111 protein-coding genes and 1 tRNA gene are annotated in these 108,143 nt (G+C 41.2%); 77 read left to right on the plus strand and 35 right to left on the minus strand.

Annotated features, from left to right (window positions below; genetic code table 11):
• The 8 genes from B2727_RS19425 to B2727_RS19460 all read left to right on the plus strand — a co-directional run.
• Window positions 1–2,107, plus strand: a 2,107-nt coding sequence (locus tag B2727_RS19425) for a GLUG motif-containing protein (RefSeq protein ID WP_291350190.1), incomplete at its 5' end; no start/stop codon positions are given.
• Window positions 2,108–2,193: 86 nt separating this feature from the next.
• Entirely contained in the window at window positions 2,194–3,897 is a 1,704-nt protein-coding gene (locus tag B2727_RS19430) for a ShlB/FhaC/HecB family hemolysin secretion/activation protein (RefSeq protein WP_033134395.1), read from the plus strand.
• 420 nt (window positions 3,898–4,317) lie between these two features.
• Window positions 4,318–6,366, plus strand: coding sequence for a hypothetical protein (locus tag B2727_RS19435; protein WP_033134396.1), 2,049 nt, complete (start codon window positions 4,318–4,320; stop codon window positions 6,364–6,366).
• Between the two features lie 16 nt (window positions 6,367–6,382).
• Entirely contained in the window at window positions 6,383–7,087 is a 705-nt protein-coding gene (locus B2727_RS19440) for a DUF6160 family protein (protein WP_033134397.1), read from the plus strand.
• A 29-nt stretch (window positions 7,088–7,116) separates the two neighbouring features.
• Window positions 7,117–9,768 (plus strand): DUF6160 family protein, encoded by a 2,652-nt coding sequence (locus B2727_RS19445; protein WP_033134420.1) that lies wholly within the window; start codon window positions 7,117–7,119, stop codon window positions 9,766–9,768.
• 19 nt (window positions 9,769–9,787) lie between these two features.
• Entirely contained in the window at window positions 9,788–11,230 is a 1,443-nt protein-coding gene (locus B2727_RS19450) for a hypothetical protein (RefSeq protein ID WP_033134398.1), read from the plus strand.
• Between the two features lie 64 nt (window positions 11,231–11,294).
• Window positions 11,295–12,779 (plus strand): tryptophan 7-halogenase, encoded by a 1,485-nt coding sequence (locus B2727_RS19455; RefSeq protein WP_004804857.1) that lies wholly within the window; start codon window positions 11,295–11,297, stop codon window positions 12,777–12,779.
• Window positions 12,780–12,862: 83 nt separating this feature from the next.
• Window positions 12,863–13,882, plus strand: coding sequence for a DUF6160 family protein (locus B2727_RS19460; protein ID WP_033134399.1), 1,020 nt, complete (start codon window positions 12,863–12,865; stop codon window positions 13,880–13,882).
• 76 nt (window positions 13,883–13,958) lie between these two features.
• Here B2727_RS19460 and B2727_RS19465 read toward each other — a convergent pair whose 3' ends face one another.
• Complete coding sequence (locus B2727_RS19465) at window positions 13,959–14,888, minus strand: tRNA dihydrouridine synthase (protein WP_033134400.1); 930 nt, start codon at window positions 14,886–14,888, stop codon at window positions 13,959–13,961.
• Between the two features lie 79 nt (window positions 14,889–14,967).
• Window positions 14,968–15,777, minus strand: coding sequence for a cytochrome C assembly family protein (locus tag B2727_RS19470; protein WP_005205568.1), 810 nt, complete (start codon window positions 15,775–15,777; stop codon window positions 14,968–14,970).
• A 147-nt stretch (window positions 15,778–15,924) separates the two neighbouring features.
• Between B2727_RS19470 and ffh the strand changes: the two genes are divergently transcribed.
• Window positions 15,925–17,337, plus strand: a complete 1,413-nt coding sequence (ffh, locus tag B2727_RS19475; RefSeq protein WP_005205566.1) for a signal recognition particle protein — start codon at window positions 15,925–15,927, stop codon at window positions 17,335–17,337.
• 150 nt (window positions 17,338–17,487) lie between these two features.
• Complete coding sequence (locus B2727_RS19480) at window positions 17,488–18,075, plus strand: RBBP9/YdeN family alpha/beta hydrolase (RefSeq protein ID WP_033134401.1); 588 nt, start codon at window positions 17,488–17,490, stop codon at window positions 18,073–18,075.
• Here B2727_RS19480 and B2727_RS19485 read toward each other — a convergent pair.
• Entirely contained in the window at window positions 18,045–18,788 is a 744-nt protein-coding gene (locus B2727_RS19485) for a pantothenate kinase (RefSeq protein ID WP_033134402.1), read from the minus strand. The two genes, B2727_RS19480 and B2727_RS19485, sit on opposite strands and share 31 nt — an antisense overlap.
• A gap of 15 nt (window positions 18,789–18,803) precedes the next feature.
• Complete coding sequence (locus B2727_RS19490; protein WP_033134403.1) at window positions 18,804–19,580, minus strand: biotin--[acetyl-CoA-carboxylase] ligase; 777 nt, start codon at window positions 19,578–19,580, stop codon at window positions 18,804–18,806.
• A gap of 6 nt (window positions 19,581–19,586) precedes the next feature.
• On the opposite strand from B2727_RS19490, the gene B2727_RS19495 reads away from it, so the two are divergent.
• Window positions 19,587–20,387: a sulfite exporter TauE/SafE family protein gene (locus B2727_RS19495; RefSeq protein ID WP_004804875.1), complete on the plus strand. Its 801-nt coding sequence runs from the start codon at window positions 19,587–19,589 to the stop codon at window positions 20,385–20,387.
• 10 nt (window positions 20,388–20,397) lie between these two features.
• Here B2727_RS19495 and B2727_RS19500 read toward each other — a convergent pair whose 3' ends face one another.
• The gene (locus B2727_RS19500; protein ID WP_033134404.1) at window positions 20,398–20,940 is read right to left on the minus strand and encodes a GTP-binding protein; all 543 of its coding nucleotides are present in this window, start codon (window positions 20,938–20,940) and stop codon (window positions 20,398–20,400) included.
• Window positions 20,941–20,954: 14 nt separating this feature from the next.
• On the minus strand, window positions 20,955–21,920 hold the full coding sequence (locus tag B2727_RS19505; RefSeq protein ID WP_033134405.1) for a hypothetical protein: 966 nt from the start codon (window positions 21,918–21,920) through the stop codon (window positions 20,955–20,957).
• Window positions 21,921–22,272: 352 nt separating this feature from the next.
• Here B2727_RS19505 and B2727_RS19510 point away from each other — a divergent pair, with 352 nt between their 5' ends.
• The 4 genes from B2727_RS19510 (at window position 22,273) to ligA (ending at window position 29,585) form a co-directional block, all read left to right on the plus strand.
• Window positions 22,273–22,968 carry a GntR family transcriptional regulator gene (locus B2727_RS19510; protein WP_004804879.1) on the plus strand — a complete coding sequence of 232 codons (696 nt, stop codon included), beginning with the start codon at window positions 22,273–22,275 and terminating at the stop codon, window positions 22,966–22,968.
• Window positions 22,969–22,978: 10 nt separating this feature from the next.
• Window positions 22,979–26,482 (plus strand): chromosome segregation protein SMC, encoded by a 3,504-nt coding sequence (smc, locus tag B2727_RS19515; protein WP_033134406.1) that lies wholly within the window; start codon window positions 22,979–22,981, stop codon window positions 26,480–26,482.
• Window position 26,483: 1 nt separating this feature from the next.
• Entirely contained in the window at window positions 26,484–27,485 is a 1,002-nt protein-coding gene (locus tag B2727_RS19520) for a cell division protein ZipA C-terminal FtsZ-binding domain-containing protein (RefSeq protein ID WP_033134407.1), read from the plus strand.
• A 72-nt stretch (window positions 27,486–27,557) separates the two neighbouring features.
• A complete protein-coding gene (gene ligA / locus B2727_RS19525; protein ID WP_005312571.1) occupies window positions 27,558–29,585 on the plus strand; it encodes an NAD-dependent DNA ligase LigA in 2,028 nt (675 codons plus the stop codon).
• 70 nt (window positions 29,586–29,655) lie between these two features.
• On the opposite strand, the gene B2727_RS19530 is transcribed toward ligA, so the two are convergent.
• Entirely contained in the window at window positions 29,656–30,711 is a 1,056-nt protein-coding gene (locus B2727_RS19530; protein ID WP_033134408.1) for an SDR family oxidoreductase, read from the minus strand.
• A gap of 353 nt (window positions 30,712–31,064) precedes the next feature.
• Between B2727_RS19530 and ftn the strand changes: the two genes are divergently transcribed.
• Window positions 31,065–31,529, plus strand: coding sequence for a heteropolymeric bacterioferritin subunit Ftn (gene ftn / locus B2727_RS19535; protein ID WP_033134409.1), 465 nt, complete (start codon window positions 31,065–31,067; stop codon window positions 31,527–31,529).
• Between the two features lie 102 nt (window positions 31,530–31,631).
• Here the strand turns inward: ftn and B2727_RS19540 are convergent, their stop codons facing one another.
• The 7 genes from B2727_RS19540 to benA form a co-directional block, all read right to left on the minus strand.
• A complete protein-coding gene (locus B2727_RS19540; protein WP_033134410.1) occupies window positions 31,632–32,900 on the minus strand; it encodes an OprD family outer membrane porin in 1,269 nt (422 codons plus the stop codon).
• 45 nt (window positions 32,901–32,945) lie between these two features.
• Entirely contained in the window at window positions 32,946–34,304 is a 1,359-nt protein-coding gene (locus B2727_RS19545) for an aromatic acid/H+ symport family MFS transporter (RefSeq protein ID WP_033134411.1), read from the minus strand.
• A 480-nt stretch (window positions 34,305–34,784) separates the two neighbouring features.
• Window positions 34,785–35,978 (minus strand): benzoate/H(+) symporter BenE, encoded by a 1,194-nt coding sequence (benE, locus tag B2727_RS19550; protein ID WP_033134412.1) that lies wholly within the window; start codon window positions 35,976–35,978, stop codon window positions 34,785–34,787.
• A gap of 56 nt (window positions 35,979–36,034) precedes the next feature.
• The gene (gene benD, locus B2727_RS19555; protein ID WP_033134413.1) at window positions 36,035–36,820 is read right to left on the minus strand and encodes a benzoate diol dehydrogenase BenD; all 786 of its coding nucleotides are present in this window, start codon (window positions 36,818–36,820) and stop codon (window positions 36,035–36,037) included.
• A 21-nt stretch (window positions 36,821–36,841) separates the two neighbouring features.
• Complete coding sequence (gene benC, locus B2727_RS19560) at window positions 36,842–37,858, minus strand: benzoate 1,2-dioxygenase electron transfer component BenC (protein ID WP_033134414.1); 1,017 nt, start codon at window positions 37,856–37,858, stop codon at window positions 36,842–36,844.
• Between the two features lie 73 nt (window positions 37,859–37,931).
• Window positions 37,932–38,432 (minus strand): benzoate 1,2-dioxygenase small subunit, encoded by a 501-nt coding sequence (benB, locus tag B2727_RS19565; RefSeq protein WP_033134415.1) that lies wholly within the window; start codon window positions 38,430–38,432, stop codon window positions 37,932–37,934.
• On the minus strand, window positions 38,429–39,811 hold the full coding sequence (gene benA, locus B2727_RS19570) for a benzoate 1,2-dioxygenase large subunit (RefSeq protein ID WP_005191113.1): 1,383 nt from the start codon (window positions 39,809–39,811) through the stop codon (window positions 38,429–38,431). Before benA ends, benB begins: the two co-directional genes overlap by 4 nt.
• A 249-nt stretch (window positions 39,812–40,060) precedes the next feature.
• On the opposite strand from benA, the gene B2727_RS19575 reads away from it, so the two are divergent.
• Window positions 40,061–41,020: a LysR family transcriptional regulator gene (locus B2727_RS19575; protein WP_005205529.1), complete on the plus strand. Its 960-nt coding sequence runs from the start codon at window positions 40,061–40,063 to the stop codon at window positions 41,018–41,020.
• Window positions 41,021–41,098: 78 nt separating this feature from the next.
• Here the strand turns inward: B2727_RS19575 and B2727_RS19580 are convergent, their stop codons facing one another.
• A complete protein-coding gene (locus B2727_RS19580) occupies window positions 41,099–41,674 on the minus strand; it encodes a peroxiredoxin (protein WP_005312598.1) in 576 nt (191 codons plus the stop codon).
• Window positions 41,675–41,808: 134 nt separating this feature from the next.
• On the opposite strand from B2727_RS19580, the gene B2727_RS19585 reads away from it, so the two are divergent.
• The 7 genes from B2727_RS19585 to B2727_RS19615 all read left to right on the plus strand — a co-directional run bounded on the left by B2727_RS19585 (window position 41,809) and on the right by B2727_RS19615 (window position 47,994).
• A complete protein-coding gene (locus tag B2727_RS19585; protein WP_033134416.1) occupies window positions 41,809–42,138 on the plus strand; it encodes a DUF6176 family protein in 330 nt (109 codons plus the stop codon).
• 42 nt (window positions 42,139–42,180) lie between these two features.
• Window positions 42,181–42,903: a hydrolase gene (locus B2727_RS19590; RefSeq protein ID WP_033134421.1), complete on the plus strand. Its 723-nt coding sequence runs from the start codon at window positions 42,181–42,183 to the stop codon at window positions 42,901–42,903.
• Window positions 42,904–43,233: 330 nt separating this feature from the next.
• Window positions 43,234–44,529, plus strand: a complete 1,296-nt coding sequence (bioA, locus tag B2727_RS19595) for an adenosylmethionine--8-amino-7-oxononanoate transaminase (protein ID WP_033134417.1) — start codon at window positions 43,234–43,236, stop codon at window positions 44,527–44,529.
• A complete protein-coding gene (locus B2727_RS19600) occupies window positions 44,516–45,670 on the plus strand; it encodes an 8-amino-7-oxononanoate synthase (protein WP_033134418.1) in 1,155 nt (384 codons plus the stop codon). Before bioA ends, B2727_RS19600 begins: the two co-directional genes overlap by 14 nt.
• Window positions 45,667–46,455 carry a malonyl-ACP O-methyltransferase BioC gene (gene bioC / locus B2727_RS19605; protein WP_033134422.1) on the plus strand — a complete coding sequence of 263 codons (789 nt, stop codon included), beginning with the start codon at window positions 45,667–45,669 and terminating at the stop codon, window positions 46,453–46,455. Before B2727_RS19600 ends, bioC begins: the two co-directional genes overlap by 4 nt.
• Window positions 46,452–47,093: a dethiobiotin synthase gene (bioD, locus tag B2727_RS19610; protein ID WP_033134419.1), complete on the plus strand. Its 642-nt coding sequence runs from the start codon at window positions 46,452–46,454 to the stop codon at window positions 47,091–47,093. The genes bioC and bioD overlap by 4 nt, the downstream gene beginning before the upstream one ends.
• A gap of 235 nt (window positions 47,094–47,328) precedes the next feature.
• Entirely contained in the window at window positions 47,329–47,994 is a 666-nt protein-coding gene (locus B2727_RS19615) for a hypothetical protein (protein ID WP_033134423.1), read from the plus strand.
• A 74-nt stretch (window positions 47,995–48,068) separates the two neighbouring features.
• On the opposite strand, the gene B2727_RS19620 is transcribed toward B2727_RS19615, so the two are convergent.
• The 5 genes from B2727_RS19620 to B2727_RS19640 form a co-directional block, all read right to left on the minus strand.
• A complete protein-coding gene (locus B2727_RS19620) occupies window positions 48,069–48,488 on the minus strand; it encodes an ExbD/TolR family protein (protein WP_004655303.1) in 420 nt (139 codons plus the stop codon).
• A 14-nt stretch (window positions 48,489–48,502) separates the two neighbouring features.
• Complete coding sequence (locus tag B2727_RS19625; RefSeq protein ID WP_004804911.1) at window positions 48,503–48,931, minus strand: ExbD/TolR family protein; 429 nt, start codon at window positions 48,929–48,931, stop codon at window positions 48,503–48,505.
• Between the two features lie 11 nt (window positions 48,932–48,942).
• Window positions 48,943–49,818 carry a MotA/TolQ/ExbB proton channel family protein gene (locus tag B2727_RS19630; protein ID WP_004804913.1) on the minus strand — a complete coding sequence of 292 codons (876 nt, stop codon included), beginning with the start codon at window positions 49,816–49,818 and terminating at the stop codon, window positions 48,943–48,945.
• A gap of 40 nt (window positions 49,819–49,858) precedes the next feature.
• On the minus strand, window positions 49,859–50,572 hold the full coding sequence (locus B2727_RS19635) for a TonB family protein (protein WP_004804915.1): 714 nt from the start codon (window positions 50,570–50,572) through the stop codon (window positions 49,859–49,861).
• A 153-nt stretch (window positions 50,573–50,725) separates the two neighbouring features.
• Window positions 50,726–53,410 carry a TonB-dependent receptor gene (locus tag B2727_RS19640; protein WP_171248676.1) on the minus strand — a complete coding sequence of 895 codons (2,685 nt, stop codon included), beginning with the start codon at window positions 53,408–53,410 and terminating at the stop codon, window positions 50,726–50,728.
• Window positions 53,411–54,068: 658 nt separating this feature from the next.
• On the opposite strand from B2727_RS19640, the gene B2727_RS19645 reads away from it, so the two are divergent.
• The 7 genes from B2727_RS19645 to B2727_RS19675 all read left to right on the plus strand — a co-directional run bounded on the left by B2727_RS19645 (window position 54,069) and on the right by B2727_RS19675 (window position 64,695).
• Window positions 54,069–55,853: an ABC transporter substrate-binding protein gene (locus B2727_RS19645; RefSeq protein ID WP_005312633.1), complete on the plus strand. Its 1,785-nt coding sequence runs from the start codon at window positions 54,069–54,071 to the stop codon at window positions 55,851–55,853.
• Between the two features lie 11 nt (window positions 55,854–55,864).
• Window positions 55,865–57,682, plus strand: coding sequence for an ABC transporter substrate-binding protein (locus B2727_RS19650; protein ID WP_374755514.1), 1,818 nt, complete (start codon window positions 55,865–55,867; stop codon window positions 57,680–57,682).
• A 26-nt stretch (window positions 57,683–57,708) separates the two neighbouring features.
• Window positions 57,709–59,727 carry a M3 family metallopeptidase gene (locus tag B2727_RS19655; protein WP_033134426.1) on the plus strand — a complete coding sequence of 673 codons (2,019 nt, stop codon included), beginning with the start codon at window positions 57,709–57,711 and terminating at the stop codon, window positions 59,725–59,727.
• Window positions 59,728–59,739: 12 nt separating this feature from the next.
• The gene (locus B2727_RS19660; RefSeq protein ID WP_004804925.1) at window positions 59,740–60,678 is read left to right on the plus strand and encodes an ABC transporter permease; all 939 of its coding nucleotides are present in this window, start codon (window positions 59,740–59,742) and stop codon (window positions 60,676–60,678) included.
• 10 nt (window positions 60,679–60,688) lie between these two features.
• Entirely contained in the window at window positions 60,689–61,831 is a 1,143-nt protein-coding gene (locus B2727_RS19665; RefSeq protein WP_005205504.1) for an ABC transporter permease, read from the plus strand.
• A 12-nt stretch (window positions 61,832–61,843) separates the two neighbouring features.
• The gene (locus tag B2727_RS19670; protein WP_033134427.1) at window positions 61,844–63,577 is read left to right on the plus strand and encodes an ABC transporter ATP-binding protein; all 1,734 of its coding nucleotides are present in this window, start codon (window positions 61,844–61,846) and stop codon (window positions 63,575–63,577) included.
• A 167-nt stretch (window positions 63,578–63,744) separates the two neighbouring features.
• The gene (locus B2727_RS19675; RefSeq protein WP_241345193.1) at window positions 63,745–64,695 is read left to right on the plus strand and encodes a tyrosine-type recombinase/integrase; all 951 of its coding nucleotides are present in this window, start codon (window positions 63,745–63,747) and stop codon (window positions 64,693–64,695) included.
• Here the strand turns inward: B2727_RS19675 and B2727_RS19680 are convergent.
• The 9 genes from B2727_RS19680 to B2727_RS19720 form a co-directional block, all read right to left on the minus strand.
• Window positions 64,670–64,924 carry a hypothetical protein gene (locus tag B2727_RS19680; protein ID WP_241345192.1) on the minus strand — a complete coding sequence of 85 codons (255 nt, stop codon included), beginning with the start codon at window positions 64,922–64,924 and terminating at the stop codon, window positions 64,670–64,672. The two genes, B2727_RS19675 and B2727_RS19680, sit on opposite strands and share 26 nt — an antisense overlap.
• Window positions 64,908–65,291 (minus strand): hypothetical protein, encoded by a 384-nt coding sequence (locus tag B2727_RS19685; RefSeq protein ID WP_241345191.1) that lies wholly within the window; start codon window positions 65,289–65,291, stop codon window positions 64,908–64,910. The genes B2727_RS19680 and B2727_RS19685 overlap by 17 nt, the downstream gene beginning before the upstream one ends.
• A gap of 7 nt (window positions 65,292–65,298) precedes the next feature.
• Window positions 65,299–66,093, minus strand: coding sequence for a helix-turn-helix domain-containing protein (locus B2727_RS19690; protein ID WP_241345190.1), 795 nt, complete (start codon window positions 66,091–66,093; stop codon window positions 65,299–65,301).
• Window positions 66,094–66,104: 11 nt separating this feature from the next.
• Entirely contained in the window at window positions 66,105–66,446 is a 342-nt protein-coding gene (locus B2727_RS19695) for a hypothetical protein (RefSeq protein WP_241345189.1), read from the minus strand.
• Window positions 66,447–66,451: 5 nt separating this feature from the next.
• Complete coding sequence (locus B2727_RS19700; RefSeq protein ID WP_241345188.1) at window positions 66,452–66,757, minus strand: hypothetical protein; 306 nt, start codon at window positions 66,755–66,757, stop codon at window positions 66,452–66,454.
• On the minus strand, window positions 66,750–67,193 hold the full coding sequence (locus tag B2727_RS19705; RefSeq protein ID WP_291350216.1) for a hypothetical protein: 444 nt from the start codon (window positions 67,191–67,193) through the stop codon (window positions 66,750–66,752). Before B2727_RS19705 ends, B2727_RS19700 begins: the two co-directional genes overlap by 8 nt.
• Window positions 67,190–67,483: a hypothetical protein gene (locus tag B2727_RS19710; protein WP_241345186.1), complete on the minus strand. Its 294-nt coding sequence runs from the start codon at window positions 67,481–67,483 to the stop codon at window positions 67,190–67,192. The genes B2727_RS19705 and B2727_RS19710 overlap by 4 nt, the downstream gene beginning before the upstream one ends.
• Window positions 67,476–67,934, minus strand: coding sequence for a hypothetical protein (locus B2727_RS19715; RefSeq protein WP_241345185.1), 459 nt, complete (start codon window positions 67,932–67,934; stop codon window positions 67,476–67,478). Before B2727_RS19715 ends, B2727_RS19710 begins: the two co-directional genes overlap by 8 nt.
• Window positions 67,935–68,175: 241 nt before the next feature.
• On the minus strand, window positions 68,176–68,841 hold the full coding sequence (locus B2727_RS19720) for a S24 family peptidase (protein ID WP_241345184.1): 666 nt from the start codon (window positions 68,839–68,841) through the stop codon (window positions 68,176–68,178).
• 112 nt (window positions 68,842–68,953) lie between these two features.
• Here B2727_RS19720 and B2727_RS19725 point away from each other — a divergent pair, with 112 nt between their 5' ends.
• From B2727_RS19725 to B2727_RS19925, 42 genes are all read left to right on the plus strand, one after another.
• Window positions 68,954–69,169: a hypothetical protein gene (locus B2727_RS19725; protein ID WP_241345183.1), complete on the plus strand. Its 216-nt coding sequence runs from the start codon at window positions 68,954–68,956 to the stop codon at window positions 69,167–69,169.
• Window positions 69,170–69,206: 37 nt separating this feature from the next.
• Window positions 69,207–69,917 carry a phage antirepressor KilAC domain-containing protein gene (locus B2727_RS19730; protein ID WP_241345182.1) on the plus strand — a complete coding sequence of 237 codons (711 nt, stop codon included), beginning with the start codon at window positions 69,207–69,209 and terminating at the stop codon, window positions 69,915–69,917.
• A complete protein-coding gene (locus B2727_RS19735; protein ID WP_241345180.1) occupies window positions 69,918–70,151 on the plus strand; it encodes a hypothetical protein in 234 nt (77 codons plus the stop codon).
• A complete protein-coding gene (locus B2727_RS19740) occupies window positions 70,151–71,098 on the plus strand; it encodes a hypothetical protein (RefSeq protein ID WP_291350221.1) in 948 nt (315 codons plus the stop codon). Before B2727_RS19735 ends, B2727_RS19740 begins: the two co-directional genes overlap by 1 nt.
• Complete coding sequence (locus B2727_RS19745) at window positions 71,095–72,504, plus strand: replicative DNA helicase (protein ID WP_241345569.1); 1,410 nt, start codon at window positions 71,095–71,097, stop codon at window positions 72,502–72,504. Before B2727_RS19740 ends, B2727_RS19745 begins: the two co-directional genes overlap by 4 nt.
• The gene (locus tag B2727_RS19750; protein ID WP_241345568.1) at window positions 72,501–72,992 is read left to right on the plus strand and encodes a hypothetical protein; all 492 of its coding nucleotides are present in this window, start codon (window positions 72,501–72,503) and stop codon (window positions 72,990–72,992) included. Before B2727_RS19745 ends, B2727_RS19750 begins: the two co-directional genes overlap by 4 nt.
• 162 nt (window positions 72,993–73,154) lie before the next feature.
• Window positions 73,155–73,649 (plus strand): hypothetical protein, encoded by a 495-nt coding sequence (locus tag B2727_RS19755; RefSeq protein ID WP_241345567.1) that lies wholly within the window; start codon window positions 73,155–73,157, stop codon window positions 73,647–73,649.
• Window positions 73,650–73,713: 64 nt separating this feature from the next.
• Window positions 73,714–74,610 carry a hypothetical protein gene (locus tag B2727_RS19760; RefSeq protein WP_241345566.1) on the plus strand — a complete coding sequence of 299 codons (897 nt, stop codon included), beginning with the start codon at window positions 73,714–73,716 and terminating at the stop codon, window positions 74,608–74,610.
• Window positions 74,611–74,723: 113 nt separating this feature from the next.
• Window positions 74,724–74,800 (plus strand) — tRNA-Met (locus tag B2727_RS19765).
• Between the two features lie 88 nt (window positions 74,801–74,888).
• Window positions 74,889–75,059 (plus strand): hypothetical protein, encoded by a 171-nt coding sequence (locus tag B2727_RS19770; RefSeq protein WP_241345565.1) that lies wholly within the window; start codon window positions 74,889–74,891, stop codon window positions 75,057–75,059.
• Complete coding sequence (locus tag B2727_RS19775) at window positions 75,052–75,327, plus strand: hypothetical protein (protein ID WP_241345564.1); 276 nt, start codon at window positions 75,052–75,054, stop codon at window positions 75,325–75,327. Before B2727_RS19770 ends, B2727_RS19775 begins: the two co-directional genes overlap by 8 nt.
• Window positions 75,328–75,336: 9 nt before the next feature.
• Window positions 75,337–75,873 carry a hypothetical protein gene (locus B2727_RS19780; RefSeq protein WP_241345563.1) on the plus strand — a complete coding sequence of 179 codons (537 nt, stop codon included), beginning with the start codon at window positions 75,337–75,339 and terminating at the stop codon, window positions 75,871–75,873.
• 19 nt (window positions 75,874–75,892) lie between these two features.
• Window positions 75,893–76,378: a DNA-packaging protein gene (locus tag B2727_RS19785; protein WP_241345562.1), complete on the plus strand. Its 486-nt coding sequence runs from the start codon at window positions 75,893–75,895 to the stop codon at window positions 76,376–76,378.
• On the plus strand, window positions 76,347–77,615 hold the full coding sequence (locus tag B2727_RS19790) for a PBSX family phage terminase large subunit (protein WP_277605838.1): 1,269 nt from the start codon (window positions 76,347–76,349) through the stop codon (window positions 77,613–77,615). Before B2727_RS19785 ends, B2727_RS19790 begins: the two co-directional genes overlap by 32 nt.
• Window positions 77,612–79,666, plus strand: coding sequence for an anti-CBASS protein Acb1 family protein (locus B2727_RS19795; protein ID WP_241345560.1), 2,055 nt, complete (start codon window positions 77,612–77,614; stop codon window positions 79,664–79,666). Before B2727_RS19790 ends, B2727_RS19795 begins: the two co-directional genes overlap by 4 nt.
• 98 nt (window positions 79,667–79,764) lie before the next feature.
• Window positions 79,765–80,544: a phage minor head protein gene (locus tag B2727_RS19800; RefSeq protein ID WP_241345559.1), complete on the plus strand. Its 780-nt coding sequence runs from the start codon at window positions 79,765–79,767 to the stop codon at window positions 80,542–80,544.
• A 33-nt stretch (window positions 80,545–80,577) separates the two neighbouring features.
• Window positions 80,578–81,738, plus strand: a complete 1,161-nt coding sequence (locus B2727_RS19805; RefSeq protein ID WP_241345558.1) for a DUF2213 domain-containing protein — start codon at window positions 80,578–80,580, stop codon at window positions 81,736–81,738.
• Between the two features lie 5 nt (window positions 81,739–81,743).
• Complete coding sequence (locus tag B2727_RS19810; protein WP_241345557.1) at window positions 81,744–82,223, plus strand: structural cement protein Gp24; 480 nt, start codon at window positions 81,744–81,746, stop codon at window positions 82,221–82,223.
• A gap of 3 nt (window positions 82,224–82,226) precedes the next feature.
• Entirely contained in the window at window positions 82,227–83,213 is a 987-nt protein-coding gene (locus tag B2727_RS19815) for a hypothetical protein (protein ID WP_241345556.1), read from the plus strand.
• 4 nt (window positions 83,214–83,217) lie between these two features.
• Window positions 83,218–83,556: a hypothetical protein gene (locus B2727_RS19820; protein WP_241345555.1), complete on the plus strand. Its 339-nt coding sequence runs from the start codon at window positions 83,218–83,220 to the stop codon at window positions 83,554–83,556.
• 10 nt (window positions 83,557–83,566) lie between these two features.
• Complete coding sequence (locus B2727_RS19825) at window positions 83,567–83,965, plus strand: DUF4054 domain-containing protein (protein WP_241345554.1); 399 nt, start codon at window positions 83,567–83,569, stop codon at window positions 83,963–83,965.
• Window positions 83,965–84,540: a hypothetical protein gene (locus B2727_RS19830; RefSeq protein ID WP_241345553.1), complete on the plus strand. Its 576-nt coding sequence runs from the start codon at window positions 83,965–83,967 to the stop codon at window positions 84,538–84,540. Before B2727_RS19825 ends, B2727_RS19830 begins: the two co-directional genes overlap by 1 nt.
• Window positions 84,537–84,929 (plus strand): hypothetical protein, encoded by a 393-nt coding sequence (locus tag B2727_RS19835; RefSeq protein ID WP_241345552.1) that lies wholly within the window; start codon window positions 84,537–84,539, stop codon window positions 84,927–84,929. Before B2727_RS19830 ends, B2727_RS19835 begins: the two co-directional genes overlap by 4 nt.
• Window positions 84,905–85,363, plus strand: a complete 459-nt coding sequence (locus B2727_RS19840) for a phage neck terminator protein (RefSeq protein ID WP_241345551.1) — start codon at window positions 84,905–84,907, stop codon at window positions 85,361–85,363. The genes B2727_RS19835 and B2727_RS19840 overlap by 25 nt, the downstream gene beginning before the upstream one ends.
• Window positions 85,360–86,601 carry a hypothetical protein gene (locus B2727_RS19845; protein WP_241345550.1) on the plus strand — a complete coding sequence of 414 codons (1,242 nt, stop codon included), beginning with the start codon at window positions 85,360–85,362 and terminating at the stop codon, window positions 86,599–86,601. The genes B2727_RS19840 and B2727_RS19845 overlap by 4 nt, the downstream gene beginning before the upstream one ends.
• A gap of 60 nt (window positions 86,602–86,661) precedes the next feature.
• Complete coding sequence (locus B2727_RS19850) at window positions 86,662–88,131, plus strand: DUF3383 domain-containing protein (RefSeq protein ID WP_241345549.1); 1,470 nt, start codon at window positions 86,662–86,664, stop codon at window positions 88,129–88,131.
• Window positions 88,132–88,150: 19 nt separating this feature from the next.
• Entirely contained in the window at window positions 88,151–88,582 is a 432-nt protein-coding gene (locus B2727_RS19855; protein WP_241345548.1) for a phage tail fiber protein, read from the plus strand.
• Between the two features lie 72 nt (window positions 88,583–88,654).
• Entirely contained in the window at window positions 88,655–89,065 is a 411-nt protein-coding gene (locus B2727_RS19860) for a hypothetical protein (protein WP_241345547.1), read from the plus strand.
• A 174-nt stretch (window positions 89,066–89,239) separates the two neighbouring features.
• A complete protein-coding gene (locus tag B2727_RS19865; RefSeq protein WP_241345546.1) occupies window positions 89,240–91,390 on the plus strand; it encodes a lytic transglycosylase domain-containing protein in 2,151 nt (716 codons plus the stop codon).
• A gap of 2 nt (window positions 91,391–91,392) precedes the next feature.
• Window positions 91,393–91,893, plus strand: a complete 501-nt coding sequence (locus B2727_RS19870) for a hypothetical protein (protein WP_241345545.1) — start codon at window positions 91,393–91,395, stop codon at window positions 91,891–91,893.
• A 60-nt stretch (window positions 91,894–91,953) separates the two neighbouring features.
• A complete protein-coding gene (locus tag B2727_RS19875; RefSeq protein WP_241345544.1) occupies window positions 91,954–92,721 on the plus strand; it encodes a phage baseplate protein in 768 nt (255 codons plus the stop codon).
• A 2-nt stretch (window positions 92,722–92,723) separates the two neighbouring features.
• Window positions 92,724–93,023, plus strand: a complete 300-nt coding sequence (locus B2727_RS20050; protein ID WP_409449594.1) for a phage baseplate plug family protein — start codon at window positions 92,724–92,726, stop codon at window positions 93,021–93,023.
• Entirely contained in the window at window positions 93,020–93,904 is an 885-nt protein-coding gene (locus B2727_RS19880) for a baseplate hub protein (protein ID WP_241345543.1), read from the plus strand. Before B2727_RS20050 ends, B2727_RS19880 begins: the two co-directional genes overlap by 4 nt.
• Window positions 93,888–94,532: a Gp138 family membrane-puncturing spike protein gene (locus tag B2727_RS19885; RefSeq protein ID WP_241345542.1), complete on the plus strand. Its 645-nt coding sequence runs from the start codon at window positions 93,888–93,890 to the stop codon at window positions 94,530–94,532. The genes B2727_RS19880 and B2727_RS19885 overlap by 17 nt, the downstream gene beginning before the upstream one ends.
• Window positions 94,529–94,879 (plus strand): hypothetical protein, encoded by a 351-nt coding sequence (locus tag B2727_RS19890; protein ID WP_241345541.1) that lies wholly within the window; start codon window positions 94,529–94,531, stop codon window positions 94,877–94,879. Before B2727_RS19885 ends, B2727_RS19890 begins: the two co-directional genes overlap by 4 nt.
• Window positions 94,866–96,074, plus strand: a complete 1,209-nt coding sequence (locus B2727_RS19895; protein ID WP_241345540.1) for a baseplate J/gp47 family protein — start codon at window positions 94,866–94,868, stop codon at window positions 96,072–96,074. Before B2727_RS19890 ends, B2727_RS19895 begins: the two co-directional genes overlap by 14 nt.
• 1 nt (window position 96,075) lies before the next feature.
• A complete protein-coding gene (locus B2727_RS19900; protein WP_241345539.1) occupies window positions 96,076–96,639 on the plus strand; it encodes a DUF2612 domain-containing protein in 564 nt (187 codons plus the stop codon).
• Window positions 96,640–96,667: 28 nt separating this feature from the next.
• Window positions 96,668–97,723, plus strand: a complete 1,056-nt coding sequence (locus B2727_RS19905; RefSeq protein WP_241345538.1) for a gp53-like domain-containing protein — start codon at window positions 96,668–96,670, stop codon at window positions 97,721–97,723.
• Between the two features lie 16 nt (window positions 97,724–97,739).
• On the plus strand, window positions 97,740–98,057 hold the full coding sequence (locus B2727_RS19910) for a hypothetical protein (RefSeq protein WP_241345537.1): 318 nt from the start codon (window positions 97,740–97,742) through the stop codon (window positions 98,055–98,057).
• Window position 98,058: 1 nt separating this feature from the next.
• The gene (locus tag B2727_RS19915; protein ID WP_241345536.1) at window positions 98,059–99,228 is read left to right on the plus strand and encodes a hypothetical protein; all 1,170 of its coding nucleotides are present in this window, start codon (window positions 98,059–98,061) and stop codon (window positions 99,226–99,228) included.
• Between the two features lie 75 nt (window positions 99,229–99,303).
• Window positions 99,304–99,687, plus strand: a complete 384-nt coding sequence (locus tag B2727_RS19920; protein WP_241345535.1) for a hypothetical protein — start codon at window positions 99,304–99,306, stop codon at window positions 99,685–99,687.
• Window positions 99,688–99,748: 61 nt separating this feature from the next.
• Window positions 99,749–100,303 carry a lysozyme gene (locus B2727_RS19925; RefSeq protein WP_241345534.1) on the plus strand — a complete coding sequence of 185 codons (555 nt, stop codon included), beginning with the start codon at window positions 99,749–99,751 and terminating at the stop codon, window positions 100,301–100,303.
• Window positions 100,304–100,826: 523 nt separating this feature from the next.
• Here B2727_RS19925 and B2727_RS19930 read toward each other — a convergent pair.
• The 4 genes from B2727_RS19930 to B2727_RS19945 all read right to left on the minus strand — a co-directional run bounded on the left by B2727_RS19930 (window position 100,827) and on the right by B2727_RS19945 (window position 104,197).
• Window positions 100,827–101,429, minus strand: a complete 603-nt coding sequence (locus tag B2727_RS19930) for a hypothetical protein (RefSeq protein ID WP_241345533.1) — start codon at window positions 101,427–101,429, stop codon at window positions 100,827–100,829.
• A 387-nt stretch (window positions 101,430–101,816) separates the two neighbouring features.
• Window positions 101,817–102,764, minus strand: a complete 948-nt coding sequence (rluB, locus tag B2727_RS19935) for a 23S rRNA pseudouridine(2605) synthase RluB (protein ID WP_004804930.1) — start codon at window positions 102,762–102,764, stop codon at window positions 101,817–101,819.
• Window positions 102,765–102,806: 42 nt separating this feature from the next.
• On the minus strand, window positions 102,807–103,406 hold the full coding sequence (gene scpB, locus B2727_RS19940; RefSeq protein ID WP_005205502.1) for an SMC-Scp complex subunit ScpB: 600 nt from the start codon (window positions 103,404–103,406) through the stop codon (window positions 102,807–102,809).
• Window positions 103,403–104,197 (minus strand): segregation and condensation protein A, encoded by a 795-nt coding sequence (locus tag B2727_RS19945; protein WP_004804932.1) that lies wholly within the window; start codon window positions 104,195–104,197, stop codon window positions 103,403–103,405. The genes scpB and B2727_RS19945 overlap by 4 nt, the downstream gene beginning before the upstream one ends.
• Window positions 104,198–104,443: 246 nt before the next feature.
• On the opposite strand from B2727_RS19945, the gene B2727_RS19950 reads away from it, so the two are divergent.
• Both B2727_RS19950 and B2727_RS19955 read left to right on the plus strand, forming a co-directional pair.
• Window positions 104,444–105,160, plus strand: coding sequence for a GNAT family N-acetyltransferase (locus tag B2727_RS19950; protein WP_033134428.1), 717 nt, complete (start codon window positions 104,444–104,446; stop codon window positions 105,158–105,160).
• A 192-nt stretch (window positions 105,161–105,352) separates the two neighbouring features.
• Complete coding sequence (locus tag B2727_RS19955; protein ID WP_033134429.1) at window positions 105,353–105,850, plus strand: hypothetical protein; 498 nt, start codon at window positions 105,353–105,355, stop codon at window positions 105,848–105,850.
• Window positions 105,851–105,962: 112 nt separating this feature from the next.
• Here the strand turns inward: B2727_RS19955 and B2727_RS19960 are convergent, their stop codons facing one another.
• A complete protein-coding gene (locus tag B2727_RS19960) occupies window positions 105,963–106,580 on the minus strand; it encodes an L-threonylcarbamoyladenylate synthase (RefSeq protein ID WP_004804938.1) in 618 nt (205 codons plus the stop codon).
• Between the two features lie 88 nt (window positions 106,581–106,668).
• Complete coding sequence (locus B2727_RS19965; RefSeq protein WP_005205499.1) at window positions 106,669–107,331, minus strand: elongation factor P hydroxylase; 663 nt, start codon at window positions 107,329–107,331, stop codon at window positions 106,669–106,671.
• A 96-nt stretch (window positions 107,332–107,427) separates the two neighbouring features.
• On the opposite strand from B2727_RS19965, the gene B2727_RS19970 reads away from it, so the two are divergent.
• Entirely contained in the window at window positions 107,428–107,988 is a 561-nt protein-coding gene (locus B2727_RS19970; protein WP_005312651.1) for a YceD family protein, read from the plus strand.
• Between the two features lie 74 nt (window positions 107,989–108,062).
• A partial coding sequence (rpmF, locus tag B2727_RS19975) for a 50S ribosomal protein L32 (protein WP_291350245.1) occupies window positions 108,063–108,143 on the plus strand: 81 nt, incomplete at its 3' end.

A 108,143-nucleotide genomic window follows, 5' to 3' on the forward strand; every position in this document is an offset into this window, starting at 1 on the left:
AGCACAAACGGTGAATAATGTCCGTGGCGTGATTGAGCTTGGCAGTGATTTAAGCAGTGGTACCGTGAATGTCAGCGGTACCTTAGATGCATCAGCTCCGAACGGAGGCAATGGTGGGCAGATTAAAACTTCTGCGGCAGAGGTTCATGTCAGTTCAGGCACCAACATTACCACTCAGCGAAATAGTACGAGCAGCTTACCGCCGACCACCAGTGGCTGGGAACTGAAAGCCAAAAATGTCGATGTCGATTTCTTTGGTGGCAGTGTCAGCAGTACCACTTTGGGTGATGCTTTAAACAAAGGCAATGTCACTTTGAATGCGATGGGTACAGCAGAAGGCCAAGGCAATATTAATATCAATGACGAAAGCAGTTGGAATGCCAATACTGCGCTGACACTAACCGCAACTAAAGATATTAACTTTAATAGTGATTTGGATTTAAGTGGAGATAAAGCCAAACTCGCCATGAATTATGGAGCTGGTTCGGATTACAACTTAAATAATGGTGCCAAGATTAATATCAGCGGTTCATCACCGACGTTGTTGATTAATGGAAGTTCCTACATTGTGATTAATGATCTAGGTGAAGAAGGTGATGCCAATATCAATACGCTACAAGGGATGAACAATAACCTGACCGGGAATTATGCCTTGGGTAGCAATATTGATGCATCAGATACGGTGAATTGGAATAACGGGAAAGGCTTTGATGCGATTGGACAATTACCAGTAAAAGTCGATGGAGGTATTCAACAAATACCTGAAGGAGGCATTCCTCCAGAAGCTCCAATTTTCCAAGGAAACTTTCATGGACTAGGGCACAAAATTGACGCTTTAACCATTAATCAACCTCGACCCAATTGGGGGCCAATCAATGATCAGGTTGCGATTCCTCAAGGATTGTTTAGCATTACTTATGGCAGTGAGTTAAGAGATGTTGGCCTTACCAATGTGTCAATCAAAGGACATGCTTATATGGGGGCTCTCACAGGACTACATTTAAGTGGCAACATTAAAAATGCCCATAGTACCGGTAAAGTTGATGGTTTATTTTATGTTGGGGGGCTAATTGGAGCTGCAGGTGGGCAAAATATTAATACTAATTTAGGTAAAATTAGCCAAAGTTATTCTGAGGCGGATGTGAAAGGCATTCTTGGTGCTGGCGGATTAGCAGGAGGAAGTGTATTCCCTATTTATGATAGTTATGCTGCAGGCAATATTTCTTTACCTGATTTTACAATGACTGTAGAGCAAGAACAAAGTCTTGATCCTAATGGTACAGGAGGTATGGGAGCAGGAGGCTTAGTGGGTAGTGGGCAAGGTATTTATAATAGTCACGCTACGGGGAATATTTTATCTGGTGCATATGTAAATGGAAATTGGCATCCAGAACTTGGATTTGCGGGTGCAGGTGGATTAATTGGATTCTTAGGTGCTCAGGAAAACAGCTCACATCATATTGACCAAAGCTATGCTACAGGTAAAGTTAGCGGCCTGTTTGGTTTAGGGGGATTGGTTGGTGCAACTGTTTATAGAGGTTCTGATCAAACACCACGTTTATATATCAATAATAGCTATGCGACAGGTGATGTGATTGCAAGTGATGCTGTTGAAAGCCAACATATAGGTGGTCTTGTTGGGGGAAATGCGCCAGATAATATTATCAATGCCAGTTATGCGACTGGGCGAGTGAAAGGTAATACCAACGTAGGTGGTCTAATAGGTCACAATAACGATGGTATTGTGACAAATTCTTATTCAACCAGCACTGTGGAAGGAAAGACTTCTGTCGGAGGGCTCATTGGATATAATATTGGAACGGTTGAAAATAGTTATTCAAATGGCGCTGTAACTGGGGTAAATCATGTCGGGGGGCTCATTGGAGATGACCCTTATGCTAATGGTATAGTCATTAATAGCTACTGGAATAATGAAACCTCAGGTCAATATACCAGCGCGGGTGGTACAGGAAAAACCACCGCTGAGCTGCAAAAAATTCTGACCTTTTCAGGTTGGGATATTGCCGATGCTTCTGACCCAAATTCAAGCTCGACATGGGTGATTGATGAAGATAATGCGACCCCATGGCTCCGTTATAATCATTAAGATTAAAAGAGATTATTAAGATATAAGATCAGAGACTTAAGCCTCTGGTCTTAAATAATAAGATATTGATTAAATTTAGAGAAATAATGAAATTTTATTTATATAAACAAGTAGGGATGTACAAGAGAATACTTCTACAGGTAATGAGAGGAGCTAGTATTCTAGTCGTTGCTTCTACTATTGTTCATGCAGACGTTGTGATTCCTGATAGTGGCACTATTACCAAGCAATTAGGTCCTGAACAATTCAAAGAAACACCAAAAACAGACCAACAGTACTTTGGCGCTGATTCATCGCAGCAAAATTACAGTCAGGATCAAACCCCTATTGGGGTCACAAAAGTCCAGATAGAAGGGAATCAACAAATTGCTACAGCAGTTTTACATGATTTAGTCAAATCACTGGAAAATAAAAATAATCTACTTGCTGATTTACAGCTTGGCGCAGAAAAAATCACCCAATACTATAAAAAGCAGGGTTACTTTCTGGCGAAAGCCTATCTACCGAAACAAAAACTAGAAAATGGAATATTGGTGATCAGAGTACTCGAAGGACAACTTGGTCAAGTTCTTTTAAATAACCAGTCTAAAATTAAAGATATAACCATTAAGCGCTTTACCGATCAAATTCCTCATCATCAGGCGTTACAACAACAGCAAAGTAATCAGACCTTGCTACTTATCTCAGATCTAGCCGGTGTTGGGCAAATTCAGGCAAACCTACAGGCTGGCGAACAGATTGGGCAAACAGACCTTGTTTTGGATATTCTTGGACAGCCAACTTGGCTCGGACGAATTGGGATTGATAACTCTGGAAGTAGCTATACAGGAAAATATCGACTTTTAAGCTATATCGAAAGTAATAGTTTATTGGGATATGGAGAGAAGCTATCTGCTCAATTACTCGGAAGTAATCAAGATTTGGTTTCAGGAAGTGTAAATGTCCGATTTCCTGTAACAGGAACGGGTCTATGGCTGGGCGGTGGTTATAGTAGAACTGAATATGAATTGGGTGAACAATTTAAGCAATTGGATGCGACAGGGACCTCTGAAAACTATAATGTAAATCTCACTTATCCATTGATCCGAAGTCAAAAGACGAATCTTAATTTGAAGCTGCTGGCTGAAAAAAGAAAGTTATTTGATGAAATTGCGGCCACAAATACAGAGACATCCAAACAGATAGAGGCGAGTCGGATCTCACTCAATTTTAGCCGAATGGATGATTGGGGAATTGGAGATGTCAAAGGTGGTATTAATCAATTTGAGTTGATCACGACGATTGGCAATCTGAACATACAAAGCCCATCGGCTTTGAATATCGATCGCTTATCTGCAAAGACCCAAGGCAGTTTCAATAAATATGAACTTAAGCTTTCCAGACAGCAAAGATTAACAGCATCTTCATGGTTGACCAGTGAGTTATATGGACAACTTGCATCTAAGAACCTCGATTCCGCCGAGAAATTTTCCTTGAACCAAATGCGTGCTTATCCAGCAGCAGAAGGACTTGGAGATCAAGGTTGGGGGGCATCGATTAATTTTTATTATCAACTAGCACCATGGCTAAATACTTATTTATTCCAAGATGTTGGACGAATACAGCAAAATAAAAATCCATATCTCAACGATAAAAATACCCGCAATTTGGCAAGTACAGGGATTGGTTTTGGCGGTGGCTATCAAGACTTTGACTATAATGCGACACTTGCATGGCGAAATACTTCAGCTGCGAAAAGCGACAAGGATCAGCAACCTCGATTGCAGTTTGGCATTGGGTGGAGATTTTAGTTGCGAATTTAGCACCTGATTTTATCTGAGAAGTGTTGAGCAGGGTTTTGCGTACAGTAGTGTCAATCGTAGCCTAACTAGAGTTCAATCTGGTAATTACATTTTGCAACAATGATCTGGATTTGACAGATCCTGAAATTTTACTTTATGGGAAATTAATAAGCAGATAAAAATCATTAGTATAGAAAATTTAAAGAGCGTTCATCTTTTCTTTCACTCATCGGAAAATACGCCGTTTACCTAAATTATTTTGCTTTTGTGTAAATTATCAGCATAATGAAGAATGAGATTATGTAGGCAGATTGTCTGCATTTGAGTGAAGCGTAAATACGGTTTTCCTATAGTTTGTAGGGCATCACTCAAAAAAGGATGTTAGAAAAAGAATGATGATGCGGAGCATCAGGTAATAGGAAGGTCAAGATGACTAGATTAACTTCTACGGTTTTGTTCAAAAGAACTGTTTTAGCAAGTTTCATTAGCTTATGCGTAAGTCAATCTATTTTCGCACTACAAGAAATTTCCGATGATGTTTTAAGTGAAACCACTGGTGAAGGGATTGCTTTTTTGCCTCGGGATTTTTCTTTTCGTTTTAATGGAGCAGAGAATCCATTAGCGAATGGAAGTACTCCTTTAAATTTTACTGATACTGGGTATATTCGATATATTCCGGTAGGGCCTTTGACTCAAAAGTCACTTGATACAAATAAAGATGGTATTGTTAGTTCGCTAGATAGAGCTGTAGGCAAGGCAGACTTGTTTTTATACGGTTTGGCTTTATCTAAAGCTAATGGAAATGCTAATAACCGTTTTAATAACACTTCTGGGATTGCAAGTTGGGGAACGGCAACTAACCCTTGGATATTAAAAGTCGCTACGGAAAGCGGAGTGCCAACTTTTACACCAGATGATGTATCTGGAACAACACCTGTTAGAAATACGGATACAGGGGCAGTAACGTATTTGGCTCTGGAAGCACCTCTTTTCAATAAAGTGTTACCAACTAATGCTATAGATGGAGCAGATGCATATAACTTAAAATTAGGGTTATGGGCTGATGCTTTTGTTCGTAATCCAAATGTTGCAGAAAATATGGCAGCAACAGGTAATCAATTTAACCTTGGTGAGTTGAATGGTACAACGGATAATACAAATACACGAGCAAATCGACTTCGATTGAATGCTGTATGGGATGGTTTTGGAATTAATGGTAGCCGCATCCAAATATTTCAAACATTAGGTGGTTCAAATAGCACAGGTGGAATGAGTAAGTTCTACAATGAAACTTTAGGTTTAAATGGATTACTACGATTAAATAGTGGACCAAGTGATACATTACGTGCAACAGCAACAGCAAATGCTGTATGGGTGGAAGCAAGTCCTGTTGCTACAAATACTTATACAGTTCCAACTGCATTAGCAACAATTGGTGCTGCCCCTGCTTTTGCATCTTCAGGTGGGTGTGGTGTTAGTGGTACAAGTCCTGATGCAAGAAATTTATCAACTTTTTCACGTGGCGATTGTATTCAAAATGAACAAGTATTAACCCGAACAAGTCGCACGACTACAACGTGGGGAGCTCCGACGACGGGTAAAATATTACGTATAGGCACGCAAGAAACAACAGATAGTAATATCTTAACAACACCAGCTATTAATGGTGGAACAGCGCCTATATTTAGAGATCCATCTGTGAATGATGGAGCTATTTATATCTATAATCTTAATACCAACCTTGTATTGGGATCTTTGTATCAACCTCTAGTTTTAGGAGTGGCTGATGATGGTCGCAATGTATCATTAGAAATTGCACGTATTCCAAATAAAGAGAGTATTTATAAAAAAATCTACACAAATTACTCACGACCTGTAACGGCTTCTGATCCTTCTGCTTGGCAATTTAATGGTGGTTATTATGGTTCTACATGTAATGTTCATTATTGTGGAGAGCATCCTTCAGGAACAGTAACTGCACTTTCAAATAATTATCAAGGATCAACTGCAACGCATAGTAGTATTACAATTGGTTCAACAGTTTACAACTCAGCAAAAAATGAGCTAACGGCTTATAGTGGTGCAGAAGCAGTTGGTATTTCTTTTGGTGCTTTGCAGTCAGGAACTGTAGTTAATGATCAACAGTATAAACAAGTCCAACAACAAAATCGTAATTGGACAACAGGATATGAACGATATTGTAGTGGTGGAACAAACTGGCTAGGTTCTTGTCAAGGCTATAGTTGGAGATATTTTAATCAAAACTGGCAGGCTTTTGATGCTTGGAAAAATGTAGATAGAACGACATATTCTAATAATATTAATATTACGAGCCCTAGAGATCCAATACTTAATCCTAATGGTGGAATTCCAACAATAGCTCCTGTAAAAGCAACAGCCCCGTCAAATAATTTTGGCTCAGCTGCAATAGATGGGTTGTTAATTCAGCATCTCAAAATGACAACAACAGGCTTATAGTAAAGAGGCAGAAGTAATGAAAAAAACATTTTTATTAGGTGTGTCTTTGTTATCAAGTCTAATGACTCATGCCGGTTTACAAGTGTTAGATAGTCAAGCTATGGCTGAGGTTCGAGGACAAGCCGGAGCAGATCTGTCATTAAATTTGCAACTCAATCAGACAGGTATGAATGGTGATTTTGATACAGCATTATGTACGGATTTACGTTTTTGTCGTTTAGGTTTATCGTTAAATAAACGTTATTTGAAGGAAACCACAACAGGTTCGGGTGTTTGGAGAGCTGATGATATTAGTGGAAACAAACTATGGTTAGTTTTTAAAGGAATCCAAGGAACTGTAAACATTCAGAAATTAGGTTTGGATGGAGTTGATCTAGTTTATAATAATGATGCGGGACAAGTACAAATAAAGCCAGCAATTCAACTTAGTTATAGTAGCAATTACCCAATACTTATCCGTAATTTTGGTTACCAGTCACTTGCGATTGAAAAAGATAGTGTAGCAGATGAAGGTGCAAATAATATTCCAGGTTATCTAGTTTCCACAGCGGCTGGGGTAGGTAGTTATACATATACAGGTAACACATTCGATGGTAAACACCCAACAAATGCCGGTCTTGGTCGTGAAACAGGATTCACTGGATTAATGATGAATGGCAATCTTGCAATACAAGGGAATGTCGTTATGTTTGCATGTGATGGAAGCCACCCACGTTGTTAAGTTGGAATGAATTTCAAAGGACTGAAGTGATGAAAAAAAATAATCAAAATCACAATTTGACATTGTTTGTACTAAATACTCTTACTGCAAGCATATTTTTGATTAATTCTGCTCATGCTCTACAGAGTTTAGATGATAATGCTCTACGGAGTGTAAATGGTCAGGATGGTGTCCATATTGCAACCTCTTATGATGAAATTAATGTAGATAAATTTTACTGGGAGGATGATGCGGGAAGAGGGAGTACAGATAAGGCATATACAAAAACATTAAGAGCAACTGCCGAAGGTTTTAAAATTAAAGCGACTAATGCTAATGTTTCTAATTTGGCTATAGCAAATAGAACCCCTGGTACGGATTATAAAATTAATGTTGGTAGCGGTATTGGGGCTGATACAGGTAAAACTGGTTTAGATTTAATGTTATCAACTAACCCTTCATTGATTACTATAGATAATTTCAATATTTGTGATACAGAAAGTAGTCAGCGTTGTGGTGTACCTATTGGAAGTGTAGCAATGCAGACAAGTTCTGTGATTGATATTGCTTTTAAAACACGCGATGGGCTTTTTAGTAAAGACAAACAGGCGGTTCTTGATTTAGGCTTAAAAAATGCCAATATATATTTAGGGCAGAAAGATGTAAGTGGTGAGCTGAATCAATTAATTTTAAAAAACTTTAACTTTAATTTTTTAGGCAAAGGTGTGATGTTTATTGATGCATCGGGTGGTTTTAAATTACAAACGAATGCAGATGGTGTAAGTAAAGCAACAATAAATATGGCTCCAGATTCAACACATGGATATGTAGATTTTAGACGTACACCTGATTCCGCATCTGCAAACTTAAAAAATAATGGAAGTTATGGAGATGCAACCTCCACAACTCCTAATGGAACAACAACAACTAATGCAGGCCTAAATCTTGAATTTATGCTTAATAAAAATGTGGATAAAAATTCACCGTACACTCTAAATACGACAAATAGCCCAACAAATGCTACTGGTTTGATTCGAGTGGGTGCAAGTGGGAGAATGGTCAATGGATATTTGCAATTGCGTGGTTTAAATGCCGATGGTAAGAATAATCCTGATTACACTGGGTTGAATTATGGTAATGCAGATAATAGTAATATTGTCGGGAAAGTTAATAACTCAAGTACAAATTTAAGTTTAGCTGCCAACAACCCCATTACATCCGCCGCTGGAGAAAATATTATGGGGAAAACGGGTATAGCTTTCCGTATGGCGGCTGAGTTTACCCAAGATAATGATTTGATGTTGGGTTCTGATGGTAAGGCAACAACTTTAGAAATTGGTAATGCTGGTTTAAATACGTATGGTTTTGAGTTTGGTAATTTAACTGGCCTTGTAGCTACAAATAGAGGTTCATTTGATAGCGGTAATGTTTATATTAATCTTGCTGATACCAAAACGCTTTTACTCCCAGCAAATAAGTCGTTTCAAACTAGCCGTTTTGGTAACGGAAATTTTTTAACTAATAATAATGACTATATTCAATATATTTATACGAATACACCTGATGGTATTCAGATAAATCAAAACCCCTATAGCCTCTTAGTCGCAATTCGTGGTTCAGAGTTTCAGGCGATTTCAAGACGAGGTCGTTTCACAAATAGCGCCAGAACAAATGATGCTTTTGGCAATAGTGTTCCAAATATTGTTGAGCATGATGGGCAAAATGGCACAACATTAAATGAATGGGGTTTAGCATTACCTATTTACAATCTTAATGCAAATATTGCACTCTTCGGTACAAATGTTGATGCGTCTACGGCATACGCTTATACAACTGATTATAAAGGATATAATAAGTCACCTTCAAATAAGGTTGTTATTGGGGCTGTTGGACAAAAAACACCACGTTTAGGTTTTTCTTTGGCAATGAGTACTCAAGGGGTTAGTGATGATGGAGCGAAAACAACTTCAATTATGGTAATCGATGGGAAAAAGGTGAACGGTCAACCTACTGATTACTACATGGGGTTGCGTAATATTGATATGTTGATTAAGGGAACTGGAAGTATTGGTGTTGAAAAGGGCAGTTTGAATGTTAGCCTTAAAGATATGCTAATTGTAGCAGCAGCTCAAGTTGCGGCAGGTTACTTACCGGGAACGACATATAGCCGTTGTGTACAAAATGTTTCAAATTCTGGTTGTAGCGCTGTAGCTGCAAATAATAAAGTGCCGCTTAATAATTTTTCACTTTCAAACGATGTTCTATTAGGAGTAAAGCTTCGTATTGGCGGTAGTATGGATTTTTCATTGATTCCAAATGGCGAATATCGAGCAGATGGTACTGGAAGTAGTTTGAATATTGTCGGTGATTTATCTTTAGATAAGAATCAAAATAACACAATTCAAATTAGTGATCCTGTTGATGGTTCAACGATTGGGTTGGATAATTTAATGGGTAAAATGGCATTTAATAACTCAATTGTTATTGGTCGTCATAGTTCTGGAGAGGGTGTTGTTAGCTTTAATACGGCAATTAACTTTAACCCTGATAAAAATGCAGCAGATGTGTTTAGAGCCAGAGATATAAACTTTTATCCTCCTTCTTCAGGTTCAAGTAAACGTTTAGGTGAACTTGCGATTACAGGTGGAAGACTAAACAGTAGTCTAAGTATTGTGCCTCGAAATGGTAATTTTACTAACTAACTTAGGGATGAGGTGTGAAATGTTTCATTTAAAATTTTTAACAGGTGCCTTATTGATGTTGGGGAGCCTAAATGTTCATGCTATTGACTCTAAGTTACGACCTCTAAATGACGAAGAGCTGGCAGCGACACAAGGCCAAGCTCTGATGAGTTTATCCTATATTGCTCCAGCTGATGCAGCAAATGCTGAAAGATTAAGAAATGGAGGGGCATCTAATATTGGTTTTTATCGTTTAGGGATGGAAGCAACGCTGGAATTAAATGCAAATATCAAGCGCTTACAATTGGGGTGTGGCGGTACGAATGGAGCAGATGGATGTGATATTGATTTACAGGATGTTGGTTTAAGCGGCGTGAAATTAGATAGTAATGGAGCTTTACTGCCTATGACTCGAGAAGAACGAGCAAGTTCATCCGCGAAATTAACGAACCCATTCATTGAGTTTGCGATTAAAAATCCAGGGCAAGCGTCTACAAGGGAGGTGGTTGGTTTACGTTTGAGTGCAGAAGATGCATTGGGCTTATTAACGATTGGTGATAACGATCTAGTTGATAGCAGTGGTAATAAAATTCCTAATGGTATTAACTCATTAAGTGGCTATGTTAAAACAAAAGCAACTTCAGGTGAAGTAATGACTACACCAACAATATTTGGTAAAGCGGGTGATCAAGTATTAAGAGGAATGGTTTACGCTGATATTCTAGGAGCTCTTTGTACTGGAGGTTGTGGTGAAGAGCCTTATAATGGTTTTACAAGCTTACCAGGTCATGCGAATACAACAGGCCTAAGTATTCCATCATTAAAAGCGAAATTTAATGTGCCAGATGCAATAATTACAGGTCAACGTATGAAATCTGCGACAATTCGGAACGTAAACACAACCAGTATTGATGATATTGTTATAAATAAAGATTCTGGTAAAATTCAATTGAAGTTGGATCGACCGGTATCTGTATTAGGCATTATTAATGTCTCTGAAATTTATATCCAAATGGAAACAAAAATTAAAAATTTAAGTGCAAATATTAATTTTGAAGAAAACTTAGGATATCTACATAATCTCCCAATTAATGGAGGGGGATTTTATTTAGGTTTGCAGAGACAAGCACTTAAGTGGCCTGGTGCTGAGGAGCAGGATATTGCTCAACCAGGATGGTGGATGTCATTTCAAAATCCCCTCGATCTAGGGTATTTGCAAGCTCCGGCAGGAAAAACTGTTGATATCAGTTCAGTTTATCCTCAAATTGCGAACTCAATTAGTGCATGGTTAAGCCGGGAGGAAAATAAAACGAGTGTGAATAGCCGAGAAGGGATTGAAGCGCTAGTTAATGGAGGATTACAGAAAACGATTCCTGATATTAACTTGGCTGGTAGAACTGCTTATGCAAATTTACAAGATGTCCCATTAGGAACTGTCCAAAATGTAGTAGCGAATTGTTACGGTACATTAAAAATGTGTTGATTTTAATAGAATCAAAAAAGGCGGTTTAATCCGCCTTTTTTATTTCAGGGGGAATTAAATTAAAATGTTAAATTTACGTGGCATACAACGAGTTTGTATTGTTGGTGGGGGAACAACTGGTTGGTTTTCAGCTTTAAGATTACGCCAAATTTTTAATCAATCTGTAGAGGTTGTAGTAATTTCAGCACCAGAGATTCCTATTGTTGGAGTTGGGGAGGGGGGAGTTGTTAATCTTCTAGATATTTTAGCTAAACTTGAAATAAACATTAAAGATTTTATTGATAATACGGGTTCAACTTTAAAGCTTGGGTTTCGATATGAACAATGGAATACTGGAAAGAAAGAAGACTACTATTACCATCTTTTTCCAAATATCGATACACCAGAAATGTGGGATGAAAATGGATATTATCCCTTTTTATCTCTATTGTTAAATAATGGCTTAAATATTAATAGCTATATGGAAGCATTGGAATTATGTGAGAATAAAGTACCTTTTAACAAAGTCATTGATTTATTAATTTCGGGGAATCATAATTTCACAGCTTCTTTACATTTTGATACTTTTAAAGTTGGGCAATATCTTAAAGAAATTGCATTACAAAGAAGTATTATTCATGTTGAAGATAAGGTAGAGGATTTTTGTTTAGATGCTGAAAAGGGTTCTGTAACTTCAATTCAGTGTCAAAATAGAAAAATTGATTGCGATTTTGTAATAGATGCTTCAGGATTTTCTAGACTTTTAATTGGGGGGAAGTTTAAGACTGATTGGATATCCTTTGCAGATACATTAATTATGAATAGAGCACTGCCTTTTCATTTATCACATAAAAAAGAAATAGAGTTAGTAACACGAGCAACTGCTTTAAGTTCTGGCTGGGTTTGGCAAATTCCATTACAGGAAAGAATAGGAGCTGGCTATGTATTTAATGACCAATTTTTGTCAGATGATCAAGCTCATGATGAAGTTGAAAAATGGCTAGGGGAAAAAATTGATCCAATACGTGTAATTAAATTTGAGGCAGGATATTTTCAAAAGGTATGGGTCAAAAATGTTGTGGCTCTTGGCCTAGCTTCTGGTTTTGTAGAGCCTCTAGAGGCGACCTCTATTGGACAAATGGTCACACAGTTAGAAACATTATCAAACTTTATCCTACACAATCATGGGGTTATTTCTGAACAAAATATAAATTATTTTAATAAGCAGAATGGACAATATTGGCGTGGGATTGGGGATTTCATTCGTATGCATTATGATACCCCAAGAGAGGATACACCTTTTTGGAAAGAGATGAAAAATGTGCCAATCTCACCTGAATATAAAGAATTAAAAGAGTGTTGGAAACATCGAACACCTCGATTGATAGATTTTGCTGAATATAGTTTAAGTGGAACACTTATGTTTGGTGTACCAAATTGGTTTGCTGTTGGAGTTGGAACAGGAGTTATAAAACCTGAATCAACGGCAGCTGAGTTGTATGCTTTATCTATAGATCAAAAGAGAAAATTAGCCCAACATTTACATAAGATGAAGCAAAAGTTAAGTTAGCATGATTTAATATTGTGATTTATAGAATTTATGTTAGACTAAGTTTTGTATATATTTTAAACATTTGTCTATGGATGAGGACAATGAATAAAAACAAAAAATTAGGATGTTTGTCGTTATTGTTATTAAGTCCATTGACTATGGCAATGCAACCGATGGATGACCAAAGTCTTTCTGCCATGACTGGACAGAATGGCTTAACCATTGGTGTTCAGGCGAATGTTCAATTCAATCAGTTGGCGATCATTGATAATGATGGCTTATCATATGGCGGTTATACTTCACCATCTTATACCAATCGAGCAGGTTTGGTCATTGCAGGTGTGGCGGGACAAGCGACAGCAATGCCTGTTAAGGTAACTGCTTTAAATGGTACCACTGAAACGACATTAGGCTTTAAGGCACTTGTTGATACTGATGCAGGAACCGCTGCCACAGGTGGCGCTTTTGCCAATATTGCATTGGGTTTGAATAACAATGTAACAGGGATTCGAATTTCTCCCTTTTCTATTTATACCGTTGGATCAGGTTCGCTTTCTAATTCGAGTGGAAGTACCTATACGCGCAATTCTATTTTTAGTTCAGGTACACTACTTAAAAGTGATGTAAAAGAATTACTTCGTGTTGGCGGCATTGATATTGTTTTTGCATCGAATAAGCCAAGTATAAATATTCAAATGGGTGCGGCTCCACAAGGCCATATGGTGATGTTTGATGGCGCAATCGAGTCAATTTGTGGCACAGGTACTGGCTGTAATATTATGCTAGTCTCGGACTATGCAACGTCTGGAAATTCGACTACGGCGCCTGTTGGGGCGAGTTTTAACTTTAAATTGACTGGAAATAATGGTAATCCTTTTGGTTTAAAAGGATTCTATGCTGGAATTTATGGTCCAACAGGGACAACGGATAAAGGTGGCGTGATTTTTGGAAATACAGGAACAAGTAATAAGTTCGATTTACAGTTAAATAATGTTCTGTTAGGTACAAGTGGTGCTCAACAAGCAGGTACTTTTAATAATTTACCCAATGCTTCTATTGGTAATATTGGTGTAACAGGTGCCTCTGTAACAAATCTACAAATGAAAGTGAGCGGGATGTAGTTACATCGCTTAGATCATAAAATAAATTTTAAAGCGGCTTAGGCCGCTTTTTTATTACATAGGGATAACTCTAACTTTAGCTTTGTTTTAAAAATTGGATAATCTCGTCTAATTGCTTGATTTTTTTCACTTGCCCCCACAGGGCTTGTGCTTCAGGATAGGCTTTGGTCATCATCCCTAGCCACTGCTTGTAGCGTCCTACCATGCCAATTTCAGTCTTATATTGACCACTTAAGAAGCGAAGTTGTAATTCCACCAAATCTGGCCAAGACAGCAATGCTTGATCCATATCTTGACGTACACACAAGGTTAAATCAGGGGTCGTCACAGCACCACGTCCGATCATGAGATCTTGGCAATGTGATTGCGCTAAACAGGCTTTCGCATCAGCATTGTTCCAGATCTCGCCGTTGGCAATCACATTGATGTTTAATGCTTCTGTAATGGGCTGAATTTTTTCCCAGTAGGCTGGTGGGGTATAGCCATCAGCCTTAGTCCGTGCATGAACCGTGAGCCAACTTGCACCTGCATCTTCAATCGCATGTGCATTATCCAAAGTATGATTTTCATCCAGATAGCCCAAACGCATTTTGGCTGAAACAGGAATGTGTCCAGGCACTGCATCACGAACAGCTTTGACCAATTGATGTACGGTTTCAGGCTCATCCAGTAGAACAGAACCACCACGATGGCGATTCACTGTTTTGGCTGGACAACCAAAATTCAGATCAATAGCGGGTGCGCCCAGTTCCACGACTTTGGCGGCATTGGCAGCGAGCATATCGGGGTTGTTACCAAGAAACTGTACATGTACAGGTGTACCTGCTGCAGTTTTGCCTCCATTTTTTAATTCAGGGCAAAAACTATCGTAGATATGATCTGGCAGGATGCTATCGGTAATACGGATAAACTCAGTCACGCACCAATCAAAACTGCCAACATGAGTGAGCACGTCACGCATGATCGGATCAGTCAGACCTTCCATTGGAGCGAGTACAAGTTTCACGATTTTTTACCTAGATAAGCGAAAACAGCGTTATACGCATTTTCAGATAGGCTGTCTAGTTTTTATTAAAATGTAAGAACTAGCGTCCTAAAATCATTTCTAAAACAAATTTACTGCCCATAAAACCAATGGCGAGCAGGACAAAACCAGTAATGGTAAAACGAATGGCTTTACGGCCACGCCAGCCAAATTTGTAATGCCCGATGAGCAAGGCGCCGTATAAGAACCATGAAATAATACTAAAGGCGGTTTTATGTGCCAGATGCTGAGCAAAGAAATTATCAATGGTGAAGAAACCAAATAACAAGGCTGCTGTCAGTAGACCAAAACCTGTGATAATCAAGTCAAATAACAGGGACTCCATCACTTGAAATGGCGGCAGTAAGTTCACCCAAATCCGTCGTTTTTGCTTCTTTTTTAGTTCCCGATCTTGGAACCAGAGCAACACAGCATGAATGGTTGCCATGAGCAAAACTGCATAGGCCGATAATGACAGAATAATATGTAAATCTAAGCCTAAGCTATGTTGTTCAATAATTTGATTCGGTTGGCTAAAGGCAAAACCTAAGATTAAACCAAAAGCGGCAACAGGTGTACCGATCAGGTTGAGTGGCAGAATTGGGCGGATCAGGCTCAAAATCAAACTCAGCGCTAACATCAGTCCTGAAGTAAATGACATCAGGTTAAAGACATCATAATTCACCCCAATCGGTGTCATCATGTCTTGGTAGAGCACAGTACTATGCAGTACTAACCCTAGTCCAACCATAAGACCATAACACCAAAGATTTGGACTACGTTTTGACATCAATCGAATAAACAAATACCAAAATGAACTGGTATAGGCGATGAGTGCCAAAATTGTGTAAACCAAGGGGAGACTGATCATGTCAAACCTTTTGCAGGAGGATGAATAATATTCACCATATAAGATATAAATTCGCTTCGAACTACAGTATCCTATAGCATCTTACGCATAAATTTTCTATTTTAAGAAAGATTTTTTTGCAACTAGCCATTTTAAGCGGATTTCGCAATGTTTGATACCTTAACAGAACGACTCACACAGAGTTTAAGAAATGTTACTGGCTCAGGGCAGCTGACCGAAGACAATATTAAAGATACCTTACGTGAAGTACGTATGGCACTTCTTGAAGCCGATGTGGCGTTACCTGTAACTCGTGAATTTATCGCGAAGGTTAAGGAAGAAGCGCTCGGTCAAGAGGTGATGACTCAGCTTTCCCCTGGTCAGGCATTTGTAAAGATTGTCTATGATGAACTCACCAAGATGATGGGTGAGGCCAATGAAACACTAGATTTAAGTGCAAAACCACCTGTTGTTGTTCTGCTTGCAGGTTTGCAAGGTGCGGGTAAAACCACAACGGCTGCAAAATTAGCGCGCTTCCTAAAAGAACGCCAAAAGAAAAAAGTCATGACTGTTTCTGCTGACGTGTATCGTCCAGCAGCGATCAAGCAGTTAGAAACTGTATCCAATGAAGTTGGTGTGGGTTTTATTGCTTCAGAAGCAACTGAAAAGCCAATTGATATTGTGAATCGTGCCATTGAACAAGCGAAAATCCAATTCGCTGATGTTTTGATTGTCGATACTGCAGGCCGTCTGCATGTCGATGAAGACATGATGGACGAGATCAAAGAATTACATGCTGCGGTTAAACCAACTGAGACCTTATTTGTTGTCGATGCGATGACAGGTCAGGATGCGGCCAATACAGCGAAAGCCTTTAATGATGCTTTAGCTTTAACTGGTGTGATCCTGACTAAAACGGATGGTGATGCACGCGGTGGTGCGGCACTTTCTGTTCGTGCCATCACAGGCAAGCCAATTAAATTCTTAGGGATTGGTGAAAAGCTAGATGCACTTGAGCCATTCCATCCAGATCGTGTTGCACAACGTATCTTGGGCATGGGTGACGTCCTTTCTTTGGTCGAAGAAGTTGAACGCAAAATCGACAAAGAAAAAGCCGAAAAAATGGCGAAGAAATTGCAGAAAGGCGGAACCTTCAACTTTGAAGATATGCTGATGCAATTTGAGCAAATGAGCAAAATGGGCGGCATGATGGGCTTCTTGGACAAGTTGCCTGGTATGAGCAATGCGGGTATTCAGGATGCGATTGAAAAAGCCAACCCTGAAAAACAAGTTAAGCGTATGGAAGCCATCATTCAGTCGATGACGATCAAAGAGCGTCGTAATCCTGATTTGATGAATCCAAGCCGTAAAAAACGTATTGCAGCCGGTTGTGGTATGGATGTGGCTGAGGTCAATAAGTTGATCAAGCAACAAGCGCAAATGGCGAAGATGATGAAGAAATTTGCCAATCCATCGGGTATGAGCAAAATGCTGAAATCATTAGGCAATATGCAAAAACAATTTGGTGGTGGTGGCGGTAATATGGGGCCTTTGTTTGGCAGTAATGACCAGAAAAAGTAAGCTCTATACATCCTAAAAAGGCGCTTGATGCGCCTTTTTTAATGCGAGCGTGCTGTATAAATTTAATACAAAACATCAACATTCAAGCTGCTTTAAAAGGAAGAAAATTAAAAATAAGTCTATGTTTTACATTGAAAAGTAGTGTTGAATATGTCACATAATTCAAAAAATAAGGTGTTTATTATACATTGTGAGCATGCAGATCCAGAACAACATTGGTATCACTGGCTAGAACAGCAATTGAAAAGTGAAGCAGTTGCGGTTGAGCGGATTTTTCTGGCTGATGCGAGTCACCCTGAAGCGGAGATTTGGCAAACCTGTTTGGATGCACAGTTAAAAGCGCTAAATGAGCAGAGTATTGTGGTGGCACATGGTTTGTCCTGTGTTGCGGTAGCTCGATTTCTAGCAAAGAAACTGAAGCAAACTACCTTGAAAGCAGGGGTGTTTATCGCAGCTTTTAATGATCCGATTTCACGAGATTCTGAGTTCAATACCTTTATTGAACATTCAACTTTTGAGAGTGGTGTATTGCGTGCCAATATTCAAAGACGTTTGGTTTTCTTTTCCAGTAATGATCCCATTGTGCCTGTACCACTGACTTTTAAATTTTCTAATTTACTCAATGCCCAACTGATTGAGGTGGCTCAAGCTGGGCATTTTCGGGCAGAAGATGGTTTTAGTGAGTTTCCACAATTACTACAGGTACTTCAAACTTTGCTCAAAGCTGAGTTTAGTTGAACATAGTGACGTAAGCCCTTGAGCAATAAATCGGATTCAACTTGGGGCTGATAATGGCTGAGGAACTTGGCGAATAAAGTAGCATCACCGCCAGTCAAAATCAGCTTTTTAGGGGATTGCTGCATAATTTGATCAATGGTACTGATCAAGCCCAGCAAAATACCATGATGCACCGCATCCACCGTATTATGTCCAGGTTTTAAATTATCAAAGGCAGAGTCAGGAATCTTAATGCCTTTGGTATTTTGAATCAGCGAGTCTCGTTGCAGATACAAGTTGGGTAGAATATAACCACCCAGATGTTGCAATCCTTCGACTAGATCAATGGTCAGGGCAGTGCCACAGCCAATCACACAAAAGTTTGCATCTGGCTTTGCCATGGCCAAGACTTGTAACCAGCGGTCAATCCCCAGTTGACTTGGAACATCATAGCCACACTTTAAACCTGCATATTCAGCATGGACTTTGGCAAAAATAATCGGAATATCCAAAATATCTAGAATTATGTGAATACGTTGGTTATTTTCCGAATCCAGAACCGAAGAAATCCCGACACGACTTAAATTTTGATGGCGGAAGTGCTGAATCAAGCCGAGCAATAAATCTGCAGGGGATTGCAGGTGTAATTCGGCCGCATGTTCAATGACTTGATCATGTGCAGTGATCCAATATTTTAAGCGGGTATTGCCGATATCCAGCCATAAACTTTTCATAGAATAATCATTTCCTCAAATCGAAGCGAGACGTAAACGACCTTGATAGAATTGTTGGGTTTGATCCGTTTTGATCAGTACCGCACCATCATTGGAAATTCCTTGAAAAAGTCCCTGAACTTTACCTTGGGTATATTCAAATTCAACTTGTTGATTCAGCCAAATCGCATGATGATTAAAACGTTCAGCTAAATTATAACTACCGTGTTCAAACCACTGTGCTGCCTGCTGGATTGCGGTATACAGTTCAGCAATCAGGGTTAAACGATCAATGTTGGCTAAACCGAGCATCTCCAAAGAGCTAATCGGTTGATCTGCATTTTCCACAGGGGGCGTGTTTAGGTTAATGCCGACACCGACAATTGCTTGATGAGGGGAAAGCGGTTCAACCAGAATTCCGCCCCATTTTCCTTGTGGGCTATATAAATCATTTGGCCATTTGACTTGTAATGTTAAGCCATGCAAGCTTGGCATCTGTAAAATATTCAGAGCAACTTCAAGGGCAAGGCGACCATCCAGTGCAGTTTTGCTTTGAATCAGTGTGCTTAAATAAATATTGCCTTCAGGAGAGGCCCATTGTCGTTGGTGTTGACCTCGACCTTGTGTTTGTAGTGCACTGCAGACCAATCCTGTCGTTATGCCTTTTTGCGCAATTTCACGCATATCATCATTGGTCGAGGTTGTGGTTGTTTTGAGTAGCACCACTTCTGGATATTGATTTTTTGCGTTCAATAATTGCTGAAGCTGGCGGGTTGCGAAATCATCCATCATTTTTACAAGTAGAGTGGTCATGTGTTTATGGAGTTAATCATATATTTGCTGATTGGCGCAATTGCTGGATTTGCTGCGGGGCTATTCGGTGTGGGTGGTGGCTTAATTATTGTGCCAATTTTATATATTGTCTTTACCCAAATGAATTATGACCCGAATGTGATTATGCATATTGCAGTTGGAACTTCATTGGCAACCATTATTGTGACCTCGATCAGTTCGGTGATGGCACATCATAAAAAAGGGGCAGTGTTATGGCCTGTGTTCCGCAATTTAGCACCAGGCTTGGTGCTCGGTTCGTTTCTGGGGGCGGGTGTGGCTGATCTGATGTCAGGACAGCATTTACAGTTGGTGATTGGTGTCTTCGCCGTCTGGATGGCTTACAAGATGTTTAGAGGTGCAAATGCAGTGGTTGATCCAAATCGTCATTTACCGTCAGCGCCTTTACAACTTGCCGCGGGTGGTGGCATTGGGGTGGCATCCGCGATTTTTGGCATTGGTGGGGGTAGCCTCACCGTACCTTATCTCAATCGACATGGTGTGGTGATGCAAAAGGCAGTGGCGACCTCCGCAGCCTGTGGCTTACCCATCGCAGTTGCGGGAGCAATTGGCTTTATGTGGTTTGGTGCCAAAGAGCAGATTGAAGTGCCGAACACGATTGGTTATGTGCATATCTATGCTTTCTTGGGTATTAGTGTGATGAGTTTTATCACCGCAAAATTTGGCGCCAAAGTTGCACATCGTTTGTCGCCAGCCATGCTGAAAAAATGTTTTGCAGGTCTATTGGTGGTGGTTGGCAGCTATTTTATTTATAAAGGCCTGATCTGATCTAATTTTTTTATTGAGTAAGGCCATAATGTACTTCAATGGTGGCAATCAAGGTTTCGACCAGAAGAAGTACATCATCTTGCTGGCGTGCATCGATAAAGAATAGCGGATAATTCAGTTCTCTGGCTGCCAGCCAATCACGATACATGGATAAGGTGCGTTCTGGCATACGGTCAATATGGGTAATTGCAATCACAATATTATGACCAAAGGGCTGAAATGCTTGAAGATATTGCTCTAAATCCAGTAAAGGATTTTCAGCAGCATGGTCAATCATGACGATTGTTCCGATTGCGCCCTTACAGATCACTGCCCAAATAAAATCAAAGCGGTCTTGCCCAGGCGTACCATATAAACCAACCTTAACACCATCGTCCAACGTTAGCTCACCATAATCAATGCCAACAGTGGTCAGTAATTTGTCATGGGACTCGGTATCGGTGTTCAATGCTTCGGTACTGAGTACCTCAATTTCAGACAACGCTTTGATCGCCGTGGATTTACCTGAACCCATGGTGCCACCGAAGACAATTTTATATTGATGTAGAATCATAGAAGTATCCTCGATTAAAAGCCTAAACGATGGCGTAAGCGACCAAATAGTTTTTTCATAAAATGCTGTTCTGTTTCACTTTGCTGAGTTTGCGGGCGATATTTTGCCTGTTGATCTTTAATTAGCGTTCCACACTGTGCACCCAAGCATGCTGCAACAAAGTGTCTGACTTTCTGTTCGGGGAGGTTAAGTTGTTGGGCAACTATGCTGATCTGTGCACCTTGTGCAAAACAGGCTGCCATCCGCAAGATATCTTGGCGATCATGTTTGTTTTTGGGTTGTGGCCAGAATTGCAGATAAAAACTTGAGGCAAAGGTTGGACAGAGTTCCTCAAAATCCATAGAGGTCCAAAGTAAATGCCAAAGCCATTGTTGTAAGTCTTGCTGAGCTGCATCTGCAATCCAATGCAAATTATTCTGTGTGGCATAGGTATAGTTCAGGCTTGGGTCGGTTTGAAAGGAATGAAATTCAGGATGTTGCCACAGCCATTGATTGCGTGGGTCGGCAATGGCGAGTAGTCCTTGGTTATCAAACAGCTGAATCTTGCCATTCTTAGGATTTTGAATTTCTTGCAACACGTCTTTAATTTGTTTGCGATGAAAGATTGGCACATCTTCAGTTTCGATATTTTCTGATGCTTGATTTAAGCGTTCATCCAGATGAAGGCTCAGCCAGTGATGCAAGGAATGAAGATGGTTCAAGGGCAGAAATAGGGTGTCATCTTCGATGGCGCTATTTTTATCAGCATCATTGGCAATTTTCAGCACATTGATTTTATTGTTTTGCAGTAGGCTCTTGATATTGGGTGAGTCAAAAAATACTTGGTGAATCATGAGAATATCAAGTTGTGGCTCGGCAATATTGCTCCAATTGATTTGGACATGCTGCGGCACAGCCGTTTGAACTTGTTGTTTTAACTCATTCAAGGCTCTGAGACTGAGTCCAAAAATGGCAATATTGACGGCTTGATGAACACCCATGTTATGACTCATCTATGTATGTACTGAGCAATTCAGTAGGAGATTTAAAATGCGATACCATTAATGAAAATATTATTTTTTGTGACATGTATCAATTAAAAAGCGATAAGAGAATGTCTTTTCAGATGTGTGGTTAAATATCAGGCGCAAGCATAAATATTTGATATTCAATATAGAAAAACTGAGTGTTTAGTACATATTGAGAATTATATTGCGATTTTTTAGCGCAATTGGCTTAAAAAGCAATAAAATTGTCAGACAATGATATAGAATTTATGGGGCGAGATCAGTTAAAACAAAAAAGCGCAAACAGCATTGAATCAATGCGTATAACAAAGATAGCGAGGGGCTCATGAATCTCGAAGAGGCTGATAGTCTTTCTGAACAGATTGCAAAGTATATTAGTGAACAAATTATTAGTGGTGAGCTGGTTGAAGGCGAACGCATTCAAGAGTTGCGCATTGCCAAAGAATTAGATGTCAGTCGAGGCTCGGTTCGCGAAGCACTGTTGTTACTGGAGCGGACTTATTTAATTGAAATTTTTCCACGTCGTGGCGCGATCGTCTCTGAAATGTCAGCGCAACAGGTCAAAGCTCTATTTGATACCAATGTGATGGTACTCGGGCATATTGTGCAGCGGATTAGCGAAACCTGGCGAGTCAATGAGGCGGAGCAACTGCAAGCGTTATTGGATCAACTGGTCGAGTTTGTTCGTGCGGGCGATATCGAAAAATTTTACGATGCAATCTTTAAATATCTGGCAGACCAGCATGAAATGGTGGCGAATCCCTATTTGATGCAATTCTATAAAGAACTACTGCCATCGTTACGCCGTAGCTATTTTTTGACCTTAAATACTTCACGTCGAGAGCTACAAGAATCGTTTACCCTGTTTAAGTTAGTGATTGATGCTATTTTGATCCGAAAATCACAACAAGCTGCTTTATTTATGGAAGATTTTTGTCGACACTTGCGCAACCTTGTGTTGGAATCTCTGACACGTATGAAACAGATTGAATTGGCTTGGGCTAGACGCTCACGCCGCTAGTTAGGGCAGTATGCGTTTAAGCAGTTTAAAACTTTCAGGCTTTAAATCTTTCGCCGATAGTACAACATTACATTTTAAGGCCAACCGTACTGCAGTGGTTGGGCCGAACGGTTGTGGTAAATCAAATGTCATCGATGCAATTCGCTGGGTTATGGGCGAGTCCAACGCACGTCAATTGCGCGGTGGCAGTATGCAGGATGTCATTTTTACCGGAACAGCCAAACGCAAACCTGTCGGGGTTGCCAGTGTTGAACTTCGTTTTGACAATACCTATGGCAAATTAGGTGGTGCTTATAATGCTTATAGCGAGCTGGCTGTCCGTCGCCAAGTCACCCGTGAAGGTAAATCTGAATATTTCTTAAATGGCACACGTTGCCGTCGTCGTGATATCACTGATATTTTCTTGGGTACAGGTTTAGGGCCGCGCTCTTATGCGGTGATTGAGCAGGGCATGATTAACCGTCTGGTCGATGCCAAGCCTGAAGAAATGCGCGTGTTTATTGAAGAAGCGGCAGGAGTGTCTCGGTATCAGGCGCGTCGTCGTGAAACCTTGCAGCACTTAGAGCATACTGAGCAAAATCTGGCGCGTTTAGACGATATTGCTGCTGAACTAAAATCCCAACTGAGAAGCTTAAAGCGCCAGTCTGAAGCCGCAATTCAATATAAGACCTTAGAAGGGCAGATTCGAACTTTAAAAATTGAAATTCTTTCGTTCCAAGCCAATCAAAGTCAAAAGCTACAACAAGAATATACCGTTGAAATGACGGCATTGGGTGAAAACTTTAAGTTAGTTCGTTCAGAATCTCAAACAATTGAACACGATCTTGAAGCCACCAGTGCTTTATTCCAACGCTTAATTCAGCAGTCTTCACCCTTGCAGCATGAATGGCAACAGGCCGAGAAAAAACTGTCTGAATTAAAAATGACCTTGGAACAAAAACAGAGTTTATTCCAGCAAAACAGTACCAGCTTGCTGCAACTTGAACAGCAGAAAGTACAAACCAAAGATCGTCTGCAACTCTCTGAATTACAGGTTGAAACCTTAAGCACTCAATTTGATGAGCAAAATGAAAGCTTGCTTGCCTTAGAGCAGCAGACACAAACGGCTGAGCAAAATTTTACTGATGTTCAGGCACAGCACAAGCAAGCACAACAGCAATTTGAACAACTGAAAGCCCAAGTCGATCAGCAACAACAGAAAAAGTTGCAGATGGCAGCGCAAATTGAGCAGTTGGGTAAGAATGTTCTGCGGATTGAGCAGCAAAAGCAGACCTTGCAAACGCAAAGCACTCAGATTCGTGCTCAGGTTCAGGATGATGAACAGGCGCAGTTAGAACAATTACAGCAGCAACTGCAACAGGAAATAATTGCGTTAGAAACCGCGATTGAGCAATTACAGCAGGATGTTCAGACCCAGCAAGATCAACAACAGTTGCAGAAGGCTGATGTGCAGAGTCTGAAAACCGAGATTCAGGTTTTATTGTCTGAACAAAAGAACTTAACTCAGCTCGTCGCAAAGCAAAGTCTGAAGCATGATCAAAATGCAGTTCGATTGATGCAAAGCCTACGTTTAAGCACTCAAGCTAAAGCGCATGCAAACATTATTGAGAAGTTCTTGGCCAAGTGGCTGCAAGCGCATTTACTGGATGGTGAACAGTCATTTCAGGAAGGTGTGGCTCGACAGTTAAAGAATCCCTCTTGCGGAACTACAACCGTTCCTCATCCCTTTGATAAAGGGAGGAGTTTCCCTCTTTCTCAAAGAGGGGTTAGGGGAGATTTAAAATATCTATCAGATTGGATCGAAGCCCCACAATCTTCACTCTGGGCCAATGTAGCCGTTGCAGAGAATTTAGCGATTGCGTTGGAACGTCAAGCGGATCTCCAGCATACACAATCCATTTTAACGCTTGATGGTTATCATGTCGGCGCCGATTGGGTGATTGCGCTGCACTATGATGAAGACAGTCAAACTGCGCAGGGCATGCTCAGTCATCGAGTCCGTTTAGAAGAAATTGAACAGCAACTGGCACAGCAACAACCGCAGTTGCTTGATTTGGAACATCAGTTTTCTCAACAGCAGCAAACGTTGCAACAGAAGCAGCAGACTTTGCAGCAACAACAGCAGAGTTTGAAACAAAAGCAAAAAGAGTTACAACAGCTGGATGTGCAAATTGCCAAACTGCAAAGTACGGCACAGGCCTTTGTGTTGCAGCAACAGCAATTGGCAGATCAACTGAAACAACTTGATGCGCAGCTTGAAGAAGATGCCATGCAGCGTGATGATCTAGAAATTGATCTGCATGCATTAGCAATCAAATTAGAAGCTGTATTGCCGAATTATAAAACTTTGCAATTTCAGGTTGAAAACTTGAATGAACAGTTGGATGAGCAACAACAGCAGTTGAGTCAGCAACAGCAGCAACGTGAAGCTTTACGTCGTCAAACCTCGCAAGCCAATCAACAAATTGAATTGTTAGAGAAAGATATCTCGTTCCTGAAAACGCAATATCGTCAAATCATTGAACAAATCGAGCAGGCCAAGAAGTTTGTTGATCCGATTCAGCTTGAGCTACCAAACTTGGAATCGCAATTCCAACAGCAATTCCAGCAAACCGAAAAGCTGCAAAAAACCTGGAATGAATGGCAACTTGAACTCAATCAAGTGCAAGAGAAACAGCAGCAACTGACGGAACAACGCCATCTAGCCCAACAAAAAGATGAGCAGGTGCGCGAGCAGCTGGAACAAAAGCGCTTGGCTTGGCAGGCGGCGAAATCAGATCGTGAACATTATCTGGAACAGTTGAAAGAACTTAATGCGGAAGCTTTATCTGATCTGTCAATTGAAATTAAAGATCATCAGCAGAAACTGGAAAAAGCCCAGCAGCAATTCGAGAAAATCGGTGCAGTCAATTTGGCGGCTTCATTGGAATATGAGGAAGTGTCGCAACGTTTTGATGAGTTGAGTCATCAGATGCAGGATCTACAAATTACGGTTGATCAGCTCAAAGATGCGATGAAAAGCATTGATCAGGAAACCCGTAAACTGTTTATGACGACTTTTGATCAGGTCAATCAAGAGTTACAACTGCTATTTCCAAAGGTGTTTGGTGGTGGTGAAGCGACTCTAAGCCTTGAAGATGATTGGCAGTCTGGGGTCAAACTGATGGCGCGTCCACCCGGCAAGCGTAACAGTTCCTTGGCCTTGCTTTCAGGTGGTGAAAAGACCTTAACCGCTTTGGCTTTGGTGTTTGCAATCTTTAGATTGAACCCTGCACCGTTCTGCGTACTGGACGAAGTTGATGCGCCACTTGATGATGCCAATGTACAACGGTATTGTAATTTGGTAAAAGAGCTTTCTGAACAAGTGCAATTCATTTACATTACACATAATAAATTGGCGATGACAATGGCAACTGATTTACTTGGAGTCACCATGCCAGAGCCAGGTACATCAAAATTAGTGACTGTCGATTTAGAACAGGCAAAAGAATACGGGTTAGTTGCGGAGTCTTAGTATGGAAATGAATACAATAATAGGCATTGTTGCCGCCGTTGCGATTATGCTCGTTGGTTTAATCATGATTTTAAGAAAACCAAAACCAGTTGAGCCGTCATTAGAAGCAGAGTTACATATTAATCCTGAAAGTCAGCAACCTGTGATCCCACGTCACGTACGTGACCAGCTTTTACAAAATGAAGTAGTGACCACAACTGAGCGTGTTGAGCCAAGTTTAAATACTGAAGCAATTGTATCGGAGCATGTGGCAGAGCAAGCCGTTGATGCAACTAGTGTTGAAACCAAAACGACGGAAGTAGAAACTGCTAAAGCAGATGAGGCTGTTGAAGCTGTAGCAGAGCTGGAAGCGGCTCGAAAAGATGAGACAGTAGCAGCCGAAGCAGAAACAGCAATCGTCTCTGAAAATGTAGAAGCTACAGAGAAAGCAGAGGAAAGCAAAGCGGAAGCTGAGCTGAGCTTAAATCCAAATATTGAAACCGTCGCGATTGAAGAGTTTGATGGCGAAAGTAATATTCTGGATGTGCATTTACATGAACAGCAACGCTATGATGATGAAAGTGCTTTAGCAACTGCAGAGCAAATCATTGCCCTGAATGTTTATCCGAATCCACGCCGTGCCTTGTCAGGTGATAAAGCACTTAAAGTATTATTGAAATACGGTTTACGTTTCGGTGAAATGTCATGTTTCCATCGTTATGAAAATACCGATGAACCAAGTGCCTTGATGTTCTCAGTATTGCGTATGACGGATAATGGCCCAGCTGGTTTTGATCTGGAAACCTTATCTGGTGAGCAGGTGCAAGGTCTTGCATTCTTCTTGGCATTACCAAACAGCAAGGCGGTTACGGGTTATGACATGATGACCAGTATTGCGGGTTTAATTGCGCGTGAAGTCGATGGTAAGGTCTATGATGAAAATAATCTGGAATTTACGCCGCAGTTAAAAGAACATTGGCGTCATCACGTGATTGATTATCGTCCAAATCAAGCAACAGCTTAATGAATCTTTTATAATAAATTCAGTGAAAAGTTATAGGGCGGTTTTTCCGCCCTTTTATATGGTGAAATTTAAATGGAACACAACTCAGTCATTGAGCAAATGCGTCAGTTGATTCAACTGATTGCAAAACACAATCATGCTTACTATGTGATGGATCAACCCTCCATTTCTGATAGTGAATATGACCATTTATTTCATCAACTGAAAGCCTTAGAACAACAACATCCAGAATGTATTCAGGCGGATACACCGACCAATAAAGTCGGTGGTCAAGCGCTGTCAAAATTTGAAAGTGTGACTCATGCGGTGCCAATGCTGTCATTGGGCAATGTCTTTAATCAGGAAGATCTGTTTGCCTTTGCGCGCCGTATTGATGAACGTTTACCGAATCAAAAAGTCCAGTATGACGTTGAACTGAAACTCGATGGTTTAGCGATTTCACTGTGGTATGAAAATGGTGTCTTGGTTCGTGGTGTCACTCGTGGTGACGGTGAGACAGGCGAGGATATTACCCAGAATGTTAAAACCATTCGGAATTTGCCGAAAGTATTATCCAGTCAACATCAAGCGATTCCAGAGTTTCTGGAGGTTCGTGGTGAAGTATTGATGCCAAAGCAAGGCTTTGAAAAGCTCAATGCTGATCAGGAAGCCAAAGGTGACAAGACCTTTGCCAATCCGCGTAACGCTGCAGCAGGAAGCTTGCGTCAGCTTGATCCAAATATTGCAGCTTCACGTCCATTGGCGTTCTATGCTTATGGAATTGCGCAGTGTGTACCGAATCATGGTCTTGAAACCATGCATGACAGTTTGCACTGGTTAACCCGATTTGGTTTTGAAATTGCAGAACGTCAATTTCTGTGTGCTTCGATTGAAGAAGTACAACAACGTTATGAACAGATTCAGCAAGAACGCCCAGACCTCAAGGTTGAAATTGACGGTATGGTGATTAAGGTGGACAGCCTTAAACAGCAACAACAGCTCGGCTTTCTGAGTCGTGAACCGCGTTGGGCAACGGCCTATAAATTCCCAGCTCAGGCTGCACTCACCAAAGTTGAAAATATTGATTGGCAAGTGGGGCGTACAGGCACACTAACACCTGTCGCGCGTTTAGCACCCGTCTTTGTTGGTGGGGTAACCGTATCAAATGTGACCTTGCATAATATTGGTGAAATCCATCGTTTAGATGTGCGTGTTGGCGATACTGTGAGTGTCTACCGTACCGGTGATGTGATTCCAAAAGTTGAGAAAGTTTGGGCTGAGTTCCGACCTGCCGATGCGGAGATGGTTCATCTTCCGACCAATTGTCCAGTTTGTGATTCACCCGTGGTGATGCCAGAAGGTGAGGCCTTAGCACGTTGTTCAGGTGGCCTGTATTGTGCAGCACAACGGATCGAAGCCATTCGTCACTTTGTTTCACGTAAAGCGCTGGATATTGAGGGCTTGGGTGATCGTTGGGTCGAGTCACTTTTGCATCTCGACTTGCTCAAAGATGTGGCTGATATTTATCATTTACACGAGCATCGTGACACCTTATTGACCATCGAAAAAATGGGTGAGAAATCAGTTCAGAACTTGATTGATGCGATTGAAGCGAGCAAGAAAACCACTTTGGCGCGTTTTATCTATGCCTTGGGGATTCGTGGTGTTGGTGAAACCACAGCACGTATGTTGGCCAATACCTTCCAGACGCTTGAAGCGTTGAAAGCTGCGGATATTGAAGCCCTCAAGAAAACCCCTGATGTCGGTGATATTACTGCAGAATGGATTGCCGACTTTTTCCAAGCACCGCATAACATCGAAGTGTTGGATCGTTTGATGGCAGCAGGCATTCATTGGGATGCACCGACTGCACCAACGCGTCAGCCTTTGAATGGTGAGAGTTGGGTGGTCACAGGTACATTGGAAAGTATGGGGCGTGACGAAGCAACGCAGAAACTTCAAGCCTTGGGTGCGCGTGTCAGTGGTAGTGTGTCTAGTAAAACCAAATGTGTGGTTGCTGGTGAGAAAGCAGGTAGTAAGCTGGATAAAGCGCAAAAACTTGAAATTCGAGTGTTGAATGAGCAAGAGTTTTTAGAGTTTTTGCAGCAGTATGAAGTCTGATTCTCTATCTAAATTTTGAGTCAACACGAACTGATAAAAAAGGCGGCATTTATGCCGCCTTTTTCTGATATTAAATATATTTTTTCACAATGCCATCATCCAGCAATTGCTGGAAATGCTCACAGACACTCTCACGCACATCGCGATATTCAATGCCGAGTTCTTTGACGCTACGTTGCGCATTAAAATAGATTGGATAACCCATATTTAATTTTACAAACTCACGTGAATGACCGAGGATTGGCGCCACAAAAGCAAAAGCGGTCTTTGGCACAGTAAAGTGTGGCAATGGGAATTTATAACCAAACTTTTGTGTGAGTGCTTTGCCCATATCCAATAAGCTGAGTGTGCCACCACAAATAATATAACGGCCTTGTGCTTTTGGATTCAGTGCTGCCGCCACATGTGCATCCGCAACATCACGTACATCGACAATACCATTCCACATCGGCGGTACACCAAATAAGGTGGTGCCATTACCAAACTGTTGTAATACTTCAATACTACCTGACTGGCTCGCATCGGTGAGGGAAGGCCCCATCACTAAGGCGGGATTAATACAGACTAAATCCCAACGACTTTGTTGTTCAGCCATTTCCCATGCTTTGCGCTCAGCAGCAACTTTTGAATAAGGGTAGGGCTGATGGGTTTCACTACTGGTATTGTTCCAATGGCTCTCATCAAATTCATTATTGGCGGTATTTTGAATCTCAACTGCATCGCCATAGGTTGAAGCAATGCTTGATGTCAGCACCACACGTTTGACCGATTCAGTGCGATTGACACTGTCTAATACGTTTTCTGTGCCTTTCACCGCAGGCTCAATAATGTCTTTGACTGCATCTTTATAATTGGTCACCACAAATGGAGATGCGGTATGAATCACGATTTCACAATCTTGCATTGCATCATCAAATGAACGCGGTTCAAGCAAATCTGCTTTAAAAAATTCAATCTTCCCAGAAGATTGATCTGCCAGATTATATAAATGCTGAATCTTATTTTTCTTTGATGGGTCACGCACTGTAGCATGAACCGTATAGCCTTGATTCAACAGACGTTCAATAATCCAGCCTGCAATATAACCCGTCGCGCCAGTGACCAAAATTGGTTTGCTTTTATCCATTGTGGTTTCCACATTATGTTTTTGTGATTGCTGTTATTTACCGAATTTTGCTTAAACAAACAACAGCTGAGCAGTCATTTTTTATGCTTTTTTGATCAAAACATCGGCGAAATAAGAAGCATTGCTAATCGTTACAAAAAATCAAACAAATGATTTTCAATGGAATTATCTCTTTTTAAAGTGATAAATGATATGCAAGGGCTTATTTTATTTAGATAAATTGGGCTAATTAGAACTGTAAATGCGTATGTTTCTCATTTTAATTTTATAAAAATCATAAACTTACACACTTTTATTTTTGCAATTCTATTGTAACTTGGCCATAATATTGTCATTCGATAGGAGTAAGTATTATGCGTGGCAATCCCGAAGTCATCGACTATTTAAATATGCTCATTGGCGGTGAATTGGCTGCTCGTGATCAATATTTAATTCATTCAAGAATGTACGAAGATTGGGGCCTGAGCAAAATCTACGAGCGTATTGACCATGAAATGCAAGAAGAAGCATCTCATGCGGATTCAATCATTCGTCGTGTGTTGTTCTTAGGTGCTCAACCGAACATGAATCGTGAAGATATTAATGTCGGCAACGATGTTGTTAGTTGCTTAAAAGCGGATTTGGCACTTGAATATCATGTACGTGAAAAACTTGCGACAGGTATCAAACTGTGTGAAGAAAAAGGCGACTTTATCAGCCGTGATATGTTGCGTCAGCAACTTTCTGACACAGAAGAAGATCATACCTATTGGTTAGAAAAGCAATTACGTTTAATTGAATTGATTGGTTTGCAGAACTATATTCAATCACAAATTTAATCGATTAGATTGAAATTGTGATGCATAAAAAGAGAACTTCAAATGGAGTTCTCTTTTTATTTTAGGGGGGATAAATTGTTTACTCTACTGTCAGACTAAGACTTAGAATTTTTTACTATAGTTCACGAATAAACGATCTTCGCCAAAGTCATTGCCATGTTTCACATCATAGTCAATGCGAATGTACTGTAGTGCAAAACCTTTGAGATAAGGCTGCTGAAAAGTATAGTTCACAATAATATTGGACTCGGTTTCATGATTTTTGTCACCATTGGCTGCCTTAAAATCATGACCATAGACATATTTCACCATCGCATTTAGCCCAGGCACATAGTCCTTAAAATCATAGCCATAGATCAGGTGATAAGACTTTTCATTTTTTTTGAAGAAGCCTGTGGCATTCCAGTTGATAAAATAGGTTTCAGGCAGGAAACCATCAGGTAACGGATAGGCAGACTCTCCGATAATCTGTTGATAGCCCAAACCAAAAGACTGATTATTCACTTTCAGCATTTCCAAGATTCCAATATTTTGCGCATCAATATCAAAGTTGCTACCGTCATTTTTGGCATTGAAATATTTAAACTTAGAATTCAGCGTGAAGTTGGCTTGTTTCCATGTATGGTCTAGCCCAAGGTAGTGTTTATTGTAGAGGTCTTCTAAATTACCAAAGTAGTATTCGGCCTTCAGCGATGGCGTGAGTTGATAACGCAGATCCAGATAATTCAAACCATCAGAATATTCAGTTTTGCCATTGGCAGTAAAAGAAAATTTCTTAAAATCTTCTTCATTACGCGGTGACACTTTGGTCACTCGGCCTATTTCGGCATAGAGCTGATCAGAAAGCTGTGACTTTAAATTAGTCCCCCAATATGATGCCAACAACTGGCGACTGGCATCCACCGCCGTCACAGGAAGATCCAGCCAGAGTTCACCGACACTGAGCAGTGTTTTGTCGTAACCCAGTTTGAGGGTCGCGCCATATTTTAAATAGTCAGATGCTTGTGATTGGGTTTGGGGATCAAAGGGCAACACCGTATCCGCCACATGCTTGTCTTTGCTTAAACGTACTGCATATTGCACCGAAGCATCCGCCCCGATGGTGATTGCTTTGTCTGCGATTTGTAGGGGAGTATCCTGCATATTTGATTTGTAGAATAAAGACGCTGCCTGTGACCAGCTACCGGTATCTTTCAGGCTTGGATTGTCATAGTCACGATTAATATAGGCATTTTTAAGTGTGAATTTCCATTGATCTTGAGTTGGCTGAGCTGTCTCCGCAGCCAAAGCAACCGAGCTAGACCAGCTACCCATTGCCAATAGGGTTGCAACCGTTAAACGCGTAGGGGAAAAGCGCTGTAATAATTTCATAGTCCATATCCGAAGTCAGTGCGCCAGTCCTCGGCGCACATGGTTTTATTGCTGAGTCAGTGAAGATTGTGGGTTAAAGCTCGTCGCAGGTTGAGCCGCTACCGAGACTTTTAAATTCACCAAGAAGATGGCGAGAGCCGCAATAATGCCGGGAATCGCGATGGCGAGAAAATTCATTTGATGAGGCAATTCAAAGGTCAGCAGAGCACCAGTTAGGACAGGGCCGATGATGGCACCGATTCGGCCAATACCCGAAGCCCATCCCATCCCAGTTGAACGTACTGCGGTTGGGTAGAATTGCGCCACAAAGGTATAGAGCAGAATCTGTGAGCCAATCGTAGCTGCGCCTGCGATTGCAATCAGGCTGTATAAAATAAATTGTGGGCTATTAAAACCAAGTAAGATCAGGGCAGCCGCGCCGATCACAAACATGCTGGTAATCACGGGTTTTAAGTGGAATTTATCCGCTAATGCACCACCGCCAATCGCGCCAACCATACCTCCAATATTCAGTGCAAACAGGAACAGCATACTGGCACCTAAAGAATAACCCGCCTGTAACATCAGTTTTGGTAACCAACTACCTAATGCATAGACCATCAACAGACACATAAAGAAGGCTACCCAAAACATAAAGGTGCTGAAACTACGACCTTGTTGGAATAGGGCGCGAACGGGCGCATCAGTCGTGGTAGTTTCATTTAGAACCAGTTCAGAATGATTGCTTAATTCAGTTTCGGGTGCGATTTTACTGACAATCATTTTGGCTTGATCGTGATGATTCGATTTCACTAAGAAAGCCAGTGATTCAGGCAGAAATTTCCAGATCACAGGCAACAGTAACAGCGGAATGCCCGCAATTAAAAACATGATCTGCCAACCCATATCTTTGACTAACCATGCACCCAGTAAGGCAGAACTCATCCCGCCTATGGCATAGCCACTAAACATCAGTGCGACTAAGGTACTGCGGATTTTTTTCGGCGCATATTCAGTCATCAGAGCCACGACATTCGGCATTACACCACCAATGCCAAGCCCTGCGATAAATCGTAAAATGGCAAATTCAGTGGGGCTTTTCGCAAAAGCACCCAAGAAGGTAAAGCCACTAAATAAAGTGACACAGATCATAATGGTTTTTTTACGCCCCAGTTTGTCTGAAAGCGTGCCAAAAATCATGGCACCAAACATCATCCCGAACAAAGCTGCGCTGGCAAGCAATCCCGCTTGCACTGCAGTCAGTGACCATTGCTGCATCAACAAGGGTAGAGCTACCCCGTAAATCACCAGATCATAACCGTCAAAAATAATAATGATGAGACACCAGATTAATACTTTCCAGTGGAATGCCGTAAAACGGGCTTTATCAATAATGTCATTAATATTGACCTTATGTGTATCCATTGCTTCACCTCCAATTTGTGAAGTACCGAGTTATTTTTTATTAAGCTATTTTGTTATTGGGTGAGAGTCAAAAACCTAATTGATATATCTTTATGTCTTTAAGGTATTGTGACTTTATTTGATTAATATATTGAAATTTATGAATTTATTGTTTTTGTTTTAATTTATTTTTAAATATGGGTGAAATATTAAATGGTGAGAATTTTAACTATTTTATGATGTTTAAATCTCATTTTTGCAATTGAAAAATCACTAAATAAACTTATAGCGTGATTAAAATAAGTCAGATTATTTTATTTTACCTATTGGTTAAAATAATAAAAATAATGATGAGCATTTAATTAAGTTGAATGAGGGGGAGACTTTAAAGTGAGATTTTTAAAATTGCCTTACTGAATTTTGATTGCTTAGCTTTAGTGGGCAAAGCAGTCTGTTATTCGAGAGTAAGGCGGAGAGTCGAGGGAGTTGTTCTCTTTTTTCTTATGCAGATTGTGTTGGCTTACGCTGGGTGAGAATGAAATGAGCAATCACCCCAATACAAATGCCCCAAAACACTGAGCTTAATCCTAAAAAATGCATCCCTGAAGCTGTGGCAAGAAAGGTAATCAGTGCGGCATCGCGCTGTTGGTCATTTTTCATAGCAACGGCAATATTGGTGGAAATTGCACCCAACAAAGCCAAGCCTGCTAACGCAGCAACCAATTCTTTCGGCAGTAAGCTAAACAGCATCACAATACTGCCCGCAAACAGCCCACCGAGAATATAGAAAATTCCATTGGCAATCCCTGCGATATAGCGTTTTTCTTTCAGTTCATGCGCATCTTTACCCATACATAATGCTGCTGTAATGGAAGCGAGTACAATGGTAATACCGCCAACACAAGCCACGGCTAAAGAGGCAATACTGGTTGCAGCAATAATTGGTTTGGCAGGCGTGTCATAGCCACTCAGTTTCATAATCGCCATACCCGGTAAAAATTGACCTGTTAGACTCACCAAAATCAAGGGCAGTGCCAGATTCAAGGTCGAACCCCATGTCCATTCAGGGCTGATCCATTGTGGAATGGCAAGGTTAAAACTGATTTCAACAGGATTCATTTTACCCAGAACCAAGCTCAAAAAAATTCCAGCAGCCAATACCCAAATCATGGTGTAGCGAGGCATCAGCCGTTTAGCGATCAGAAACACAATCAACATGCTAAACACAATCAGTGGCATGCTATCTGTGGCTGTAAACAGATTAATGCCAAATTGGAACAAGATGCCTGCCATCATACCTGCGGCAACATCTTGAGGAATCCATTTCAGTAGTTTGTCAAAACAGCCTGTAATCCCGATCAGAAAAATCACAATCGCAGAAGTGATATAAGCGGCGACTGCTTCATTTAGCGAAATATCAGGAAATAGCGTGACCAATAACGCCGTTCCTGGGGCAGACCACGCGGTAATGACGGGGGTTTTATATTTAATGGAGAGATAAATCCCTGCAACTGCCGCACCTATTGAAATGCCCCAAATCCATGACACCATCATCTCTGTTGAGACATGGGCACGTTGTGCCGCCTGAAAGAAAATAATCAGTGGCCCTGAATAGGAAATCAGCACCGCAAGAAAACCCGCAATCGTGGCCGAAATTGACCAATCTTGTTTTAATGTTTTGAATAAAGTTGTCATTGGGTGATGGCCTCCATGCACATCCTGTACTTTATCTGAAATGCAAAAGATCAGGGCTAACCCTGATCTCCACCTCCAACTGGGATGACGCTGCCTGTGATATAGGAGGCATCATCGGATGCAATAAAGACAATCGCTTTGACCTGTTCCTCAATACTGCCATAACGTCCCATGAAGGTGCGATCTATGGTTTGATCCACCACTTGTTGCATCCAGTCTTTTTCATTTTGACTGAGTGGGTTGCTATTACGCGGCACTTTACGTGGTGGGGCTTCGGTTCCGCCTGTGGCAATGGCATTGACGCGAATTCCATCTTTGGCATGTTCAAAGGCCAGCGATGCCGTCAGTGCATTAACGCCACCTTTGGCTGCAGAGTAGGGAATACGGTTAATTCCGCGAGTCGCAATCGATGAAACATTGACGATCACGCCTGCCTGTTGTTGAATCATTGCAGGCAAGACGGCTCGACAGCACCATAAAGTTGGAAACAAAGAGCGATTCACTTCCTTGATAATTTCCTGTTCAGAAAATTCCTGAAAAGGTTTCATCCAGATTGCACCACCGACATTGTTGATCAGCACATCAACTCGGCCAAACTGTTCAATGGTTTTGGCAACCATACTTTGCGCACCTGCAAAGCTTTCCAGATCGGCTTGAATGGTCATGGCATCAGCCCCTAAGGCTTTGACTTCGGCTAGTACCTCTTGCACATAATCGGAAAGATCAGCCAGAACCAGTTGCGCACCTTCTGCCGCCAGTCGTAGTGCAACACCACGACCAATGCCCTGAGCACTGCCTGTGACAATTACCACTTTATGCTTAAATCTTTGAGTTTGAGACATGGCTTGGTTTTCCTGTAGCTATTAATTCGCAGAGAACTTTTCGAACAGGAAATTGGCTGGTTTGATCTGTTCAGCATCTAACCAGCCACGAACGGCTTCGACCATCGGTACGGGGCCACACAGATAAACATCAACATCGCCACTGTTTAGCCATTCAGATTCGATATGTCCTGTGACATAGCCTTTACGTGCATGCTGACTGTCAGGATGTGCAACGACTGTTCGATATTCAAACCAAGGGAATTTCGCCTGTAATTCGGCTAATTTTTCCAAAGCCACCAGATCAAAATCGTTGGTCACGCCAAACACTAAACGTACAGGTTGGGTTGAACCTTTTTCTTCCAGTACCTGCAGCATGGACATAAAAGGAGCAATGCCTGTTCCACCTGCCAGCATCAGCACAGGACGAGTGACATTACGCAGATAGAAACTGCCGAATGGTCCGGTAAAGCTCATCTTGTCGCCTGCCTGCGCAGCCTTGCTTAAGAAATCGCTCATTTTGCCATTTGGAACATTACGCACAACAAAGCCAGTGAGGCGGTTGCCCGGCTTTGAGCTAAATGAATATGAACGGGTTTCGCCTGTTTCAGGAATAGCGACATTGACATACTGCCCTGCAAGGAAATGAATATCGGGTTGACCTTCATCCAGTTGAATATCAAAAGTGATGGTTGAGTCAGAAAGATTTTCGACCCGAGCCAATGTGCCTTGGAAAGAATGAATTTCGGTTTTACAGACATCTGATGACGCCTGAATTTGGAATACAGCATCTGAGCTTGGACGACATTGGCACGCCAAAATATAACCTTGCTCTGCTTCTTCTGGGGTAAGGGCATCTTCGATATAGCTTTCTTCTGGCATGTCATAACTGCCAGATTCGCAGAATGCACGGCAAGTACCACAGGCACCATCACGACAGTCCAACGGGATATTAATTTTTTGACGATAAGCTGCATCAGACAGGGTTTCGCCTTGAGTAACACTGATAAAACGTGTCACACCATCTTCAAATTGAAGTGCTACATTGTGGTTTGACATGAGACGTATCCTACAAAATAATTTAAATTTGGGGCCCCAACCAACAGTCCATTTGGCTGAGGTGACCTATTTTTTACAGGTGGTAGATATCAATCACTTGATTAATATAGTCATTTTTAAGCACCACATATTTGCTCAGGATTTTCGGTTCATCACCCGAACAATCAATCACATAACGTGACATGCCAAAGTAGCTATAGGTGGTTTTGTAGCGGAAGCTCAAGGTATTCCAGTTGAAGCGAACCGTGAGTTTATCGCCGTCGCGTTCAATCACTTCAATATTGGCAATATTGTGGCAAGTACGGGTATCAGGCATGGTGGCAGAAGAGCGTTCGGTTTTGATTCGGAACACACGATCTTCTAAACCTTGGCGATCTGGATAATAAATCAGGGAAATTTCAGACTGTGGATCTTCGGTGAGCTGATCATTGTCATCCCACGCTGGCATCCAAAAACTGGCTTCAGGCGCATAGCAACTCAGCCAATCATCCCATTGTTCATCATCTAAAAAGCGTGCTTCGCGATAGAGGAATTGGGCAATATTTTCCAAGCTGCTTTTATCTTGAATACTCATGCGTTTTCTCCTTGAGCAGCAATTTGCTTCTCAGCGACAATGGCGTGTTTCATGGTATGCAACCAGTACTGATGTTGTGCCAGATAGAGGCCTTCATCTTCGGTTTTAATTCCGCTTAACATCGGTTTAAGCCCAATTTCATTGGCTGCATCATCAGGGCCATAAATCCAGTGTTTTGAACCACGGCACATGTCATTCCATTCCAGCGCGATACCTGCATAACCAGCCTGACAAGCACGGAATTCTTCTAGGTCATCGGGTGTCGCCATACCAGAGGCATTGAAGAAGTCTTCGTATTGACGAATACGACGCGCACGTGCCTCTGGGGCTTCCCCTTTCGGTGCAATACAGTAAATCGTGACTTCAGTGCGATCGACTGAGATAGGACGTAACACCCGAATTTGTGAACCGAACTGATCCATTAAATAGACGTTTGGATAGAGACAGAGATTGCGCGAACGTTCGATCATCCATTTCGACATGGCTGCACCATATTTCTCGGTATATTCATCTGCTTTCGGGAAGTTTGGACGATCTTCTGGATTGGCCCATTGTGTCCATAGCAACATATGACCATTTTCAAAACCATAAGAACCACCACCTTGCTTGCCCCAAGACCCAGCGCTCATGGCACGAATATTATCGGCAGCTTGTGTTTCTTTGCGATGTTGTGTGGTTGCGGCATAGTTCCAGTGCACCGCTGAAACGTGATAACCATCAGCCCCATTTTCAGCCGTGAGTTTCCAGTTCCCTTCATAGGTATAAGAGGAGGTGCCGCGCAGAACTTCTAAACCATGCTCGGATTGATCAACAATCATGTCGATAATTTTGCTGGTTTCACCCAAAAATTCTTCAAGCGACGGTACATCTGGATTGAGGCTGCCAAACAAGAAACCTTTGTAGTTCTCAAACCGTGCGACTTTTTTCAGATCATGCGAACCGTCTTGGTTAAAGCAATCTGAATAACCTGCTTCACTTGGGTCTTTAACTTTGAGGAGTTTGCCTGAGTTGTTAAAGGTCCAACCATGGAAAGGGCAAGTGTAAGTGGCTTTGTTACCGCGTTTATGACGACAAAGTTGGGCACCACGATGTGAACAAGCATTGATCATGGCATTCAGCTCGCCGTTACGGTTGCGCGCGATGATGACTGGTTGACGACCAATATGTGTGGTGTAGAAATCGTTGTTATTGGGGATTTGGCTTTCGTGCGCAAGATACACCCAATTGCCTTCGAAAATGTATTTCATTTCGAGATCAAATAGGGCTTGATCGGTAAATACTGAGCGATGCAGTTTAAATTCACCCGTGTCGATATTATCGACCAGTAATTCATCAATGCGGTCAAGATGGCTGGTATTGATTACAGGAATACGTGGCATGTCCGTTCTCCGACTTTCCAAAACTGTGGAAGTCATCGAGTTGCGCTAAAAGCGTCTCGATATCCTAATAAGTTGAATGTGGCGAGTGTTGTGGCTTGAACCGATAAGGATGAATGTGGGCAGCTGGAATCTAGCGGAAGCGATTCATAACTTCATCGGTTTATCTCTTGTCTATACCTTAAAAGAATGAGTAAACTCTGTCTAAGACCGAATTTATATTTTTATATATCTTAAAGGTATGGAAACCTCATGGAATTACGTCATTTACGGTATTTTGTTGCAGTTGTTGAAGAACAGAGCTTCACCAAGGCCGCAGAAAAACTATTTATTGCTCAACCCCCTTTGAGTCGACAGATTCAAAACTTGGAAAGTGAGTTGGGTATTCAACTGTTTGAGCGGGGTAGTCGACCTCTACAAACCACACCTGCGGGACATTTCTTTTATCAGCACGCGATTAAACTTTTGTCTAATGCTGAAGAAATTAAAAGTATGGCAAAACGGATTGGGCTGATTGAACGCAGTGTCACCATCGGTTTTGTCGGGTCGCTGCTTTATGGTCTTTTGCCACGGATCATCTATTTATTCAGACAACAGCAGCCACATCTCAATATTCAACTGGTTGAAATGAGCACCACAGAACAACTGCAAGCTTTAAAGGAAGGACGCATTGATGTGGGCTTTGGACGCTTGAGGATTAGTGATCCTGCGGTCAGACGGATTTTATTGCGGAAGGAGCGATTGGTTGTGGCGGCGCATACCAGTCATCCCATTGCACAGCGGACGGAAGGGGTTTATCTGGCAGATCTAATTGATGAAAAGATGTTTATGTATCCCACTTCGCCGAAGCCTAATTTTTCGACGCAGCTTTTGAATATCTTTGCCGAGCATAGCCTCGTGCCAAAAAATATGCATGAAGTACGGGAAATTCAACTGGCCTTAGGGTTGGTAGCCGCAGGTGAAGGCTTGTGTGTGATTCCTGCCAGTGCCGATACCATTCGCTTTCCTCATTTGAACTATATTCCGATTTTAGACAATGGCGCCGTCAGCCCAATTTTTCTGACTGCACGGGCAATGGATCGCAGTGAAGACCTACAGCTGTTATTTGATTGTGTTTATCAGGTCTATGATCTGGAAGGTATTCCGTATCAACGTACCGTGTTTACACTGGATCAGAACCCGATTGATGATTCCAATGGCATTGATTATTAAACATGTATAAAAATGCCTAGACTTCAAACAGCTAGGCAGATGATCACTCGATAACTTGACTCAGAATCTTCAAAGCGATTATTTGCTTTGTAAGGTTTTTAAATCTTTCAACACTTGATCGGCATGAGTTTGAGTATTCACGCTGGTGTAGTGATACATCACCGCGCCTTGAGGATTAATCAAAAAACTCTCACGTTTGGCAATTTTAGTAATACCCAAGTTTCGTACGATGCCAAATTTAGTGGCTAGTTCACCCTGATCATCTGCAAGAATTGGGAACGGTAGGCCAAGTTTTTCTGAGAATTTTTGATGTGATGCAACATCATCCAGACTGACACCCAGTACCACAGCATTTGATTTGGTAAATTGTGGATACAGTGATTTAAATTGATTAGCTTCTTGGGTACAGCCTGCAGTGTTGTCTTTAGGATAGAAATAAAGTACCACCCATTTGCCTTTATATTGATTTAAGGTATGCCATTTGCCAGTTTGATCTTGCAGTTTAAAGTCTGGTGCAGATTGCCCAACCCATTCTTTTTGAGCGGTATCTTGCTTTGAAAATAAGGTACTTTGTGCGCTACTAAGTGTTGGTGAGCTGAGTAAAAAAAGTGAACTACATAAAACGAGAACTTTGGACTTTATCGTATTCATCATGTTGATCTCAAAGTGTAATAGCAGCTACTTTAGCAAATTTAGAGATTGGATGGGGTAGAAAATTCTTTACAGGGTTTTGCTCTGCTTTATATATTTCAATTGAATAGCGATTTAGAAAAAGAAAAGGAAAATCAATGGATGTTGGTGCAGTTCTGATTAAATTAAAAGCAAATAGGCAGGCTGAGGTCGAGGCTTGGCAGCGAGAAATTCAACAACGCAAAGTAGAAGCCATTCAAACACTTCAAGCAGAAGGGGTAACCGTTGAATCTTGGTTTCAACTTGAATTGAATGGCGATCATTATTTGCTCGCCTATATGCGTGCCAAAGATATTGCTCATGCTCAGCAGGTGGCGAGAAATAGTTGCTTGGATATTGATCAAGTTCATCGACAGTTCAAGCAACATTGGGAGCAAGTGATTCCAGCGCATCTTTTGGTAGATTTGGAAAATAATGAGGAGTGTTAATCAGGGTATACTGCGTTGATGTTTTTGGAAATGAGCAAGCACGTGACCTATAAGATTCTACTTATCACAGGATGGGGCGGTGGTGCCGAATTATTAAAACCTTTACATGAGGCTTTAGAACAAAAGGGACATAGCGTTGAGCGGCTTAATATCTTTAATGCGCTGGATGATGAGATATTGCAACAGCATGTCGAACTTGCAGTGAAGTTTGATGTGATTATTGGATGGTCGCTTGGTGGACAACTGGCAACCTTACTGGTCGATCAAATTCAACAACAATATGCTGAACCGAAAGTTTTAATCACTTTAGCGTCGAATCCATGTTTTGTGGTTAAAGCAGATTGGACAACTGCGATGCCTGTTGAAACCTTTATCCAGTTTAAACAATCATTTGAACAGGATGCAATTACCACGCTAAAACGGTTTGGTTTATTGGTGTGTCAGGGTGCAAGTTCGGCAAAGAAAGATTTCGTAGCTATGCAGAAATTGATTCGTCCACAACCGATTGCATTGCTTAGAGATGGGTTACAGTTGCTGGAGCAATTAAACTTGGTTGAGTTGTATAAAAATTATCAGGGTAGGCAGTTGCATGTCTTTGCTGAGTATGATGCTTTAGTTCCTTACCAAATTGTGCAAAAAACTGAAGATTTAGCTGCAAAGAATCTATCTGTTGTTTCGATCGATGGAGCTTCACATGGTTTTCCATGTTTTATGGTTGAGCAGACTGTGCAAATAATTGAAGATTTTATTCAACAGACGGTTTAATCTTGCTTGAATTGAAAGTTCTCGCAATATATTTTAGATTTTGACACGTTTAAGATGTTCACAAGTTCTTCTGTATGAATTTTCCAAAAAATTGATACTCGGTAAGGTCATCCACAACCTGCGTGGTTATCGTAAAAGTGATGAATATGGATGAGTAGATATACTTGGATGGGATCAAGAAGTGAACAGGTTTTGTGGATGACGAATGGTTTTGCCTACTTTTCCCGAAAGAAAAGTAGGTCCAGCTGAAGGCTTATCCTGAAATTGGATGAGTACTCGGAATGACACTGTACAGCACATCATTAAATATTGAATTTACAGAGGTAAAGGATGACAGACCCATTTGATTTAGAACATATATGGCATCCCTATACTTCGATGTTAAATCCACTGCCAACCTTTAAAGTCAAACGTGCTTATGGCGCAACCATCGAACTGGAAGATGGTCGAGCTTTGGTTGATGGCATGTCGTCATGGTGGTGTGCGATTCATGGCTATAACCATCCTGAACTCAACCAAGCGGTTACAGATCAATTGCAGAACATGGCGCATATCATGTTTGGCGGTCTGACCCATGAACCTGCAATTGAATTAGGCAAATTATTATTAAAAATCACGCCGCCGAATTTAGATAAGATTTTCTACGCAGACTCAGGTTCGGTTGCCGTAGAAGTAGCGTTAAAAATGGCAGTTCAATATTGGGCTGCATTAAACAAACCAGAAAAAACCAATTTTATTACCACCCGTTCTGGCTATCATGGCGATACCTGGAATGCGATGTCTGTCTGTGACCCAGTCACGGGGATGCATCAAATTTTTGGTACAAGTTTACCGAATCGAATTTTTGTACCCGCGCCACAAAGCCGTTTTGATGGCGAATGGAATCCGCAAGATATTCAGCAACTCAAACAGCAGATTGAACAGCATCATCACAGTATTGCTGCATTGATTATCGAGCCAATTGTTCAGGGTGCAGGTGGGATGCGTTTTTATCATCCTGAATATTTACGTCAAGCCAAAGCATTGTGTGAGGAATACAATTTATTGCTGATCTTTGATGAGATTGCCACGGGTTTTGGACGTACAGGCAAAATGTTTGCATGGGAACACGCGCAGGTCGAACCCGATATCATGTGTATTGGTAAGGGCTTAACAGGTGGTTATATGACATTGTCTGCGACCTTAACCACCAAGCAAGTGGCTGAAAGCATTAGTCGTGGTGAAGCAGGCGTGTTTATGCATGGCCCAACCTTTATGGCGAATCCACTGGCCTGTGCGGTTGCATTAAGAAGTACACAACTGCTGGTGGAACAGGATTGGCAAGCCAATATTCAACGAATTGAACAGATTCTGGCTGAACAGTTAACGGATTTAGCACAGCTCGATCATGTTGCTGATGTACGGGTTTTAGGGGCGATTGGCGTGGTTGAGTTAACCACCAATGTCGACATGAAAACCTTACAGCAACAGTTTGTTGAACGGGGGATTTGGGTACGACCATTTGGAAAATTGGTCTACGTGATGCCGCCGTATGTGATTAGCGATGATGAACTCCATTATTTATTAGCACAGATGAGTGAAGTGGTAAAAAATATGCAAGGAGTAAATGCCAATGTCCTTGCTTGATCATTATGCCGAGCAGCTTGACTTACTTAAGCAACAGGGTAATTTCCGTAAATTCACTGCAAATGAGCAATCTGGACGATGGATCACGATTCAAGATCGAGCCATGTTGAATCTCGCATCCAATGATTATTTAGGTTTGGCCGCTGATTTAACTTTAAGAGAAGAATTTCTTGATACGTTGAAAATCGAACGAGCGCTCTTTAGTTCATCTTCTTCACGCTTGCTGACGGGTAATTTTGCAGAATATGAACAATTTGAAAATAGCCTAAGCAAAGCCTTTGGTCGTGCTGCCTTACTCTTTAATAGTGGCTACCACATGAATATCGGTATTTTGCCTGCTTTATGTGATAGCAAAACCGTGATTCTGGCCGATAAACTGGTACATGCCAGTATGATTGATGGCATTCGACTTTCGACTGCTCAATATGTACGTTATCGCCATAATGATTTGCAGCATCTGGAACAGTTATTGCAAAAGTATCATCAAGATGAGCAAGTTGAACGCATTCTTGTGGTGACCGAAAGTATTTTTAGTATGGATGGGGACGAGACGGATTTAGCTGCATTGGCGCAGTTAAAGCAACGCTTTGCCAAAACCATGTTGTATGTCGATGAAGCCCATGCGATCGGCGTCAGGGGTGAGCAAGGTCTGGGTTGTGCTGAACAATATGGGGTGTTGGATCAGATTGATTTCTTGGTGGGTACCTTTGGTAAAGCAATTGCCTCGGTAGGCGGCTATATCATTTGTGATTCAATCATTCGTGATTATCTGATCAATAAAATGCGCCCATTGATTTTTAGTACCGCTTTACCACCGATTTCGATAGCATGGTCAGATTTTATTTTTAATAAAGTGCTGAGCATGCAGCAACAGCGTCAGCATCTGGCTAAGATCAGTCAATATTTACAACAGGCTGTGATTGCAAAAGGTTTCTCGAGCCCATCTAGCAGTCATATCATTCCGATTATCTTGGGTGAAAGCCAAGCTGCGATTGAAAAAGCACGCTATGTACAACAACAAGGTTTTTATGCCATGCCAGTACGCCCACCAACAGTGCCACAGAATAGTTCACGCCTGCGTATTTCATTAACTTCTTTGGTGCAAAAAAATGAATTGGAACAATTGGTGGAGTGTTTGTGAGCATCAATAAAGCACTGGTGGCCCAACGTTTTGCCAAAGCAGGGCAAAGCTATGTCGAGCATGCTGTGGTACAGAAACAGATTAGTGCGCAGTTATTTGAATACCTTAAAGAGTATTGTCCGCAAAACTTGGATTCAGTCCTAGAGATTGGCTGTGGTTCAGGCAATCTCACCTATTTATGTGAGTCTTATTTTCAGGTTGAGCAACTGTTCTTAAATGATTTATATGCAGATGTCGATCAGCATTTTTCAAATTTTAAATCCCCTCTAAATCTCCCCTTTGTTAAGGGGAGACCTAAGGTTGATTGGTTGATCGGTGATATTGAGCAACTGATGTTACCGCAATGTTTGGATGCAGTGATTTCCAGTTCAGCATTACAGTGGATGATTGACCTACCTGCTTTATTGCAGCGAATTTATGCGGCATTAAAACCCAATGCATTTTTCGGTTTTTCTACTTTTGGGCCTGACAATTTGACTGAAATTAAGCAGTTAACAGGACAAGGTTTAACTTATGTTGACTTAGAATCTTTAAAGCGACAGCTTGAACAGCAAGGCTTTGAAATTCTATTGATACATCAAGATCATAAGCAGGTTTATTTTGATCATCCAAAATCTGTATTGCAGCATTTAAAAGCCACAGGCGTGACCGCAACAGCTCAATCACATCGTTGGACCAAGCAATCCTTGCAGCAGTTTTATTTAGATTATCAACAGTTTTATGATGAGCAGGGGTTTCGTCTGACTTATCATCCGATTTATGTGATTGCACGGAGAACAGCATGAGTGCAGCAATTTATTTTGTCAGTGGTATCGATACTGAAATTGGTAAAACTTATGCCACTGGTTATCTCGCCAAACTTTGGACCGAACAGGGACAGCGTGTCATTACCCAAAAATTAGTACAAACGGGGAATGTAGATATCTCCGAAGATATCGAAAAACATCGTGAAATTATGGGCAGTGGTTGGTTTCAGGAAGATCATGAAAAGCTGACTATGCCTGAAATTTTTACTTATCCGGCCTCGCCGCATTTAGCTACACGTTTGGATGGACGTGATCTGAATTTTGCCAAGATCGAAGCTGCAACCAAAGAGTTGGCTCAGCGGTTTGAGGTGGTGTTGTTAGAAGGTGCTGGTGGTTTGATGGTGCCTTTAACTACAGAGTTGTTGACGATTGATTATATCGTTCAGCATCAATTTCCTGTGATTTTAGTGACTTCTGGGCGTTTAGGAAGTATTAATCATACTTTGTTGAGTTTAGAGGCTTTAAAGCAGCGTGGTTTGAGTTTGCATGCTTTGGTGTATAACTTAAGGGATGAGTCGAAAGATCCACTTATTTCGAAAGATACCGCAGATTATTTAAAAGCTTATTTGGCAAAGCATTTTCCAGAAGCAGAATGGGTTGAGTTGGAAAAATTCTAATTTAATTCATTAAATTTAGAATCTTATTCAATAGGGTGAACCACAGCGTCTTCCCGAGTTTTCTCAAATGAATACCACATTATCTTACTTTTCAGGGATGAAAAGTAACAAAAATCCTTTGTAGGGCTGACGGTATATCCTTATACCGCAGCCCTACGGGCGGCATCCATGCCGCCGTCACGATAGCTAATAGATTTTGGAAGCCATTTAATTAATAAATTTAAGGTGACTAACAATGAATAAAAAGAATTTTATTTTTATAACCCTCTGCCTGTCAGGTCTAATCTCGACTACTCATGCTGCTGTACCTCCAGATAAAACCATTATCAGTTGGATCACTAACTTACAAGATTCAAATGCCAATCCACCCCAAGCCATTCAGATCGATTCTACCGAAGCAGTAAAACTGATCTCAGGAGAAGAAGCCTATTTATCGGGTGTGAGTTTTGAAAATGCAGGACGTAATTTTTGGGCTGGCTATGTGTTAACCCGTCCAAAATTAAAGCAGGCGCGAATCCTAAAAGAGTTTGGTGGTCAATCGAATAGCTTTAAAGTGCATTCAACCGTTTATAAAGGTAAACCGATTCAACTGATCGAAATTGAAAGTGCAGGTTCAGGACAGGGGACGGTCGAGTCGAGTAAAAGTTTGGTTTATTTCACTCAGTGGACCAGCAAACTGATTGCAGAAGTAGAGGAATCTTCTTATGACGGTCGCTATGATGAAAAAATGGGGGCAGAAGACTGTCGTACTGGCCGAGATAATTCGGGCTATTTAAATGTGATGCCTTATTCTCCTTATGTCATTCGAACCACCGTGACAGGGGATGCCTGTAATAACAAACCACAAGGTTATAAGGTGAGCAGTAAGCTTATTCCTGTTGTCATCAATGAAATAAAATAAAAAAAGCTAACAAGCGAACTTGTTAGCTCAGGAGTAAAATTGTAGTTATCTGATTAATTTTTTGTTTTTATTATTTAGTTATTACTGACGATACCGATTTTGGTGATATTGCTCTGTTGAGCGAGTGCCATCACCATCGCGATATTCTTATATTCAGCCTGTGCATCAGGCTTAAACTTAATCTGATCCTGATCAGCTTTTTGAGCAACCGAATCAAACAAGGCTTTTAAGGCTGAACGATCAGCAACCGCTTGATCATTCCAAAAAATATGCCCTTGCGCATCAACCCGTAAATTAATAGTTTCGGGGGGCTTCTGATCTGTTGGCGGTGGTGGTGTGCCATTTGGCAAATTAATGTTAATGGCATTGTTTGGAATCGGGATGGTGATAATGAACATAATCAGCAGCACCAACATGACATCAATCAGCGGTGTCATGTTGACGTCAAGCATCACATCTTCTTCATCATTTTTTGAACCCACATTCATACCCATGTGTGATTCTCCTATTATGGTGTAGAAGCAGGGGGAGTCGTAACAAAAGCGATTTTGCCAATCCCTGCTTGCTGTGTTGTGCTGATCACCTGATCTATCGCTTCATAATGTGTCTGTTGATCGCCACGAATATGAACCTCAGGCTGTGGACGTTTTTGCGCTTCAGCTTGTAAACGGGCAAGTAACGTTTCTTTATTTGCAACGTGTTGTTCATTCCAAAAAATATCCCCCGTTTTATTGACGGAAAGCTGGATATTTTGTGGTGTGGTGGCATAAGGTGTATTTTTTTCTTCAGGTAGTTTTACCGGAACAGTGTGTGTGACCACTGGAACTGTGATTAAAAAGATAATCAGCAGCACCAGCATGATGTCGACCAGCGGAGTCGTGTTAATCGTCCCGATGACATCATCGTCACTTTGATCTGAATTAATCATCATGCCCATAATGGTGTTCCTTATTTAGAATCACGGTTTGGGTGATTACTGTTTAGGTCACCGCTGAGGAGTACGGCATGTAGGTCTGAACCAAATGAACGGACATTGTCCATCACCGCTTTATTGCGACGGGTTAACCAGTTATAACCAAGTACAGCAGGAACCGCGACTGCAAGGCCAATTGCGGTCATAATCAGTGCTTCACCCACAGGTCCAGCAACTTTATCAATTGATGCTTGGCCTGAAATACCGATCGCAGTAAGCGCGTGATAAATCCCCCAAACTGTTCCAAATAAGCCGACAAATGGCGCGGTTGAACCCACAGTAGCAAGGAAGGCTAAACCATTGCTTAAGTGACTTTGCACTTTTTCGATTGCACGTTGGATTGAGATCGTCACCCATGTGTTGAAATCAATACGTTCTAATAAGGTGCCATCGTGATGTTTGGTTGAGCGAATGCCTTTTTCAGCAATATAACGGTAGCTACTATTGCTATTTAAACTTTCTGCAGCGCTATTTAAAGACTCCGCTTCCCAAAAATGGCGTTCAGCTTCTGTGCCATGGCGTTTGATCTTACTTTGTTGGAACACTTTCGACAGAATGATGTACCACGTTCCAATCGACATTAGTACCAAGATAAATAATGTTGATTTTGCGACCAAGTCACCTTCGCGCCATAGGGCTTCTAAACCATAAGGGTTATGTACTTTTTCAACAGTTGCAGGTAATGGAGGCGGGGTTGGTGCTGCTTGTGCTGCGGCATCAGTCGCTACCGTCGTTACGGCTGTGGTTTGCGTGGTTTCATCCGCCCACACGGTTGCAACTGGAAGTAAGGTCGTTCCTGCGATGAGGCCAATTGCTGCGATTCGAGAAATACGTTTTGCTGTGTTTGTCATCTTTAAATTCTCCAAAAACTTGTTTGTTCAATGTATTTAATTAGGAAATCGTGAATGGATATTCGATTTCGTACCATTCTTGTTGTGGTACACCGTCTTTCATTGCAGGTTTAAATGTGCACAGGCTATAGGCTTTGACAGCTGCTTTATCTAGGCTTTTACTACCACTCGATTTTTTAACTTTTGAGTCGATCACTTTGCCTGAACCATCAACCAGCACACGAATACGCACTGTACCTTCTTCTTCATTCATCAAGGCTTCACGAGGGTATTCAGGTTTTTGGCAGCCCGCTTCTCCTTCAGAAACACCGCGTGAAATTCCTGCGGGTTTTGCTGGAGTCGCAGGTGCGGCTGGCGCTGTTGGAGCAGCAACAGGGCTCGGACTTGCTGCAGCAGGCGTAGGTGTTGGTGTCGCAACAGCCGTTTTGGTCGGTTGAGCAGGTGCTGGTTTTTGCACAGGTGTGACTTTCTCCACCTGTTTAGGTGGGTCAGGCATCTTGGCCACTTTTTCGACCATTTTCGGTGGCTCGGGTGGCTTTTCTTTAGGTTTTGGTTCCTCTGGTTTTGGAGGCGGTGGTGGTTTGATGTCCTGAATAATCTGTAGTTCTACAGGCTTATCGACAGGCTTGCTAAAGTCGGTCGCTAAACTTGTCATCAGAATATAGGCGATAATGAGATGTAGAAATAACACCAGACCAATACCGACAAGGCGTTTGGCTGGTTGATTTTCACTCTCAGAAAAGGGGATGCCCATAAATACTCCTGAAATTGTAATCAGTAATTCATATCCATTAGGGGCGGCTTATATCGATTTAGACTGACAACAACCGCTTGGAATGTGATGAAACAGAGGATTACGGTGAATCACTACGACAGAACAATATTCATGCCGTAGTGATGAAACGCATTAAAATTTATAGGTACCGCGAACGAAATAGCTACGACCAACAGCATCTGCATAACGCGGGTCATAACCCATTTGGAAGTTATCGACGACATTTGAAGCCGGTGGTTCAGCATCAAATATATTTTTAAGACCAAGTGTGAGTTCTAGGTTCTTGAAACCTTTATAAGTGCCTGAAAGGTTATAAGTGGTATAGTCGCCTACGGAATGGTCTTGCCCATTAGAGTTTTGGTCTTTATAACCTTTAGAGAAGTTTTGCTGTAAGTTGAGTGCCCAGTTCTCATAGCGCCAATCTAAATTAGCTGTATGTTTCCAGCGTAAAACGATTGCCTGATAATCCAAGCCTGCATAGCTTCCAGCAACACCAATCCATGGCATGCCTTTGTTTTCTTGGTATTGGTAATCTGTTACATAAGTACCATCAATACTGAGACCAAATTGGCCTGTGCTGGTCATTGGAGAGCGCCAAGCTGCACCGACATCAAATCCTGAGGTTTTGATACCACCTAAATTTTGATTGGTTGTATTGATATAGTTCAGCGATCCATCTGCATTACGGATGAATTTATCTGCATATTTCACTGGGTCAGCAAAAATGGCAGTCTCTGAAATGGTGGTAATCTGATTTTTGACTTTGATATCGAAATAATCGAGCGTGAAGACCAAGTTTTTGATGGGCTCAAATACCATGCCAGCGGTAAATGAATCTGATTTTTCAGGCTCTAGGTTTTGGTTACCACCATTTTGTCGATCAAATTGCATACCACAGTCACGTGCAGGTAATGCACCCGCTGCTGGAACACCACCAGGGCAAAGTAGCGGATCATTATACGTTGCAGCTGTATTGGTGACGGATTTAGGTGAATGCATTTCTTGTAATGTCGGTGCTCTAAAACCTTTGGTATAGCTGGTTCTAAACATGACCTGTTTAATTGGTTCCCAACGAAGCGACACTTTTGGATTAAATGTATCTCCAAAATCACTGTAATCATCGTATCGAGCTGCAAGTTGAGCTTCTAAAGTCTTATGCAAAGGGATATGTAGTTCTGTGAAGACAGCTTTGATATTGCGCGAGCCTTCATTTACTGGCTCATTCGGATCTACCCCAGTACTTGGTGCAACACTTGCAATTTCAGCCAGTGTTTTTGATTGCCAATCATCACGGCGATAACTTGCACCAACAGCAAAACCGACATCACCAGCAGGTAAAGTATAGATCGGGCGGCTTGCAGTGAAATCGACTGTGGTTGAGTCTAATTTAGCATCTAGATATTTACCTTTAACGCTTAAGCCATTCCATACATCACCATCGGCTGAGCTTTGTGCACCAAAGGGATTGAGAGTGCCATCTAATAATGCTGCAGCGGTTTTATTGTAATTAAGATAACCATTTAGAACGTTATCGGCAGCATTACTACGGGCATAGGTTACGCCAGTATTAATATCCCAACCATACGCATCACCTTCAAGACCAGCAAAAATCCGGTGTGAATCATTTACGCTATTGCTGATACGATTACCTGCTTGTGAACGTAAATATAATTCTAGTGGGCCACTGACATTATCCATGGCAGGTGTAATACCATTCCCAGGATAATATTTGCTTGATGGGTTCATCGGTAAGTCAAAAAATACGTCAGGTGCAACGGATGTAGTCACTTCACTACGTGCGTAAACGTACTCACCAATCGCATTGAAATGATCATTAATTTTTGCGGTTACACGACCCATGACAGAAACGTCCTCTGTTTTAGGAATAATGCCAATCACAGCTTGACTGTTATAACGGCAGGTCACTCCATCATTACTGAAGAATAGCGGATTATCGCCACATCCTGTTTTGGCATAAGGACTGCCGAATGTACCTGTCTCTGTATCGTATAAATTTGCCGGGAAAGAACCACTACTGGTTCGATTGACACCTAATTCGGGTAATACACCCCCACGACGGCTGACCTTACGGTCTTTTGCCATGACTTCATCACCATGTCGATAATCAACAACCCCGAAAACATTGAATCCATTTTCTTCTAAATCACCATAACCACCAAAAATGGAATAGTTTTGTTGCTCGCCACCTGTTTGTTCTGGTTTTTGATAGTCGGCACTGAAATTTAAACCGCTAAATTGTTTTTTAGTAATAAAGTTGACTACACCGCCAATCGCATCGGTACCATAGATCGCTGATGCACCATCTTTCAGCACTTCAATACGATCAAGCATCGCCAGTGGAATGATATTTAAATTGGTCACACCGCTGTCATAGGCATTGGCTGCCAAACGACGACCATTGAGCAAAACCAAGGTCTTGTTGGCACCAATTCCCCTTAAATTTGCAGCAGATCCCTGTGTTTTACTGGTTCCTACATTTGAAGCCGTGACAAAATTTGATTGATTGGCTGTAATTTTTGAGAGTGCTTCTTCGGTTGTTGTGACCCCTTGTTTTAGAATTTCATCCACTTTGACAATGGTAATCGGTGAAGCACTCTGTGCTGCAACGCCTTTGATGGATGAACCTGTAACCGCAACTTTTACGACTTTGGCTGCTTTTTCCTCGGATGGTGATTCTGCCTCTGCAGCGTGAGCCATGGTTAAACACAACATACTTAAACTAAGCGTACTGAGTTTGAGTATGGTTTTGCCCGCTTTTGGCAGAGCACTTGGTTGAGCGAAGTTGGCTTTTTTCATTGATTATTTAACCCCTAATGGATTGCCACTCTAAAAATTCAATAAATCCGTTTTAGCAAGAGCTGTGCCAAACCCTATTTTTAGATTTCGCTTAATGTAGAATAAAATGTGTAAAAGTGTTTTAGTTTTTATATATAAGCTTTTCATATTTTTACTAAATATTAAAAATATTGAAATAATTTTAAATGTGGATTGGTTAACATAAAGTTCCAAATAAGGTATGTTTTTGTAATGCATTAAAATGAATCATAAAGTTTTATTTTTGCTTTTTTGTGGTGCAAATCATCTTTTGTTGTTATAAAACATATGGTTTATTATTTTTATTTCATTGAAATGGAAAATAATATATAAAAATATGATTTGGCATAAAGTTACTTTTATTTAAGATGCGTGAAAACTAGATCTGCTAAGAATACGTTTTGATTAAAAAATAAACATAATTTTTTTATTTGAAAAGTGGCATGAAATTAGCAAGGTAATTTTCAATCTTTAAGGGGTTTTTCTTTTAACTTAATTTTTCCAACTGGTAAAACATCATTAAATAAATGATTTTTTAATAAAAAGTTGGAATGAGACACGCTGAAAGGGAAACGGTTGTAGTGTTGAATGCTATGCAAAAGTCTAGTATTTATTAAAAAACGATGATGTGAGCACTGATTTGAAGTCAACTTTTTTTACGGTCACTGTATTATCAACCGTTATTGCATTTATGCCGATGGGGTATGCAAAAACACCTGCTCAGGCAGATAAAGTACTCCGTGTTGCTTTTGAAGCCCCAGATGATGGTTTTGATATGGTTAAAACTTTTAATTTTTACAGCGGAAATGTCGCCGATGTAATTTTTGAAAGATTGCTTCAATACGATTATCTCGCTAACCCAGTAAAATTGGTTCCATCTACAGCAGAAAGCCTACCTGTGATTGAAAAAAATGGTCAGGTTTATATATTTAAAATAAAGCCAGGGATTTATTTTACCGATGATCCTGCATTTAAAGGTAAACGCAGAGAGCTGGTTGCAGAGGATTATGTCTATTCCATTAAGCGGATATTAGATCCTAAAAATCATGCCTCAGCATTTTCTTTTATTGATAATAAAATTGTGGGTGCAAATGCACTGGTGGACCAAGCCAAAAAAACGGGCACATTTAACTATGATGCCAAGATTGACGGCGTTAAAGCACTGGATAAATATACGATTCAATTTACCCTGACGCAACCTGATTATAATTTCCCTTATATTTTGGCCTATAGCACCTTTGGTGCGACTGCACGGGAAGTGGTTGAATACTATAAAGATCGATTAGCCATGCATCCTGTGGGAACAGGGCCTTATATGCTGAGCAAATATGTACCCCGCAGCAAGATCGAATTAGTTGCAAATCCTGATTATCGCGGTTTTGTCTGGAATTTTAAATCGACAGGCACGGCATGGGATAACCAGCTGGTTAAAGAAATGAGTGGCAAGCAAATGCCGCAAATTGGCAAAGTCAATATTAGCATTATCGAAGAAGAACAATCACGTTGGCTCGCTTTTCAGTCCAAACAACTGGATTTTGATAAGGTCACTTCCAGTGCAATTCCTAAAGTGCTTGATCAAAATAATCAGTTAAAAGCAGAAATGCAAAAGCAGGGTATACGTCTGTATGCCAATAAAGAGGCAGAGATCACTTATTCAATGTTGAATATGCGTGATCCTGTTGTTGGTGGTAATAGCTTAGATAAAATTGCGTTAAGACGTGCAATTGCGATGTCTTTTAATGTCAATGAATATATTCGCATCTTAAGAAAAGGTCAGGCGGTTAAGGCTGAAATGCTGGTACCTGCAGGCATTAATGGTCATAACCCGAATTATCGCAGTAGCATTGGTTACAATCCTGTTTTAGCCAATAAATTATTGGATCATTTCGGCTATAAAAAAGGCCCAGATGGCTATCGTAATCTGCCCAATGGCAAGCCTTTAACCTTAAAAATAAATACCGAGAGTGGGACATCTTCCGTGATGTATTCTGAATTGTGGAAGAAAAATCTAGATGCAATCGGGATTCGGGCAGACTTTAAAGTCAGTAATTTTGCCGATAACTTAAAAGCCGCAACCCAGTGTCAATACATGATGTGGAGTGGCGCATGGCATGCGGATTATCCAGAGGGTGAAAATTTCACGCAATTGCTTTATGGTCCGAATGTTGGTCGTGGTAATCAATCCTGTTATCAGTCAGCTGCTTATGACAATTTATATAAACAGGCGATGCAGCAAGCCCCTGAAAAACGTATGCCATTCTATGAAAAAATGAGTCGTCAAATTGAAGCAGATGGAACGTGGATTTTACAAGATACACGGATTCGGAACTGGTTGATTCAACCTGAGGTGCAGGGATTTAAAGCTCATCCAATTATGAATACCAACTGGCAATACTTAGATATTGTTTCACCAAATCAAAAATAAGTGATGTTTTTATGATGAAGCAAAATTTTAAACTTTCGATGCAACGGACTAGTCTGGCGCTGTTATTGGGGACAACATTAAGTCTAGGGGTAACGATTACAGAAGCGAAAAGCCCTGCCGATCCAAAAAAAGTCTTACGTTATGCCTTTCCAGTGGCAGAAACGGGATTTGATCCCGTAGCGACACAAGACCTGTATTCGGCTCATGTCTTATATTCTATTTTTGAAACGCTCTATACCTACGATTATTTAGCTTCGCCTGCCAAGTTGGTGCCAAAAACGGCAGTGGCATTACCTGAAGTGAGTGCGGATGGGTTGACCTATACCATTCGGATTCAGAAAGGGATTTATTTCACACCTGATCCTGCATTTAAAGGCAAGTCACGTGAACTCACCACTGCTGATTATGCGTATTCATTTAAACGCTTACTTGATCCAAATCTGCATTCTCCTAACAGCTGGTTATTTGAAGATAAAATTGTGGGCATTGAACCACTTATTCAACAAGCCAGTAAAACAGGAAAGTTTAATTATGATCAGCCGATCGCGGGACTACAAACGCCTGATCGTTATACTTTGGTGATTCGTTTAAAAGAACCGAATCATAATTTTCCGATGCTGTTGGCGCATCAACCCACGGGTGCAGTGGCACGTGAAGTGATTGAAAAATATCGTGATAAGGCGGGCTATGTGATGGGACGTCCTGTGGGAACAGGTCCTTATATGCTGTCACATTGGACACCAGGTTCACGGATTATATTGAAGGCAAATCCAGATTATCGTGGTTTTACATGGGACTTTAAGGCCAGCACTCCTGAAGATCAAAAAATCGTACAACAGATGCAAGGCAAAAAAATGCCACAAATCGGTGTGGTCGATATTCAAGTCATTGAAGAATCACAATCGGGTTGGCTGTCATTCCAAAAAGATGGTTTGGATTTATTTACACTTGATGGTGAATTACCTGCACAGGCTTTGCAATCCGATGGTTCATTAAAACCTGAACTTGCTCAGAAGGGCATCCAACTGTCTCGTATTTCAGATCCTTCGATTGATTATTTGTATTGGAATATCCAAAACCCTGTGGTCGGTGGTTTTAGTAAAGATAAGATTGCATTGCGCCGCGCGATGTCCATGGCAGTTTCTAAAGAAAAATTTATCGCGGTCTTGGCCAAAGGCAATGCCCAAAAATTAGAATCACCGATTCCATATGGTGTAGCAGGGCATGATCCAAATTATAAAAGCAGTATTCCTTATTCTGTAAAGGCAGCCAATTTGCTATTGGATCGCTACAACTACAAAGTAGGTAAAGATGGTTGGCGAACTTTACCTGACGGAAAGCCTTTAGTGATTGAATTTATGCCATCGACCAGCAGTGCACGAAGTATGCAAATGGCCGAGTTACTCAAGAAAGATTTAACCAATATTAAAATTAATATGGTCTCGAAGCCTGTTCCTTTCGCAGAAGGTTTAAAAGCGGAGAAACAATGTAAAACCATGTTTAAGGCTTCGGCTTGGATTGCAGATTATCCTGACGCAGATAATTTTGTGCAGTTGTTCTATGGCAAAAATATTCATGCAACCAATCATACCTGCTTCAAATTACCCGAATATGACCGTCTCTATGAGCAATCATTGAGACTTGAGGATGGCCCTGAGCGCGATATGCTGTACCGCAAAATGTCACGGTTGTTAGAGTTTTATTCGCCCGTACAATTTATGTCGACGCGTTACCGTACCGTGGTCGCTCAACCACGTGTGATTGGTTATAAAAAACATCCTGTTCTGCCAGCAGAGTGGATGTATATCGATATTCAAGACAAGAAATAACAAACAGATTAAATTGGAGAAAGCGCATGGCGAAAAGAATATTGAAGTTGTCGACACTGGGACTGTTATCGATGGCAGTCACGGGGATGAGTCAAGGCATTTGGGCTGAAAGCACACGAACCACGTTACCGATTTTAAAAAGCAGTGAAAGCGCACAATGGTGCGATGCTAATTTACAGACTTTAAAGCAGCGTATTTCTCAACTGGAAAAACAAAGCATTAAACCGCAATCCGATGCTGCACCTGTGTTGGCAGAGTGGGATCAATTAATGGCAACTTTCGAGAATTTTGCTGGGCCGATTAGCCTGTATAGCAATGTTGATCCAGATGCTAAATTACGCCAAGCTGCTGAAGATTGCGAAGTTAAGTTGAATCAACTACAAACCGAAATTTATCAGAATCCGAAGTTATACCAACGTTTTAAAAACACCAAAGCCAACGATGCAATTGATACTAAGTACCGCCAAGATATTCTTGATGCCTTTGAAGATACAGGGGTACAACTTTCACCCGAAAAAAGAGCACGGGTCAAAACAATTTTTGATGAGTTGACCAAACTTTCGCAAGAATTCTCCCGCAATATTCGTGATAACCCAGAAAAATTAGAATTTACGCCTGCCGAGCTAAAAGGCTTACCAGATAGTTATATTTCAGGCCTAAAGAAAAATGACAAAGGCAATTATTTATTAGGGTTTGAATATCCAGAGTACCAACCGTTTATGGAGTTGGCCGACAGTGATGATGCACGCAAACGTTATCAAACTGCATTTACACGTCGTGGTACAGAAAAGAACTTAGTCTTGCTTAAACAGATTATTGACTTACGTTATGAATTGGCGCAGCTGTTTGGTCAACCAAGCTATGCCGATTGGGCGTTAAAAAAACGTATGGCGAAAACGCCAAAAACGGTTAACACCTTCTTGGCTGATGTACACAACGTTGTTGCACCACTTGAGCAAAAAGAAGTGGAAGAACTCCGTGCATTTAAAGCCAAAACCTTGAACACAACTTTAGAAAAAGCTGAAATTAACCGTTGGAATGTGAACTATTGGAGTGAAAAACTCCGTAAAGACAAATACCAGATAGACCAAGAAAAACTGCGTGATTATTTCCCGACCTTAGCGGCACAAAAGTGGTTATTTGCGATTTCATCTGATCTTTATGGGATTGAATTTAAGCCAGCCAAAGTCGATGCATGGCAAGATGAAGTTGAATATTATGATGTCACTGACAAAAAAACAGGTGAAGTTCTCGGTGGTCTATACATGGATAAATTTCCACGTGAAGGCAAGTATGGACATGCAGCGGTCTGGGGAGTATATGGTGGCAGTACGCTGAGCAAGCGTAAACCAATTTCAGTGTTGGTCACCAACTTTAACCGCAAAGGTTTAAATAGTGACGAGCTGGAAACCTTTGTACATGAGTTTGGTCATGCCCTACATGGCATTTTATCGAAAACCCGTTATTCGGGACAGTCGGGTACATCGGTAGAGCGCGACTTTGTCGAAGCACCATCACAAATGTATGAAGAGTGGGCGCGTCGTAAGGAAACCTTGTCTAAAGTGGCCGATTATTGTAATCCAGCTTGTCCACGTGTAGACGATGCCCTAATTGCACGCCTTAAATCGGTACATAACTATGGACGTGGTTTGCGTTATGCACGTCAAACCCTATATGCACAATATGACATGGCTTTACACGGTGCGGATGCGCTGAAAGTACAGCCGATGGATGTCTGGAAAAAAATGGAATCGGCAACCGCATTAGGCTATGTACCGAACACCGAGTTCCCTGGACAGTTTGGCCATCTGATGGGTTATCAAGCGGGCTATTATGGCTATATGTGGTCTGAAGTCTTAGCCTTAGATATGTTGTCGGCTTTTGGCGATAACCTGAATAATCCAGAAGTAGGACAACGCTACCGTCAGGCGATTTTGTCACAAGGCAGTCAAAAGAATGCAGCACAACTGGTTAAAGACTTCTTAGGCAGAGAACCAGATAACAAAGCCTTCTTTAATGAAATTACAGGTCAACGGGTCAAATAAGGATTTGCCATTATGCTTGCTTATGTCGTGCGTAGACTATGGCAAATGATCCCGACCATGTTGGGTGTCATTTTGCTGATTTTCTTCTTGTTTAACTGGGTGGGGGGCGATCCTGCATATATCTTGGCAGGAAAAATGTCCAACCCTGAGCAAATTGAAAACATCCGTAAACAGTTGGGGGTTGATCAACCTTATTATGTGCAGTTGTGGATTTTTATTAAACAGATTCTGACTTTTGATTATGGTGCCAGTTGGAGTACAGGCGAATCTGTCTCACAGATTATCTTGACTCGTTTAGGGCCCTCACTAACTTTATTGATTCCTCTAACCATTTTACAAACTGTGATCTCAATCATCTTGGCACTAGCGGTTGCATCAGTGCGTGGTTCATTGACCGATCGTATGGTGATGATGCTGTGTACCATTGGCATGTCGATCAGTATCTTGGTGTATATCATCATCTTCCAATATGTTTTGGCCTATCAGTTAAGTTGGTTCCCCGTACAAGGCTGGAGTGATAGTTTTAGTCAAAATTTATTCCATTATGCCTTGTTGCCGATCTTAATCATGTTGGTGGTCAGTATTGCTCCAACGCTACGTTTATATCGAAGCTTCGTCTTAGATGAAATTAACCAAGATTATGTGCGGACTGCGCGTGCTAAAGGTGTGGGGGAGTCTCGGGTACTGGGTGTGCATGTATTGCGTAATGCTTCGATTCCCATTGTCACCGAAGTGATGGCCAGTCTGCCTGCCTTATTGATTGGTGCTTTCCTGATTGAACGTTTCTTTGGTATTCCGGGCATTGGTCGAGAAATTATTATTGCGGTTGAACGCAGTGATTTTCCTGTGATTAAAGCCATCACCGTATATATCGCTGCAGTCACCATGATTTTTAACTTGATCGCCGATCTGATTTATAAGCTCCTCGATCCTCGTGTGCAGTTGAAATAGGAGGATGACGATGCTCAGTACAATTTTTAAAAGCAAAGCTGCCTCGAATGAATCTTCTGCGTCAACAGGATTGTGGCATTTGGCCTTGAATCGATTGAAGTCAGATCGAATCGCCGTGGTGTCTTTTTTGGTGGTTTTATTTTATTTCATCCTGCTCGCTTTATCGATGACAGGGGTAATAGCCTCTAATTGGAATAAAGAAGTTGCAGTCAGTTATGCACCACCCACTTTCTTGGGTGCGGATACAGAGTCAGATCAAATTAAGGCAACTACAGAAAACACAGCAACTTTGCCTGAAAATCCTGTTGATCCTCTGAAAGACGTGATTCAGCAGCTGAATGCGGAAATTCAAGCTGAACAGCAAGGTGGCTCAGTCATTGATAATTATGGCGTGGTTGATCCTTTGGCTGAGGATATGCAGCAGATTGATCAGCAACTCGGTGGGCATTTACTCGATCAAAAGCAAGAGCTCAAAACCACTTTGCCTTTTGGGGCGGATAAGTGGGGACAAGATGTGTTGCTAAAAACCATCAAAGGTGCTGAAACTTCAATTCTGGTCGGTTTATTGTCTGCGCTATTGGCGGTGGTGATTGGTACTTTTTTGGGTGCAATTGCAGGTTATTTTGGTGGCTGGGTTGATGATGTTTTGAACTGGTTCTATAACATTTTTACCTCGATTCCTTATCTGTTGTTGGTGTTGGCCATTGCGGCTGTCCTGCAACAAAAAGGCATTCTGTCGATTGTGTTGATCTTGGGTTTAACTGGTTGGACGGGGGTGTTCCGTCTGATTCGTGCCGAATATATGAAACATAAATCGCGCGAATATGTTCTGGCAGCCAAAGCCATTGGAGTGAGTCATCTACGTCGTATGTTTGTACATATCTTCCCAAACGTGAGTCATATTGCCTTGGTACAGATTTCGATTTTGGTGGTGTCATTCATTAAATCTGAAGTCATTCTGAGCTTCCTTGGTTTTGGTGTACCTGTCGGCGTGGTGTCTTGGGGCAGTATGTTGAATGAAGCGCAAAGTGAGCTGATCTTAGGTAAATGGTGGCAATTGGCTGCGGCATCTATCGCAATGGCGGTGTTAGTCACTGCATTCTCGATGTTTACAGATGCCTTACGTGATGCTTTAGATCCTAAGTTGAAATAGCGGAGAGATAAAATGCAATATCAGAATGAAACAACGCTATTACGTGTCGATGATCTCCGTGTCAGCTTTAAGGGTGAAAATAAGCAGTGGATTGAAACAGTCAAAGGGATTTCATTTTCAATTCCTAAAAATAAAACTGTAGCACTGGTTGGTGAGTCGGGCAGTGGTAAATCGGTCACTTCCCTAGCGGTGATGGGGCTGTTGCCAAAAGGGCAAAGTCAAATTGCCGAACAGAGTCAAATTTGCTTTGAAGGTAAAGACTTACTCAACTTATCGGCCAAAGAGATTCGCAAAATTTGTGGTAAAGACATTGCCATGATTTTTCAGGAACCGATGTCCTCGTTGAATCCTGTCTTTACCGTGGGGGATCAAATTGCTGAGGTGTTATGTATTCATTTAGGCATGGGACGTAAGCAGGCCAGAGCACGGGTACTTGAGTTGCTGAAAGAAGTTGGTATTCCTGCACCAGAAACCAAGATCGATGCTTATCCGAGTCAGCTTTCAGGTGGGCAACAACAACGGGTCATGATTGCGATGGCAATTGCCTGTGAGCCGAAGTTGCTGATTGCCGATGAGCCAACCACAGCCTTAGATGTCACCATCCAAAAGCAGATCATTGATTTATTAGAGTCATTACGACAACGCCATGAAATGTCGATGCTGTTTATTACCCATGATTTAGCCTTGGTGGGTGAAATTGCAGATGAAGTGATTGTGATGCGTCATGGTGAGATTCGGGAAAGTGGCCCTGTTGAACAGGTGCTGGAACAACCACAAGATGTGTATACGCGTGCTTTGCTGCATTGTCGTCCACAGTTGGCGACTCGTCCATACCGTTTGCCTGTGACCAGTGATTTTATGCAGCAGGACGAAAATGGACAACTGATCGAAGCCACCAATCTGTCTGATTTAAACCTGAAACAACGTGTCCGTGGTCTGACTGGCGATGAGCCGATTGTGCTCGATGTAAAAGATCTGAAAAAGTCATTTTATAGTCGTAAGGGTTTGTGGGGACAAGACGAATTTCAAGCGGTTAAAGGTGTCTCTTTTCAATTGGCCAAAGGTAAAACCTTGGGCCTAGTTGGCGAGTCGGGTTCAGGTAAAACCACGATTGGTCTGCTATTGATGCGCTTACATGAAGCCACAGGCGGGCAAGCCTTGATTGGTGGAAAAGATATTCTGGCCATGAGTGAGAAAGAGTTTTGTCAGTACCAGCGCAAAATTCAAATCATTTTCCAGAACCCTTATGCTTCACTCAATCCACGCTTTACTATCGGGCAGATTTTATTGGAACCGATGCGGATTCATGGCATAGGTCAAAATGATGCTGAGCGTAAAAAGATGGCATTCGAATTGTTAGAGCGCGTCAGTTTGCCTGTTCAAGCCTATGACCGTTATCCACATGAGTTTTCTGGTGGTCAACGACAGAGGATTGCGATCGCACGTTGTTTAACCTTGAAACCTGAGATTTTAATCTGCGATGAGTCTGTTTCTGCACTGGATGTTTCGGTACAGGCGCAGGTGTTGAATTTGTTGCAGGATTTACAGGACGAGTTTGGTCTGAGTTATATCTTTATTTCACATGATTTATCTGTCGTGAAATACATTTCTGATCAAGTCATGGTCATGAATCATGGCGAATTAGTTGAGATTGCTAACTCGGACGAACTGTATTTACATCCACAGCATGAATATACCAAAAAACTGCTGAATGCGATCCCGCAAGGCATTGTTCAGCATAGTTAAAGCCAATAAAAAACGCTCTTATTAGGGAGTTTAAGTTGTACATCTGTTGTTTAGCAATTATAATATTTTTATTAAGTTGTTAATTAATAACAATATTTTAAAAGTATTGAATTAGTTTTATAAAGGATTTAAAAAGCTAGTGCAACAGAAGTGCAACAGGTTTTTATATGGCTACATACCAAAAAAGAAATGGTCGAGTTACCGCAACCGTGAGGATAAAGCCACATCCTCCAAAGTCTAAAACACATGACACTATGCGAGATGCTAAGGCGTGGGCGCAAGAGTTAGAGGTTAAGCTTAGAGGTGAGAAGGCTCAAGTTTTTGAGCACATCATTTTTAGGGATGCCCTAATCGAATTTAGGGATACTGTATCGATTAAAAAAAGAGGTGCTGAAAAAGAGATTACTAGAATTAACTTTTTTCTAAAATGGATGGATTGTGACATCCCTTTATTTAAAGTTGATAAACAGTTTCTAGTTCAATGGAGAGAAAAGCGATTAGAAAAAACCAAGAGTTCAACTGTACAGCGAGAATTTATTTTGCTATCAGGTTTTTTTACCTGGTGTGTTGAGACAAAACTTTGGTTATCCACCAATCCAGTTAGGGAGATTCAAATTCCGAAAGCTGGAAATCATAGAGATCGTGTTATAGCTGATGAAGAAATAGAAATATTAACCCCTTTCTTAAATCATGACCTTAAAGACATTTTTTATCTAGCATTAGAAACAGGTTTACGTCAGTCTGAAATCTGCAACCTAACTTGGAACAGGGTGTTTCTTGATAAGAGTTTCCTAAGATTAGAAACAACCAAGAATGGTAAATCAAGAGAGGTGCCATTAAGCCCAAAAGCCAAGGCGATACTCAAACAAAGACATGTTAGAGGGGCTAAACAGGTTTTTAATTATGACCCATATGATGTAAGCAAGGATTTTCGTGAAGCGAAAGCACAAGCGGATCTATCAGGGTTTACGTTTCACGATGCGCGTCACACTGCTGCAACGCGCATTGCTCAGAAACTACAGATTCTTGATTTATGCAGGATGTTTGGATGGTCCAACCCAAAGATGGCTATGGTTTACTATAATGCTACAGCTACCGAGATTGCAGCGCGGCTTTAACAGTTCTAAGTGAGTATTTTCCTTTAATGCTTTTTAGATGTGCTGTTTTTTGCAATTCACTAAAAAGGTATCTGGTTAAGCCGGGTATCTTTTCACAAAGTTGACCAATTGTTAGCAACTCGTCTTGCTGCTCGGCCATAACATCTCGATAAGCATTCGCCGCTTCTTCGCGCATAATTGCCCTCAGTTCTGATTCTTCAAGAGTGACGATTTTAGCTACTTGATGCATTCTTGATCTCCTTCAATGATTCCGCAATTTCCTCCAAAATACGCCAGCCATCCAGTCTATGCAGTGGCTCTTGTACGCCACTTGCATCACATTGCTGCTGCACCATATTTTCAATTACGCATACCGTTTTTACGTCATAAGGCACGATTAAGCAGCCCTCAGTCTTTTTGTTTGCTCTTTCTGTAGCAGCTTGCCATGCGAAGAAACTACGCTCACGCTCTCGTTGATTGTGTTCGTGACTGTACACACGGTTATAAAGGTGCTTTGCTGTCACTTCATCTGACTCTTGGCCACAGTTATCATTCCAGTCATTAAAGTGCCAAGCGTCAAATGCTGCACGTTCATTCTCAATATTGTTTTTAGACATGGCGACCTCACTGAATCTTATTAATGGTAGTTGGATCCACAAGGGGAGTTTCAAGGCCTAGTTCGGTACGCTTATCAATAAGCATATCTAAGCTTTTCTGAGCATCATCAACAGAGACCCCCAAGTGCTTTGCAATCTGCTCCACGCTAAATACAGGTTCGCCACTATCAAGATAATGGGTAGGCTTAGGAAGCAAATCCATTTTATCTATTTCAGCCATTGCTATGTCATTAAACCAATCTGGCGCTAGAAGCATAACCTTGGCGAATTGTGCTCGCGCTTCATCCGTCTCGACACCATTATTAGCATCAAGCATAGCTTTGTATGTTTCCATTGCTTCCGAAAATTCAGGCGGGAAGGTTTCTGTGTTTGCGATGTTGGCCGCTTTGCCTTCTAGCATTTCGTTTATAGTTGGATTGTTATCCGCCATAAAGGCCAAGATTATAAACTCAACCTGAGTCATCACTTCACCACGTAGGTAAAGTTGACGGACATATTCAAAAACCAGTTCTGCTGGAACTTCTAACGAATTAACATTCTCGCGTGTGATGTTTTTCGCAATATTGCTTTTCGGAACAGGGTTTAAGTGTCTGCCCATGAAGCTTTCAATATAAAAATTAACTCCAATTTCTTCATGCTCAATATTGTATTTGATGCAATTAAGCGCTTCATCCAACGTGTCATAATATTCGGTGTCGAAATCCTCGCTCTGTGGATGCCCTAGAGTTACCATATACATCTTCTGTAATTCGCTTTTTTGACCTTCAGGAAACTGGATTACATTTTCATTATTCGTTGTCATTTTATGCCTCATTAATAATTGAATTGAGCCGCTAAAGGGGTGCGCCGTAAAGCTGGCAATATTGGTTGCTCATCATCATTCAGGTGTGCAACTTGGAGAGCGCCACGCATTCGCAGCGCATCAATAAAATGCTTATCTTTCTTCAAGTAGGTCCTGCAAAACGACAAGAAGTATTTTTGACAGGCAAGATTCATCTCAAAGCCTTTGACAGTAATTTTGTCTATTGAGATTTTTAAAACCTCTTTTTCCAGCTTCAAAAAAACATCATTCTTTTTGTGAGATGGGACAAAGCCCTTGTCCATCATCCACACAACAAAAGGGGCGGCTAGTGATTCAGGGATATATTTCACCATGGGAATCACTTCTCTTGCTCATTGAGTAAAAGCCCGTTTGATGTCGAGTCTGAGGCTTTATTAATTTGAATTTCAATTCGGACAGCTTCAGAATCGTGATAATTCTGAGACCGTTCTGCGCCATCTTTGGCAATACGAATAGCTGTCGTTAGATCTGCAAAATCACTACCTAAATAGCTAAACTTTTGACCTAATACTCTCAGCTTTTCGCTTGCTATTCCCAGTAGAAAAACTAGATCTGTTAAATCCCGTTCCGATTCTCGGCGCATACTTGCCATTTCTTGCAATGTTTCAGGAGACAAGTTACTCATTAGAATCTCCTCTCAGTGCTTCCCTAACTTCATTGCAAGACCAGAAGTCATTTAAGATTTGATTTGCATATTCGGTCGATAGACTTAACCCATGGTAGAAAGGATGATAGTGAGCACACCCAAAATTTGCTTCTTCTACATAGGCAAGCGCAGTAATTAAGGTATCAATTTCATTAATTGCCACTGAACACAAAATGCATCCTTCTAGTAATTTATAAACAGCTTTAAGTTTATGATTTAGTGTGCTTAAAAGGCTTAAACTTAATCTAGTAAGTGCTCTGGTTGATTCATTACGTGCTGCACAATGTTCAACAAAACAATCATCAATTTCCCAATCGTAAGCAATCCGCAAGCAGTAAACTCTTACTGCTTCAAATATTGCCTCAGGCTTACAGTCTTCAAATTCATTGAAGGTGTTAATAAAATTCCCTTTCATTTTTCACCACCCTTAGCTTTAGCTATATCAACCGCCATTTGTGCTGATTGCAATTCATCTTTAATGAGATCGTGTCGACCTTCCATCAGGTAGTGATGCATTGCCAGGAAAGTTTGCAAGTTGTCAAAATAAAGACCTTCAACGCCAATTTTTTCAAGTTTTTCTCTCAAAACTTGAACTTTATTGATAGCTTCTGAAATCCCAAACATTGTCCAAGATAAATCAGCTTCTGCGGTTACAAGGGACCAATGATGATCTTCAAGGAGTTTTAGTTCTTTTGAGTTATCCATTTAGAAGCCCCTTATTGTTGAGAACCACATCAGGCAATAAATCAATCCGCTCGCTCAAGCTTTTTGCACTAAAGCAGAATCCAAAAAGTAGATTGCCTTTAAGCTCATCATTTAAGGTGCAAACCCTCATAGACAAGATTGCTAAGCGCAAATCATTGATCATATTTTTGCAAACTTGAAAATCCACAAAGTTGTACTGCTCAATGGCTGCATCAATAAACCAATCCATTGCATATAGATGAGCCTTTGTAAGATTCATTAAGGCGTCAATAGCGTTCACATCTGACTCGCCATCTTTTACTGCATCAAAAATGTCGAATATCTGGTGTAGATTTGAAACAACAACAGAACCAAGCATTGATAATTCAGATGTAATTATCAATTTATACAAGGCATCATATTTTGTTTTAGGCACAGAAGGGCCTTGACTATTTTGTGTTAAGTCGTTCATAATACGCTCATCCAAGAAACCTGTTTATCCGCCAAGACTTTCAGGTAATTGTTAAAATCAAAGAACTGGTAGAGGAATCTCTATCGGTCTTTTTGTGTCTTTAATGTTCCAATAAAAGAACAATTGTGTCAAGTGTTTGTTCTTATAATTGGACATATTTTTTAATTATTGTTGCAACCACATAATTTTTAAACAAAAAAAAGGCTCATAAATATGAACCTTATTAGCTGTATTTTTGGTATTAGATTAAGAAATTGAATTTTTTAGCAGGTTTGAATGAACCAACATATTTGCCAACAAGTATACAATCCTCTGTTAATGGAATTATTTGATCCTTCCAATTAGGGTTTAAAGGTTTTAAATAATATCCATTAGTTTCAACAACTAATGCCTTGAAAGTTGCCTCCGTTCCGCACTTTACAACAACCATTTCACCAGTCTGTATATCTGCTAGAAAATAATCAGGGTCAATACATATTTTTTCGCCTTCCTCAAAGTATGGGGCATTACTCAACCCCTTAACTTCCAAGTAGAAACTTCGTTTTCCTGCATTAGGAACCAAAGGAAGCATTTCGCATTCCTGAATATTAACAACGCCCATCTCTGTAAAGTTACCAGCTTGTACCCAAGATAAAACAGGTGCATAAATCACTGTCGCTAAAGGATTTAATTCAACACTTCCATCCAATGTTGGTCGTGTGTCATTCATCTCACCAGTCAATAGCCATGTTGGTGTTGTCTTAAGTGTATCTGCTAGAGCCTCCCAATATTTTGCACTTGGGTTTACCGTTCCGCTAATCCAATTGCTAACAGTAGCCTTTCCCGCTCCCGTTCCCTTCATTAGATCAGCGTGTCTAAGGCCCAACTCTCTCATTCGACTTACTATTCGATCTGCAACAGTTTTCATGCCTGAAAAATTCCTAACTGGTTTGTTCTTAATTATGAACAACTGCATTGACTTTTACAACTGTTTGTAGTTCCATAATAAGAACAATTTTGTTCGTAAATAGGGTTTGACTATGAATGTACAAGATTTAAAAGATTATTACAGGATTCCAAACAATAACCAATTATCAATTTTCTTGGGAATTGGACGAACCACAAGCTGTACATGGGAGGAGGTGGGTATACCTATTGGAGTTCAAGCAATCTTTGAAATCAAAACAAATGGAGCTTTAAAAGCGGATCGGCACTTACTGGCGGAAGTGTACTCAATTAAATGCTGCGCAGCTTAACAGCTAAGCAGATTCAGGTTTCTTGGAGCAAACCAGAATGAATAAATTAGTAATAGCAGAAAATTTAAGCAATGCAATAAAAACCATGTCTACCCGTGAGATTGCGGAGTTGACTGGTAAAGAACATTTCAATGTAAAGCGTGATTGTGAGGTCATGTTTAGAGATCTTGGAATAGATGCCCTCAAATTTGAAGGTATCTATTTTGATTCAATGAATAGGCCTCAAACCGAATACCAGTTAGACAAAGAGCTCACTATGACTCTTGTCACTGGTTACAGCATTGTTTTGCGTAATGGGGTTATCAAGCGTTGGCAGGAATTAGAGAACCTGGTTAAACAACCTCAAGAGCTATCAAAACTTGAAATTCTGCAATTGGCTATCGAATCAGAAAAGCAGAAAGTAGCCTTAGAGCAGCAAGTTTCGGTACTAGAGCCCAAAGCATTAGCCTTAGATGCAATCGCTGATACTTCCAATACCTACACAATCCGCGAATGTGCTACCACTCTAAAAATTAGAGAAAAAGAGTTGGTTAATCTGATCATTGATAAAGGTTGGTGTTATCGAGATGCGAGCAGCCGCTTGCGTCCCTACGCTCAAAAAGTACAGCAAGGCGTTTTTATCAATCGCGCTTCACCTGTGATCACACACCCAGTCACCCAAGAGGAAAAGGTTTATCTGCACATGCATGTAACAGCCTATGGCCTCACACGCCTCACAGCATTGGTTAATCGCCATAGGGGGGGGTAAATGGATATCGAATGGGAAAAAGACCATAAGGCTTATGTGGAAGCTCTCAGCGCCTATAAGAAGGCTAAAAAAGAGCTTCAGCAAGCTATTGGTATTGAAAAAGACTTTGATAAGACAAGTTGGACAGCGGCTGAAGTTGTGACCGACTTGCGTGTGAATCATGACAAATACGCTGTAATCAATCGCTTTGAAGCTGCTGCTTTAGAGGTTGTTAAGGCGAAGGAAAAACTGTAGTGAGCAGATATAGAAAAATAGAAGTGCAAATGTGGGGCGATATTAAGTTTCGTTCCCTCTCACCTATGCCTGCAAGTGGTCAAGGTCTATGGTTGTACCTTTTGACCAATACCAACACAAGCCCTATTCCTGGTCTTTTTAAGGCTGGGCAGATGGCTATGGCAGAGGAATTAAACTGGGAGCCGAAAGACTTCCAAAAAGCCTTTGAGGAAGTGTCAAAAAAAGGCATGGTCGAAGCAGATTTTAGAGCCCGTGTTGTATGGGTGCCAAATGCCATAAAACACAACAAGCCTGAGTCGCCAAATGTTGTTATTAACTGGGGTAAAGAGATCAATCTAATCCCTGAGTGTGAGTTAAAAAATAAGGCCGTACTTGAATTGTATGAGGCAATGCAAGCAATTGATTTACAGTCAAATAATCCAGAAAATAGACCGTACTCGAAAGCCTTTGAGAAAGCCTTTAAGGATGCATTAATAAAGGCTTCTGGAAAGACATTCCCGAATCAGGAACAGGAACAGGAACAGGAACAGGAACAGGAAAATAATATTCGTCCGTCTAACGACGAACCTGTGCCTGAAAAACCTAAATCAAATTTCAAAAACGAGATTCAGGAAATCTTTGAGTTCTGGAAAACCACGTTCAACAAAAACAATCGGACTCTCCTTGATGATCCAAGAAAGAAAAAAGTTTTAGCCAGACTCAAGCAGGGTTACAGCGTTGAGGACATCAAACGGGCTATCGTTGGTTACTCGAAATCCCAATTTCACATCGAGGGCAACCACACTGATTTATCACTGATCTGCCGTGATTCAGCCCATCTTGAGAAATTTTTAGATACTAACCAGCAAGGGGGAGGGTCAAGAGAATCACAACCATCAGCCTCTGAACAACCAGTGTTTGAGCCTGTTCGAGTTGTTTATGGGCAACAAAACGGGGGTGCACAATGAGCTTGATTGAGGTTAATGGTGTTACTGAGGATGTATTGGCTAATCATGGCTATGAACTGTCAGTTCTAGTTTCAATTATGACCTACACGGATGCAGCCAACTCAATACCAGAATTACATGAAAGCATGTTTACCCTACAAACCCACCAAGCGGTATTTAAGGCTTGTAAAAAACTTTTTGAACAGGGTAAGCAAGTGGATGAATTAACTGTGTTGCATACGGTTAAGTCGCTTGGCGAGGAGGGTAAAGGGGTAAATGAGAAATACCTGCTTGACGCATTCCAAAATCTATCTGGCAATGGCTTGAATTTCAGAACATACGTCAAGGAGCTGCAAGAGCTAACCCTGCGTAGAAAGCTGCGGGATATTGGAAAAAAAACCCAAATTTTTGCAAATGACCTTAGTGCTGGAACTGCGGATGATGTGGTTGCAAAGTCCAATTCGCTTTTTAATGATTTGGATAACTTGTCTGGTGGTGATGGGTTAGAGGATGGGATTATTTCAGCCTACGAATTAATGAATGAGCTGAATGAGATACAAACTCAAAAACTAAATAACACCTATAAGCCAATGGGGGTTAATACAGGCTTTATTGCACTAGATCATAGAGTTGGTGAAATCAAGAAAGGTGATTTGGTGGTGATTGCTGCACGTCCTGCAATGGGTAAAACGGCTTTTGCTTTAAATGTTGCAACTAATATTTTTACCAATCTAAACAAGCCAGTCCTATTTGAATCGATGGAAATGAAGAAAAAGGAGATTCAACGGCGACTAGTATCATCAATTGGCGGTATTGAGTTTGATCACTTAAAGAGTGCTGACCTAACCAAAGAGGATTGGTCTTGTGTAACGCATGCAATGAAGGTTATTCAGGCATCGAAATACAAAATTAATGATGGGTCTGTGACAATCTCAGATATTAGAAAACATGCTCGGAAAGTTGTGCAACAGCATGGGTGTATTGGCGCAATCTTTGTTGATTACCTGCAGCTTATTAAGACTCCACATTTCAATGCCAATGTGAGCGAGAACGATCGAATCACATATATCTCAAACAGTTTAAAAGACATAGCGATGAGCTTTGATTGCCCTGTTTTTGCACTATGTCAGTTAAACCGTGATCTTGAACGCCGTCCAGATAAGCGGCCAATGATGGCAGATCTAAGAGGGTCTGGTGCTATTGAACAGGATGCAGATGCAATTCTTTTCCTATATCGAGATGAGTACTACAACAAAGACAAATCTCAATTCAAAGGCATTTTGGAAGTTATCACTGGGAAGCTTCGAGATGGTCAAACAGGTCACACCTATCTGGTATCTGAATTAAATATGAGCCGCTTTTCTACAGCAGGTCAAGCACAACTAGATTACCTGGCAGAGATCGAGCAACGAGGAAAAAAATCATGAATAAGAAAACAATCAAACCAAATACAGATTTAATTTTTGCAAGATTTGCCATTTTGGGAATGGTGGCAATTGTATTTACAGTCCTTTCAATCAATGGCCTGCCGTCGTGGTTTTTGTGGCTTGTCATGTTGTGGGGGGTGTTCTCGATCTTCTCGGCAGCTATTCAGGCTGATGAGGCTGCAGCAAATGCAGAGGCGGCACAAAGTGGGATGAGTCAACTCAAGTGGCTTGTGAATCATCAACACAAGATCATCAAACAGCATGATCAATCTTTAGAGCGAATGCTTGAGTTTAAGGGACACATTAAAGATCACGTTTCTAACCTGAGAAACAAGGGACTGCCGCAAATAATCACCCAGCTCGATAACATGGATGCTTTGATCAAAGCTCATAGCCAGAAATGCGAGTGCACCAATCTACCAGTATCAAATAATTTCTTTAACAAGATGATCGTTTGTCATCAGTGTGGAAAGGAGTATTTGATGTGAACGATTTAAGTTTAGTGACCATAGGTGTCTTTCTATGCCTCATTTTTTTTGTGGAAGTGACAGGCAAACAGAAAGCTGAAAAACAATTTTGTGATGGGTATAACTCAAATTATGCGTATGCAGGGCGTTCATATTCATGCCCAAACAATAAGGGGCAATAACATGAACTCAAAACTACACATCATGCAAGCAGTAGATTGGAATAAATACGATTTAACAGAATGGCTGCGTCAATTTGGACACTGGCAAGGTGGGGGGATACACCTCAACGGTTCTTCTGAAAATCCCTTACTGGGAGCAATTAAACGAGCCAAATTAAGACTTAAAAAAGGGGATAGAGAAAAAATTATTGCTCAATATCTCTGTGATGAAAATTTTAGTGAATTGAGCCCAAAAAAATTAACCACATGCTTAATCACGGATGATGAGGCTAGAGCTGTACAGAGATTGATTGTCGACTATCTGGATGGTTGTAATTCTGAGGCGGTTTTTGACTGGATGAAAGCGATTATTGATCGCTATTTTAATCAGAAATCATGGCCTGAGATGGTGAATAAAACCCGAACAATTAATGAGGCTAGGTCAGATGTTAAATGTGGATTGGCAGCACTGCATTCAAGATACCATTTTATCTACTACAAAAAGGGCACTATGTAGTGAAGCTATTGAAATTTATGCAGTAATCAGGTAATTGTATAAGGATTAAACAACGGTGGTAAGAATGACAGAAAATCCGCAATTATATAATTTAATTACAAGTTTTGAAGAAATTGAAGCACGGCCAAACTTTATAGAACGCAAGGTGATTCCAAAAGGTGAAGCTGTTGAGGGTGTGTTGAGTGATTTGATTGGGTATTACCTATTCAAAGATGAGGTTAAGTGCGGAATATCAAGCTGTGGAACAAAGCATCAGAAGGGATATTTAGCAAGCTTAAGCGATGGTCATGAGATTATTATTGGGCACAATTGCGGGAAAAAATACTTTGGTATTTCATTTGATGAAAAAACAGCTCAATTTGATCATTTAAGACATAACGCACTTAAATACACTCAAATTTTGGAGATGTTTGATAAGCTTCCGCTATTAAAGGCAAATCTCGATCGCATACTAACCCAATCAGGCAAGTTTTCATTCTATGATTTAAAAAAGACAATCAAAGACTTTAAAGAGACTGCCTTGGATTATGGGATGCGGCGCCATATTTACCATGAGGTTTCCTATAATGGAGCCATATATATTTCTCACTTCAAGACCCGTGAGGAGATTGATGCTGAGTATTTAATGGGTAAGAAAAATATTGTCGACACAAAGCGAGTACTCGAAGGAACGATTGCTCATTATGATGTGATAGCAACATGGCATGATGCGGAGACGCTAAAAGACTATTTTGATCGATTGTATCGTGAAATAAAAAATCCGAATCAAATGTCGGGTGAGGCAATTAAAGCGTTGTCGAGAAAGTTAAGAAACCATGATCAAAACCTTCGTGAATTGGAGGAGTTTTGCGTTCGTGGCAACAAGCTGTTTACACCAGAGAACTTAATTCAACTTGCTGTATTATTTACCAAACAACAAGAGAAACAGGCTATTGAAAAATATGCAAATAAATTTGCTTAGGGTATTGACCCTGTACAGGCCACATGTTACTTTTAGTGTATAGTGCTGTAGTTGTAAGTGTTTCACTACGGTAAGTTAAAAAGCTCATCAATTTGATGGGCTTTTTGCGTTTTTGCAGGGTACATTCAGTTGGTAGAAGATCAGGCCCATAACCTGACATGCACGGGTTCGAGTCCCGTTCCTGCATCCAGTTTAAATTAGCCGAACGGATTACGGCGCCGTGAACCCCGCTAGATACTAGGTTATTGGCGGGGTTTGTTCTTTTCTATGGGGTGGATATGGATAAAGTTGAAGCTAAAAAGAACCTCAAGCGTTATGAGGATGAGATAGAGAAATATCAAAACCTATCCAGAGGCCTAATGACCAGAGACGAAATGTTAATGATTGATAAGAAAATCAGTCAATTCAAGGAATGGTCCAAGAATATTAGAAGTGAATTGAATGCGTGATGCAAAGCGACTAGCTGAGATTAGAAAGCTGCCTTGCATCAAATGCGGTTCACCCGCACCAAGCCAAGCTGCACACAGTAATTTTGGTGAGCACGGGAAGGGGCGCGGCATCAAGGCTCAAGACTCCCACACAATCCCGCTATGTGTAAATTGTCACCGTTGGCTCGATGGTTATTTTGAAATGACCAGAGAGCAATCTAAAGAATGGTTTGCCCAGGCACTAGAAAAAACTAATCAAATGCTTGAAGGCGATAAAGATATATTTTGAGGTAAGGAAATGCAGAAAAATTATAACGCCGTGTTTCCACTCACATCATATTCAGAGATAGCAAAAGTCATCTCGTATATGAATAGCCATCACAGCACGGCGATAAACGATGGAAAGCCGTTAGTTGTGCGCATCAGCACAAAGCAAGATGATAGGTCCGCCGCACAAAACAGGCTTTATTTCAAGTGGCTTGAGCAAATTTCCCAAAAGACAGGCAACTCTAAAGATGACCTGCACATGTTCTTTAAGAAAAAATATCTTGCAGCTATCTATGTGGCTAATCGCCAAGACACAGCAGAAAAGCATAGAGCGCTCATAGGCTTTAGAAATGTCAAACAGCACTTCGGCGGCTTGGAACGTCAAAAGCTTGATGCTGATTATGAACTCCTCGTAGATGTTTTTATTCGTGACCATATTCGTAGTCGTGAAGCATCGATAAAAGAGTTCACAGCCTATCTAAACAAAATCAATATTTACGCTCACCGTGATTTAGGTGTGAAGCTTGTTGTGCCTGATGATCTTAAATGGTGTTACGGCGAACAATAACTAATTCGAGGTTTTTTAAATGTCAGCTCCAATCGGAAACAGATTTTGGGAGCAGCGTAGCTCACATGGTCGTAAGCCGATCTTTGAGAGTCCTGAACAACTTTGGGAAGCTGCTTGTGAATATTTTGAATGGGTAACAGATAACCCTTTAGAGGAAAGCAAAGCATTCAGCTATCAAGGTAGCGTTATTAAAACTACATTGCCAAAAATGAGAGCAATGACAATTACAGGGATGTGTTTGTATTTAGACATTAGCCGTCAAGGATGGTCTGAATATTGTGCCAAGGAAGATTTTTCTGACATCACCAAGAAGGTCGAAGCGGTGATATTTTCTCAGAAATTCGAAGGCGCTGCAGCTGACCTGCTTAATCCAAACATTATTGCGAGAGAGCTTGGTTTGGCTGATAAGACAGATATAACAACAGGCGGCGAACCAATAAATAAACCAACAGTGATTGAATTGGTGGCCCCTCATGTCCAAGGTACAGATACAACTACCACCTAAACTTATCCCGTTGTTTTCAGAACCAAACCTGCGATACAGACAATCATGGGGTGGGCGTGGTTCCACAAAAACTAGAACATTCGCAGTAATGACCGCAGTAAAAGGCTACATGTTTGCTGAGGCGATGGTTAGCGGCATGATTCTTTGTGGTCGTGAGTATATGAATACTTTGTCTGATTCCAGTATGGAGGAGATTAAGCAGGCGATACGATCTGTACCATTTCTCAATGATTATTACGATATTGGTGAAAACTACATACGGACCAAAAACCGCCGTGTTTCATACGGTTTTTGCGGTTTGCGGCACAATCTGGACAGCATTAAATCCAAAGCGCGCATTCTTTTGTGCTGGGTGGATGAGGCCGAATCTGTAAGCGAAATGGCGTGGCGCAAATTACTCCCCACGGTTCGTGAAGCTGATTCAGAGGTTTGGATTACATGGAACCCTGAAAAAAGAGGAAGCGCTACAGATACGCGATTCAGGCATGAATTGATACATGACCCTGTAACTGGCGAGCTGATTGGCATGGGTGTAGAAATGAACTACACCGACAATCCTTGGTTCCCTGAAGAATTGGAAAGGGAACGGCGTCAAGATCAGAAAAATCTATCACTCACCGATTATGAGTGGATATGGGAGGGGGCATATCTTGAGGCATCCGAGGCTCAAATTTTCAATGGTAAATTTGAGAAATTGGATTTTGTTCCAGATCCTGTTACATGGGATGGACCTTATCACGGCCTAGATTTTGGTTTTGCTAATGACCCAACCGCAGGCACTAAATCATGGATTCATGATGATTGTCTTTATATTGAATATGAAGGCGGCAAAGTCGGTCTTGAGTTGGATGACACGGTTGATTTTTTAAAGACCAAAATACCAGGTATAGAAAAATATGTGGTGTTAGCAGATAACGCACGGCCTGAATCAATTAGCCATCTCAAGAAAAAGGGATTACGGCGTATCAAAGCCTGTGAAAAGGGTAAAGGTTCCGTAGAGGATGGGATTGCACATATACGCTCTTTTAGAAAGGTATATATCCATAGCCGCTGCAAAGAGACATACCAAGAATTTAAAAACTATTCATACAAGAAAGATCGCCTCACTGATGAAGTGTTACCGATTATTGTTGATGAATATAACCATTATATTGACAGCATCCGCTACGCCCTTGAACCGATTATGAAGCGCAAAGGCGCTATCAAAATATCAAACAAAGTATTGAGCCAGATATGAAATTTCGTGAAAAATTATTGAGCTTGCTAATTCGCTGGCTCCGATTCGCCACGCCCGTAGAAAGTGAAAATACTTCAGAGGGCGAAAAACCTAAGCGTAGAAAGATCAGTACTATTGCCCTAAACACTATTGGTGCAAAGTCTCAGAATGATGTGATTAAGTTTAAGATGCCAACTTTACCTAAAGGCGTGGTACCTGATGGCGAAGGTCTAGCAATGGACAGCGGTGGGATGGTTGGTTATGCAAACGCTGCTGGCGTAAGCATGAATTTTTTAGGCTATCCAATTTTGTCCGAACTTTCGCAGCGAAGCGAGTACCGAGCACCAGTACAAACACTTGCTACAGAAATGACGCGTAAGTGGATTCAGTTTAAAAGTATTGGCTCTGATGACCTTTCAGAAGAAATTAAGCAGATTGAAGTTGCTTTTGATCATTTCAAAATCCGTGATGCGTTCAAGTTGGCCACAGAGCACGATGGTTTTTTTGGTCGCGGCAATCTATTTATTGAAATTGATGGGAATGATGACCGTGAGACGCCGCTGATTGTTGATAAGGCCACCATTAAAAAAGGTAGTCTTAAGCAATTAAAAGTGATTGAGCCGATTTGGACCACACCGGTTAATTACGATTCAGTCGACCCAACGAACAAGTATTTCTATAAGCCTAATATGTGGTATGTGATGGGGAAACCCGTACATAGCACAAGATTATTTACATTCGTCAGTCATCCTGTTTCAGACATGCTCAAGCCTTCCTATAACTTTAGTGGTTTAAGCATGACTCAGATGATGATGCCATATGTTGATAATTGGCTTAGCACACGCGATTCTGTTAGTGACCTGATTCATTCGTTTTCAATCAGTGGGATTAAGACAAACCTAGATACACTATTAGGTGATGATGGTACCGACGCTACTGACTTTATTAATCGTGTAGAGTTGTTTAATAGGACCCGTGATAACCGTGGATTAATGGCTTTAGATAACACTGAGGAGTTTTTTCAGCACAATACGCCGTTATCTGGTTTAGATAAGCTTCAGGCTCAAGCACAAGAGCAAATGGCATCGCCGTGTCATATTCCATTGGTCAAACTATTTGGCGTCACTCCAAGCGGCTTAAACGCATCATCTGAGGGTGAAATCAAGGTTTACTATGATTATGTTGCAGCGCAGCAACAAAACATCTTTACAGATCCACTGGTGACAATCCTAAAGATCATCCAATTACATCTTTTCGGTCAGATATTTGACGATATTACTTTTGAGTTTGTTCCACTGGAGCAAATGACAGAAGAACAGATTGCCAATATCAATAAAACCAAAGCGGAAACAGGTGCAACTCTTGTAGAGGCTAACATTATCAGCCAAGAGGAAGAACGGACACGTTTAGCTGATGATTCTTTTAGTGGTTACAACAGCCTTGATGCTGAAACGTTGCCAGAACGCCGTGAAGATAGTCCAGCAATGGATGCTGACGGCGAATGGGATGAATCAAAACATCCACGTGCTGATAATGGACAGTTTGGTAGTGGTGGTGGTTCTAGTAATTTCAAAGAGCAGGTTAGTAAACTTACTAAAGAAAATTCAGTAACAATCACTAATCAGCATTCTGAGCAAATGCCAGCAAATAGCTTGCATACACCAACAGTGCGAGAAGCATTAAAAGAGATATTGGTTGGGAAACACGGGGAATCTAATCCAGTTGTGAACAAGGCAACAGGTCATAAAATGATTTTCACTACAACCAATTTAAAAGCTTCTTTAGCCAAAAACGGTAAAGACAATGAAAAGGAGCGCCTGTTACGCAGTCTTTACCCTGCATTGCCTGAACTGTATGAGAAGGCTATTCCAGACGATCCACATTTTGAACCAAACACGAAACCAGAGCAAAAACCCGGTATTGCTGGATATAGAAATTATTTAGTTCATGCTGAGGTGGGTGGTAATAAGCATTTGGTGCGGATTGGTGTTGATGTGCCACATCCAGATAAAGAGGGCAATGCTCCGAGAAGCGGGGCTTATTATTTTCATAAACTGGAAATTGGGCAATAAAAAAGGAGATTTAGTTACACAGGTTCATCTACTAAGTAGGACTTCTGTCTAAATCTCCAAGTTCCTATTTTAGCCTATTATTTAGTCAAAGGCAATTTATGAAACCTAAAACATTACGTGCTATTCACGCCAATGTCGGGGTGGAAGTAGCCTATAGAAAAGCTTTGCGGGGCATCCTTAATGAAATTCATGCGGATGTATTGAGTGAGATTTTAGCTGAGTACAGTGTGTATGAAGTTGAAATTGCTCAAGACATAAACATATCGCTTGTTATGCAGCGGCTATTTAAAAACCTTACAAGTTTTTGGCAACGCCGTTTGAATGACTTAGCACCTCAAATGGCAAAGATATTTGCAAAAAGCTCTACACAACATACTGAACGCTCAATGATGCAAGCTTTTAAAAAAGCAGGCTTCACGGTGCGTTTCAATATGAGTGAGCAAGTAGAGGAAAAAGTTGAGGCTGTGATTGGTGAGAATGTCGGACTGATTAAGTCAATCGGAAGCCAGTACCTTGGCGATGTTCAGCAATCAGTCTGGCAAGCAATTAAGTCTGGCCATGATATGCACACCCTTTCAAAAACACTCTATGAAAAATACGACATATCTAAGCGCCGTGCTGATTTCATTGCTCGTGACCAAAACAACAAAGCCAAGGCTGTAATTGAGCGTGAACGGCGATTAGAGCTTGGAATTAAAAAGGCGATATGGCAGCACTCACATGCGGGCAGAAAGCCACGTATAAGCCATGTACACGCCAATGGTAAGGAGTTTGATATTGAACAAGGCATGTACATTGACGGCGAATGGATACAACCAGGGGAATTAATCAACTGCAGGTGTACAAGTCGCGCCGTGATACCAGGATTTAACGTTTAGCACCTTAGGGTGCTTTTTTTATGGGCGTTCATTATGAAATTAGCGTTTGACCGGTCTGTCCGAAGCTATGACCAAGATGGTCGATTGCGGGTGGAAACATCACCCATCACTAAGGCCACAGTAAACCCTTACTACGGATATGAAATCCCAAATTTCGAAAGTTTGGGACTGATTCGAGACAAAATTTATTACCTGCTTCGAGATCCGTTGGAGCTTGAGCGAGCAGTTAACACATTTAGAAACTTGCCACTCTTAATTAAGCACACACGAACATCGGCTGATGATCATAAAAAAGACTTAGTGGTTGGCACAACTGGAAGTAACACCGAGTGGTGTGACCCATACATCAATGTTGATTTGATGGTTTGGGATGCGGTGGGGATTGCAGGTATTGAATCCCAAGAACAAGCCGAGTTGTCTAGCTCGTATTACTACGATGCGGATATGACACCAGGCGAGTATCAGGGCATGCGCTATGACGGTGTAATGCGAAACATCAAAGGCAATCATGTTGCTTTGGTCGACATTGGTCGAGCTGGGCCTGATGTGGTTGTACATGACAAAAATCCTTTTATTGAGGGAACTCCAATGAGTAAAGAACAAAAACTTGCTCAGGCGAAAGCCAAAGCGAAACAAGCATTACAGGCGAAATTAGCAAGTGATGCTAAACCAGAGGACATTGACGCAATCATTGCACAATTGGCCCAAGACTCAGCAGAGGCAGCAGAATCCGAGCCTAAAAAACCTGCCGAGGACGAGAATGACGAAGAAGGCAAGGAAAAGCCTGGTGCTGATGAAGGCGATCCTGATGCTGAGGAAGGTAAGAAAAAGCCTGCCGAGGATGAGGACGAGGACGACAAGCCAACAAAGGCGGCTATGGATGCAGCGATTAAGGTTGCTGAAGATCGTGCCACTGTGAATGCAACTAAACGCATTGAGGCGCTATTCCAAGCCCGTGAAGATGTTAAGCCACTAGTGGGCCAAGTTGCTCTTGATAGTGCCGAATCGGTCTATAAGTTTGCTTTAGATCAAAAAGGCATTGATACCAAAGGGGTCCATCCATCGGCCTATCGTTCTATGGTGCAGATGCTTAAAAACAGTCCTGAGCCTAAAGCCAAGACAGCAATGGATGCTCAATCGGTTTCCACCGTCCACGCAAAATTCCCAAACCTTTCTCGAATTAAACAGGGGTAAATAACATGGGTTTCCAAAAACAAGTTCAATTACAACAAGCTCCTGCGGTGGCGGGTGACTTTGCATCAAACAATCCACGTGCAGTTTTGCTTGCAGGTGAAGGTGCTTTAGTAGCTGGCGCAAGTGGCGCCGTTGTTGGTCGTTTCGCTTGGGCTGTGAACGGCGTTGTTAGTAACGCAGGTTCAGGCAAGCCACAAGGCTTTATCCACCGCGAAAACCAAGCACTTATCACAACTTGGTTGGCTGAGGCATCAAACGTTATCCCGCAAGGCTTGCCGTTGACTATTCACGTTGCTGGTGACTTTTGGGCACAAACATTAACCAATGCAACAGTTGGCCAAAAGGTTTATGCATCGCTCACAACGGGTGAAGTAAAAACAGATGCAACTGGTGCAACAGTCGCAGGGTATATCGAAACCGATTGGTTAGTTGCCAGTGCAGCATCAGCCAATGAATTAATCAAAATCACAACATGGGGCGCGTAAACGATGGATGAATTAGAATATTTAGCAACAGTGGGCGTGGTCCTGCCGTTTGGCACTCAGATTACAGATCCACATCTTGCAATGGATGCTCAGCCTGTCATGGTAACAGGTGCCAATGCGGGTATCCCTGCATTCCTTGCAAACTACATGGACCCAAAAGTTATCGAAACTTTAGTGGCTCCGATGAAGGCTGCTGAAATTGTTGGCGAAACTAAAAAAGGTGATTGGACCACTGAAACAGCAACGTTCCCAGTTGTTGAGTCAACAGGTGAGACGTCAAGTTACGGCGACTTTAACGATAACGGCTCATCAGGTGTAAATGCCAATTTCCCAATGCGTCAAAGCTATCACTACCAAACAACTACCGCTTGGGGTGAGCGTCAACTTGCAAAAGCTGGTTTGGCGGGTATTGATTGGGCTACACGTACCAATATCGCTTCAATTCTGACTCTGAATAAGTACCAGAATAAAACTTATTTCTACGGCGTTTCAGGTTTGCAGTGCTATGGCTTGTTGAATGACCCGACACTATCAGCACCAATTACACCTACAGCACAATGGTCCTTAGATGCAACCGATGCCTTGACTGTTTATAACGATGTAGTTCGCATGGTGCGCCGTCTAATTGCTCAAGGTAACGGTTCGATTGATCAAGATTCGCCGTTGAAGTTGGTTACATCACCAACTGCGTCATTGGCCTTTAACAAGACCAACCAGTACAACGTAAATGTTCGAACTCAGCTTAAAACAAACTTCCCTAATCTTGAGCTTGAAACAGCGCCTGAATACTCCACTGCTTCAGGTGAGTTAGTTCAGTTGTTTGCTCCTGAAATTGAAGGGCAAGAAAGCGCAACTTGTGCATTTACTGAAAAGCTACGTGCACACAATATCGTTGTTAAAACGTCAAGTTACGAGCAAAAGAAATCACAAGGTACTTTCGGTACTGTGATTTTCCGTCCGTTCGCATTCGTTCAAATGTTAGGGGTATAAACCAATGGCAACAGCAAAGAAAGGCAGCGTCGTTATTGTCGGCTGCAAATTACCAAACGGCTTGATTGCTGAGGTGCAAGGTGTAGAGGTCAAGTTTAATGGCTTGAATACATCTCAAATCGTTGGTGGGTTCGGTATTACTGAAAATGTAGATGCCGAATTTTGGGATGCTTGGCTTGAGCAGAATAAACACATGCCTTATGTGAAGGGTGGCTTTGTTTTCGCCCACACTGAAGCGGCTTCCGTTAAGTCAGAAGCCAAGGAAAAGCAAGGCGAAAAGACAGGCCTAGAGCCGCTTGACCCAAGCAAAAAACCAGCGGGTATTGAAGAACTTGAAAAATAAGGACTGAACAATGATCGTTATCTTTAATGCCGACACTTTTGTTGCTCGATTTCCTGAGTTTTCAGGGACCAATAGCGAATTGCTGGAAATGTATTTTGATGAGGCTTGCTTAAAACTTAAAAACACTGATAGCAGTATTGTTAAGGATGAAAAAGAACGCCGCATTTTACTTTACCTTTTAACGGCTCATATCGCTCAGTTGGGGCAACAAACGGCAAAGGGTAACGGTAATTTGGTTGGCCGTATTAGTTCAGCAAGTGAAGGTTCTGTATCTGTTTCGACAGATGCGGGACCAGTTACAAATGCCCAAGCGTGGTATATGCAAACCGTATATGGTGCCGAATACTGGGCTCTAACTGCAAAATATAGAAGAATGCGCTATTACCCCGCACCACGGAGGTATCACTAATGGCTGATGTGTTGGGTGGAGATAGGTTTGAAAAGTATCTGGATGAATTAGCTAAGAGACTCGAACAAGATGCAACCCTAAGAGTCGGCTTTTTAGAGACTGAAACCTATCCAGAGGAAGGGTTGCCAGTCGCTCAAGTGGCATTCTGGAATGAATACGGCGCAACAATAAATGTGCCTGAAAGCAAAACAACTATTTACCGATCTATACGCAAAGACGGTACCTTTAATAAAAATGGTAAGTTCGTTAGAAAAAGCCAATCAAATTTTGCAACAGAACACACGGTGCCTGCTCATCAAGTCGTTATCCCACCAAGGCCATTTTTCCGAAATATGATAGAAAAAAATAAATCAGGTTGGTCATTAGCTTTTGGAAACTTGATGAAAATACATAACGGCGATGTTCCTAAGGTATTTGCCTTAATGGGTGAGGGCATCAAAGACCAATTAACTCAATCGATTGTGGAGTTCTCTGACCCACCTAATGCGCCGTCAACAGTGCGCAAGAAAGGGTTTGATAAACCATTAATTGAAACAGGAACCATGCAGCGTGCTACAGGGTGGGATATTGAATGAATTTACACGGTTTAGTGCGTGGTGCGATTAACGCAGTCAATCCAGATATTCCTGCTTGTTTGCATAAAGCTACAGGCGAATACGAGACAAGTGATGCTGGTATTCGCACCCCAAAGTACAAAATCTCGAAAGGGAAAATACAAGTTCAAGGTGTAAATGGCCGTGACTTGGAGCGCCTTAACAATCTCAATATGCAAGGCATATTTCGCACAGTTTACCTATACGGCGAGCTAAGCGGGATTGTTAGATCCAATCAGAAAGGCGGTGATTTAATTGAGTTCGCCGATGTTGGTTGCTGTGAGCAAAAGAAATGGCTTGTTGTTCAGGTTGCTGAAGTGTGGCCAGATTGGTGTAAGGTGATTGTATGTCAACAAACCAACCAGACTTAACAGAGCAAGATTTATATACGGCGATTCGCCGTTTTATTTTGTCTGTAATACCTGAGGCTGATGAAGTAATCCAAGGGTTACAGAATCAGGTTGCTATGCCAGATAAGCCATTTGTGGCTATGACAACATTGTTTAATGACCGCATAGCTACCAACCATTTTGAATATGATGTGCATAAAAAAGACATTGTTCAGCCGCAAAAATGGACGGTGCAGATCGATTGTTACGGCGAACCGTCAAATGCATGGGCAACCTTACTTACAACCTTACTACGTGATGAATATTCTTGTAGTCAATTTCCTGAAAACATCCAACCGCTTTATGCAGATGACCCAAAACATTTACCTATCGTTAACTCAGAGCAGCAATATGAAAAGCGCTGGATGATTACGGCATGTTTTCAGGTAAATCCGAAAATGAGTGTTAGTTTATGAAAGTAATTGGTGCTAAGTCCTTGGTACAAATAATGCCAAGTGTTGTGGTGGCAAAGCAAAGAGTCACACCAGGTGTTTATGAATATGACAGCACTCAGCCGCCGCTGATTAGCTGTGATGGTGCTACTCCAAGCGCAAGATTTTCATCAACAGGTAATAATATTAATAATTCAGGTTATAACTTGATCATTAATGATGTTTTTTACAGAGATTTTAATTGGGATAGCCAAGGAGAAACATCATATCTGGAACATGTGATAAATACGGTTGTTCCACCAAACACACTAGAAATTGAAGCTTGGATATATGATGGTGCTACATGGCCAACCGATTGGACAATTAAAAATATTTCTAATGAAAATCTTAGAATACTTATTGCCCCTTGGACAAGTGCATGTGATTTTGAAATTCATTCAGAAAATGAAAATCCAACAATATTAAGTCCAAATGAAGGTGTATTTCAGTTCTGCCTATCCCCAATGTCAAATCAGATCAGTTGTGATGGTGCAACACCAAGAGCTAAATTCACAAATGATGGCATTTTTGATATTTCTGTTAATGGTGTGCTTTATGAAAACCCTAGTTTATTAACCTGTAGACAAATGGTTAATAATTTTCCAGAACTTGCACAGCTTATTAATGTTAATGGAGATGGTGATGCAAACTTTATTAACCTAACTCAAAACGACCTTCGAATAATGTTAGATCCTTTGAGAACAAATAATGTAGAAATACATCCAGAGAATAACAATCCAACAATTAATATTGATGTTGAAGGTGTTATTACTTTCTGCTTATCACCTGAACCAAATCAAATAAGTTGTCATGGTGCGACGAATCAGCTAGTTATTTCAGCATCTTATAGTGTTGACCCATTTCCTGATGAACGTTGGAAAATGGAGATTACTGATGCTGTTACGGGTGTATTATTTACATCGTTGACCAATTTATCTGTTGTGGAACCTGACCATTTAAGTGTTTCATTAACCAAGAACAAAACCCCTGAATGTCCGTTTGAGTTCAGCCTCGAAAACGAAATTGATTACAACACTATTATTCAGAATGTCTCAGGTAGTGATGTAAGAATGAAATTAAAGTTTGTTGAGTTAATAGATGATGGCGAAGACCTAACAATTGAGTTTTGGGTCAGAGATGGATCTACACCAGTAAATTGGATAACTAATGTCGAGGGTGAAGATTACGAACTAACAGCTTGCCTATCACCAACACCAGTTTAAAAAAACTAAGCTCAACCACCTTTCGAGGTGGTTTTTTATTGCCTAAACAAAGAGGAAACTATGAAAACCATTCCTGCAAATCAGTTAGTGAATGTTCTACCGTCCGTTGTGGGAACTGGTGGTTCAGCGCTATCTCTCAATGGGGTTATTTTAACAACCAATGAATCATTACCCGCCAAGTCAGTAACGCCGTTTGCAACAAAAGACGATGTAAAAACCTATTTTGGCATTGAATCTGAGGAGTATGCAGCAGCGACTATTTACTTCAAAGGTTTTGATGGTTCAAACATTAAACCTGGTAAAATTTACTTTGCCACATACTTGGCCACAGATGTAGAAGCATGGACCCGTGGCAATAGCTTAAACCTCACATTGGTTCAATTAAAAGCACTGTCTGGCAGCTTGAGCATCGATATTGATGGGCAAACCAAAACAGCAGCAAATATCAACCTTTCAGCTGCGACTAGCTTTGCGAATGCGGCAACCATCATCGGCACAGCGATTAGCGCTAATGTTACCTATGATGAGTTTTACAAAGCTTTTGTGATTCGTTCAACAAGTGAGTCAATAGCAGATTCAACTATTGATTTTGCAACTGGAACTTTAGCGAGTGCCTTACTTTTAACGCAAGACAAAGGTGCGATTCTGTCACAAGGTGCTGAAGCGGATACACCTGCAACCGCAATGGACAATGTTACTCAGCAAACGCAGAACTGGGGAACATTCACAACCTTATTCGAACCTGATTCAGATAATAAAGTTGCATTTGCTGAATGGACCAATGATCAGGAATTGCGTTATGCCTATGTCATGTGGGATACAGATATTCAAGCGACACAAGCGGATGGCCAATCTGTAGGGGCATATCTGACAACCTTAAATTATGATGGAACAATCCCAGTTTACGGTGAGCTAGATAAAGGTGCTTTTGTTTGTGGTACTGCGGCTAGTATCGATTTTACGGAGTTCAATGGACGCATCACCTTTGCATACAAAGGGCAAGCAGGCATTGTTCCAAATGTCACAGATACAACCACGGCGCAAAACCTGCTAGCCAATGGTTACAACTTTTATGGCGCGTATGCAACAGCAACAGAACAATTCAACTTGTTCCAGAATGGACAGATTACGGGTGTATGGCGTTGGGCAGATACCTACATCAACCAGATCTATCTGAACAGCCAATTGCAACAAGCAATCTTGAACATGCTTAAAAGCATTAAGTCATTGCCATATAACAATGATGGCTATGGTTTGATTCGAGCAGCTTGTTTAGATCCAATTAAGGAAGGTTTGAATTTCGGCTCTATCCGAACAGGCATTCCATTGTCCGAAGAACAGAAGTCCGAAATCAATAACGCAGCAGGAAAGCGTGTTGATGACATCCTTACAAACGTTGGTTGGTATTTACAGATTTTACCAGCAACAGCTCAGGTCCGTGGCAACCGCACCTCACCACCAATGAAACTTTGGTACACAGACGGCGGAAGCATTCAAAAAATTGATCTTGCATCTATTGATGTGATGTAAGCAGGGGAGAATTATATAAATGGCTACTATTACAAGTGCTAATAGCACATTCAGCTTAACCGCTACAGAGGTTTTCCCCGCACCGCAAAACTTGCAAGGCTATGCAACTGATGACGCTTTTGCAATTGATGCGATTGATCTGGCCGAGGCGATTATGGGTGTGGATGGTCGCCTAAGCGCAGGCTATACGCCGAATCCAACGAAGATCAATGTGGCCTTACAAGCCGACAGCCCAAGTATCGCCGTGTTTGATGCAATTATTGCGGCTACAAAAGCAGCCCGTGAGGTTATTTTCCTTGATGCGGTAATTGGTTTACCTGCAACTGGTACCAACTATACATTTACACGCGGCGTCATCACGAATGCAAACCAACTTCCTGATGCCAAGAAAACACTACAACCTCAAAAGTATCAAATCACTTTTGAGTCAGTAACCAAGGCAATTGTATAACCCACTACATCAAAATTAATTATTAAGCCTGTGACCATAAATCTCAGGCTTTTTTTAATATCAGAGGCAGATATGCGTAAGACCGGCACAGTAGTTATTGACCAGGATAACCGAGACAAAGGCAAAAAGTTTTTAATCACAGAGATGTCTGCATATCAAGCAGAGGCATGGTCAACCCGTGCACTACTTGCATTAACAAATGCGGGGGCAGAAATCCCTGATAATGTGGCTGAGATGGGTTTGGCGGGGATTGCCAATGTTGGCTTTAGTGCATTGTCAAAGCTTAAATATGATGACGCAAAGCCGCTTTTAGATGAATTAATGGATTGTGTGCAGATCATTATGCCCGCAATCACACGACCGCTTATCCATGGTGATGATGGCGATATTGAAGAAATTTCAACATATATGAAGCTTAAAAAGGAAGCGTTCATGTTGCATGTAAATTTTTCCAAAGCCGAGAAAGCCCCGATTTCGGAGTAAGTATCGGCAGCAATATTGCCATTCTTGAATATCTTAATGTACCCGCAATCATTGGCACAATCGTCTCTAGTCGGTTGGCAACCTTAGCGGAATTGCAGTCTGTTTATAGTGCTGAAGATGCCTATAACTTTTTAGAAATCATCAGTATTAACAATTACAATGAGGCGAAAATTAATGGCAACAGTGATTGATGCTTTAGTGATGACAATGGGATTGGATGCCTCTGACTTCAATAAGAATAAGGACCTTGTTAAAAAGGGTGGCCGTGAACTTACTGAAGAAAGCCGGAGGCAAGCCAAGCAGATCGAGGACGGTTTTAAAAAGGTCATTTCTGGCGTAAATGAATTTAAGAAAGTAATGACCAGTGCTTTTGTCGCCGTTGCGGGCACTTCAGGACTTAAAGACCTGGTAACAGATGTAATTCAAGTTGAAGCGGCTTTGGGTCGTTTATCTTCACATACTGGCCAAACAACACAAGAGTTGCATGCCCTTGGAAATATCGTCGAACAGATTGGCGGTAAAGCTGACGAAACAGGTCAAAGTGCAAGCCGTTTGGCTCAGGAAATCACTGGGATATTCTATAAGGGTGAATCAGGTCCAATGACCGACTTCCTTTCTATGATGAATATTCAATTCGCCGATGCCCAAGGCAAAGCGCGTGACTTGAGTGCTATCTATTTGGATCTAGCATCAAAGTATGACAGCGGCAAATTTAGCAAAGAACAGTTCTTTAGTCTTACTACAAATGCAGGTTTCGGTGCTGGCGAAGTTGATGCGATTATGAAAGGGCGTGTTGAGCTTCAAAAGATGATTGAAACTCAGCAAAAGAACTCTCTAATCACACAAAAACAAGCTGAAACGGCGCGTGAATTAATGCGCTCATTCACTGAGTTAAAGCAAAATGTTGCATCAACTTCCCGTGAGTTTGTGGATTTTGTAGCGCCTTATTTGCATGAGTTCTTAGGTACCTTAAAAGAGGTGTTTGGGTGGCTTGAAGAAAATGAGGATTTCGTTGTAGGCGCTTTGGCAGCAATTGGCGGTGTTATTGCATTAACGTTGGTACCTGCACTTGCGTCCGCCGTGGCATTAACGGCACCCGTGGCGGCATTAGCGGCGGCAATTGGCTTGCTTTGGGATGATTACCAAGCATGGAAAAAAGGCAGTAATTCCTTCATCAATTGGGCAGTGTGGGAAAAAGAGATTAAGGATGCAACTGAAGCTTTAGACAAAATGTGGGAATCTTTAATGCGACTCACAGGCTCTACTGATAAAGTTTTTAGTTTTAAAAGTGTACTTAAAAGCGCGTTCGGTGAAATTGGGGATATTCTTCATGGTGTTTTGAGAACAATCACTAATGTTGCGACTGCTTTAGAGTTCCTGTTTAACGGCGACTGGAAACGTGCAGCCCGCGTTCTGATTTCCACGGAAAGCAATGAGGCCATCAGAAATTTAACTGACGAACAGCTAAATCAGCCTATTCCTAAACAAAATTTAGATGCTTCAATGGGTGGGTGGGGTCTAATTAAAAAAGGTTTAGCTAATAATCCTATGAACCCCGCAAATGTGCTTAGATTTCTACGAAGTCATCTAGTTGATCGACCACCAGAACAGCCAGCCATTCCTTATGCCCCTGCAAGTAAACCCTCAAATATTCCAAATAATGTTAATGCCCGCCGTATGAAATACGAAAGCATGATGGAGGAAGAATATCGCAAAAAGGGATTCAATGCCGATGAAATGGCTATTCTCAAGGCACAGATTTATCAGGAAAGTAAATTTGATCCTACAGCAGTTTCGCCTGCAGGTGCTAAAGGTATCGCTCAATTTATGCCAGATACAGCAACGCGGTTTGGTGTGGATACCAAAAGCAGCTCTCCTGATGCGGTTCGTTCACAATTTGCAGGGCAAGCAGCTTATATGAAATGGTTGTTAGCTAGATATAAGGGAGATTGGGATAAGGCTTTAGCAGGCTACAATGCTGGCGAGGGGAATGTTGATAAGTACGGCGGCATCCCTCCATTTAAGGAGACGCAAGGTTACGTCAAAAACATTAAAAATTTGAGTAATCAATTTAGAACCAAGCCAACATTTACGCCTCAAGGTGCGGGGACAAGAGGTCAACAAGCCATTAAACAATCTGGTTTGGATGGAACAGCAAGCATAGATAATCGGAATAATTCTCTTAGTTCTGAAACCCATATTGGTGAGATTCATATTCACACACAAGCAACAGATGCTAATATGATTGCACAAAATATAAAAGGTGCGATTACGGATAGTAATACAGCATTTGGGGTTTATCGTTTTGATACTGGAATGAGTTGATTATGAAAAAAATATTTCTTTTAGTGCTTGGTTTTTTTCCTGTACTGGCGCAAGCGGGCGTATGTGAGGTTAAAAAGAGTGATATTGATATTAATGGTCTTTCACTTGGTAAATCCATCCTGACTATCAGGACAGACCATCCAAGAACCTTTGATATTGATTATGATGTGGGGCGAGCTTCAATAGGTTATGTTGATCAAAAAGATTTTCAGGACCGTTTTAGTAAGACGCCCATATCAAGCTCAGGCTATATTACTTTTGACAAACAAACCAAGGCTATTAAAGAGTTTAGCGTGGGCTTTGATAGGCTTGGTGATTTTAGTCCTGAGAAATATAAAGCGGGAGTGGTTGCACTCTATTCGCTGCCAAAAGCAAATTGGACAGTTTTAAACTCAGTGGAAGGAAATAAGAGTTTTAATTATAACTGTGATGATTACTCTATAAAAATAGTGCATTCTGTTGATAGAGAAAGTTTTATGGTTGTAAAAGAAAATAGTAAATAAATAGATTCCATCTTTATTCAAAAACCCGCCTAGTGCGGGTTTTTTATTGGAGCTAATAAAATGGCATTGCCTTTAATCCCAAAACCACCATTCCCAAACGTCCCAAATTTACCAGGTGTGCCAACACTAAAACGGTTAAATAACCAGTCAACAACAGTTCGCGCCGTGTTAGGAAAGGTTCAGGGCGAAATATGGCGAGCATTAACAACTGAAAGCAATTGGGGCATTTTCAGCGAAAGCGGAGAGTTACTGGTACTTGCTGACACTGTGATTGATTTGTCTTTCAAAAATTCAAGTAAAGTTGCTCAGCATCCAGTAGCTGAAGGCGCTTTTGCAAGTTACAACAAAGTGGCTAGCCCTTTTGAAAACACAGTGAGGCTTTGCAAGGGTAGTGGATTAAAAACATTGGGCGAGATTGCCAATGTCATGCAGGACGGCGCTAGTGCTTTTGGAAAAGGTGCGTTAAATGCCCGGTCTGATTTTTTAGACACCATTGATGAGCTATCTAAATCGTTAACCTTGGTTCACGTTGTAACGCCTGAGAAAACATATACCAGTTGTAATATCGCTGAATACAATTATCGCCGTGAGCAAAGCAACGGTGCTCACATGTTGATTGTTGATATTAGTCTGGTTGAGGTTCGGCAAAACAAGGTTGCATATACTAAATCTGATGCCCCAACGGCAACAGAAAACTCTAAACAACCAGATGCTAAGCCACCCGTAAACGCTGGAAAAGTACAACCCAAAAAAGTTGATGATTCAGTTTTAAACCAAATAGCGAATAAAGGTTTGTGGAACACAATTAAAGGTATAGTGGGACGGTAAATATGCAACAGATTCCAATACAACAAACCCCTTCGCAGGTTGTAAGCGTGATTCTTGCGAACCAAAACTGTCAAATATCCCTGTACCAGAAAAGCACAGGGATTTTTTTTGATCTACGCGTGAATGATCGGCCAGTGGTGACAACTCGACTCGTAAGAAACACTGTGCCACTGGTGAGGCAACGATATTTAGGCTTTGTTGGTGATCTTATAGTGATGGACATGCAGGGAAATAAAGATCCTGAATATACAGGCCTAGGCTCTCGATACATGCTCTATTACTTGGAGGCTACCGATTTATGAGCAGCTTTACAAAGAAGAAAATAGATGTACGCATCACTATGGCCAATAAGGTGTTTAGTAATCAAGGTGACGCAAACACCATCGATCTATCAGGTTTTCGTGTAATTGCTGAAATCAAAAAGGTTGGTGTGTTTGGTGAGGGTTTTTGTTCACGTATCAAAATCTATGGCATGAAACAAGCCGACATGAATGCATTGAGTATCTTGGCTTGGGAGGTTTTGGGTGTAAATAGAAATACTATTTCAGTTTTTGCAGGTGACGAAGAATCTGGAATGGCTATGGTATTCGGCGGCCAGATTGCTAATGCATGGGCGGATTATTCGGTTGCCCCTGATACTTGTTTAGTGATTGATGCGACAGCAGGTTATACGGACCAGATCAAAGCAGCTTTGCCTAGTTCATATCTTGATGATGTGGAAATTTCAGCAGTAATGAAAACCCTTGCAGATAGCATGGGTTATTCATTTAGCAACAAAGGTGTTCAAGGACGTATTACAAGCCGCTATTTCAGTGGCACATTAATGAAACAGGCCCGTGCAATTGCAGAGCACGCCGGCATTGCAATGTTTATCGAGGGTGATTCTTTAATAATCATGCCAGAGGAAAACGGCGTAATCGATCAGGCTGAAATTCCAGTTATTTCGCCTTCCACTGGATTAGTGGGTTATCCCACATACAACAAGAATGGGATATGTATAAACACCTTGTTCGATCCACGTATTCAATATCGAGGAAGAATCAAATTAGAAAACACTTTGGATATTGTAAACGGTGAATGGCTTGTAATAAGTCTGGCTTATCAGCTTGAAAGTGAAAAGCCAAACGGCGCATGGTTCTGCCAAGTAGAGGCTAGGAGATTCCAGTATGCAGCAACAGCATGAGAATTTTGGACAACAAAATAACTCCACCACTTTAGACTCGGCCATTGCTCAGCGGTTTTTTATCAGTCAGATGCTCAATGATATTCAGACTGTTTCATTGGTAAAAGTAGTTGGAGTTAATGCAGGTGGAACTGGTCCGGTAGGGTTTGTTGATGTTCAACCATTGGTTAACCAAATGACAGGAGATAGAAAGGCTGTAGAGCATGGAGTAATCCATAAAATTCCATATTTCCGAATCCAAGGCGGTGCTAGTGCAATCATCATTGATCCCAAAGTGGGTGATATAGGGATGTGTGGATTTTGCAGCCGTGATATTTCGTCAGTAGTAGCAACCAAGAAAGCCGCCAATCCTGGTTCATATCGTAAGTTTGATTGGTCCGATGGTCTTTACTTTGGTGGATTTCTAAATGGTGCGCCGTCTCAGTATATCGAGTTTACTGACGATGGTATAAACATAGTTTCATCAAAAGTGAGTTTCAGCGGTGATGTGGAAATTGAAAAAACATTGACTGTGAAGGGTGTCATTAAATCCTTAATCGATGTATTCGCCAAGACTGTTAGCTTGCTTACACATATTACAACTGGTGTGCAATCAGGTACCAGCAATTCAGGACCACCACAACAATGAAAACTTTACTTTTAGATCAAGATACGTGGGATTTAGTGTTGGATGCTGAAGGAAATTTGGCTTCAGCTGCTGAACCCTATGCAGTGGCCCAAGATGTGGCCAGTGCGGTAAAACTTTTTGAGAGTGAGTTGTGGTACGACACATCCAAAGGGATTCCATACTTTTCTCAAGTACTGGGATATTTACCACCGCCGTCACTTCTCTATAGCTATTTTAAAAATGCAGCCTTATCTGTTCCAACTGTGACGACCGCAAAGGTTGTTTTAAATCCTATGGATGATCGGACAGTAACAGGTCAAATTCAATTTACAGATACATCGGGAGCAAAAGGAAGTGTCAACATCTAGCGTTCCAAAGATACAATTCACACCAAGTGGCCTTGTATTGCCTCAAGAATCAGTCATTTTAGACGGCGTATACCAAGACTATAATGCTGCATTAGGTGGCAATCTAAACCCTGCTTTAGAGACTCCACAGGGGCAATTAATCAGCAGCACCACGGCAATTATTGGCGACCATAATAGTGCTTTTGCGGAGTTCGTTAATCAAGTAGATCCAGATGTGGCAAGTGGGTTTATGCAAGATGCTATTGGTCGTATTTACTTCCTTAATCGCCATCCTGCAACATCAACAGTTGTTCAGTGTATTTGCACTGGTGTGATTGGTACGGTCATTCCACAGGGTTCACTTATAACAGATCAATCAGGCAATATCTATCAAAGCCTTGAAGCTGCGGTCCTGAATGCAAGCGGGCAGGCTACAGTAAATTTTGAATGCTTGGAAACTGGTCCAATTGTTTGTCCAGAAAATGCAGTGAAAATTTATCGTGCTGTTGTTGGTTGGGAGAATGTAGACAATCCAAGTGCTGGTATCACTGGCTCAGATGTAGAAAACAGATCAGATTTTGAGTTTCGCCGTAGACAATCAGTAGCAAAAAATGCTCATGGCTCCCTGCCTTCGATCTATGGTGCTGTTTTTGATTTGGATAATGTTATTGATGTTTATGCCATCGAAAATACACGGGGAAGTGTTGCCACAGTGGGAGCGACCAATTATCAAATGCAACCACATTCAATTTACGTGGCCGTGGTAGGTGGTGATAGTGATGATATTGGGTTAACGATCTGGACTAAAAAGAATGTTGGTTGTGACTATAACGGCAACACAGCAGTCACCGTAACTGATGATAGCTATAGTTATCCTAAGCCGACTTATGAAGTTAAGTTTCAACGTCCTGCATTAACGCCTGTATTAATTGAGGTCCAGATAGCGATGAATGCACTGTTGCCCTCAAACATTAATGACCTGGTTAAAGCCGCCGTAATCAGCACTTTTAACGGCAGTGACGGCGGAGCACGTGCAAGGATTGGCGGCACCATTTTTGCCAGTCGGTTTTATGCGGGGATTAGTAAGATTGATGCACGGGTGGAGATTCTTCAGGTTTTACTCGGCTTAACCTCAGCTAATGCCACATCAGTTGCACTTGGCATCGATCAAGCACCAACAATCTCAGAGTCTCAAATTACTGTAGTGCAGGTGTGATATGGAAAACGTACAGCAGACAATTATCAGCCAGTACGCCAATAGCCCATCTATAAATCAACTCATCGAATCAATGAATGAATATATTGATCCTAGGACCAATATGGAGAATTTCTATGATTTCGTTTGGGACTTGAACACGGCGCAGGGTTTTGGCTTGGATATTTGGGGCAAGATTGTTGGTGTCAGTCGGTCGTTAAGAGTGACAGATCCAGAGGACTATTTTGGCTTTAAGGATTCTGAATATCAGCCTTTTGATCAAGCGCCGTTTTATGATGAAACCATCCCAATCGGTACAGTCTATATTCTTGATGATGTGCAATATCGAATTTTAATCATCACTAAAGCCTTGGCCAATATTTCAGCCACAAATGCACAAGCTTTAAATCTATTGCTCAGACAACTCTTTAACAATAGGCGCTGTTATGTAGAGGAGGTGGGCGGCATGCAGGTTAATTACGTTTTTGAGTTCGCATTAACCAACCTTGAGTATGCAATTTTGGCGCAGTCAGGGGTTATTCAGAAACCCGCAGGCGTAAAGATCAATATTAAACAAACCGCGTGATGCGGTTTTTTTGTGGGAATTAATAACTATGCCACTTATTCAACCAGCACTAAATGCAACTCCTTTTGCAAAAAATGGTTTAAGAAATGCAATCCCAACCAATCCAGATCCTGATGCTGAAGCGGCGGCATCAATGGAGTTGGGATTCCCTGAATTAACGATGAAAAAGATCACACTGGGCGGTATTCCACCTAGTGGCCGTGATATGAATGGAATTCTAAACTTTTTGTCACAGCATCAAGTTTGGTTAAACGGCGGTGGCCAATATAAATTCAATGCAGATTTAGCGAATGCAGTTGGAGGTTATGCAAAGGGCGCCGTCATTGCTTCAAATGATGGTATGCGCCTTTATGTCTGCAAGGTCGACGGAAACCTTAATGATCCAAACAGTGATTTAACGGGTTGGGCTCTTTTCTCTACTGATCAACTGGAAAACATTCTCAACAGTTTGCAAGATCAAATCACAATAGAGAAAGCAGACCGAATTTATAGCGATAACCTGCTTAATGACAAGATTGACCTTGAAATTACCACTCGACAAGATCAAATAGCATCAGTTCAACAATCTATTAGTGATGAAGCCGCAACACGGTCTAATGCAGATGCCAACTTACAGCAAGCAATCGACAATGAATCCAATACCCGTTCAAATGCAGATTACAACCTTCAGCAAAATATCTATGGTGAGGAGAATGCGCGCATAAGTGCGGATAATAACCTGCAGTCTCAAATAAACGGAAAGCTCGGCCTTTCGGGTGGAACTGTAACGGGAAATTTAACCGTTAATAATGTTTTGACAGCCGCATCTATGTATCTTGGGAACTACTCAGCTGCTCAAAATGGTTGGACGGCGTTACCAAACGGATTAATTTTCCAATGGGGACGCTCTGATGATGATGGGAATATGAAATATTTTCCAATTCCATTTCCAAACAATGCTTTCTCTTTGGTTGCTCAGCAAATTACAGGCGAAGGTACCAGTAAAGTTTATGTGGAAATCGTGAGTAATAGCGAATTTAAAATTTACGAAGGTAGTTCATCTACTCCAAATACGAGTTTTTATTGGATGGCAATTGGTAATTAAATAGGGTGATATAGATATGAGCTGTGAATACGAATCTCTTAACATTATTCGTGGTGATTCATTCGGTTGCCAATGCCACTTCGATAATGAAGATGACGAGCCAATTGATTTAACAAATGTGGAAATAGAGGCCTCTTTAGAGACTCTAAGCCATTCATGGCAACAACCCTTAATTATCACCAAAGCTGATCAGATCGCCCACAGAGGCGATTTTTTAATGTCCGCTGATAGTACGACAGGTTGGATGATAGGTGATCTACAGATCAAATTAACGCGGATTATAGGCACTGCTCGATTAAGTGTGTTAATCCCAATAACTGTGCAACGGGGATGATATGGATAAGCTGACAATCAAAACAGAAAATATTGTTTTAAAGCTTAATACAGGTTCAATCGTTGTAGCGGGTGGCGCCGTTCAATCAGTACAAGGTAAAACAGGAGCTGTTATTCTTGATGCGATTGATGTGGATGCGGAGCCGCTAGGTAGTGTTGCTAATCTAAAAGCTTATGTTGATGATCAAGATGCTCTAAAGGCCAATAAGGACTATGTTGACGAAGAAAATCAACTGCTACATGAACAGATTGATTTAAAAGCTAATGCACAGGCAGTTAATCAAGCCTTATCAACAAAAGCTGATTTAGATGAAAGCGGTAAAGTTCCTGCATCTCAATTGCCAAGCTATGTGGATGATGTGCTTGATGGTCGCTATGTAAATCCTAGCCAATTCAATGATCTTAATGGTAATCCTTATACACCGGAATCGGGGAAAGTATATATAGATATAGATACCAATAAGACCTACCGTTGGAGTGGTATGTTGTACGTTGTTATTGGTGGCGGAGGTGTTGCTTTAGGTGAAACCTCAGAAACTGCATATCGCGGCGATAGAGGTAAGGTTGCATTTGATCATAGCCAATCTCAAGGCAATCCTCATAACTCTACGACAAGTGACATACCAGAGGGAAATAGACAATATTTCACTCCTGTACGTGTACGAGCCACAGATTTAACTGGCTTAACCCCAACAACAGGCACAGTCACAGCCGCAGATAGCTTTTTAGTTGGCTTTAATAAAATTGTGGGAACCTTAGCAACTGTTGGACCTCCCACCTGGGTAAGTGTTAAAACCTTGACGGGTATTGCTTGGCACGGTGGCGTTGATGTAGCCAATTCGACAATTGAAGTTGCTAAAATTGGAGGTATGCTTTGGATTCGTGGTTGGTTAAGAAATACAGGAACTCTTTTCAGTACAGTTCCTTTGGTATCTTGGACTCAAGCAACTTGGCTGATTGATGTGACTGGTATGGGGTATGGTTCGGCTTATGGACACTTCGCTGGTGGTGTTGTAGCTATGCACAGCTCTAATGATACAGGTTATTACAGACTTACAGCACGGCAAGGACAAAACCTAATTTACAACGGACTTTACCTAACCATTGATTCGGCTATTAGTTCAGTTGGTATTCTGCCTATCTTGCCAATGTGTATAGGTAAAGCATTTTAGTTTTTTATAGTTTTATAAATATTGTTCAAATATGCGGCCATTGAGCCGCTTTTTTTATATCTGGAGCAAGTAAAAATGGCAGAGCCAGTAAGTAGCGGTGCAGGCGCCGTAGCAATCAAGATGTATGGTCTAGGGGTAATGATCGCTGTTGTGATTGCATTGGGGTATCTGGTTGTTGTGATGACGCGCATGCCGCGTTCACGTAGCGAATGGGTGGTGAGTCTAGTCACAACGGTGATTGGCAGTATTGGGGCTGGTGGCTTTATCATTCAGTACTTTGGGATGCATGACTATGCAGGTACATGGGCGGGGATGTGTGCTATTGGTGGTTTGTTCTTCGCATCAGGTTTACCTTTTTGGGCGGTTGCTCGATGGTTCTTTAAATATGTGAATGATCGTGAAGGAAAAAATATTTTAGAAGTTGGCAAAGAAATCAAAGAGTTTAAAGACAACTTTTAATAGATCCAGAAATTCAATGCCGCCGTCACAGGCGGTTTTTTCATATCAAGAGGATAGTGAAATGGATAGAAAACCATTTTTTGATGCTGCACGTGAATTAGCAGGCGGAAAACTAACTCAGCCGCAAGTGGATAAGCTCAATCAGGTAATCGATGGATTTCAACCAAGCACCATGTTTACAAGCAAAATAGGCATTGACTTAATCACAAGCTTTGAAGATATAAGGCTGAATGCATACGATGATGGTGTAGGCGTTTGGACCATTGGCAAAGGCACAACTGTTTATCCAAACGGCGTTAAAGTCAAAATGGGCGATGTGTGCACTATGGAGCAGGCAAAGTCATATTTTGCTCATGATTTAAAGCGATTTGAAAATGCTGTTAACAGTGCTTTAACTGTTGTAGTGAATCAAAATCAATTCGATGCACTTGTATCGCTGGCCTATAACATCGGCGAGAAAGCTTTTAAAAACTCAACACTGGTTGAGCTACTGAATGCCAATAAATTTACAGCAGCAGCTGATCAGTTTTTGGTGTGGAATAAGGGTGGCGGAAAGGTAATGAAGGGCTTAGAGCGCCGCCGTGCTGCCGAACGAGCTCTTTTCTTAAAAAAGTAATTCACCGGTGCAGGCGTTCATTAGTTTCACTGCTTTTTAGCGTCTGTATACTCATTCTATTTCCTGCGTGTACAGCACACTCGATAAAAACAAACGTGAGCATATCCGTATGCCTCCAATGTGTGCAGGAAAGATAACAACGAAACTTTCGTAGTAGAAAATTAAAGCTCCTTAAAATAGAGGAGCTTATGGGTATTGTGCAAATCACAATACCCCTTAATTTTTTGCCTGTGATTTGATACCTCAAAAGTGAGGAGTCAGATGCGCTCAGATTTGATCTTACCCCATGGTGTTTACGTCAATTCTGACGATAAGGGTTTTCCCTTAAATTGAGGAAAACTATCTGATCCTCATAATCAGGGTGCAGGTGTACGGGAATTCCCGTTGACCTACAACCCTACCACACAGACAATTACCATTTTTACTGGTAATTGAAATTCCCACAGAGTGTGGTGATTACCCCCCATACTTGCTCCACCGATTGGTGGAGCAGCCCCCTCACTCAATTTTGAGGAAGGGTTGTTCAGTTTTTAGCACATTCATTTTGTTGGGCTTTGGCACTATTAAGAAATTCTAACAACGTGTGCACCTGAAAATTAAGCCGATAGTCATGCTGGGCAAGCTGATCAACCATCATCTCAGCCATTGCATCAATTAGAGAGAAATTATCTAAAACGAATTTTTCTGCTCGGAACCAACACTCATCCGCTATACCACAATACTGTTTGCGCTCATTTTCCCTGGTAACATTCCCATTAAATCTTATACCACGTGCTATATTTACATAGGTAGCTATTTGATTAGCGTCATTTGATGCAGAATCTTCATAAGCCGCAGAGATAGAATCTACATCAAATGTAGAAGTTTCTTTATCAAAAAATTCTGCCGCAACACCAGCCTGAAGACAAATAATCCTTTGAAGAAGATATTCATACACGGACTCAATATCAGGCAAGTTGGGTTGTGGCCAGCTCTTAGCGTGGGCTTCATGATAAATTTCACCCCTCATGCCTGAGGTTACTTTGATTTTTATATTATCTTCATTAAAACCAAAATGCCTTGCAGCAAACCAATGACCTAACTCATGCTTAGCTACAGCTAAGGCCTCCATATGTTTTGTTGGCATAAAAACCACTTTAAGAAATCAAGATCACGGTTGATTATTCTTATAAATTAGTTTGATGTCTACTTTATTTATACTGCCGAATGAACGTGATTACCTCTTTACACTACTGACCGTCTCAAAGTCACTCAGTCGGTTTATGAGCAGCAGTAAAAGGGATGCTCAAAATTGAGCAGGGGTAATTCCTAAAGAGTTAAGGGCAAGAATGACTATAAAATGATCAATCAAACCAGTTTTATTAAAATATTTTGTAATTCATTAAAAATAAATTGAAATGCCAGAATGTGCTAAATACTGCAACACAAATGCAAATTCATGAGTTAAGTTGTTGAATTATAAAAATAAAAAACGCTCTTATTAGAGCGTTTTTTTATTTTTTAGGATCAAGAATTAGAACTTCTTAAAGCCTTTATTGAAACCAATGGTTTTACGACCATTGTTATTATTGGCATTGCCACTTGGACGTTGTTGCTGTGACTGATCTTGTTCATCATCACGACGTTGTTGGCGTAAGTAACCGCCACGACGTGCTGCCATTGGCTTTTCAGACATACGTTCAGTACGGCGTTTTGCCATACCAAATAGACCTGTACCTTGACGTGGTTTTAATTCCACTGATTTTGCCAAGTTATCGATATCGCTTTTATCCAATTCCATCCAACGACCTGTACGTAACTCGCGTGGCAAAATGACAGTGCCGTAACGAGTACGCAATAAGCGGCTGACTTTTAAGCTTTGTGATTCAAAGATACGACGGACTTCACGGTTACGACCTTCTTTAACCACCACTTGATACCAACGGTTAATACCATCGCCACCAATTTCTGAGAATGATTCAAACTTGGCTGGACCATCTTCAAGCTCAACACCTTTCAGCATATTATTGCGAATTTGTGGGGTTACTTCGCCCATCACGCGAACAGCATATTCACGCTCAACTTCGTTTGAAGGGTGCATTAAACGGTTGGCAAGTTCACCATCATTGGTGAATAACAATAAGCCAGTACTGTTAATATCCAGACGACCCACCATGACCCAACGGTCGTTGGCAATTTGAGGCAAATGATCAAATACCGTAGGACGCTTTTCAGGGTCATTACGTGAACAGATTTCACCTTCTGGTTTATAGTAAATTAATACGCGGCGGCGAATTTCATCTTCAATTTGGAATTGTACTTTACGACCATCGATACGAAGTTCATCACCTGGTTCGATACGTTCGCCAACTTGGGCAATCTGACCATTGATACTGACACGACCAGCAGCAATGACTTCCTCCATATAGCGACGCGAGCCTAACCCGACTCTCGCTAAAACCTTTTGTAATTTTTCACTCATGACAGCACAACCTTAGACATAATGATCAACAGTTCACCTTTCTCAGGACTTCGGCGCATGTGCGTCGAGTGTCATGAATGCTTCCTTGGCGTTCTGCAGGGGAGGCAATTGACCTAGCGAAGCTAAACCAAATGCATTTAAAAATTGGGGCGTTGTGACTAACAACGCAGGTCTTCCGGGTAAATCTCTGAAACCAGATTCTTTAATCCAGTTCCAGTCAAAAAGCGTTCTTAAATTCTGGCTATTGTTGGATACACCACGAATCTGCTCAATATCGGCACGTGTGACTGGTTGATGGTAAGCAATCACTGCGACAGTTTCGAGTAAAGAGGGTGACAACTTGGTTGGGCGCTCTGGCCAAACCTGTGCAATAACATTTCGATATTTGGCACGTACTTGAAATCGAAAACCTTGCGCAGTTTCAATTAATTCGATTGAACGGCCATGCTGTAACATCGCCAGTTGCTGTAAAAATGTGCGTAATTGCTGCTTATTATATTGGTTTTGAAAAGCCTCTTTTAGACGTGCAAGAGAGACTGGTGAGTCACTGGCGAATAAAATCGCTTCAAGTTGCAATAAAACCTCATGATGAATGTCCTCAAACGACATACCTTCATTTTGCTCAAATTGATCTAAACTCATGCAGCAACTCCTTGAATGGTTAAAGGAGCTTCAATACCTGTATGGATAATCTGAATTCTTTGCTGACGTGTCAGTTCAAGCACCGCCATAAAAGTGACCACCATCCCCATACGACCTTGCATGGGATTTAATAATTCAATAAAACTCAATGCCTCACCTGACGCAAGTTGGCTTTCAATAAAGGCTATACGTTCTTCCAATAATACAGGCTCTTGTGCCACAACATGAGTGATGGGCTCAGGGCGGTTGAATACGCAAAATAAAGCATCATGCAAGGCTTCAACATCATAGCCTTCATAAATAGGGGCAATGTGACCAATACTCACGTTAGCGCTAAAAGTATCGCGTTCGAAGATTGGCATCTGTCCCAATCGTTCCGCAGCTTGCTTTATACGTAGATAGGTTTCTAAACGGTCAATTAACTCTTGTTTTGGATCTTTTTCAAATTGATCAACAGCGACTGGTTTCGGGAGCAGTAAACGCGATTTCAAATCTGCAAGTAATGCTGCCATGACCATATAATCAGCCGTGAGCTCAATATTCAGTGATTTCATACTATCCATATAGGACAGATATTGAGTGGCAATCGGAGAAATATCGACCTGTAATAAATCAAAGCCATTTTTTTGAATCAGGTAAATCAGAAAGTCTAACGGGCCTTCAAATTGTTCCAGTAAGATTTCAAACGCGGCGGGCGGTATATATAAATCTTCAGGTATGACTTCCTGCCACTCGTCAAGCACGCGAATGGAAGGAGTGGACTCCAAAGTTTGGGGGAGAATTTGGTTCATTACCGTTATAAGCCACGCGAATTTTCAAAAGCATGAAAGATATAATTTTTTGTGCAAAGAGAGGCACATGCTACCAAGAGCAGCTCTATTCTAATCGAAATTGCCAATTTAATAAATTACCTACTTACAAAAACCTTAAAGTTCTCAGGGTATTTTCTGTATTTATGCAAGATTCCATAGGTCATAGAAAAAACTTATGCTTAAATTAGCAACGGAAATCATTCTTTTTTTCAATTATAAATCATCATGAAACATTATTTAAAAACACAACAGAACCAGTTTGGGCAAACCGTAGGCTTTGCCATTGATCATCAACCCAATCAACCGATTAAACATAATTTAGATGGGCAATCTGTCAAATTGATTCATATTGCTGGTGAAATTTCTGATCAGGCTGCGAATCAAATTTGGGATGCTGTTGCAACGGAAAAGGATGCGGCCTGCTGGACGTATTTGCCTTATGCCGCACCGCAAAGCCAATTTTTGTTAAAACAGGATTTGCAAAATCTATTTGGTTTTAAAGGCTCAACTCATTTTTTAATTGAAATTGATGGCGAGACCCAAGGTTGGATTGCTTTGTTAAATCCAAGGCTGGAACAGGGCGCGATCGAAATAGGCAATGTTTACTTTTCCCATCGAATGAAAAAGTCCAAAGCATCAACGGAGGTAATCTTTTTACTGTTACAACGATGCTTTGCCCATGGTTTTAGGCGTGTAGAGTGGAAATGTGATGATTGTAATGCACCGTCTAAAGCCGCAGCCTTACGTTTTGGTTTTCAGTATGAAGGTTTATTTCGTCAAGATCGGATGACTAAAGGGCATAACCGTAATACTGCATGGTTTTCAATCATTGATGAAGAATGGCCTGATTTAGAAAAAATCTATCAACAATGGCTCAGTCCTGATAATTTTGATGCGCAAGGTTTTCAAAAACAGCGATTGTCTGACTTTTTTGAAGGCTAATGAGCGATTATTAAAATTCGCTTATGCCTTTTTTAAAATAATTCATCATAAAGCAACCGTTGATTTTCTAGTCATCGGAAAGTAAGGTTTTTTGATTTATTTTGTTGAATTTAATAAATATTTATAAATAATAGCTCGATTATTAAATGAGTGAGAACTCATAGACTATAAAATTAAATAATGAGGGCTAATATGAATATTAAATTTGTTGCAACGGGCCTAATAATTATTGGTGCTCTATTTTGGGGGACTGAGATATATTGGGCTAAGCAGTTTGAACAGCAGGCCAGAAACCATTTCAAAAGTATGGCTTTTGTACAGCAAATGAATGAGGCTATGCGTCGAGCGGGCTACCCGATTAAAGTGGATGCACTCAATCAATACCCTCATATTTTAGTTTATGTCACTTTAACTGAACCAATGACAGAAAACGTAAATAGAGATGATCTAAGAGGGGAAATGGAAAAAGCACATCATCAAATGACATGCGGTTATTTTGATTATATTCAGGAAAAAGAAGCCAGCGACAAATATAAAGATATTGGCAAAGGGGTTGTGAAAGTTATAGAAGAGGATCAGCCAGCCACAACTTATTTTTTTAAAACTTATGATGGCAATGTGTTGTATGAAAAAAAACAGATACTTTCAGAGTGTTCTGAGTTTTTAAAATTAAAACAAACTATTGTATAGCATTTTGATTTAAGTGAATTGAATATGACTATAGGCAGACGCTGCGTTTTCTGTTGGAGACCTCTAGCAGCTTACGACGCTTTCTGCACCCAAGCTGCGTTTTATACAACATTTACTCAAAAGCACTGACATCACCGACACCACGACGTACGACTTCAGGGTTTTCTCCAGATAAATCTACGATACTGGTGGTGGATAAGGTTCCGAATCCACTATCGATAAACACATCAATACGTTTACCCAACTGGTTTTCAATATCAAATGGATCATCCAACGGATCTTTTTGATCAGGCAAAATTAAGGTACTGGTTAACAATGGTTCACCAAGTTCTTTTAATAAAGCCTGTGCAACGGGATTACTTGGAATACGTAGACCAATGGTTTTTTTCTTAGGATGCATTAAACGTTTTGGTACTTCGCTGGTCGCGGGCAAAATAAAAGTCGTAACCGCTGGTGTATTATTTTTTAATAGACGATACATCGCGTTATCGACTTTGGCATAGGTCGCAATATCGGATAAATCACAACACATAATCGCATACTGGTGCTTTGGTCCCAGACCACGAATTTGTGCAATCCGTTCCATTGCGCTCTTATTTCCGATTTGACAACCGATCGCGTATGCAGCATCTGTTGGATAGACCACAACATCACCAGCACGAATACGTTCTACTGCTTGTGTAATTAAGCGAGCCTGTGGATTTTCAGGATGAATATGTAAATGCAACATTATTTTAACTCCCTGATTTATACGGCTAAATTCAGTATGAAACTTGTTAGGGGCATGTTGCAAGTCTTAGATGTGATAATTTTGTCATTTAATCAAGGTATTCACGTTTAAATTCATCGAGTTGTAATGGTGTTCCATTGCGGGTAGACACGCAGATGTAATGAATGAAATGTGCGGCATCGCGGGGTAATTTTGCTTCCCCAGAAAAATAACGTTGTACTTGCGCAAAGACATGATCTTTAAATTGATCTCCATTACCGCCATCGCCTGTTAAGTTATCCAGTGACACACGAAATTTCCGACCAAAGGCAGTCGCAAATAGCCATTCTATGGCTTGAGGTTTAATTTCAACTTGTTCAAACAGGGCCTGTTGTTCTGAACTTCGCCCATCAGGTGCATACCAATAGCCAAGGTCGGAAAGTAGGCGGCGTTGCTCACCAGCAATGCTCCAATGGCTGATTTCATGTAGAGCACTATTGAAGAAACCATGGGCAAATTGGATCTTTGCAGGCTGCTCAGAAGTGGCTGGGAAATATTCTGGTTCAAAATCACCTTTAACAAGTGTGACATTATGGTGGGAAAACCAGTGATTAAAGTGTAAAATAAGCCAATCGACCTGTTCTGGTTCTGTTGTTAACTTTTGCCAAGATGAACGTTGCACTTGATCTAGCGCTAACACAGGAACAGAGGTTGAATGGGTGCTAACAAGTAATGAAGATGTTACTTCAAGTTGCGGCTGCAACAGGTACATTGCTTAATTTACCCCGAGTTCTGTCTAAAGAAGTACAAAATTGTATCTTAATCTTTGACAGAGTACCGATGAATTTGTAGAATTGCCGCCTTAATTATGTCAGCAAATACTTTTCCAAGCCAAATCGAGCCATTTAAATGGGCTGAACAGGGCTTTACATGGTCAGGAACACTGCCATTGTCTCGCTTTGCTCGTATTGCTCGAGAAGCTGTTGGTTCAATTGATGATCAATTGATCAACATAGACTGTAAGCTATCAATGGATATCTATCATCGTATTGTATGGTTAGATGGACATACTGAAGCAAAAGTTCCAATGGTGTGCCAACGTTGTTTGGAAGCCGTTGAAATTGAATTGGTTTCAGATTTTCATTTAGCTTTGATTGATGATGAGTCACTGATAGAGCGATTGGATGAGGATGCTGATTTCATCGTTCTAGGTGAAAGTGAATCTTCAAAAAAAGGTGATTTTGATGCACCTGCAGTGATAGATTTGCTCGCACTATTAGAAGATGAGCTGTTATTGTTGGTGCCTTTATCTCCTAAGCATGATGCTTGTGAGCATAAGCATCAACCTACCACTCCAGATGTTGTCGAAGAGAAACGGGATAATCCGTTTGATGTTTTGGCAGGTCTGAAGGGTAAACTTAACTCATAATTTATGTTATAATGTTGAGTTAAGACAACTGAATTTGTTCTGATCCATTTTTTCGATCTTTGTAAGGAGCCATCATGGCCGTTCAGCAAAACCGTAAAAGTCGCTCTCGCCGTGACATGCGCCGTTCACATGACGCTTTAACCGAGAATGCATTA

Source organism: Acinetobacter sp. UBA991, from assembly GCF_002292065.1.
Classification (GTDB): Bacteria; Pseudomonadota; Gammaproteobacteria; order Pseudomonadales; family Moraxellaceae; genus Acinetobacter; species Acinetobacter higginsii.

Excerpts from the sequence above, each read along its gene's own strand:
- bioD (WP_033134419.1), top strand. The coding sequence starts at position 46,452 with ATGAGTGCAGCAATTTATTTTGTCAGTGGTATCGATACTGAAATTGGT.
- B2727_RS19735 (WP_241345180.1), top strand. The coding sequence starts at position 69,918 with ATGGATATCGAATGGGAAAAAGACCATAAGGCTTATGTGGAAGCTCTC.
- B2727_RS19925 (WP_241345534.1), top strand. The coding sequence starts at position 99,749 with ATGGATAGAAAACCATTTTTTGATGCTGCACGTGAATTAGCAGGCGGA.
- B2727_RS19615 (WP_033134423.1), top strand. The coding sequence starts at position 47,329 with ATGAATAAAAAGAATTTTATTTTTATAACCCTCTGCCTGTCAGGTCTA.
- B2727_RS19880 (WP_241345543.1), top strand. The coding sequence starts at position 93,020 with ATGAGCAGCTTTACAAAGAAGAAAATAGATGTACGCATCACTATGGCC.
- B2727_RS19530 (WP_033134408.1), bottom strand. The coding sequence starts at position 30,711 with ATGGATAAAAGCAAACCAATTTTGGTCACTGGCGCGACGGGTTATATT.
- B2727_RS19675 (WP_241345193.1), top strand. The coding sequence starts at position 63,745 with ATGGCTACATACCAAAAAAGAAATGGTCGAGTTACCGCAACCGTGAGG.
- B2727_RS19480 (WP_033134401.1), top strand. The coding sequence starts at position 17,488 with ATGTCACATAATTCAAAAAATAAGGTGTTTATTATACATTGTGAGCAT.
- B2727_RS19900 (WP_241345539.1), top strand. The coding sequence starts at position 96,076 with ATGGAAAACGTACAGCAGACAATTATCAGCCAGTACGCCAATAGCCCA.
- B2727_RS19820 (WP_241345555.1), top strand. The coding sequence starts at position 83,218 with ATGGCAACAGCAAAGAAAGGCAGCGTCGTTATTGTCGGCTGCAAATTA.
- B2727_RS19910 (WP_241345537.1), top strand. The coding sequence starts at position 97,740 with ATGAGCTGTGAATACGAATCTCTTAACATTATTCGTGGTGATTCATTC.
- B2727_RS19795 (WP_241345560.1), top strand. The coding sequence starts at position 77,612 with ATGAAATTTCGTGAAAAATTATTGAGCTTGCTAATTCGCTGGCTCCGA.
- B2727_RS19840 (WP_241345551.1), top strand. The coding sequence starts at position 84,905 with ATGTCAACAAACCAACCAGACTTAACAGAGCAAGATTTATATACGGCG.
- B2727_RS19775 (WP_241345564.1), top strand. The coding sequence starts at position 75,052 with ATGCGTGATGCAAAGCGACTAGCTGAGATTAGAAAGCTGCCTTGCATC.
- B2727_RS19545 (WP_033134411.1), bottom strand. The coding sequence starts at position 34,304 with ATGGATACACATAAGGTCAATATTAATGACATTATTGATAAAGCCCGT.
- B2727_RS19685 (WP_241345191.1), bottom strand. The coding sequence starts at position 65,291 with ATGTCTAAAAACAATATTGAGAATGAACGTGCAGCATTTGACGCTTGG.
- B2727_RS19810 (WP_241345557.1), top strand. The coding sequence starts at position 81,744 with ATGGGTTTCCAAAAACAAGTTCAATTACAACAAGCTCCTGCGGTGGCG.
- B2727_RS19825 (WP_241345554.1), top strand. The coding sequence starts at position 83,567 with ATGATCGTTATCTTTAATGCCGACACTTTTGTTGCTCGATTTCCTGAG.
- B2727_RS19655 (WP_033134426.1), top strand. The coding sequence starts at position 57,709 with ATGGCGAAAAGAATATTGAAGTTGTCGACACTGGGACTGTTATCGATG.
- B2727_RS19850 (WP_241345549.1), top strand. The coding sequence starts at position 86,662 with ATGAAAACCATTCCTGCAAATCAGTTAGTGAATGTTCTACCGTCCGTT.
- ftn (WP_033134409.1), top strand. The coding sequence starts at position 31,065 with ATGCGTGGCAATCCCGAAGTCATCGACTATTTAAATATGCTCATTGGC.
- B2727_RS20050 (WP_409449594.1), top strand. The coding sequence starts at position 92,724 with ATGCAACAGATTCCAATACAACAAACCCCTTCGCAGGTTGTAAGCGTG.
- B2727_RS19770 (WP_241345565.1), top strand. The coding sequence starts at position 74,889 with ATGGATAAAGTTGAAGCTAAAAAGAACCTCAAGCGTTATGAGGATGAG.
- B2727_RS19650 (WP_374755514.1), top strand. The coding sequence starts at position 55,865 with ATGATGAAGCAAAATTTTAAACTTTCGATGCAACGGACTAGTCTGGCG.
- B2727_RS19800 (WP_241345559.1), top strand. The coding sequence starts at position 79,765 with ATGAAACCTAAAACATTACGTGCTATTCACGCCAATGTCGGGGTGGAA.
- B2727_RS19945 (WP_004804932.1), bottom strand. The coding sequence starts at position 104,197 with ATGAACCAAATTCTCCCCCAAACTTTGGAGTCCACTCCTTCCATTCGC.
- B2727_RS19495 (WP_004804875.1), top strand. The coding sequence starts at position 19,587 with ATGGAGTTAATCATATATTTGCTGATTGGCGCAATTGCTGGATTTGCT.
- scpB (WP_005205502.1), bottom strand. The coding sequence starts at position 103,406 with ATGAGTTTAGATCAATTTGAGCAAAATGAAGGTATGTCGTTTGAGGAC.
- B2727_RS19585 (WP_033134416.1), top strand. The coding sequence starts at position 41,809 with ATGGATGTTGGTGCAGTTCTGATTAAATTAAAAGCAAATAGGCAGGCT.
- B2727_RS19670 (WP_033134427.1), top strand. The coding sequence starts at position 61,844 with ATGCAATATCAGAATGAAACAACGCTATTACGTGTCGATGATCTCCGT.
- benA (WP_005191113.1), bottom strand. The coding sequence starts at position 39,811 with ATGCCACGTATTCCTGTAATCAATACCAGCCATCTTGACCGCATTGAT.
- B2727_RS19950 (WP_033134428.1), top strand. The coding sequence starts at position 104,444 with ATGAAACATTATTTAAAAACACAACAGAACCAGTTTGGGCAAACCGTA.
- B2727_RS19805 (WP_241345558.1), top strand. The coding sequence starts at position 80,578 with ATGAAATTAGCGTTTGACCGGTCTGTCCGAAGCTATGACCAAGATGGT.
- B2727_RS19915 (WP_241345536.1), top strand. The coding sequence starts at position 98,059 with ATGGATAAGCTGACAATCAAAACAGAAAATATTGTTTTAAAGCTTAAT.
- B2727_RS19695 (WP_241345189.1), bottom strand. The coding sequence starts at position 66,446 with ATGGTGAAATATATCCCTGAATCACTAGCCGCCCCTTTTGTTGTGTGG.
- B2727_RS19600 (WP_033134418.1), top strand. The coding sequence starts at position 44,516 with ATGTCCTTGCTTGATCATTATGCCGAGCAGCTTGACTTACTTAAGCAA.
- B2727_RS19750 (WP_241345568.1), top strand. The coding sequence starts at position 72,501 with ATGAATAAGAAAACAATCAAACCAAATACAGATTTAATTTTTGCAAGA.
- B2727_RS19720 (WP_241345184.1), bottom strand. The coding sequence starts at position 68,841 with ATGAAAACTGTTGCAGATCGAATAGTAAGTCGAATGAGAGAGTTGGGC.
- B2727_RS19455 (WP_004804857.1), top strand. The coding sequence starts at position 11,295 with ATGTTAAATTTACGTGGCATACAACGAGTTTGTATTGTTGGTGGGGGA.
- B2727_RS19730 (WP_241345182.1), top strand. The coding sequence starts at position 69,207 with ATGAATAAATTAGTAATAGCAGAAAATTTAAGCAATGCAATAAAAACC.
- B2727_RS19580 (WP_005312598.1), bottom strand. The coding sequence starts at position 41,674 with ATGATGAATACGATAAAGTCCAAAGTTCTCGTTTTATGTAGTTCACTT.
- ligA (WP_005312571.1), top strand. The coding sequence starts at position 27,558 with ATGGAACACAACTCAGTCATTGAGCAAATGCGTCAGTTGATTCAACTG.
- benD (WP_033134413.1), bottom strand. The coding sequence starts at position 36,820 with ATGTCTCAAACTCAAAGATTTAAGCATAAAGTGGTAATTGTCACAGGC.
- B2727_RS19890 (WP_241345541.1), top strand. The coding sequence starts at position 94,529 with ATGAAAACTTTACTTTTAGATCAAGATACGTGGGATTTAGTGTTGGAT.
- B2727_RS19815 (WP_241345556.1), top strand. The coding sequence starts at position 82,227 with ATGGATGAATTAGAATATTTAGCAACAGTGGGCGTGGTCCTGCCGTTT.
- B2727_RS19705 (WP_291350216.1), bottom strand. The coding sequence starts at position 67,193 with ATGAAAGGGAATTTTATTAACACCTTCAATGAATTTGAAGACTGTAAG.
- B2727_RS19905 (WP_241345538.1), top strand. The coding sequence starts at position 96,668 with ATGCCACTTATTCAACCAGCACTAAATGCAACTCCTTTTGCAAAAAAT.
- B2727_RS19680 (WP_241345192.1), bottom strand. The coding sequence starts at position 64,924 with ATGCATCAAGTAGCTAAAATCGTCACTCTTGAAGAATCAGAACTGAGG.
- B2727_RS19660 (WP_004804925.1), top strand. The coding sequence starts at position 59,740 with ATGCTTGCTTATGTCGTGCGTAGACTATGGCAAATGATCCCGACCATG.
- B2727_RS19505 (WP_033134405.1), bottom strand. The coding sequence starts at position 21,920 with ATGGGTGTTCATCAAGCCGTCAATATTGCCATTTTTGGACTCAGTCTC.
- B2727_RS19620 (WP_004655303.1), bottom strand. The coding sequence starts at position 48,488 with ATGGGTATGAATGTGGGTTCAAAAAATGATGAAGAAGATGTGATGCTT.
- B2727_RS19450 (WP_033134398.1), top strand. The coding sequence starts at position 9,788 with ATGTTTCATTTAAAATTTTTAACAGGTGCCTTATTGATGTTGGGGAGC.
- B2727_RS19875 (WP_241345544.1), top strand. The coding sequence starts at position 91,954 with ATGGCATTGCCTTTAATCCCAAAACCACCATTCCCAAACGTCCCAAAT.
- B2727_RS19540 (WP_033134410.1), bottom strand. The coding sequence starts at position 32,900 with ATGAAATTATTACAGCGCTTTTCCCCTACGCGTTTAACGGTTGCAACC.
- B2727_RS19930 (WP_241345533.1), bottom strand. The coding sequence starts at position 101,429 with ATGCCAACAAAACATATGGAGGCCTTAGCTGTAGCTAAGCATGAGTTA.
- B2727_RS19725 (WP_241345183.1), top strand. The coding sequence starts at position 68,954 with ATGAATGTACAAGATTTAAAAGATTATTACAGGATTCCAAACAATAAC.
- benE (WP_033134412.1), bottom strand. The coding sequence starts at position 35,978 with ATGACAACTTTATTCAAAACATTAAAACAAGATTGGTCAATTTCGGCC.
- B2727_RS19745 (WP_241345569.1), top strand. The coding sequence starts at position 71,095 with ATGAGCTTGATTGAGGTTAATGGTGTTACTGAGGATGTATTGGCTAAT.
- B2727_RS19710 (WP_241345186.1), bottom strand. The coding sequence starts at position 67,483 with ATGGATAACTCAAAAGAACTAAAACTCCTTGAAGATCATCATTGGTCC.
- B2727_RS19865 (WP_241345546.1), top strand. The coding sequence starts at position 89,240 with ATGGCAACAGTGATTGATGCTTTAGTGATGACAATGGGATTGGATGCC.
- B2727_RS19790 (WP_277605838.1), top strand. The coding sequence starts at position 76,347 with ATGTCCAAGGTACAGATACAACTACCACCTAAACTTATCCCGTTGTTT.
- rluB (WP_004804930.1), bottom strand. The coding sequence starts at position 102,764 with ATGAGTGAAAAATTACAAAAGGTTTTAGCGAGAGTCGGGTTAGGCTCG.
- B2727_RS19885 (WP_241345542.1), top strand. The coding sequence starts at position 93,888 with ATGCAGCAACAGCATGAGAATTTTGGACAACAAAATAACTCCACCACT.
- B2727_RS19665 (WP_005205504.1), top strand. The coding sequence starts at position 60,689 with ATGCTCAGTACAATTTTTAAAAGCAAAGCTGCCTCGAATGAATCTTCT.
- B2727_RS19630 (WP_004804913.1), bottom strand. The coding sequence starts at position 49,818 with ATGACAAACACAGCAAAACGTATTTCTCGAATCGCAGCAATTGGCCTC.
- B2727_RS19715 (WP_241345185.1), bottom strand. The coding sequence starts at position 67,934 with ATGAACGACTTAACACAAAATAGTCAAGGCCCTTCTGTGCCTAAAACA.
- B2727_RS19860 (WP_241345547.1), top strand. The coding sequence starts at position 88,655 with ATGCGTAAGACCGGCACAGTAGTTATTGACCAGGATAACCGAGACAAA.
- B2727_RS19440 (WP_033134397.1), top strand. The coding sequence starts at position 6,383 with ATGAAAAAAACATTTTTATTAGGTGTGTCTTTGTTATCAAGTCTAATG.
- B2727_RS19575 (WP_005205529.1), top strand. The coding sequence starts at position 40,061 with ATGGAATTACGTCATTTACGGTATTTTGTTGCAGTTGTTGAAGAACAG.
- B2727_RS19520 (WP_033134407.1), top strand. The coding sequence starts at position 26,484 with ATGGAAATGAATACAATAATAGGCATTGTTGCCGCCGTTGCGATTATG.
- B2727_RS19445 (WP_033134420.1), top strand. The coding sequence starts at position 7,117 with ATGAAAAAAAATAATCAAAATCACAATTTGACATTGTTTGTACTAAAT.
- smc (WP_033134406.1), top strand. The coding sequence starts at position 22,979 with ATGCGTTTAAGCAGTTTAAAACTTTCAGGCTTTAAATCTTTCGCCGAT.
- B2727_RS19500 (WP_033134404.1), bottom strand. The coding sequence starts at position 20,940 with ATGATTCTACATCAATATAAAATTGTCTTCGGTGGCACCATGGGTTCA.
- B2727_RS19700 (WP_241345188.1), bottom strand. The coding sequence starts at position 66,757 with ATGAGTAACTTGTCTCCTGAAACATTGCAAGAAATGGCAAGTATGCGC.
- B2727_RS19785 (WP_241345562.1), top strand. The coding sequence starts at position 75,893 with ATGTCAGCTCCAATCGGAAACAGATTTTGGGAGCAGCGTAGCTCACAT.
- B2727_RS19955 (WP_033134429.1), top strand. The coding sequence starts at position 105,353 with ATGAATATTAAATTTGTTGCAACGGGCCTAATAATTATTGGTGCTCTA.
- B2727_RS19435 (WP_033134396.1), top strand. The coding sequence starts at position 4,318 with ATGACTAGATTAACTTCTACGGTTTTGTTCAAAAGAACTGTTTTAGCA.
- B2727_RS19460 (WP_033134399.1), top strand. The coding sequence starts at position 12,863 with ATGAATAAAAACAAAAAATTAGGATGTTTGTCGTTATTGTTATTAAGT.
- B2727_RS19970 (WP_005312651.1), top strand. The coding sequence starts at position 107,428 with ATGTCAGCAAATACTTTTCCAAGCCAAATCGAGCCATTTAAATGGGCT.
- benB (WP_033134415.1), bottom strand. The coding sequence starts at position 38,432 with ATGAGTATTCAAGATAAAAGCAGCTTGGAAAATATTGCCCAATTCCTC.
- B2727_RS19870 (WP_241345545.1), top strand. The coding sequence starts at position 91,393 with ATGAAAAAAATATTTCTTTTAGTGCTTGGTTTTTTTCCTGTACTGGCG.
- benC (WP_033134414.1), bottom strand. The coding sequence starts at position 37,858 with ATGTCAAACCACAATGTAGCACTTCAATTTGAAGATGGTGTGACACGT.
- B2727_RS19690 (WP_241345190.1), bottom strand. The coding sequence starts at position 66,093 with ATGACAACGAATAATGAAAATGTAATCCAGTTTCCTGAAGGTCAAAAA.
- B2727_RS19845 (WP_241345550.1), top strand. The coding sequence starts at position 85,360 with ATGAAAGTAATTGGTGCTAAGTCCTTGGTACAAATAATGCCAAGTGTT.
- B2727_RS19855 (WP_241345548.1), top strand. The coding sequence starts at position 88,151 with ATGGCTACTATTACAAGTGCTAATAGCACATTCAGCTTAACCGCTACA.
- B2727_RS19965 (WP_005205499.1), bottom strand. The coding sequence starts at position 107,331 with ATGTACCTGTTGCAGCCGCAACTTGAAGTAACATCTTCATTACTTGTT.
- B2727_RS19640 (WP_171248676.1), bottom strand. The coding sequence starts at position 53,410 with ATGAAAAAAGCCAACTTCGCTCAACCAAGTGCTCTGCCAAAAGCGGGC.
- B2727_RS19430 (WP_033134395.1), top strand. The coding sequence starts at position 2,194 with ATGAAATTTTATTTATATAAACAAGTAGGGATGTACAAGAGAATACTT.
- B2727_RS19920 (WP_241345535.1), top strand. The coding sequence starts at position 99,304 with ATGGCAGAGCCAGTAAGTAGCGGTGCAGGCGCCGTAGCAATCAAGATG.
- B2727_RS19835 (WP_241345552.1), top strand. The coding sequence starts at position 84,537 with ATGAATTTACACGGTTTAGTGCGTGGTGCGATTAACGCAGTCAATCCA.
- B2727_RS19490 (WP_033134403.1), bottom strand. The coding sequence starts at position 19,580 with ATGACCACTCTACTTGTAAAAATGATGGATGATTTCGCAACCCGCCAG.
- B2727_RS19485 (WP_033134402.1), bottom strand. The coding sequence starts at position 18,788 with ATGAAAAGTTTATGGCTGGATATCGGCAATACCCGCTTAAAATATTGG.
- B2727_RS19625 (WP_004804911.1), bottom strand. The coding sequence starts at position 48,931 with ATGGGCATGATGATTAATTCAGATCAAAGTGACGATGATGTCATCGGG.
- B2727_RS19780 (WP_241345563.1), top strand. The coding sequence starts at position 75,337 with ATGCAGAAAAATTATAACGCCGTGTTTCCACTCACATCATATTCAGAG.
- B2727_RS19510 (WP_004804879.1), top strand. The coding sequence starts at position 22,273 with ATGAATCTCGAAGAGGCTGATAGTCTTTCTGAACAGATTGCAAAGTAT.
- B2727_RS19755 (WP_241345567.1), top strand. The coding sequence starts at position 73,155 with ATGAACTCAAAACTACACATCATGCAAGCAGTAGATTGGAATAAATAC.
- B2727_RS19960 (WP_004804938.1), bottom strand. The coding sequence starts at position 106,580 with ATGTTGCATTTACATATTCATCCTGAAAATCCACAGGCTCGCTTAATT.
- B2727_RS19760 (WP_241345566.1), top strand. The coding sequence starts at position 73,714 with ATGACAGAAAATCCGCAATTATATAATTTAATTACAAGTTTTGAAGAA.
- ffh (WP_005205566.1), top strand. The coding sequence starts at position 15,925 with ATGTTTGATACCTTAACAGAACGACTCACACAGAGTTTAAGAAATGTT.
- B2727_RS19830 (WP_241345553.1), top strand. The coding sequence starts at position 83,965 with ATGGCTGATGTGTTGGGTGGAGATAGGTTTGAAAAGTATCTGGATGAA.
- B2727_RS19635 (WP_004804915.1), bottom strand. The coding sequence starts at position 50,572 with ATGGGCATCCCCTTTTCTGAGAGTGAAAATCAACCAGCCAAACGCCTT.
- B2727_RS19470 (WP_005205568.1), bottom strand. The coding sequence starts at position 15,777 with ATGATCAGTCTCCCCTTGGTTTACACAATTTTGGCACTCATCGCCTAT.
- bioA (WP_033134417.1), top strand. The coding sequence starts at position 43,234 with ATGACAGACCCATTTGATTTAGAACATATATGGCATCCCTATACTTCG.